The 112,893-nt window shown below is 67.7% G+C and carries 99 protein-coding genes (2 of these 99 only partly in view); 35 read left to right on the top strand and 64 right to left on the bottom strand.

What is annotated here, in order from left to right:
* The 4 genes in view from G8A07_RS07015 to G8A07_RS07000 are tightly spaced (at most 39 nt apart) and all read right to left on the bottom strand, a layout consistent with a single transcriptional unit that may run on beyond the window.
* Positions 1-1,574, bottom strand: the 5' portion of a protein-coding gene (locus tag G8A07_RS07015) for a M61 family metallopeptidase (protein WP_195796342.1). 172 nt of this gene lie to the left of the window's left edge; only the first 1,574 of its 1,746 coding nucleotides appear in the window; the start codon lies at positions 1,572-1,574; its stop codon lies beyond the left edge, outside the window.
* A 2-nt stretch (positions 1,575-1,576) separates the two neighbouring features.
* Positions 1,577-2,044, bottom strand: coding sequence for a DUF3429 domain-containing protein (locus G8A07_RS07010; RefSeq protein ID WP_195796341.1), 468 nt, complete (start codon positions 2,042-2,044; stop codon positions 1,577-1,579).
* 33 nt (positions 2,045-2,077) lie between these two features.
* Positions 2,078-2,803, bottom strand: coding sequence for a DsbC family protein (locus G8A07_RS07005; protein WP_195796340.1), 726 nt, complete (start codon positions 2,801-2,803; stop codon positions 2,078-2,080).
* Positions 2,804-2,842: 39 nt separating this feature from the next.
* Positions 2,843-3,955: an FAD-dependent monooxygenase gene (locus G8A07_RS07000; protein WP_195796339.1), complete on the bottom strand. Its 1,113-nt coding sequence runs from the start codon at positions 3,953-3,955 to the stop codon at positions 2,843-2,845.
* An 86-nt stretch (positions 3,956-4,041) separates the two neighbouring features.
* Between G8A07_RS07000 and ychF the strand changes: the two genes are divergently transcribed.
* Positions 4,042-5,139, top strand: a complete 1,098-nt coding sequence (gene ychF / locus G8A07_RS06995; RefSeq protein WP_195796338.1) for a redox-regulated ATPase YchF — start codon at positions 4,042-4,044, stop codon at positions 5,137-5,139.
* A 253-nt stretch (positions 5,140-5,392) separates the two neighbouring features.
* Here the strand turns inward: ychF and G8A07_RS06990 are convergent, their stop codons facing one another.
* From G8A07_RS06990 to G8A07_RS06960, 7 genes are all read right to left on the bottom strand, one after another.
* Positions 5,393-5,836, bottom strand: a complete 444-nt coding sequence (locus G8A07_RS06990) for a hypothetical protein (protein WP_195796337.1) — start codon at positions 5,834-5,836, stop codon at positions 5,393-5,395.
* Between the two features lie 49 nt (positions 5,837-5,885).
* Positions 5,886-7,778, bottom strand: a complete 1,893-nt coding sequence (locus tag G8A07_RS06985; RefSeq protein ID WP_195796336.1) for a hypothetical protein — start codon at positions 7,776-7,778, stop codon at positions 5,886-5,888.
* 167 nt (positions 7,779-7,945) lie between these two features.
* A complete protein-coding gene (locus G8A07_RS06980) occupies positions 7,946-9,577 on the bottom strand; it encodes a site-specific integrase (protein ID WP_195796335.1) in 1,632 nt (543 codons plus the stop codon).
* A gap of 64 nt (positions 9,578-9,641) precedes the next feature.
* The gene (locus tag G8A07_RS06975) at positions 9,642-10,910 is read right to left on the bottom strand and encodes a site-specific integrase (RefSeq protein WP_249937253.1); all 1,269 of its coding nucleotides are present in this window, start codon (positions 10,908-10,910) and stop codon (positions 9,642-9,644) included.
* Between the two features lie 235 nt (positions 10,911-11,145).
* On the bottom strand, positions 11,146-11,517 hold the full coding sequence (locus G8A07_RS06970) for a hypothetical protein (protein ID WP_195796334.1): 372 nt from the start codon (positions 11,515-11,517) through the stop codon (positions 11,146-11,148).
* A gap of 69 nt (positions 11,518-11,586) precedes the next feature.
* The gene (locus G8A07_RS06965; RefSeq protein ID WP_195796333.1) at positions 11,587-12,405 is read right to left on the bottom strand and encodes a hypothetical protein; all 819 of its coding nucleotides are present in this window, start codon (positions 12,403-12,405) and stop codon (positions 11,587-11,589) included.
* Complete coding sequence (locus tag G8A07_RS06960; RefSeq protein ID WP_195796332.1) at positions 12,395-12,937, bottom strand: glyoxalase superfamily protein; 543 nt, start codon at positions 12,935-12,937, stop codon at positions 12,395-12,397. Before G8A07_RS06960 ends, G8A07_RS06965 begins: the two co-directional genes overlap by 11 nt.
* A 782-nt stretch (positions 12,938-13,719) precedes the next feature.
* Between G8A07_RS06960 and G8A07_RS06955 the strand changes: the two genes are divergently transcribed.
* The 3 genes from G8A07_RS06955 (at position 13,720) to G8A07_RS06945 (ending at position 20,808) form a co-directional block, all read left to right on the top strand.
* Entirely contained in the window at positions 13,720-18,273 is a 4,554-nt protein-coding gene (locus G8A07_RS06955) for a hypothetical protein (RefSeq protein WP_195796331.1), read from the top strand.
* 478 nt (positions 18,274-18,751) lie between these two features.
* Entirely contained in the window at positions 18,752-19,864 is a 1,113-nt protein-coding gene (locus tag G8A07_RS06950; RefSeq protein WP_195796330.1) for a DUF262 domain-containing protein, read from the top strand.
* The gene (locus tag G8A07_RS06945; protein ID WP_195796329.1) at positions 19,861-20,808 is read left to right on the top strand and encodes a hypothetical protein; all 948 of its coding nucleotides are present in this window, start codon (positions 19,861-19,863) and stop codon (positions 20,806-20,808) included. The genes G8A07_RS06950 and G8A07_RS06945 overlap by 4 nt, the downstream gene beginning before the upstream one ends.
* A gap of 317 nt (positions 20,809-21,125) precedes the next feature.
* Here the strand turns inward: G8A07_RS06945 and G8A07_RS06940 are convergent, their stop codons facing one another.
* Together G8A07_RS06940 and G8A07_RS06935 are read right to left on the bottom strand one after the other, a co-directional pair.
* On the bottom strand, positions 21,126-23,033 hold the full coding sequence (locus tag G8A07_RS06940) for a UvrD-helicase domain-containing protein (RefSeq protein WP_195796328.1): 1,908 nt from the start codon (positions 23,031-23,033) through the stop codon (positions 21,126-21,128).
* Positions 23,030-24,955: an ATP-dependent endonuclease gene (locus G8A07_RS06935; protein ID WP_195796327.1), complete on the bottom strand. Its 1,926-nt coding sequence runs from the start codon at positions 24,953-24,955 to the stop codon at positions 23,030-23,032. The genes G8A07_RS06940 and G8A07_RS06935 overlap by 4 nt, the downstream gene beginning before the upstream one ends.
* A gap of 424 nt (positions 24,956-25,379) precedes the next feature.
* Between G8A07_RS06935 and G8A07_RS06930 the strand changes: the two genes are divergently transcribed.
* The gene (locus G8A07_RS06930; protein ID WP_249937341.1) at positions 25,380-26,972 is read left to right on the top strand and encodes a DUF6035 family protein; all 1,593 of its coding nucleotides are present in this window, start codon (positions 25,380-25,382) and stop codon (positions 26,970-26,972) included.
* A 209-nt stretch (positions 26,973-27,181) separates the two neighbouring features.
* Positions 27,182-28,102, top strand: a complete 921-nt coding sequence (locus G8A07_RS06925; RefSeq protein WP_195796325.1) for a hypothetical protein — start codon at positions 27,182-27,184, stop codon at positions 28,100-28,102.
* A 385-nt stretch (positions 28,103-28,487) separates the two neighbouring features.
* Here the strand turns inward: G8A07_RS06925 and G8A07_RS06920 are convergent, their stop codons facing one another.
* From G8A07_RS06920 to G8A07_RS06900, 5 genes are all read right to left on the bottom strand, one after another.
* Entirely contained in the window at positions 28,488-28,853 is a 366-nt protein-coding gene (locus tag G8A07_RS06920; protein WP_195796324.1) for a hypothetical protein, read from the bottom strand.
* A 418-nt stretch (positions 28,854-29,271) separates the two neighbouring features.
* Positions 29,272-30,141: a hypothetical protein gene (locus G8A07_RS06915; protein WP_195796323.1), complete on the bottom strand. Its 870-nt coding sequence runs from the start codon at positions 30,139-30,141 to the stop codon at positions 29,272-29,274.
* Between the two features lie 27 nt (positions 30,142-30,168).
* Positions 30,169-30,723 carry an HAD domain-containing protein gene (locus tag G8A07_RS06910; RefSeq protein WP_195796322.1) on the bottom strand — a complete coding sequence of 185 codons (555 nt, stop codon included), beginning with the start codon at positions 30,721-30,723 and terminating at the stop codon, positions 30,169-30,171.
* Complete coding sequence (locus tag G8A07_RS06905; protein WP_256441100.1) at positions 30,720-31,211, bottom strand: HAD domain-containing protein; 492 nt, start codon at positions 31,209-31,211, stop codon at positions 30,720-30,722. The genes G8A07_RS06910 and G8A07_RS06905 overlap by 4 nt, the downstream gene beginning before the upstream one ends.
* A 33-nt stretch (positions 31,212-31,244) precedes the next feature.
* Positions 31,245-31,622, bottom strand: coding sequence for a hypothetical protein (locus tag G8A07_RS06900; RefSeq protein WP_195796320.1), 378 nt, complete (start codon positions 31,620-31,622; stop codon positions 31,245-31,247).
* Positions 31,623-31,779: 157 nt separating this feature from the next.
* Here G8A07_RS06900 and G8A07_RS06895 point away from each other — a divergent pair, with 157 nt between their 5' ends.
* From G8A07_RS06895 to G8A07_RS06870, 6 genes are all read left to right on the top strand, one after another.
* Positions 31,780-32,094: a helix-turn-helix domain-containing protein gene (locus G8A07_RS06895; RefSeq protein WP_195796319.1), complete on the top strand. Its 315-nt coding sequence runs from the start codon at positions 31,780-31,782 to the stop codon at positions 32,092-32,094.
* Positions 32,095-32,591: 497 nt separating this feature from the next.
* Positions 32,592-35,750, top strand: a complete 3,159-nt coding sequence (locus tag G8A07_RS06890) for a CHASE domain-containing protein (RefSeq protein ID WP_195796318.1) — start codon at positions 32,592-32,594, stop codon at positions 35,748-35,750.
* 53 nt (positions 35,751-35,803) lie between these two features.
* Positions 35,804-36,307, top strand: coding sequence for a chemotaxis protein CheW (locus tag G8A07_RS06885; protein ID WP_195796317.1), 504 nt, complete (start codon positions 35,804-35,806; stop codon positions 36,305-36,307).
* Positions 36,308-36,450: 143 nt separating this feature from the next.
* Complete coding sequence (rpoH, locus tag G8A07_RS06880) at positions 36,451-37,368, top strand: RNA polymerase sigma factor RpoH (protein WP_195796316.1); 918 nt, start codon at positions 36,451-36,453, stop codon at positions 37,366-37,368.
* 82 nt (positions 37,369-37,450) lie between these two features.
* Positions 37,451-38,014 (top strand): DUF4166 domain-containing protein, encoded by a 564-nt coding sequence (locus G8A07_RS06875; RefSeq protein WP_195796315.1) that lies wholly within the window; start codon positions 37,451-37,453, stop codon positions 38,012-38,014.
* Complete coding sequence (locus G8A07_RS06870; RefSeq protein WP_195797641.1) at positions 38,014-38,406, top strand: thiol-disulfide oxidoreductase DCC family protein; 393 nt, start codon at positions 38,014-38,016, stop codon at positions 38,404-38,406. Before G8A07_RS06875 ends, G8A07_RS06870 begins: the two co-directional genes overlap by 1 nt.
* 1 nt (position 38,407) lies before the next feature.
* On the opposite strand, the gene G8A07_RS06865 is transcribed toward G8A07_RS06870, so the two are convergent.
* The 6 genes from G8A07_RS06865 to G8A07_RS06840 are packed head-to-tail and all read right to left on the bottom strand — an operon-like array spanning position 38,408 to position 42,958.
* The gene (locus G8A07_RS06865) at positions 38,408-38,950 is read right to left on the bottom strand and encodes a hypothetical protein (RefSeq protein WP_195796314.1); all 543 of its coding nucleotides are present in this window, start codon (positions 38,948-38,950) and stop codon (positions 38,408-38,410) included.
* Positions 38,947-39,570 (bottom strand): SCO family protein, encoded by a 624-nt coding sequence (locus tag G8A07_RS06860; RefSeq protein WP_195797640.1) that lies wholly within the window; start codon positions 39,568-39,570, stop codon positions 38,947-38,949. The genes G8A07_RS06865 and G8A07_RS06860 overlap by 4 nt, the downstream gene beginning before the upstream one ends.
* On the bottom strand, positions 39,570-40,481 hold the full coding sequence (cyoE, locus tag G8A07_RS06855) for a heme o synthase (RefSeq protein WP_195796313.1): 912 nt from the start codon (positions 40,479-40,481) through the stop codon (positions 39,570-39,572). The genes G8A07_RS06860 and cyoE overlap by 1 nt, the downstream gene beginning before the upstream one ends.
* Entirely contained in the window at positions 40,478-41,584 is a 1,107-nt protein-coding gene (locus G8A07_RS06850) for a heme A synthase (RefSeq protein WP_195796312.1), read from the bottom strand. Before G8A07_RS06850 ends, cyoE begins: the two co-directional genes overlap by 4 nt.
* Before the next feature lie 11 nt (positions 41,585-41,595).
* Entirely contained in the window at positions 41,596-42,294 is a 699-nt protein-coding gene (locus tag G8A07_RS06845) for a hypothetical protein (RefSeq protein WP_195796311.1), read from the bottom strand.
* Positions 42,254-42,958, bottom strand: a complete 705-nt coding sequence (locus tag G8A07_RS06840) for an SURF1 family protein (protein WP_195796310.1) — start codon at positions 42,956-42,958, stop codon at positions 42,254-42,256. The genes G8A07_RS06845 and G8A07_RS06840 overlap by 41 nt, the downstream gene beginning before the upstream one ends.
* Before the next feature lie 30 nt (positions 42,959-42,988).
* Between G8A07_RS06840 and G8A07_RS06835 the strand changes: the two genes are divergently transcribed.
* On the top strand, positions 42,989-43,198 hold the full coding sequence (locus G8A07_RS06835) for a DUF2909 domain-containing protein (protein ID WP_195796309.1): 210 nt from the start codon (positions 42,989-42,991) through the stop codon (positions 43,196-43,198).
* Positions 43,199-43,326: 128 nt separating this feature from the next.
* Here the strand turns inward: G8A07_RS06835 and G8A07_RS06830 are convergent, their stop codons facing one another.
* From G8A07_RS06830 to G8A07_RS06805, 7 genes are all read right to left on the bottom strand, one after another.
* Positions 43,327-44,211 carry a cytochrome c oxidase subunit 3 gene (locus G8A07_RS06830; protein WP_195796308.1) on the bottom strand — a complete coding sequence of 295 codons (885 nt, stop codon included), beginning with the start codon at positions 44,209-44,211 and terminating at the stop codon, positions 43,327-43,329.
* A 48-nt stretch (positions 44,212-44,259) separates the two neighbouring features.
* Entirely contained in the window at positions 44,260-44,517 is a 258-nt protein-coding gene (locus G8A07_RS06825) for a DUF2970 domain-containing protein (RefSeq protein ID WP_195796307.1), read from the bottom strand.
* Entirely contained in the window at positions 44,514-45,125 is a 612-nt protein-coding gene (locus G8A07_RS06820; RefSeq protein WP_195796306.1) for a cytochrome c oxidase assembly protein, read from the bottom strand. Before G8A07_RS06820 ends, G8A07_RS06825 begins: the two co-directional genes overlap by 4 nt.
* Before the next feature lie 5 nt (positions 45,126-45,130).
* Complete coding sequence (locus G8A07_RS27710; RefSeq protein WP_213086244.1) at positions 45,131-45,247, bottom strand: cytochrome oxidase small assembly protein; 117 nt, start codon at positions 45,245-45,247, stop codon at positions 45,131-45,133.
* A gap of 10 nt (positions 45,248-45,257) precedes the next feature.
* The gene (gene ctaD, locus G8A07_RS06815) at positions 45,258-46,889 is read right to left on the bottom strand and encodes a cytochrome c oxidase subunit I (protein ID WP_195797639.1); all 1,632 of its coding nucleotides are present in this window, start codon (positions 46,887-46,889) and stop codon (positions 45,258-45,260) included.
* 25 nt (positions 46,890-46,914) lie between these two features.
* Positions 46,915-48,096, bottom strand: a complete 1,182-nt coding sequence (gene coxB, locus G8A07_RS06810) for a cytochrome c oxidase subunit II (protein WP_249937340.1) — start codon at positions 48,094-48,096, stop codon at positions 46,915-46,917.
* Positions 48,097-48,376: 280 nt separating this feature from the next.
* On the bottom strand, positions 48,377-49,297 hold the full coding sequence (locus tag G8A07_RS06805; protein ID WP_195796305.1) for a biotin synthase: 921 nt from the start codon (positions 49,295-49,297) through the stop codon (positions 48,377-48,379).
* A 21-nt stretch (positions 49,298-49,318) separates the two neighbouring features.
* Between G8A07_RS06805 and G8A07_RS06800 the strand changes: the two genes are divergently transcribed.
* The gene (locus G8A07_RS06800) at positions 49,319-50,062 is read left to right on the top strand and encodes a ComF family protein (protein WP_195796304.1); all 744 of its coding nucleotides are present in this window, start codon (positions 49,319-49,321) and stop codon (positions 50,060-50,062) included.
* A gap of 21 nt (positions 50,063-50,083) precedes the next feature.
* Positions 50,084-50,557, top strand: a complete 474-nt coding sequence (gene trmL, locus G8A07_RS06795; protein WP_195796303.1) for a tRNA (uridine(34)/cytosine(34)/5-carboxymethylaminomethyluridine(34)-2'-O)-methyltransferase TrmL — start codon at positions 50,084-50,086, stop codon at positions 50,555-50,557.
* A gap of 5 nt (positions 50,558-50,562) precedes the next feature.
* On the opposite strand, the gene G8A07_RS06790 is transcribed toward trmL, so the two are convergent.
* The 5 genes from G8A07_RS06790 to G8A07_RS06770 form a co-directional block, all read right to left on the bottom strand.
* Positions 50,563-51,525, bottom strand: coding sequence for a tripartite tricarboxylate transporter substrate binding protein (locus G8A07_RS06790; protein ID WP_195796302.1), 963 nt, complete (start codon positions 51,523-51,525; stop codon positions 50,563-50,565).
* A 20-nt stretch (positions 51,526-51,545) separates the two neighbouring features.
* The gene (locus G8A07_RS06785) at positions 51,546-52,562 is read right to left on the bottom strand and encodes an NAD(P)H-dependent glycerol-3-phosphate dehydrogenase (RefSeq protein ID WP_195796301.1); all 1,017 of its coding nucleotides are present in this window, start codon (positions 52,560-52,562) and stop codon (positions 51,546-51,548) included.
* 108 nt (positions 52,563-52,670) lie between these two features.
* A complete protein-coding gene (gene secB / locus G8A07_RS06780) occupies positions 52,671-53,132 on the bottom strand; it encodes a protein-export chaperone SecB (RefSeq protein ID WP_195796300.1) in 462 nt (153 codons plus the stop codon).
* 131 nt (positions 53,133-53,263) lie between these two features.
* Complete coding sequence (grxC, locus tag G8A07_RS06775) at positions 53,264-53,524, bottom strand: glutaredoxin 3 (RefSeq protein ID WP_195796299.1); 261 nt, start codon at positions 53,522-53,524, stop codon at positions 53,264-53,266.
* A gap of 71 nt (positions 53,525-53,595) precedes the next feature.
* On the bottom strand, positions 53,596-54,009 hold the full coding sequence (locus tag G8A07_RS06770) for a rhodanese-like domain-containing protein (RefSeq protein WP_195796298.1): 414 nt from the start codon (positions 54,007-54,009) through the stop codon (positions 53,596-53,598).
* 181 nt (positions 54,010-54,190) lie between these two features.
* Here G8A07_RS06770 and gpmA point away from each other — a divergent pair, with 181 nt between their 5' ends.
* Both gpmA and G8A07_RS06760 read left to right on the top strand, forming a co-directional pair.
* Positions 54,191-54,934, top strand: a complete 744-nt coding sequence (gpmA, locus tag G8A07_RS06765) for a 2,3-diphosphoglycerate-dependent phosphoglycerate mutase (RefSeq protein ID WP_195796297.1) — start codon at positions 54,191-54,193, stop codon at positions 54,932-54,934.
* A gap of 53 nt (positions 54,935-54,987) precedes the next feature.
* Positions 54,988-55,653, top strand: a complete 666-nt coding sequence (locus G8A07_RS06760; RefSeq protein WP_195796296.1) for a bifunctional 2-polyprenyl-6-hydroxyphenol methylase/3-demethylubiquinol 3-O-methyltransferase UbiG — start codon at positions 54,988-54,990, stop codon at positions 55,651-55,653.
* On the opposite strand, the gene G8A07_RS06755 is transcribed toward G8A07_RS06760, so the two are convergent.
* From G8A07_RS06755 to G8A07_RS06705, 11 genes are all read right to left on the bottom strand, one after another.
* Positions 55,640-56,074, bottom strand: a complete 435-nt coding sequence (locus G8A07_RS06755) for a GNAT family N-acetyltransferase (RefSeq protein WP_195796295.1) — start codon at positions 56,072-56,074, stop codon at positions 55,640-55,642. The two genes, G8A07_RS06760 and G8A07_RS06755, sit on opposite strands and share 14 nt — an antisense overlap.
* A 57-nt stretch (positions 56,075-56,131) precedes the next feature.
* The gene (locus tag G8A07_RS06750; RefSeq protein ID WP_195796294.1) at positions 56,132-56,623 is read right to left on the bottom strand and encodes a DUF2147 domain-containing protein; all 492 of its coding nucleotides are present in this window, start codon (positions 56,621-56,623) and stop codon (positions 56,132-56,134) included.
* A gap of 144 nt (positions 56,624-56,767) precedes the next feature.
* Positions 56,768-57,241 carry an SgcJ/EcaC family oxidoreductase gene (locus G8A07_RS06745; protein WP_195796293.1) on the bottom strand — a complete coding sequence of 158 codons (474 nt, stop codon included), beginning with the start codon at positions 57,239-57,241 and terminating at the stop codon, positions 56,768-56,770.
* A gap of 127 nt (positions 57,242-57,368) precedes the next feature.
* Positions 57,369-58,052, bottom strand: coding sequence for a response regulator transcription factor (locus G8A07_RS06740; RefSeq protein WP_195796292.1), 684 nt, complete (start codon positions 58,050-58,052; stop codon positions 57,369-57,371).
* Positions 58,049-59,677: a HAMP domain-containing sensor histidine kinase gene (locus G8A07_RS06735; protein ID WP_195796291.1), complete on the bottom strand. Its 1,629-nt coding sequence runs from the start codon at positions 59,675-59,677 to the stop codon at positions 58,049-58,051. Before G8A07_RS06735 ends, G8A07_RS06740 begins: the two co-directional genes overlap by 4 nt.
* Before the next feature lie 89 nt (positions 59,678-59,766).
* Complete coding sequence (locus G8A07_RS06730) at positions 59,767-60,495, bottom strand: 1-acyl-sn-glycerol-3-phosphate acyltransferase (RefSeq protein ID WP_195796290.1); 729 nt, start codon at positions 60,493-60,495, stop codon at positions 59,767-59,769.
* Positions 60,492-61,802: a dihydroorotase gene (locus tag G8A07_RS06725; RefSeq protein ID WP_195796289.1), complete on the bottom strand. Its 1,311-nt coding sequence runs from the start codon at positions 61,800-61,802 to the stop codon at positions 60,492-60,494. The genes G8A07_RS06730 and G8A07_RS06725 overlap by 4 nt, the downstream gene beginning before the upstream one ends.
* A complete protein-coding gene (locus tag G8A07_RS06720; RefSeq protein ID WP_195796288.1) occupies positions 61,799-62,761 on the bottom strand; it encodes an aspartate carbamoyltransferase catalytic subunit in 963 nt (320 codons plus the stop codon). The genes G8A07_RS06725 and G8A07_RS06720 overlap by 4 nt, the downstream gene beginning before the upstream one ends.
* A 16-nt stretch (positions 62,762-62,777) precedes the next feature.
* Positions 62,778-63,275 (bottom strand): bifunctional pyr operon transcriptional regulator/uracil phosphoribosyltransferase PyrR, encoded by a 498-nt coding sequence (gene pyrR / locus G8A07_RS06715; protein ID WP_195796287.1) that lies wholly within the window; start codon positions 63,273-63,275, stop codon positions 62,778-62,780.
* Positions 63,272-63,649: a Holliday junction resolvase RuvX gene (gene ruvX, locus G8A07_RS06710; RefSeq protein ID WP_195796286.1), complete on the bottom strand. Its 378-nt coding sequence runs from the start codon at positions 63,647-63,649 to the stop codon at positions 63,272-63,274. Before ruvX ends, pyrR begins: the two co-directional genes overlap by 4 nt.
* On the bottom strand, positions 63,646-64,224 hold the full coding sequence (locus G8A07_RS06705) for a YqgE/AlgH family protein (RefSeq protein WP_249937252.1): 579 nt from the start codon (positions 64,222-64,224) through the stop codon (positions 63,646-63,648). The genes ruvX and G8A07_RS06705 overlap by 4 nt, the downstream gene beginning before the upstream one ends.
* A 22-nt stretch (positions 64,225-64,246) precedes the next feature.
* On the opposite strand from G8A07_RS06705, the gene G8A07_RS06700 reads away from it, so the two are divergent.
* The 8 genes from G8A07_RS06700 (at position 64,247) to G8A07_RS06665 (ending at position 73,128) form a co-directional block, all read left to right on the top strand.
* On the top strand, positions 64,247-65,677 hold the full coding sequence (locus G8A07_RS06700; RefSeq protein ID WP_195796285.1) for a deoxyribodipyrimidine photo-lyase: 1,431 nt from the start codon (positions 64,247-64,249) through the stop codon (positions 65,675-65,677).
* Positions 65,678-65,871: 194 nt separating this feature from the next.
* Positions 65,872-67,248, top strand: a complete 1,377-nt coding sequence (locus tag G8A07_RS06695; protein ID WP_195796284.1) for a CHASE3 domain-containing protein — start codon at positions 65,872-65,874, stop codon at positions 67,246-67,248.
* A complete protein-coding gene (locus G8A07_RS06690; protein WP_213086243.1) occupies positions 67,245-67,895 on the top strand; it encodes a response regulator transcription factor in 651 nt (216 codons plus the stop codon). The genes G8A07_RS06695 and G8A07_RS06690 overlap by 4 nt, the downstream gene beginning before the upstream one ends.
* Positions 67,896-68,008: 113 nt before the next feature.
* Entirely contained in the window at positions 68,009-68,893 is an 885-nt protein-coding gene (locus G8A07_RS06685; protein ID WP_195796283.1) for a diguanylate cyclase domain-containing protein, read from the top strand.
* 27 nt (positions 68,894-68,920) lie between these two features.
* Complete coding sequence (locus tag G8A07_RS06680; protein WP_195796282.1) at positions 68,921-69,424, top strand: spore coat U domain-containing protein; 504 nt, start codon at positions 68,921-68,923, stop codon at positions 69,422-69,424.
* A gap of 38 nt (positions 69,425-69,462) precedes the next feature.
* Positions 69,463-70,188: a molecular chaperone gene (locus tag G8A07_RS06675; RefSeq protein WP_195796281.1), complete on the top strand. Its 726-nt coding sequence runs from the start codon at positions 69,463-69,465 to the stop codon at positions 70,186-70,188.
* Positions 70,172-72,607 (top strand): fimbria/pilus outer membrane usher protein, encoded by a 2,436-nt coding sequence (locus tag G8A07_RS06670; protein WP_195796280.1) that lies wholly within the window; start codon positions 70,172-70,174, stop codon positions 72,605-72,607. Before G8A07_RS06675 ends, G8A07_RS06670 begins: the two co-directional genes overlap by 17 nt.
* Positions 72,604-73,128: a spore coat U domain-containing protein gene (locus G8A07_RS06665; RefSeq protein ID WP_195796279.1), complete on the top strand. Its 525-nt coding sequence runs from the start codon at positions 72,604-72,606 to the stop codon at positions 73,126-73,128. The genes G8A07_RS06670 and G8A07_RS06665 overlap by 4 nt, the downstream gene beginning before the upstream one ends.
* Positions 73,129-73,147: 19 nt before the next feature.
* On the opposite strand, the gene G8A07_RS06660 is transcribed toward G8A07_RS06665, so the two are convergent.
* The 12 genes from G8A07_RS06660 to G8A07_RS06605 all read right to left on the bottom strand — a co-directional run bounded on the left by G8A07_RS06660 (position 73,148) and on the right by G8A07_RS06605 (position 92,609).
* Positions 73,148-75,067, bottom strand: coding sequence for a metallophosphoesterase (locus tag G8A07_RS06660; protein ID WP_195796278.1), 1,920 nt, complete (start codon positions 75,065-75,067; stop codon positions 73,148-73,150).
* A gap of 125 nt (positions 75,068-75,192) precedes the next feature.
* Entirely contained in the window at positions 75,193-78,282 is a 3,090-nt protein-coding gene (locus tag G8A07_RS06655; protein WP_195797635.1) for an efflux RND transporter permease subunit, read from the bottom strand.
* Positions 78,282-79,400: an efflux RND transporter periplasmic adaptor subunit gene (locus tag G8A07_RS06650; RefSeq protein WP_195796277.1), complete on the bottom strand. Its 1,119-nt coding sequence runs from the start codon at positions 79,398-79,400 to the stop codon at positions 78,282-78,284. The genes G8A07_RS06655 and G8A07_RS06650 overlap by 1 nt, the downstream gene beginning before the upstream one ends.
* Positions 79,401-79,405: 5 nt before the next feature.
* Entirely contained in the window at positions 79,406-80,824 is a 1,419-nt protein-coding gene (locus tag G8A07_RS06645; RefSeq protein WP_249937251.1) for an efflux transporter outer membrane subunit, read from the bottom strand.
* Complete coding sequence (locus G8A07_RS06640) at positions 80,824-81,510, bottom strand: CerR family C-terminal domain-containing protein (RefSeq protein ID WP_195796276.1); 687 nt, start codon at positions 81,508-81,510, stop codon at positions 80,824-80,826. The genes G8A07_RS06645 and G8A07_RS06640 overlap by 1 nt, the downstream gene beginning before the upstream one ends.
* Positions 81,511-81,610: 100 nt before the next feature.
* Complete coding sequence (locus G8A07_RS06635; RefSeq protein WP_249937250.1) at positions 81,611-82,597, bottom strand: GGDEF domain-containing protein; 987 nt, start codon at positions 82,595-82,597, stop codon at positions 81,611-81,613.
* 162 nt (positions 82,598-82,759) lie between these two features.
* Positions 82,760-88,657 (bottom strand): Hpt domain-containing protein, encoded by a 5,898-nt coding sequence (locus G8A07_RS06630; RefSeq protein WP_249937249.1) that lies wholly within the window; start codon positions 88,655-88,657, stop codon positions 82,760-82,762.
* A 38-nt stretch (positions 88,658-88,695) separates the two neighbouring features.
* On the bottom strand, positions 88,696-90,966 hold the full coding sequence (locus G8A07_RS06625; protein WP_195796274.1) for a methyl-accepting chemotaxis protein: 2,271 nt from the start codon (positions 90,964-90,966) through the stop codon (positions 88,696-88,698).
* Positions 90,967-91,044: 78 nt separating this feature from the next.
* Complete coding sequence (locus G8A07_RS06620; RefSeq protein ID WP_195796273.1) at positions 91,045-91,578, bottom strand: chemotaxis protein CheW; 534 nt, start codon at positions 91,576-91,578, stop codon at positions 91,045-91,047.
* Between the two features lie 7 nt (positions 91,579-91,585).
* A complete protein-coding gene (locus G8A07_RS06615; protein WP_195796272.1) occupies positions 91,586-91,951 on the bottom strand; it encodes a PleD family two-component system response regulator in 366 nt (121 codons plus the stop codon).
* A 50-nt stretch (positions 91,952-92,001) separates the two neighbouring features.
* Positions 92,002-92,415, bottom strand: a complete 414-nt coding sequence (locus G8A07_RS06610) for a PleD family two-component system response regulator (RefSeq protein ID WP_305798640.1) — start codon at positions 92,413-92,415, stop codon at positions 92,002-92,004.
* A gap of 41 nt (positions 92,416-92,456) precedes the next feature.
* Positions 92,457-92,609 (bottom strand): rubredoxin, encoded by a 153-nt coding sequence (locus tag G8A07_RS06605; RefSeq protein ID WP_195796271.1) that lies wholly within the window; start codon positions 92,607-92,609, stop codon positions 92,457-92,459.
* Positions 92,610-92,796: 187 nt separating this feature from the next.
* Between G8A07_RS06605 and G8A07_RS06600 the strand changes: the two genes are divergently transcribed.
* The 6 genes from G8A07_RS06600 (at position 92,797) to G8A07_RS06575 (ending at position 101,716) form a co-directional block, all read left to right on the top strand.
* Complete coding sequence (locus G8A07_RS06600) at positions 92,797-93,756, top strand: bifunctional hydroxymethylpyrimidine kinase/phosphomethylpyrimidine kinase (RefSeq protein WP_249937248.1); 960 nt, start codon at positions 92,797-92,799, stop codon at positions 93,754-93,756.
* A 58-nt stretch (positions 93,757-93,814) separates the two neighbouring features.
* Entirely contained in the window at positions 93,815-95,101 is a 1,287-nt protein-coding gene (gene hemL, locus G8A07_RS06595) for a glutamate-1-semialdehyde 2,1-aminomutase (RefSeq protein ID WP_195796270.1), read from the top strand.
* A gap of 135 nt (positions 95,102-95,236) precedes the next feature.
* On the top strand, positions 95,237-95,893 hold the full coding sequence (locus tag G8A07_RS06590) for an HAD family phosphatase (RefSeq protein WP_195796269.1): 657 nt from the start codon (positions 95,237-95,239) through the stop codon (positions 95,891-95,893).
* A gap of 2 nt (positions 95,894-95,895) precedes the next feature.
* Entirely contained in the window at positions 95,896-97,266 is a 1,371-nt protein-coding gene (gene mpl / locus G8A07_RS06585) for a UDP-N-acetylmuramate:L-alanyl-gamma-D-glutamyl-meso-diaminopimelate ligase (RefSeq protein WP_195796268.1), read from the top strand.
* A gap of 67 nt (positions 97,267-97,333) precedes the next feature.
* Positions 97,334-101,101 carry an AAA family ATPase gene (locus G8A07_RS06580; protein ID WP_195796267.1) on the top strand — a complete coding sequence of 1,256 codons (3,768 nt, stop codon included), beginning with the start codon at positions 97,334-97,336 and terminating at the stop codon, positions 101,099-101,101.
* A gap of 84 nt (positions 101,102-101,185) precedes the next feature.
* The gene (locus G8A07_RS06575) at positions 101,186-101,716 is read left to right on the top strand and encodes a hypothetical protein (RefSeq protein WP_195796266.1); all 531 of its coding nucleotides are present in this window, start codon (positions 101,186-101,188) and stop codon (positions 101,714-101,716) included.
* Between the two features lie 7 nt (positions 101,717-101,723).
* On the opposite strand, the gene G8A07_RS06570 is transcribed toward G8A07_RS06575, so the two are convergent.
* Positions 101,724-101,948, bottom strand: coding sequence for a hypothetical protein (locus G8A07_RS06570; protein WP_249937247.1), 225 nt, complete (start codon positions 101,946-101,948; stop codon positions 101,724-101,726).
* Between the two features lie 156 nt (positions 101,949-102,104).
* On the opposite strand from G8A07_RS06570, the gene G8A07_RS06565 reads away from it, so the two are divergent.
* The gene (locus G8A07_RS06565) at positions 102,105-103,262 is read left to right on the top strand and encodes an AI-2E family transporter (protein ID WP_195796264.1); all 1,158 of its coding nucleotides are present in this window, start codon (positions 102,105-102,107) and stop codon (positions 103,260-103,262) included.
* Between the two features lie 467 nt (positions 103,263-103,729).
* Here G8A07_RS06565 and G8A07_RS06560 read toward each other — a convergent pair whose 3' ends face one another.
* On the bottom strand, positions 103,730-106,402 hold the full coding sequence (locus G8A07_RS06560; protein WP_195796263.1) for a zinc-dependent metalloprotease: 2,673 nt from the start codon (positions 106,400-106,402) through the stop codon (positions 103,730-103,732).
* Positions 106,402-109,134, bottom strand: coding sequence for a zinc-dependent metalloprotease (locus tag G8A07_RS06555; protein WP_195796262.1), 2,733 nt, complete (start codon positions 109,132-109,134; stop codon positions 106,402-106,404). The genes G8A07_RS06560 and G8A07_RS06555 overlap by 1 nt, the downstream gene beginning before the upstream one ends.
* A gap of 257 nt (positions 109,135-109,391) precedes the next feature.
* On the opposite strand from G8A07_RS06555, the gene G8A07_RS06550 reads away from it, so the two are divergent.
* Positions 109,392-110,000 carry a YqiA/YcfP family alpha/beta fold hydrolase gene (locus G8A07_RS06550; RefSeq protein ID WP_195796261.1) on the top strand — a complete coding sequence of 203 codons (609 nt, stop codon included), beginning with the start codon at positions 109,392-109,394 and terminating at the stop codon, positions 109,998-110,000.
* Positions 109,997-110,749 carry a 3-oxoacyl-ACP reductase FabG gene (gene fabG, locus G8A07_RS06545; RefSeq protein ID WP_195796260.1) on the top strand — a complete coding sequence of 251 codons (753 nt, stop codon included), beginning with the start codon at positions 109,997-109,999 and terminating at the stop codon, positions 110,747-110,749. Before G8A07_RS06550 ends, fabG begins: the two co-directional genes overlap by 4 nt.
* Positions 110,750-110,801: 52 nt before the next feature.
* Here fabG and G8A07_RS06540 read toward each other — a convergent pair whose 3' ends face one another.
* Positions 110,802-111,365, bottom strand: a complete 564-nt coding sequence (locus G8A07_RS06540) for an HAD family hydrolase (protein ID WP_195796259.1) — start codon at positions 111,363-111,365, stop codon at positions 110,802-110,804.
* A 91-nt stretch (positions 111,366-111,456) separates the two neighbouring features.
* Between G8A07_RS06540 and G8A07_RS06535 the strand changes: the two genes are divergently transcribed.
* Positions 111,457-112,610, top strand: a protein-coding gene (locus tag G8A07_RS06535; protein WP_195794171.1) for an IS3 family transposase whose coding sequence is annotated in 2 segments (ribosomal slippage) — positions 111,457-111,697 and positions 111,697-112,610 — 1,155 coding nt in all. Because the reading frame shifts where the segments join, the coding sequence is not laid out codon by codon here.
* On the opposite strand, the gene G8A07_RS06530 is transcribed toward G8A07_RS06535, so the two are convergent.
* On the bottom strand, positions 112,607-112,893 hold the 3' portion of the coding sequence (locus G8A07_RS06530) for an SGNH/GDSL hydrolase family protein (RefSeq protein ID WP_195796258.1). It continues 526 nt past the right edge of the window; only the last 287 of its 813 coding nucleotides appear in the window; its start codon lies beyond the right edge, outside the window; its stop codon occupies positions 112,607-112,609. The two genes, G8A07_RS06535 and G8A07_RS06530, sit on opposite strands and share 4 nt — an antisense overlap.

Genomic DNA, 112,893 nt, shown 5'->3' with positions numbered 1-112,893 from the left:
GAGAGCGTCTGCAGCGCGTCCTCGATCTTGCGCAGCCGCCAGCCGTTGCAGGCCAGGATCTCGTCACCGGCGGCCAGGCCGGCGGCCAGCGCGGCCGAGCCCTGCAGCACCTGCTTGACCACCAGGCCCTCGCCGCCGCCGTCCATGCGCAGGCCGACGCGGCGCGTCAGGCTGGTCTTGTCGCTGCCCCAGCGCAGGCCGATGCGCTCCAGCAGCGCCGGCAGCGGCAGATCCTCGGTGCCATGCACCCATTGGCGCAGTTCCTCGGCACGCGCCGCGCCGCCCAGCTCGGCGACGACATCCAGGATGTCGGCCTCGCCGATCGGGCCGCCGCCGCTGCGCTGCCACAGGCCGCGCATCACCTCGTCCAGGCTGCTGACCAGGGTCTCGCTGCCGCTGCGCAGGCTCAGGTCCAGAGCCCAGCCCAGCAGCGCGCCCTTGGCGTAGTAGCTGACCGTGCTGTTGGGCGTGTTCTCGTCCTGGCGGTAGTAGCGGATCCAGGCGTCGAAGCTGGCCTGGGCCAGGCTCTGGCGCCGGCGCCCGGGCGCGGCCAGCACCGCATTGATCGTGGCGCCGATCAGCTTCAGATAGCGCGCCTCGTCGATCAGGCCGCAGCGCAGCAGGAACAGATCGTCGTAGTAGGAGGTCAGGCCCTCGAAGAACCACAGCAGCTCGGTGTAGTTCTCCTGCTCGTAGTCGAAGCCGGCGAAGGCATCGGGGCGCAGGCGCTTGACGTTCCAGGCGTGGAAATACTCGTGGCTGATCAGGCCCAGCAGGCGCACATAGGCGTCGTTCGCCTCGCGCTGGCCCAGCACCGGCAGCTCGCGCCGCGCCGCGATCAGCGCGGTGCTGGCGCGATGCTCGAGGCCGCCATAGCCCTCGTCCACCGCGTTCAGCAGGAAGACATAGCGCTCGAAGGGCGCGCGGCCGCGCTTGCCATGCCAGAAGGCGATCTGCGCCTCGCACAGGCGCTGGGTATCGGCCAGTAGCCGATCGGCGTCGAACACCGGCAGCGCGCCGCTGACGACCAGCTCGTGGCGCACGCCACCGGCCTCGAACTCGCCGCGCCAGAACAGGCCCAGCTCGAAGGGATGGTCGACCAGCTCGTCATAGTCGGCCGCCTGGTAGCGCAGCGGGCCCTCGCCCACCGGCATCGAGCTGGCCACCTGCCAGCCCGCGGGCAGGCCGGCCAGCTCCAGCCCATGGGCCTCGGCCTCGCGGCCATGCACGCGCAGGCACAGGCTGGTGGCGTTGAAGAAGCCGCGCTGCGCGTCCAGGAAGGCGGCGCGCACCGAGGTGTCGAAGGCATAGACCTCGTAGCTCAGCACCAGGGCCGCGCGGCCGCTGCAGCTGGCCTCCCAGGCGTTCTTGCGGGTCTGGCGCAGCGCCACCAGGCGGCTGCCCTGGCGCGCCTCCAGGCCCTGCAGATGGCGCGAGAACTCGCGCACCATATAGCTGCCGGGAATCCAGACCGGCAGGCTCAGGACCTGCTGTTCGGCGGGGGCGGGAATGGTCAGCGTGACCTTGAACAGATGCGCATGGGCATCGGCGATCTCGACGCGGTAAACAATCATCGTCAGCTGCCCGCCGCTCCCAGGAAGCAGCTCAGCGCCGCGACGGCGCTGAGGCGAAAGCGCAGGGTCAGCCAGGCGCCGGCGCCGAGCGCCGGATACAGGCGCCGGTCCACCAGGTAGCAGCCGACCAGCATCAGGCCATGCAGCACCAGGCCCGCATAGGGCGGCATCACGACCGCCATCCAGGCCACGAGCGGCGGCGCCACGCCCCAGACGAAGGGCATCGGCGAGGGGATCTGCTGGCGCATCGCCAGGCCCCAGTGGATGCCGCCCAGCAGGCTGATCACGACGCCGGCATAGGCCGACAGCGCCAGCGCGACGAAGGCATGGGCGTCGACGTTGTAGCCGGCCAGCAGCCAGATCAGGAAGGCGCCCAGCGCGAAGGGGATCAGCCCGGCATAGGCCAGGCGCTGGGCCACCGGGTTCAGCGGCAGGGGTCGGCTCAGCTCGGCGGCTGCGGCGGAGGGCATGGTGTGGACGTCGTCAGGAAAAAGGAGAGCGGATCAGGAGGAGGACTTCTGGCCGGCCAGGCGGCGCTCCAGCTGCTCGGCGCTGATCGCGCCGGGCGCGCGGCTGCCGTCCTCGAAGATCACGGCCGGCGTGCCGTTGACCATGTGCTTGCGCGACAGCGCCAGGTTGCGCTCGATCGCGCCGTCGTCGCAGGCGCCCATCGGCTTGGGCGGCTGCTTGCCGTCCAGCATCCAGGACAGCCAGGTCGCCTGCTGGTCCTTGGCGCACCAGATCGCGCGCGACTTGTCCGGCGAATCGCCGCCCAGGATCGGGATCAGGAAGGTGTAGACGGTGATGTCCTTGACGTCCTGCAGGCTGCGCTCGAAGCGCTTGCAGTAGCCGCAGTTCGGGTCGGCGAACACCGCGATCTTGCGCGTGCCCTTGCCGTTCTTCCAGACCAGCGCGTCCTTCAGCGGCAGGCTGGCGAAGTCGATCTGGTTCAGCTTGGCCAGGCGCTCCTCGGTCAGGTTGCGGCGCGTCTTCACATCGATCAGCTCGCCCTCCAGCAGGTAGGTGCCGGTGGCGTCGGTGTAGCGGATCTCGTTGCCGATGCGGATCTCCCACAGCCCCGGCAGCACGGCCGGGCGCACCTCGTCGAGCTTGGGCCAGTTGGGCAGTCGCTCGGCGATCGCCTTGCGGATCACCGCCTCGTTGGCCAGCGCCAGCGGCGCGGCGGCCAGCAGGGCCGTTGCCAGACCCATCGATGTCAGGAGCTTCATGTCGCGGACTCGGTCAGATGATGAAAAGGGAGCGGCGCCTCAGGCGCCCAGGGCTCGCCCGGTCAGCCAGCGCTTGACGGGCGGGAGGTGGTTCAGCAGGCCCATGCCGCGGTTGCGCAGCTCACGCAGGCCCGGCGCCTCGCTGGCGAACACGCGCAGCAGGCCGTCGGTCAGCTCGCCCATGGCCCAATTGGGCACCGCGCGTTCGCGCGCGAAGCGGCGCAGCAGGCGTTCGTCGCCCAGCGGCCGCCAGGCCTCGCGTTCGCGCAGCACGCGCACCAGGGTCGCGACATCGGCGAATCCCAGATTCAGGCCCTGGCCGGCCAGCGGATGCACCTGATGGGCCGCATCGCCCAGCAACACCCAGCCCGGGCCGCTGACCCGGTCGGCGCGCGCATGGGCCAGCGGCCAGGCCGCCCGGCCGCCGGCCAGCGCGAGCGGGCCGACGGCGCCGCCGGTGGCCTGCAGCAGGGCCGACTCAAACTCGGCCGGGCCGGCCGCCAGCAGCTCCTCGGCGCGCTCGCGCGGCAGCGACCAGACCAGGCCGTAGCTGCGCTGCGGCTCGGGGCGCTCGAAGGGCAGCAGGGCCAGCACATCGGGCGCGCGGAACCATTGGCGGGCCACGCCCTGATGCGCCTCGCTCGCCACCAGGCGCGCCGCGATCGCGGTCTGCGCATAGCCATGGCGCTCGAAGCGCACGCCCAGCGCCGCGCGGGCGGCCGAATCGCGGCCCTCGCACAGCGCCTCCAGCCCGGCCGGCACCGGTGCCGTCACGCGTTTGACATGCGGCGCGAAACGCAGCGCCGCCGCGAGCTGCTGCTCCAGCGCCGCCGCATCGACGATATGGGCCAGCTCGCCGACGCCCTGTTGCCAGGCCGAGAAGCCCAGCTGGCCGGCCGCCTGGTCGCCCTGCACCTGCATCTCATAGACCGGGCTGACGGCGTCGGGCGGCAGCGCGTCCCAGACCCGCAGCTCACGCAGCAGCGCGACCGAGGCGGCATTCAGCGCATAGGTGCGCAGGTCCTCGTCGCGCGCGGTCTCGTCCCGGCCGAGCAGCGCGACGCGCAGCCCCTGGGCCGACAGGGCCAGGGCCAGCGCGCGGCCGACGCAGCCTTCGCCGCGCACCAGGACATCGAACTCTTGTTCATGCATGAGGCCGCATTGTAGGCAGGGCGGGCCCGTCGGACGGGCCGGCTAAAATCCCCTTTTTGCCATCCGGCCCCCAGCGAAAGTCCTCCATGAGCCTCAAATGCGGCATCGTGGGCCTGCCCAATGTCGGCAAGTCCACCCTCTTCAACGCCCTGACCAAGGCCGGCATCGCCGCCGAGAACTACCCCTTCTGCACGATCGAGCCCAATGTCGGCGTGGTCGAGCTGCCCGATCCGCGCCTCGCACAGCTGGCCGAGATCGTGAAGCCGGAGCGCATCGTGCCGGCCATCGTCGAGTTCGTGGACATCGCCGGCCTGGTGGCGGGCGCCTCCAAGGGTGAGGGCCTGGGCAACCAGTTCCTCTCGCATATCCGCGAGACCGACGCGATCGTCAACGTGGTGCGCTGCTTCGAGGATCCGAACGTGATCCACGTCAACGGCCGGGTCGACCCGATCTCCGACATCGAGGTGATCCAGACCGAGCTGTGCCTGGCCGACCTGGGCACGGTCGAGAAGAGCCTGCACCGCTACAACAAGGCGGCCCGCTCCGGCAATGACAAGGAGGCCGCGGCCCTGGTCAAGGTGCTGGAGAAATGCCAGGCCGCACTGAACGAGGCCAGGCCGGTGCGCTCGATCGACTTCAGCAAGGAAGAGCTGGTGGTCCTGAAGCCGCTGTGCCTGATCACCGCCAAGCCGGCGATGTTCGTCGGCAACGTGGCCGAGGACGGCTTCGAGAACAACCCTTTCCTGGACCGTCTGAAGGACTACGCCGCCGGCCAGAACGCCCCGGTGGTCGCGATCTGCGCCAAGACCGAGGCCGAGCTCTCCGAGATGGAGGACGAGGACCGGGCGCTGTTCCTGGCCGAGATGGGCCAGGACGAGCCGGGCCTGAACCGCCTGATCCGCGCCGGCTTCAAGCTCTTGGGCCTGCAGACCTACTTCACCGCCGGCGTCAAGGAAGTGCGCGCCTGGACCATCCATATCGGCGACACCGCCCCGCAGGCGGCCGGCGTGATCCACACCGACTTCGAGCGCGGCTTCATCCGCGCCCAGACCATCGCCTTCGAGGACTTCATCCAATTCAAGGGCGAGTCCGGTGCCAAGGACGCGGGCAAGATGCGCGCCGAAGGCAAGGAATATGTGGTCAAGGACGGCGACGTCCTGAACTTCCTGTTCTCCCCTTCCTAAGCGGGTGTGGACATTCACCCCGGAACTGCGGGGTATGGACATTCGAGCCGAAGTTCAGATGAACGTCTGCGAAGGCGGCATGACGATTCAAGGCTCGGATTAGCCGTTTAGACAGCCCCGTGGTTGGGCATCAAACCGTACTGCAGGCATCCTGGGAAGGATGCCTGCGTCGTTCTAGTTCGTTGGTGCGGCCGACGTTTCACTGCCTCAGCTCAAGCCCACGGCTCACCTGTACTGAGGTACCTTGGACGACCTACGGCAGGTGGGTCGGGGGCGGAGTATTTCCATCCAAACGGCGTTGAAGTTGCAGTTTTTCCTGAATCAACTTCAATATCTGCCGATGAGCACCTGCCAGCCTTGATTGCGCCTCATCGCGTTGAACCTTTAGCAACGCATTGCTCTCCTTCAAGCTGAGACGCTCGGTCCGCCGGGTAGACTTTTGCTCCTGCTTCTCGCGCACGTCAGCGCCCTCGTGAATTTCGATATACGCCTGAATTTCCCGAATTAGCTTTGGGAATCGGTCCTTTCGAAAATCCCGCGGTCGCTTTCCCGCTTCGCGCGCCACGTTATTCTGCGTAACGGGCGCACCCTTTGGCATCACGACGGGCTCATCGGATTTAAGGCGTTCAAACGCCTGGCGGAAACTATCCTCAGCCGATTTCTTTGGCGCCGCTTCCATTGATACATCGCACGTCATGGCTTGATTCAATACCTTCCTAAATTTTTCAGTTGGCGCTTCGAATCCGTTAGGCAGTGAGTTTCAGGAACCGATTCATCGCAAAGGCCTCCGCCTTCAGATAGGCTTCGCGAGGACTACCAGCTTTGGCTTCACGCTTCTGGGCTTCGGTATCCTTGAGTTGCACGGCGATGGAGACTCGCTTCTCTTTGTCGAAAATTGCTTCGCGGCACGGCTTCTGCTTCTCGCCGCCCACACAGGCAGCAACGCCTTCCACGCCGCCATAGCTACAGTGACTGTTGTTGGTGCAGCCGCCCAAGCGGGTTTCGCGGAACGTAATTTCACCACGCATGCCCGCTGCAACAAGCTGCTTGAACTCTTTCTCTGGGAGCAAAGAGCGAAGCATTTCGTCTTTTCGCTCTTCGCCAAGCGGTGAGATGTACTGCTCCTTCACCAATGCCTGAAGCTGACGTCCCATGACCTCATACTTCGCAGCGGTGCAAACGCCCAGGACCTCCTCGTTGAATTTCAGCCGACTAAAATTCTTCCCGTAATACATCGTCTGCGTAACGTGCGAGTGCTTCATGAGCACTTGCACTGAGGTATCTGATACGAGTCCGCTGCCAAGCATGTTAATGGCGCCCGTCCGACGAAACTGATGATATTGCAGGGGCCATGGTTGGCCGACGGCAAAACCATTGTTCTTGTTGAGGTTCGGCGTGAAGCGAAGTGCGCTCTTAAGGTCTTCCGCGGTAATCATCATCACCTCAGCATCGAAAAGCCTAGGGAACCGACTGAGGGTCCCCTTCAAGTCATTAACGGGTGGGACAACCCAGTATGGTTGGTCCGGCCGCTGGGTGGACCAGGGTTCGAAGCCACTTTGGAAGAGCAACGGATTGATTAGGTCAGCATCGCTACACCGAGCAATAGGATGGCGCTTGGCACAGCTCAATTGCAGCCCTGCAATGTGCCCTGCAGCGCGCACCGCCAGTTCCACACTCGGAGATGCAGGCCAGCGGGCATCGCTGTCCGGGTCCGTTTTGGTTGTTTCTCCACGAATAATCGGGATACGACCAATGAGTTCGACGTGTTCCCAAATGAGGCAGTCAGCTCGGAGCGGGCCGACCTCTTCTTTCCGCTGAAAAGTGAACGCGGGTATGTACATTGACGCGGCACTCTGCACCAGACTGAGGTACGCCGAAAATTGGCGGATATCGAAGCCTCGCACTGGCCGATTAACCCACCGGCTGACCAATTCAAAAATACCAAATTTCTTTAGGTTTTCCTCAACGGAACCAAAGTACTTTGGCTCCTTGCCAAAGAGGCGTTTTGCATGAGCTTTTCGATTGTATTTTGTAAACGGCAGAGCTGCGCCCGCGTTGCGAACCTGCACCGCAGCCTCGAATGTCACAAAATTATGAACATATGCCTTGACGCAGAAATCAAAAAACTTCTTCACATTGGCGGCATTCGTCAAATACTCCGAAAGGCATTCATGGAGCCGGTCGGTAGCATAGACCCAAATTCGCGGCGGGATGTACGCGGTTTGCTCTGTCTCATCAAAAACTGGCTTATCAGCAAACACTGAGACCAACTTCGTGAGTGCCGACTCGTCAAAGACCGTGAAGCCTGGAGACCCGTGCGGAGGAAGAAGCTTATTGAATGCAACGAGGAGTACTTCTCGGGATGGCTCATCATTAAATAAACTCACCAACTTTTCGATGACCTTCGGGTGCCGCGATAGTCGACTTGCGACAATTCCCTCCGACTCGCAAAGAACAAACACTCTCCGAACTACGGCGAAGTAGATTTTAAGGCGCGACATGGATGAAAGGTCATAGCCACCCCAAATCATCCACCCAATGGTTATACGAAATAACTCGAGGTTCTCGCCGCCGAGCAAAGGTGCCGAATTTCCGTTTCCGCCACCTTCAAGATGGAGAATGAACTTCCTCCCCAGCATATGGCCGAAGTCCCAGCTTGGGCTCCCCCAGAGCGAAAGAGGGTTACCCTCCCCATCTGTGCTGACGACCCAATCTTTCGGGGGGGGCCAACGCGGGGGGCGATAGGAGACATGGCTAGGCTCCACTTGGAGCATACTAGGCCCGAGGCTCATTAATTGAATTTCAGTCACGTCCGGCCACCTTGCATTTCAGTAATCACAGTGGAGAAACTCTTGTGATAGCTGCCTTCAAGGATTCGGACACGGGCCTCTTCAACCCATTCCTTGCGCGCATTGTTCGACTGCTCAAACCAGGTGAGGCGACGTTCAAGTCGCTCTATGGCGAGCTTTGCAGGTGCCTCCTTCTCGCTTTCGGTTCGAGGTCGCGGCGCGTTGCTGAGTTCAATGCGCTTCAAGTGAAGGAAGGAAGTCATCGCCCACACGTAGTCAAAAGAGTCCACGTCACGGTGGTTATCGCACCAGAGACACCCCGCCTTCTTCAGGCAGTCCGGCTCCGGCGCGCTAGGCGGGATATCCGGTACAGCGACCGGCATACCGTTACAGCCGCCCGGGGCTACGGCCTCCGTTCTTGCAATCACCGGGTCAGCCTTCTTCCAAAACTTGGCGCTTTCCACAACTAAGCGATGAAAGCTAGGGCGCTCATAAGTTCCCCGCATCGTTGCCACGCTGTGTTGCACAACCGCCGCCGTCTTTTCAACATTGGCCGACATCCGCAACAACCAGTTGACCCGCACACCGCGGAGGGCCTGTGGCGACAGGTAAGGGAGACCAAGACGGCGAGTGACGGCTCTAATGCGAGCACCCGTAAAGCCCTTTCGCGTGCGAACGCCTTCCATGCACACAAACGGGAAGATTCGTGTGGACGTAGGGAACAATGCCCTGCGCCATTCTAGATACCGTTCGAAATGCGACTTGTACTCGCTGAAAATTTCGAAAAGCACTTCTCCCCCCCTACGAGCCTTGTAATCACGAACTTGATATCCGTCGTTGTGAGCCGAATATGAGAACTGCTGAATCTCCAAGCCAATTGCCTGCGAAAAATTCATGCCGGTTTGCGCAATAAACATCAGCAGTTCTGCTTCAATTCGAAGATTGGCAAGGGAATATCGTCCTTCAAGCGCAGTACCGACTGCAGCTGGCGCCTCTGCAAGGTAGCACGGCTTCTTGATAAAAAGCGGCCCATCGGTCCGCAGCGCAATCGTGACGGGAAACTCAGCGTATTGCGCTACTCTCAAGGTCAAACCATCACACAAGTCCTGGAGCATGTGCCCGAAGCGGTTTGTATCGCTACTTACTTGCTTCTCTGCGACATGTCCGATGGGAGACTTGCGTCGCTTGGGTGGTTTGAGTTTCGTTTGCTTCAGCAATGAAATTCGACGATTCAACACCTTATCCAACACTATGGCGGCATCCGATGCATAGTAATACGCCGAGCGTTCCGAAAGTGGGCCCAACTTCTTCTCGCCGCCCCTCGGCACACCTCTGGCAACCTTGCCCCCCAAGAGAATTCGCCGTTTTAGGTGGTCAGCATAGGAAAAGTAGACCGACTCGATGGACTCAAGTGTTAACCTAGCATTCTCTTTGTCTGCAAACTCAAAGAGCTGACGAATAATTCTCACTTGCCCCCGTGCCGTTTCTTGACTCCCTCCACCCACAAGCGCTGCGTTAATTTCTTGGTGAATGCGACGCACCAGCGGCAGGCGCTCCCCCTGAATCGGGCCAAATTTTCCAGATGCGATATCTGAATGCACCTTGTCTGAACGCGCGGCCGCGCCACCCTGATAGAGCAGGATTACCAAGTCCTCTGGCGTCTCTTTAGGGCCGTGCTGAAGGGCCGGGAATTTCAGGTCCGGGATAAACGGTTTAGACCTCGACGGCATTCCAATCTCGCTTCATGCCCGTAAAGGTGGAATTGAACTCCTCGGCGAATATCTCGCCGAACTTATTCATTTCAAGAAACTTCACGTAGCGCATCGTTGTCGTCTCGCTCTGGTGGAGCATCGCGTCTCGGACAATCCGAATCGCGTCAGACCCCGCACCGTTATCTAGAAGAAATCGCATAAGCCAAGTGCCATATGTGGCCCGCGTTTGATGAAATCTCAACCGCTGGCAGAACTTCAAGCCATGCTTCACCGCTCGCTGTCGCATATCCCAGACCAGCCGATTAACTGCATCAACCGTGTACGGCTTGCCATTCTTGTTGAGAAAGAGGAGTCTCTTGTGTTTCTTCTCCGCCTTCGCCTCTCGAAGGAGGCGTTCCGTGCTACTGGCGTAATACCGTAGGTCATCGAGAACCGCTTCGGGAAACGGAATTCGCCCCGTAACGTCGAACTTGGTTGCAATACCAGTTCCCGGACCGACCGGAATCATGTAGAGCCCTGAGACTTCGCCATGCTCAGCATCGGTATCCAAGCAGTCGACCGTCATGGTCGTAACCGTGCCGATGCGAGCGCCTGAGAACGCACCCGCTGTGAGCATATGAAGCAAGACCTGAGATTCGTGCTTTTTGACGTAACTCAGCAAGGTGGCAAGATTGCCCTTCGTGAGTGGCAACAAGCCGTCTTCAAGGGTTTGACCAATGACGCTACGGCAAGGAATCGACAGTTCCGAACGATTGCGGGAAATCGACCGTTTGAAGCCTGCTATATCACAACGTTGAATCTGCACAACGGTGTCGTCCCACATGGGGCCAGTCGTATTCACAAGACCTTGCTTGTCGGCATAACGATAAAACTGTATTGCGGAGGCCATACTGTTCCTCGCTGTTTTTGGTGCGATTGACTTTCCATCGCGCCGGCGAACCAACTCTCCACGGTATTTCCGAATCGCCTGTTCCTCTTTAAACAGCGGAAAATCACGCCAGTCCAAACCCGCCCCTTCCAGGTAATTGGCGTAAGTGAGGAGATACTTCATATTCCGCTTGACAGTGTCCAGTTTGATTCCCTCTGCTGCGCGGGTTAAAGCCCAGACATTGGCTTCGGCCCAACCCAAACCATCACTCCAAAATATTTGTGGCAGCTTATCAATTGGTGCTCGGTGCTGACGCTCTTCAGTAAGAACGCCATCCTCCGACAGATACACATTGAAGAAGGTGTGCGTCACATATTCCAAGCGTGCCAAGGCTATCCCCATGGTCTAGAAGTACGTAGCTGCCGGCCAGTTCGAAAGGGCGACAAAACTACCGCTCGCGGAGCCGCGCGGACGTCGGCCACTGAAGAACAGGTCGACATCGAAGTCCAAACACCAGTCGTCCATCACCGCGTTCCTTGTTGCGGGGTAGGCGCGAGCGGCCTTGTTCTTCATAGGCCGCTCGCGACCGCGCTAGTCCTGCGCGACACCGGTTTAGCAAACGCCGCCCGTTTCCCATTCATGTGGCTTCATCTGGCCTGGTGTCGCGCAACCACTTCGCAGCTCGAGCAAGCAACCTCAGCTTCTGCTCCTGTGTGAGCGGCGGTGGCTTCGGTCCCAAGAGGCCGATGCTCCAAGCTGCGATGGCGCCTTCTAGCGTCCTAGTACGCGCATCTGAGAACTCCTTCAGGACGGCCCTGGCTCGCTCTTGCTCAGCGGAGATGGCGGGCTTGGGCAGGTCCTCTACTAGCTTCCAGAACTCGTCAAAATCGGGGAAGCCATGTTCCGCCACGAACCGGACGAGCTTCGAATATTCCGGCGTCACGCTGCCGCTGGCGGGCCTAATCCGTTCGTTCGCAGCGGGGGTGGGTTCAGTCGATTTCGCGGTCATGATGTTTCTGGATGAATAGGACTGACCAAGCGCGTGCCAGGGCGCCGAACAGATGTGAACTTGCCAACGTCAGCCAACTGTCCACCCGGCCATGTGCAGGAGGCCGCGGTGGTGCAGCACCCAGCGCTGCAACCAGTCGTCAAGAATCAAGAAGTCGCCAATTGGGTCGTGCAGCAGCCGGTGGTGGCCACGGGCGAGCGCAAGGGCCCGGTACTCGCCTCCTGAAAGTACTCCGACGCCGTGCGGCGCATCCTCGGCCTGTGGCCATGCGCGAAGGAGCTCGTCAAGGCGTTCGTAGGTGGAGGCATGCGAGCCTTCAGTTGCCAAGAGCCCAGTGTTCACGGCCTCTTCCTTTGAGTCGGAGTGTTGGCTGCTGGCTTCGCTTCGCGGGGGCGAGAAGATGGGCATGCCGGTAGAGGGGTCGAAAAGCCAGAACTCTTTCGCGGGCACCACCGCCTCGGCTCTTACGAAGGCCTCATCAACATAGCCGCGCTTCGCGCAAAGCAGAAGCGAGCGGTTGTGACCGTCGCTGACATAAAGGAAGATGCCGCCGTGCGCGAGGCCCGCACCTTCAAGGCAAGCAATGACGTCAGCGCGCAGCGAGTCGTCGAGCCAGCACAGGGACTCTGCTTCGAACGGCGCCCCAACTCGTATGTGAGCGATGAAGTCGGCAACAAGATTGTTGTCCGTGTCATCCGAGGCTTCAGCTACGACCAACAGGCGCTCGAGTGCGTTGGCAGCGCGCCGGACAGCTTTGAGGCTACGACTCTCGCGCTCTTTCTCGAGCACGATGATGGGGTCAAGCCCAAGGAAGTAGGCCTCCTCCTCCTCGCTCGCAAAGGACGACGAGTTTGGCGTGGGCAACTCAGGATGGGTGTCATCGCTCACCGAAGCGCTCCTTCAGCCGGCGGTGGCGTGTCGTCCGAGTGCCGCCTGCGGCGGGGCAGAGATACAGCTCGGACATCTTGGTCGGGATGTGGTTGAGCATGCACGCGAGAGTCGCTGACGAAAGCGCGAGGTGTCCAAGCGTGTCATTCCGCGATGCCATAACCCTGTTCGCATTCGTCTCGCGCGGCGTACGTTGGCGACGACCGCGCATCTCGGCAGTCAATGCCTCAACTTGCGAAAAGTCGTCAGACCCAGAACGGGATGCTGCTTTGTGGAGGTCGGCCGGCCATTTAGGCGCCTCCTCAGCCGAGGATGGCATGTGCCCAGTGGTGTCCTCGGGCTGGCCAGTAGGCCGCCGGGTTTTCGCTCTGGGCTCCGCGGAGGCTTCCAGCTCGCGCCAACTCTCGAAGCCCTCAGCAAGCGCGACCAGTTCCAATGCATCGCCGTGGCTGAAACTCCACTTGGTGGCTCGCTTCTTGAGCCGGCCGGCATTGCGCCGCAACTGTTCGACCCGTCCCCGTGTCAGTGCCATCTCGCCCCTCGTCCGGTTCAGCGGCTCGCCGCGCCCACAAAGCAATCCGCCACCAGCTGTAGGCCGGTAGCAATGAAAGTGAACCGTTGCCGAGAATCCGGCTTGGCCAAGGTGAGCGCATATAGCCGACGGGACGGCTAAGTCCGAAAACTAACGGCGCAGCCAAATGGCGTCAACTGTCGTCTAGATGTGTTGTTTTTTGCTGCTTTGTCGCCATCTGCAACAAAGCCCCCCCCCCAGATGCCCAGTCCGGAGAGCTTCGCCGATTCGGCGTTTCGAGGAGCCCGCGAGCCCCTGTGCGAACCAAAGTGGTCGACGCGCGCCGGGCGGTCAAGGGCGGTCCGGTCACGCTGGCCTCCGTGCTTTGGCAGGACATCGCGAAGTGGGCGCCCATCGTCAAGGTGTGAGAGGCGCATGCGGACTGAGCCACCCCGGTGTCGGGTCGCGCGCTCATCTACTCAGCCATTACGCGCAGGTCATTCTGGTGAGGGACGAATCGACGGCATACACGGCGGTTGATAGCCCGCCCAGATTCCATCATTTCAGTCGGCCGCTTCTCGCAGGTTAGCTTTATGGGCAGACCGGCAGAAGGGAGCCTTAAAGTTTCTGTAGTGAACCAGGGGTTTCTGAAAGCCATTGGAGCGCCGGCGGCGCGCCTGCAAGATGGCTACATCAGGAAGTGCTCGAAGAACATGGATTGGCGCGAGGGCCCTACACGCAGTGAATCCGCAGCGGGCTAAAGGTCGTCGCGGACCGATGAATAGCAATTGGGGGATAGGCCTATGAGCCTGGCAGGAAAGCGGTCAAACCGAGGGGACAGCTACCAAGTAGCAGTGGCAGCATGGGAGGTGCTATCTCTCATTGATGAAGGTGCCGACGCTTCGCTAGAGCTGGACGCGACGTTTCTTATGGGCGATGGCAAGGCAATCGCCGTCGATGACATCGTTTTGACGCGTGCGGACGGCTCAAAGGTTTGCTTCCAGTCCAAGAAAAACCAACCGGACTTCGCCGTGTGGAGCGTGGAAGTCCTTGCGAAGGAGCTCCGTAAAGTCGGTGAAGTGTTGGCGGCCGAGCCGAACGTGGCAGTCCGCTTCGTTAGTCGGGGTGACTTTGGAGAGCTGGCGAAGCTCATTGAACTGGCTCGCTCGCAGTCGGACGAGTCGTCATTGCGCACCGCCATCGGCGCGAATCTCAAGCGTGCTTCCGCTCAACTCGATGACATCTGGCGAACCCATTTCGCTGGCGGCTTGCACTCTCTACACGCCTTTCTGACCAGAATCCGTTGCACGCCCATGGGCGAAATTGAGGACATTCAAGCGCTGACGAAGGAGCGACTGCGTCGGCTGGTCTCGCGGCCTGACGATGCGTTCAACGCGATATGGACAACCCTCGACAACCTTGGTTCTAACGTCTCAGCTGGCCAGGCAACCGCATTTCGGTCTCGGATTACAAGAGATGAGCTCATCGCATTGCTGAGCGAGGCCGGCTGTGAGCTCGTGCCGTCGCGCGCAATCGCCGAGATTTCCCATTCGCTGCACCTGTTGTCCGCAGTTGGCAGGGACTGGCACCGAGACATTGATGGCGAGATTTTCGACCGGAGCGCAGTCGAGGAGCTACGGCAGGCCATTGATGGCGGAGAGAAGAAGGTTGTCCTCACGGACGGTCCAGGGGCGGGGAAGACGTGCGCCCTACTCACGCTAATGGACGTTCTTGAGAAGGATGGGAAAGCGTTCCCAGTTTTCATTCAGGCGCGAGAGTTCTCCAAGGAAAGAGACCCAGCGGGGCGCAGCGCCATGGGCATGCCAGAGAACCTGCCCTACTTGGTCTCCGCAATGTCGGAACAGAAGCCCGTGGTCGTCGTCGTCGATTCGCTTGACGTCCTGTCTCTCGAGCGGGACACCACGTCGCTAACGTTCTTCCTCGGCTTGATTGAGCGGCTGGCAAGAATTCCCAACACGACGGTGGTAGCTGCCTGCCGAAGCTTCGACCTCAAGTACAACTCCAAGCTCTCCCGGCAGACTTGGAGTCGGCAGGTGACATTAGGGCTACTCGACTGGGACACCATGGTCGTGCCACTGCTGAACCGATGGGGGGTATCGCTAGAGGGCATCGCTCCGTCCATCCGCGACCTCCTGAGAAACCCAAGAAACCTAGCAATCTTCTGCGACGTTGCCAAAGCTGGAGGTCCGACCAACATCTCAAGCGCATACAGCCTAACCCAGGCCTATCTGAACGCCGTTGTCGTGAAAGACGAAGAACTCGGTCGACCCGCCTTTGAAGCACTCTCGAGCATGGCGAAAGAGATGCTGTCGCGGCGCAGCCTTACCCTTCCACGAGGAGCAATCACTCTCCCTGATAGCACGGTGTCCCGCCTGCTCAGCTGCAATGTCCTGGCCAAGAGCAGTAGCGGCCAATTCCAGTTCGGGCATCAAACGCTGCTTGACGCTTTGGCTGTGAAGGGGGCTGTCGACCAAGGGACGAGCTTAAAGGACTTCATCGTCGCGCTTCCAGCTGTACCTTTTGTACGTCCCACTGTTCGCGCCTTCTTCGACCACCTTTTCGCCACAGACCCCTCCGGATTGCGGAAGCAGCTCAGAGCGGTTTTTGCCAGCGACGCCGCAGCTCACATCAAGTCGTTGCTCGTTGAGCTTCTGGCCGAGACCGTGCCAACGACCAATGACCACAACCTCGTTCAGCACCTGTACCGAGAGCACGCGCCCCTATTCCGAAAGTTGTACTTCTCGTCGACATCAGCCGATTGGTATGAGCTTTGGAAAGCCAAATTTCTACCCCGCTGGATTCAGGAGTCGAACCGCGAGTGGCTTCAGACTCATACGAGGACTGCGAGACGGTGGGTAAGCCACGACCCGCAAGGGGTTCTTGCGCTATGGACACTAGCTGCAAGCTCTGATTGGTTCGACGGCCAGTCGGCTAGGGACACGCTGGCCTACGAGCTAGTGCGAATGGAAGGTGTCGACTGGACTACCTTCCGACCGCTCATCGAACTGCTGGCCTCGCTCCCTCACACCGGGGTGCATGACTTCCTCGCGGACGTCATCAAGAAGTTCGTCCAAGCCACCAACTCAGGCGACGACCTCCTTTGGGAATACATCAGCGGTGGGGTCACTCGCGAGAACGTCGAACAGTATCGCTTTGGTGGAGCGCTGCGCCTGCCGCACGCATTCTCCAATCGGGATTTCCTCAGAAGCCGACTGGCCCAGTCAGACGAGCTTCTAACGGCAGCCATTCAGAGCATGGAAGCTTGGGATGAGATGCGGCGGCGTCCCGAAGACCCGGCGGGACGGTGGTCGAGCCACTTCATCGAGCACACCTCATTCGAAGTGCGGCGCACCAATAGGCCTGTTCGCAGTCCGTCCGAGGCTGATGGCATATTCATGGATGTCGAGCAGGCTGTAATTTCTCGCGCCAACGGAGCGAGCACGTGGTGGGTTAAGAACGCTTCTAGCGTGTGCCTCAATCCATGCGGAGCAATCCGATACATGGGGATGGCTGCCTTGACGCATCGGCCACAGGGCAACGAGACTGTCATTCGCCAACTGCTCATAGAGTCCCGACTCTACGAGAGCGACGACCTCTACGAGGTCGGTGAGCTCATCAGCGCGGCACTTCCTGCCGTCCCCGATTTGGCTCCTGATGTTGAAAACCAAATCAGCAGGTGGCATCAAGCCGTGGGGCACCATCGCCCGGGCTGGGTGGCATCGAAGCTGTTCCTGCTTTTAGAGTCAATTCCTGCCCCCCTAAGGTCAGAAGCTACGCAGGCGGCAATGAATGCGTACCTAGTGGCGCATGAGCGGCCCATTCGCACGCCCTCCATTCGCGCCTTCGGTGGATGGGTTGCCCCCCCGTTCAGTGTTGCCGAACTCTCCGCCTTGGGTGAGGACAAGCTCATTGAGCTACTGCAAGGAACGGATGGCTTGGGTCGGCATCACAGCGAGATTTCGAGCCTAGTTGGCGGACGGTCGTCGGTTGTTGCACAGATGGTGTCCGTTGCTGAGCTACGTCCGCAGCATTACTTGAGGCTTCTTAGGAAGCGCTGGTCCGAAGTCGCCAGCGACTACCGCGAAGCCATCTTTGACGGCGTATCGACGTACATCCGGCGCGCTAGAGGTGAGCTTCAAGCGTCAAACGACTGGGCACCCGAGCATGCCGATGCCAATGAGCTTGCGGCAAGTCTCATAGACGAGATGGAGCATCACTCGTCCGTTTGGGTCAACTCGGGAGCCGTTGGCAGCGCAATGGTTGCATGCGCTCATGTCGTTGCTAGCGACGATGCACTAACGCATCGACTCACGTTCATCGCAACCACGCTCATCAGTCGGCTCGCAACCGCCGAATTGACGCCCGTCAGCGATGACCTTCTTTCTGAGGTGCTGAACAGCACACCCGGCCAGGTCGCAGATGCCCTGATGATTCTCGCGACCGAGCATGTCGAGCTGAAGAAGCCTATACCAACCTTTCTACGTGCCCAGTTGATGCGGTTGCTGCAGGTTGGGCTTCCTCATGTCTCGGCCGGCGTGCTTCGGCGGCTGCCTTACCTGAACACCCAGGTTGATTTCGGGTGGGAGCTGTACGAGTGTGCCGTGGCTGTAGACGATGACCGGGTCTACGCTCACGCCGATGACTTCATCTACTACAACTACGCCCACCACTTCGACAGGCTGTCTCCATTGCTTGACCGAATGCGGTCCTCAGCCAGGGAACCGGCGCTCGAAAGTTGGGGGCGCCTCACCGCTCTAGCCTCATTGGATGGCCGGGTCGAGCTCGGCGCCCTGCTTGATATGCTGAAGGAGCGCGAGAGTGACGAAGCTTGGCACGGTGCAGTCACAGTGTGGACCTCCAATGCAGGGGCACCTCTACACCAGGCGGCTTGCTTTGCCGGACTGGAAGCGGCACTTGAGTTCGGCCCAGAGGATGTTGGGAGGGACCTCTCCCGACTTTGGCGGGATGACGAGAAGCCTATCCGAGTCCCGGCGTCGCTGGTTCGCTCCGTCCTTCAGCGCCAAGGCGCCTCCGGCCCATCGGTAGACGTGTTTGGAATGGACGAGTGGTGTCGTGCGTTGGGTGACACTGATTTGGACATGGCCTTGGAGGTTCTTGAGGCCATGGCTCCATCGATGGCGCCAAACCAGTACTCGTATGGCGCAATGGATGCGCTCCCCACGCTGCTCACAGCTCTGCTGAACGAGGCGCAGGAGCGCGAAGAAAGTGACGGACAGGCAATGCTCCAGCGGGTCGTTCGCGTTCAAGACCAACTCTACGCAATCGCAGGCGACACAATGACTGAGTGGCTCGAGGAGGCCGAGCGTCCGTCGTGAGCTGTTCGTGCTTGGCGGTAGCTAATGGCGAAGATTCGCAGGGATACAGCTATCGACGTAATACCGCTTCAGTCCCCGCCGGACGTGTGTTGACAATGCAGTTCCACTGTCTTCTTCGCCCGCAGGACAACGGGCGCATCAATCATCCGGCCGTCGAGCTGAACCGCAGCGCCCGCTGCCCCTCATCAGCGCGAACGACCTTCGTCGCCAACTCAACATCTTCTTGTGTCGGAGCAGGCGGTGCACGGCCGCAACCTGAGCTGGGACCTCCACTGAGTCGCAATGCTAAGCATCACCCCGGACATAAAAAAACGACACCCTTCCGGTCGCAGAGCAATGACACACGCAACAATTAGCGCGCCAGAAGAGACACACCACGTATGCCAACGAATCCGGCAGACAGCAGGGCTCATCCAACAAGCGCCAAATGATGCCGACCTAAAAATGCCGAACCACAAAATACCAGTATGAGGACAGGATGACGAAACCCGGAAAAACACTTGCTGGTCAAGCAAGCATGGCAAATATCTTGGAGCGATTCCTCAAAGCCCAAGACCGCCTCGTTTATCAAGCCGCCGACCTTTCTCTTTCATCCCTATCTGGAATGCTCTCCAGCGCTGCGGGCGGCAAATCCGCAATCGACTTAGAGCCTGACTTTCAACGGCGAAAGCGGTGGACCAAGGAAAAGCAATCCGCCCTGATTGAATCTTTCCTCATGAACGTGCCGGTGCCACCGATATATCTAGCGGAAGATGCCTATGGTCAATACTCTGTGGTCGATGGAAAACAGCGCCTCACGGCAATTCATGCATTTATGTCAGGCACCCTAAAACTCAAGGGACTGGAAACATTCAAAGAAATCGAAGACTTTGGCTTCGAAGAGCTCCCGAGCGACCTTCAGAATGCCCTGAATATTCGGCCATACGTTCGAGTTGTCACCCTGTTGAAGCAATCGGACCCTTCGCTGAAGTTCGAAGTATTTACCCGACTAAATCGAGGCGGAGAACAAATGCTCCCTCAGGAGCTACGCAAGGTTGCCTACAGGGGAGGCTTTAGCGACCTAATATTCGAACTTGCCGCATCGCCATTTCTCCGGCAGCAACTAAAGATACAAAATGACCAGTCTTCCGCATATGTTCAGATGGAAGATGCCGAGTATATTCTGCGATTCTTTGCACTTAGCGAATCCTGGAAGCACTTTTCCGGCGCACTAAGGGATGAGCTCGACAACTGCATGGTGCGCCACGCCAAAGACGAGCAGCCCGCTTTGGATTCTGCAAAGGCCCGCTTCAATCGCGCACTGAACGCGTGTCAATATATTTGGGGTGACAACGCATTTCAGAGATACACAGGAACGGGGTGGCGAGACCAGTTCCTCGGCGGTGTATTCGACGCTGAAATGATTGCAGTGAACGAACTGACCGATACGGAATTGCAAACGGCAATGACCAACCGACAACAAGTGGTTGCAGGCACATCACAGCTATTCGCGAACGCGGATTTCTCAAAGGTCGTTCGTCAAGGGACCAACACTCCGTCTTTCGTACGGGCTCGAGTCACGGCAGTCTATAACCTCCTCCAAAATCCGTGAGCGCGGCATACGCGGATTTTGCGGCCACCCTCCAGGGGCTGCGCGAAGAAGCGGCGGAGCTACCCCCGACTGTCAGTGTTGCGGTCACCGCTCGCAGCGCGGCGCATCTCCGCCTAAACGGATTGACTGTGGCTGCCTTTTCGGCGCTCGAGGACTTTATTAAGCGGCGCGCACACGAAGTAGCCTGCTGGTTAGGCAAGAAAGGTGTCACTTTTGACTGGCTACCACCTTCACTCCAATCTGAGATTCTGATTGGAACTTTGAAAGGACTTCATCATTCCTTAGAGCGAGCAGACAAGTCGGACCGGGATGTGATGATTCAGCTAGAGGCGCTTGTGCTTGCACAAGCGGGGGAAAACACCCCATTTAGTCCTTCCAAGTATTTTTTTGGGCATTCAACCTCAAACCTATCTGAAAGCATTATCAAGACTCTAATAAAAGCTTTCGGATACAGTGATGCAGACGCAGCCATGGACGAGGTCGCACGACAGCTATCGTATCCACACCTGGGTCGCGTCATGGAGCAGTTTACGATTTTGGCAAAGAATCGACACACGGCAGCGCACGCATTCCCAGCTGACTATCGAAGAGCGGACTTCGAGGCCGACGTAAAAATTAAGCTTCCGGTTTTGGCAGCATGTTTTGACACATGCATTAGTCAGGTTGCGCTGTTGATTTTAAAAAACTTTAATGCCGGGGTTGGGCACACATTTAGCCAAACCGGTTTTCTAGAAAAAACAGCGCAAATACGTGTAGCCGAATGGGATTCAGCAAAAAAGGGCTGGAATGAGCTTTTGCATGGAAAGACCGTGAAACAATCTTCAAAGAGCGAATTCCAACGAAGGCTGGTTCAATTTCGACTACAAACGTTGGCTATAGGGCATACGGTCGTTGTGAAAGATGAGCGCGGCCTAATACGCGATTGGATTCAGCCGCTAATCTAGTTCACAAAAGCCTCTAGCGTCAGGCGCAGGGCATGCTTTAACCAGCCCAGTCTGGACCGACTATCGACTGTACGTGCGCCACAAAGAGTCTTACGACACCTTCTTCCGCCGAACGGCAGGTGCGGCTATTCGCATCCCGCGCGATGGAGACGGCGTTTTCCAATCCCCAGTCCCGTGAGAAGCAACAGGTCAAGGACCTCTTCGACCAGTTCCGCGTGGAGGCTAGTCGAGCGGTTTATTCCCGCGCGGTATTCCGAACTGCGCGCATGGAAATGCTCGACGGGCAGGTAGGTGAGGCACCCGGTTGCGGTTCCTAACTAGGAAAGCTCCTCAACGGCCCAACCATTTTTCTGCAATGCCGCTACGCAGTCTGCGGTCACCCGTGCTTTGTTGACAGCCAGGCATAGCAAGCTTGTTGGTCGTGACATTGCGACGTAGAGGTTTCGGAACTGCGAGAGCCCGGTGTCTGTCATCCTCGGGTCTCGCGGGTTGAGGTTGGCCAGGACCGGTAGGGCCTGTGCCAGGTCAAACTGGTTGCCTCGATGTGCGACCGACTCCAGCACAAGCGTCGCCAAGTGGGTTTCGCCCTTCATCGACGCAACGGTGCCTATCTCGACTTCTATGAAGCGCCCCTTGTGCTCGACACGGCACAGGCGGTGGCTGACCTCTTGCTCAGGCGCTATGACCGGCGCGGCGAACACTGGCAGTGAGGCGAACTTGGCGGCCGACAGGCCCTTGGGCAGGAGCGGCGCGAGGTAGTCGTGGAACAGTTGGACTGCTTGTAGCCGTCCTGCTACGGTGGCGCCAAGGCCTTGCTTCAGCGCGAGCTCTCGCACCAGATGCCGTACGGGCATCACGTCCAGGTTGGCATCAGTGAGACGCCGCAAGAGCTGAGATGCGTCGCGTAGCCCGTCGATGTGCGGTACCTTCGCTGCACGCAAGACAAGCAGTACGGCACGCTTAGCATCCATCGCGCGGTCGTGCATCGGGATGCCATTGACCCACGGCTTTTCCACTTGGTTGAGCAGCGCCCAAAGACTGGCCGCACGACCACCGCGCGGGGTGTCTGAGTACGACGGCCAGTAGTCGAGCAGCGTCCTGCCGGGCGACTGCTTGGCTTCACTCTGCTTGCGAGCGCACAGCGCCTTGACGGGTCGCTGGTGCACCGCCTCCTCGCTGAAGAGGTCAATGACGCGCGTGCCGAAGTAATTGAGGACGTGTCCGACTCGTTCGGTTGTGTACATCACGAGCATGGGCGGATGAACGTCAGCTGCGGTACCGATGACGGCCGGGCCACCGATACGGACTCCTGAGACCGATTCCGCAATCTTGGGTCCGAATCGTTTACTGGTGCTGATGGGCAGCGCCTTGGCGGACGGGAAGCTGAGCTTCGCAAAATCGCCATTGCCTACCAGGATGCGCTGATTGACGTCGCCAAACCGTTGCACCACGACGCTGTCGTTGAAGAGCTTCGCCAGCAAGGCTTCCTGGTCCCAGGACGTATCCTGCATCTCGTCGATATAAACGAGCGGGAATCTGCGAGAAAGCTGGTCCTTGATGCCCGGCAATTTTGCGAGCAGCTTTTCGGCGAACGTGAACATGTCGGCGTACCGAAAGACTCCTTCAGCGGTCAGTTGCGCCTTGACGGCTTCGAGGATGGGGCGGCAGGCTCCGGTCTTAGGAACGTCGCCATTCTCGGAGGTGAGGTCGAGGTTCGGACCTCGGTAAATGAGGCCGCCGATGATGTCCTTGGCGTTCGCCTTGTGCTGCGTCCATCCCCAGACTGGCTTGTGCCTCAGGGCAAGGCTGAGCGCTCTTCGTTCGAAGACATCGTCGTCGATGACGTCGACGGCCCGCCCCTCGCTTCGCAGAGCAGGCAACGCCAGGAAGCGGTCCACGAAAGCATGGATGGTGCCGATGAAATGCGGATGGGCAAGCAGCCTCGAGCCATCGGGCGTGGCGCCGAGGCGGCGCTGAATCTCCTCGCGCGCGACGTTGGTGTGACTGAGCACGCAAATGCCGCGTTTATCGTGGCGCCATTTCCGCGATAGCAGCAGGAGCTTGGCAACCAGGACGCTGGTCTTGCCGCTGCCCGGCGCTGCATTGATGTCGCTGGAGTCGGCTGCAAGCAGGACTGCTCGCCGCTCAGCATCGGAGAAGTCCAGGTCCTTGGTGAGGGACTTGAGCTCAGCCAAGTCTTCCTCGGTGATGGCAGGGATGGTCATGCGCCCCCCGGCGTCTTCGTCAGCCAATTAAGGGCGCGCTGCAGGTAGGGCGGCAGCTTGGCAAACAGCTCTTCACCAGTCCCGTACTTCTCTGTCGCCAAGAGGTAGCCGGCGTACTGCGCAGCTACCGCCTTCGAGCCCTTCTTTGTGGCCAGCGGCTCGTAGACACGAGCGGCCAGCTCGTCCTCGGACAGTCCCTCGCACTTGAGTTGCACCCAGGCGTCATGCGCGGCCGCCGTGGCAAGGACTTCCTGTTCTTCGGTGAGGCGCTCGTCGGCGGCCTGCGCCTTCACCGCAAGCTGGATGGCTGTGAACATGAGCTCGCCGCAGCCATAGCGTGCCAAGTCGAACTCGAAGGTCCAGCGGTCCGAGACACAGACGATGGTCCTGTCTCCGGCGGCTCGGTCCACCTTGGACTTCACGTGCGCTGCGAGCGCCTCCGGCTTGAAGTCCTTCTCGAAGCGAGGCTTGCCGTTCTTCGGCGGGGACACGTAGGTCGCGACATCCGGGACGACGTCCCGGTCGGTCAAGCAGACCACTGGGATTGGGACAACCTTGCCGTCGGTGCGCTGGAAGATGCGGGCGTAGTGGTACAGCCCAATCCCGCCAACGTTGACCACCGCCAGTCCGTGCTTCGAAAAGGACTTGCCGCAGGCCTTGGCCAGCGCGGGAAGCAGGAGAGCCTCTGCGGGACCTTCGACGACGGCGACGCCTCGCGCGAAGAACAGGTTGGCCTTGGTGGCATCCAGGAACCGACGCAAGAACTCGTAGTCGTTCTTCTGAAGCTTGGTCTTCTCATGGGCAAGCGGGAAAAGCTGGCCCTGGTACACCAAGGTCATCGAAGCGACATCAGCGCCTGCTGCGAGCGAGGGGCTGTGGGTGGTCATGATGACCTGGACGGGCCGCTTGCCTTCGCCGGTGCTGGTGGCGCTTTGCTCGAGCAGTTCCTGCACTCGTTCCTGCAACTGCGGATGGAGATGGGCCTCCGGCTCTTCAATGAGGAGGAGGGCTAGTTCGTCGCCGTCGCGCAGCAGCACCAATTCAGTGGCCATAAACAGCGCGTTGTTGTATCCCAGGCCGCGGGGGCAGCGTTCGTCCTCATGGATGCCGGCTGACGGCAGTAGGCTCAGCTCAAAACGCTCGAGGATGGGTTGCAACGATAGGTCGGGCGCAATTTGAATGCGGGACTTCAGTTCGTCGCCGTCGAACGCGAATTTGCTGAGGTAGTGCTTGTTGATGTCGTCCTGCACTCCCTTGATGACGGGATGCTTTCCTAGGTGGTACTGGGCGTAGGCCATGAGGCCGACGAGCTTTTCGGGCCGCTTTTCAGCATCCTTGACGTTGAAGTCGTTCTGGTCTTGGCCTTCGATGCTCTTGTGGGCGGCCAGAATCTGCGAGAGCCGCGACTGCCGCGCAGGCTTTAGTTCAGCTTCGGCATCACGCAGCGGCCGCAGGTAGGTGGCGCGAACAAGCTCTCGAACCGCATGGCCTATCTCCGGCCCGTTGCCATCGCGACCGGTGCGCGTGATGACGTCAACGCGGGCGCGCTTGCCGTCCTTTGGTGGTAGCCAACGAGCCTGCATGTGCACGATGAGATTGCGGCTGCCATCGGGTTCGTAGGTGAGCCACTCGAGCACTGAGGCTTCTTGGTCCGGACTGAGGTCAGCCAGCGTGGCTTCAATGAACATCGTCTGGGTACGAACGTCACCCTTGATGTGAAAGTCCTGCTCGAAGAGCCTCACGAACTCGTAGCTCGTGGTCCACAGGACGTGCCGGATGGCGTCGACGACCGCGGTTTTGCCAGCATCGTTCTCACCGATGAGGATGTTCAGACCCTTTGACAAGGTCCAGTCCAACTGCGGCGCGGTCTTGCCGTCGCCAAAGGCGCGGAAGTTCTGCGCGCGAATTCTCTGAAGGTGCATGTTTTCCTATCCCTGTGTGATGGTCTGGGCCGTAAACCGGCTTCTGCAACTGACTGTAACGGCACCGGCGGGGCCAGGTCTTGACGAAAAGAGGCGGCCGCAGGCCGCCTGCCGGGTACGAACCGAAATGGCGCGCCATTGCGCCTTGACGCAGGCGATTCGGCGTTCGTAACATGGCCTCACGGTTCAAGCCGAACCGTGGGCTCTGGGCGCCCAGCAGTGCACGCACCAGCTATGGCTGGCACGGTGAAGTCCCTGGGATTCAGATACCGGCTTGGTGAACTCTCGGAAGCCGGACAACGCGTGCCGTCCTTGTGTGCTTTCGCTTTGGAGCTCATCAATGGCCATCCCAGACCGTCCGGCGCCTGGCGCTGACGCATACCCTTCCCCAGCCGCCCAAGCTGCCGCGCTACATGCGTTCTTGGTGGTGAAGAACCCTCGCCTGTCTCCAAAGCTGTCCGAAGACGCCATCGCAGCGTTGGCGCCCAAGCAGTTTGAGCCGGTGAAGACGCTGGCGCGCCGCCTGCGCCCCGTGATGGCGCGGCTCGGCGTACGCATGAAGCACACGCCAGCCCTCGAGGCGGCCGCCCGGATTCAGGGCCAGTCCAGCTGGCACGAGGCGCCGGCAGTGTTTCGTGCGCCACCGCGCACGTTCGGCGCTGTACCCGGCTCCCCGTTTCCCCGTGCGCGTGGAGACTGCGCCGTCGAGAAGCCGGAGGTGGCCGAGGTCTTGGACCGCTCGACCAGCCTGTTCGAGCGGCACTGCGATGTCATCGGTGACGACTGGGCGGCGGCGCTGCAGTTGCGCTTGGAGGTGCAGACCAGCCTTGACGTGAACCCGCGGTTTCTCTGCGCCCAGTGCTTCACGCCGGTCTACTTGGTGTCACGGCACGACGCTAAGAAGCTGTTTTTCCGGCACACGCTGGAGGACGGCCGCTGTGCTGCGGTCACGCGCGGCCATCTGTCGCAGGACGAAATCAACGCGCGTAAGTACAACGGCGTCAAGGAAAGCTGGCTTCACATCGAGATGAAGCGCTGGATTGTCGAGTGTCTGCGTGCGGATGGTCGTTTCACGGACATCGCCGTCGAGGAGCGATGGACTGGAGAGGTCACAGGCGCCTGGCGCAAGCCCGATGTGCGTGCGGTCTTCAATGGCATTCCCATCGCCTTCGAGGTCCAGCTGTCGACGACCTACCTGAATGTCATCGCGCAGCGTCGCGAGTTCTATCGACAGGAAGGCGGTTTGTTGTTCTGGGTGTTTTCGCAGTTCAGCATGGATGCCCGCCGGCTTACTCAGGACGACGTCTTCTACAACAACAACCGCAACGCGTTCGTGCTCACCTCGGAGACCCGCGACCGGTCGGTGCGGCAGAAGCGGTTCATGCTCGAGTGCGTCTGGGCGGAGCCAACGGCGGATGACGGCGTCGAAGCGCTCCAGCGAGAGGCAGTGCCCTTCGACTCGCTCACCCTCGACCCCGCGACACAGCGCGCCTATCACTTCGACTTCGATGGACAACGTAGCCGCTTGATTCAGCAAGCTTGGCGGGATATCCAGCGCCGACGTGCAGCGTTGCGCGAGCGCTTCGACGCGTTCTACCTGGCGTACATGCCTAAACGGTCGTTCGACGACCGCGCCTGGCAGGCGCTATACCGCGACATCACGGTCGAGGGCCTTCAGTTCCCACACCACCCGGGCTACCTGCCGACAACGCTGCTGAAGGCGCTGTACTCCGCCAAGTACGGCAGGGTCTTTGGCTGGAGCTTCCCGAACTTCATCCAAGTTGCGCACCACATGGTGCCGGGCAACCGGGGGCACCTGCACTATTTCCGGCGAGCGCTACAGGCATACAACCGAGCGGACCTCATGCGACGTGAGGACCACTCGGGCAAGTGGGCGGCCAAGGTGCTCGAGTACAAGGCGGCCATCAAAGCTGGTGACCCCACCTACGCGCCGGACACGGAGTACGACGACTTGGTGGAATTGCTGTTCCCCGAAGTGATGGCTGCGACGCTGTAACGCGGATTGAGGGGGCGCGGCCTCTTGCACCCGGGCGGTCTCTTTGTTACATTTGAGGCTTAAGGCCTAGCCGCCTGAGCATCGAGCAGCTCATACCAGCTTTCTCCCGTTTTCCTGTTCCGTTCTACCAACCCCTCCCACGCAAATCTGCCTGGGCGTGGGCCTGTGTAATTTGCTCGACTGGTCCGCGCTGAATCAGGAGCTTTGCCATGGCTGTTGGTATTACCGACCTCGCTCATTCCCTTCGCAAGAACTCTGCTGCGTCTACGGCGTCCATCTCGCTGAGTCACGGTCAGCATCTGGTCTGCGCCACGTTGGGCCACAAGTCGCTCACGTCCTTCCAGGCTGCGCAGAACGCTGAACAAGAGCCCCAGTCGCTCGACGCCGTCCCGCACGTGGTGGCCGACTACGACCTGCTCGTTGAGCGAGCAGCTGAACTGAAGCTTGAGCACCCGCATACCGAGCTGCGCAAGCTGATGACAGCCGCCTTCGCAGAACGCCTGCCGGGCACGAAGCTGCACAGCAGCTACGACGGCTTAGCGGCAGAGTTCCATGACCTCGTTCAGTACGCCGTGTTCTCGGACGACCGCGTCAACGAAGAGATGGCCAACGCCAACTACGACGGCGTCGACGAGGTTTACCTGGAGAACGACCTTGAGCCGGACAAGGCGACCATCGAGCAGCCGTACACCGAGACCATGCCGGTCCAGGTCACGCTGGGTCTGGACCTTGAGCGCCCGTACAGCGGCCACCAAATCAAGTGCCAAGCTGCGGTAACGACGGTGCGCCTTGGCCGCCGCTGCTTTGAGGCGCCGGAAGTGGAGGTGTTGTCAGCAGCTCTCGACCGTGACTGGGGCGACGAAGATGACTCCGCGCCGGTGAAGACCATCGCGGAAGCCCTGGCAGAAGAGCTGGGTATCTCGGTGGCCGAAGCTGAGGAGCTTGCTGACGCCGAATCTATGGAGCTGACCGGGCACTCTGGCGAAAGCTTCTCTGGCTATGAGTTTGATTTCACCCGGTACGCGTCGCCGAAGCTGGCTGCCAAGCTCATGAAGAAGCGCGGCTCGCTGCAACTGCGCGTCGGCCCTTGGTTCTACGACGGAGTCCGCAACCCCGACTTCCCGAACTAAGCGGTAGCTGTACCTGGGCCGCCATGGGTAGCCTGGGTGCTTTGCTTCAGCAATACATGACCGACCTCGGTCACGACCTATCGGCAACCGCGGCCGAAAGCGCCTGTCGCGTCCTTGGCCTGCACAAGGCCGGCGGGTCCAAGCCGTTCGGCCGCAATCTCGGGGCTGCCTTGGCAACCAAGGTCCGACCACGTAGAAGGCTGCGCGATTGTGGTTGAGCACCACGACAGGTGCGGCGATATTCCGCCCTGAGCACGGCGGCGAGGTTCGTCTTGAGCTCCAACATGCTCACGGCATCAGCAAGAAGAGCCTCCATGTTCAGCTCCAGTTCGTGGATGGCACGGTGGTCGACAGCTTCCGGTTCACTGCGGTCAGGGGGAACAGCCTAGTGGACGCAGAGCCAGCCAGCGCGAGTTAATCCCATGCGAGCTAGGTCGAACACCGTGTCTGACACGTTGACCATGACATCCGCGCACCACCCCATCGTCAGGCGCTCGGCCATTGCCAAGCAGACACCCGCCGGTCCGGGCTTGCCAACCAGGTCGTACACGCGCCCTGACACCGAAATGACGCGCGCCTCGAACGGGTGGACGCCTGCGAGTGGCGAAGACACACGACCACGACCAGTCAGCTGATTCACGCCAACGGCATGCAGTGAAGGACATCCAAGCTCTGGCAGGAAAAGCATGAACACTGCCCAGGTCCGCAGTTCCACGTATGGCTCCTCGAGTCCAGTGGGCAGGTAGGTCATGTGTAGTTCCGGGTCAAGCTGCAGGAGTAGCCCACTCGACCCGAGAGTCCGAGCGTTCGGTTCGTGAGAAGCGCTCAAGCTGCACGGTCTGGAAGCCACGGCACGACCGCGACTGGGTAGCCCAGTTCATCGTCAGGCAGGTCAGCCTCATCGGGCAGAGGGGAGAACGTTGAGCTTGGGGACCCGCAAAGCCGACAGTGCGTAATCCGATAGCGGGTTTCCTCATCTAGGTTGAGCAAGATGGTGCGCGAGGCAGCTTCATGAACCACCCCACATCGCACGCACTTGCAGACCTTCATCTCTGTGCCCCTCTTGACCCTCGACGTTGACCGCCGCATTTCCCAGTTGCCAGAATCTTGGCGGCAAGTTCGGACCTGCCCCGTTTCCAGCTCACACACGCCAGCTGGCTCTTGCGCCGTCACTCAATCGAACTTGCGCGCACGACGAGATTGAAGCGCCCGGTCACCCAGCAGCGATACCGCTGTCCTTCTTTCAGGTCCGCGAGGTTTGCGATGCCAGGCGTCTTCGACGTCACGCAAAACATTCGACCGTCGTCGCTCATCAGGTGGGCAAGCCCAAACCCGGGCAAGACCTCAAAGACCTCGGCTTCGACGAGGCGGCCACGCACTGCCGATGCGGCCGGTGTGGAACTGCCGCAGCTCCCAGGGGCCTCATCACCGCGGAGTCCGCACAGCCCCTGCTCGCTGAACTCACGAAGAGCGACTGCCTCTAGCAGCCCGTCCACCGCGGCAGCTGCAAGGGCGACGGCATCATCGGAGGGGACCGTACTGCGCAGCATCAGCTCGACGTCTCGCGAGGTTGGGGCGCTCCCATCTGCCGCATCGACCAACTGGTCTAGGAGTGCGTTGGGGTCGTTCAAGTCGATGACTTCTGAACAAGGGAAGACGCGCATCACATCTGTGATGGCCTCCGTCGTCGCCTGCTCGCGGTCCGAAGCCTGTGTCGCGATGTCGAGCAGCAAAAGGCACCGCGGCACTTTGAAGACGGTTGCGTCGGTGCAGGCAGATAGCCGCGCCATCGCCTCTTCCCTCGTCACCTCCCCAGTGACCGCTACCGCGAAGGTGAGGCAGGACCCTTGAGATTCCGTCACTGCTGCGTGCGCCTCACCCACGGGAGCCGTGGACTCCACGACCATGCTTTCTAGCGTCATCCGGCGAACGAGTTCTTCGGGAGCGTGATGACCCTGCCCGCTCGGCTGGGCGACCCGCGCCTTCGCTGCAGCGATGAGGCGCCGCTGTCGTCCGTTCGGTTCGAACTTGGTGACCATCTCGGCTCCCGCGTCTCTCGGCGTGCTTCAGCGCCAAGGCTCAGAGTGCAAATACGGGCGAAGTAGGGCGCTACGAGCTTCTGCGAGATGAGCTCGCTGAAGGCATCCAGTCGCGCCACAAAGAACCGCGCGTCCTGACGCCTGGAGGAAAGAGCCGACCAGGCTCTCACCAGACTGGATGTCATCCAGAACGAGAATCGGCTCGCCCAGGTGATGCCGCTCGAGCCAGTTCTCGATGGCTTGGAGGCGAGACGCACCGCGGTCCGTTGGCACATCCCAACGCTTATGAAAATTGGCGGCCACGCCCTCCAGTCGGCAGCGGCTGAACATCTCGATGAAATGAGGCCTATCGAGGAAAGCGAGCCAGCTCGTCGTTAAGACAACCCGGGGAGAAAACTCGTCGATAAGCTCGTTGAGCACGTCGACCGATTCGGGCGAAAAGAGCCGCTCGAAGATGTCCGGTGGAGCATCATCTGGCCGCGCGAGTGCGAGCTGGGCATGCAGTCCTCCATATGGAGCGTTGGGGCACAGAACATCATCGCAATCGAGGAAAAGCGTCGGGCGGGGCGGCATGACGCTCATGGCTTGCACTCCGCAAGTGCCAAGCTCAAACGCTTGGCCGCAATGGGGTCAGAAAGCCCGGTGCTGCCGTCAACCTGAACAAGGTGCTTTCGGATGTCTGGAGAGTCTGGCCAGCCCTCGTCATCGTCGCTCAACGCGACCCAATGCTTGAGCTGATGCTGCTGCACGTAAGTGCGGATGGTGCCGAAGGCAGTGTTGACCTTTCTCAATTCGAATAGGGCTATGTACCTCACTACCTCACCGGTGGCGCCCTCGATTCGGCTTCGCAGCCATTCCGGCGCAAGACTCTTTATCGCGTCGACGCCGTACATCGATGCGGCTGTCGAGCGCAGAACCACTGTCGCATCCCACTCTTCGAGAATAGGGCGCAAAGATTCGGACCAGCAGAAATGCAGCGCGCCGGCGTGTGGGTAGCCGCGCAAGAGCAGGTACTGCATGTCCCGCGGGTGGCACGTGCCGTCGAGATTCAGAAAAAGAGTTGCGCGCACTCGAAGTTGCTCCTTCTGGTGTGACTGCTCTTGTCAGGCTGGAGCGCCCTGCGGGGGGTAAATGCGGTAGTACGGTTCGAATTCGGAATCGGCGCTGGCGCCCGAGCACTTGATGACGAAGCTAGGCGCATTCGAGAAGCGCAACATGTAGGTCTTCGAGTGCTTGGAGGCGAATGCCTCTTCCACTGAGCCAAAGAGCACTGCGTCCGTCGACGGTCCAATTGGCGAAGCGAAGACGCTCAGTCGAGACGCACGGTTCCCGATGAAGGCCACTGCTCGCTCCAAGTCGACGAAAGCTCGTCGCGTCGGAATCTCGACATCGTCGACCTTGTGGTCGACGTCCACCAGGAACAGATGGCGCGCATCAATGGGGAGGCCGTCCGGCGGCACTTCGAACGCAGGTTGATTCATTGCTGACTCGCGTAGGCCTCCGCCGACTGGGCCAGCTCGAGCGCAGCGGCTTCAGCGGGTTGCAAAAAATAAGTATGCAAACAATATCATATTATTGAAGAGTGTATTTACCCAAGAGTTTTGGGAACACTCGCGCGCTTTGACCCTGCCCACCGGGATGAACGCGCTGGAAAAACTACATCTCGCGCTGGGGCTCGTTGTCACCGCCAGACGACTTGACCTTGGACTTAGCCAAGATGCCGCTGCGCTCAAGGCTGGCGTCGAGCGCCTGTACTTCGGCAAGCTCGAGCGCGGTCAGAACGGGATGGTGACGCTCGCCATGCTGTCCAAGGTCGCGGGAGCGCTTGGGACCCTCCCTGAGGTGCTCATCGCGGAGGCCCGCGAACGGGTCGATGAAGTTCCAGACGACGGAGTCTTGGAACGTCCAACGCTCAAGGCCGGCCGCCGTCCGCGGAAAAAGCCAGAAGGCTAGGCAAGCAAAACTAAAAGCTTAGCGCTTCCCGCTTTGTGGATGATTCGGCTGCAGCCTCCTCGCGACGATATGAACCAAGGTCGAACCATGCGTCAAACGAAGGGTTCGCAAGGTCGGACTGAACCAAAGTCTGGTTGACCGTCGCAGCTGTTTGACGGTTAGACAGGGTGAAGCTTGGGGTGTCTGGACGCCCCAAAACCGGTGCTGAAGCCATGGACGACCAGCGTCTCGAATCGGCCTTCATCCGGAGGGCGACGGGAGGAACTGCGCCACCTATGGACAATGCATCGAATGCATTTTCTTCCATGAAAATCAAAGACTTACCTTAATGTCCATACCGGTAGTTGGAAGGGGTGCTTCTCCAACGTCTGATCCCCGTGCCGCGCGCTGTGGCGCGCGCGCCCTCCCCCGCCGCGGCATGCGCCGCGGGGGCCGGGCTGGGCTAGGATGGCAGCGCCGTACCGCTCCCCATTCCGAGGCCAGCCCGACACGACCACATGCCCCTGCCCGCCGCGCTTCCCAAGTGGGCCCTGCAGGCCCTGGGCCTGGCCCTGGCCTATGCCCTGCTGGGCTGGCTGGCGGTGCAGCTGAGGCTGCCGCCCAATTACGCGTCCCCGCTGTACCCCAGCGCCGGCCTGGCCCTGGCCGGGCTGCTGTGCTTCGGCACGCGGGTCGCGCCGGGCGTCTGGCTCGGCTCCTTCGCCGTCAACCTGCTGCTGGCGCGCGGCCAGGGCGAGACCGCGCTGCTGCTGCCGGCGCTGATCGGCGTCGGCGCGATGCTGCAAGCGATGCTGGGCGCGGCCCTGGTGCGGCGCTTCGTCAGCCGGCCGCTGCTGCTCAGCGAGCCACGTGACCTGGCGCGCTTTTACGGCCTGGGCGCCGGCCTGGCCTGCCTGCTGAGCCCCAGCCTGGGCACCACCGCCCTGCTCGCCAACGGCGTGATCGCGCCCGAGCAATGGCTGGCCAACTGGGCGGCCTGGTGGGTCGGCGACACGGTGGGTGTGCTGATCGGCGCGCCGATCGTGCTGACCCTGATCGCCGGCCCGCGCGAGGCCTGGGTGCCGCGCCGCCTCAGCGTCGCGCTGCCGCTGCTGCTGAGCACCGCGCTGATGACCCTGGCCACCTTGAAGCTGACCGAATGGGAGGCGCAGCGCGAGCGCAGCACCTTCGAGCGCGAGGCCGGTGCCGCCGCCAGCCGGGTCGAGAACGTGCTGCGCGAGCCGCTCGGCGCGCTGGAGGCCACCCATGGCCTGCTGCTGGTGGCGCCCGAGCCGCGCCGCGCCGCCTTCCAGCAGGGCACCGCGGCCTATCTGCTGCCCGGCAGCCATCTGCTGGCGCTGGGCTGGGCGCGCCAGGTCGAGCGCGGCCCGGCGCTGGCGGCGCTGGACCGCGCGGCGCGCGCCGAGGGCTTCGAGAGCTACCGGGCGCGCGACCGCCAGCGCGCCGGCGACCACCAGCCGGCCGCGGACGAACCGATGCTGGCGATCCGCCTGATCGAGCCGCAGCCGCGCAATGCCGGCGCCCTGGGCATCAATATCCGCTCGATCCCGCCGGCACGTGCGGCGCTGGAGCGCGCGCAGCGCAGCGCCCTGCCCGCGGCCACCGAGGGCTTCCAGCTCTCGCAGGACAGCGAGACCGCGACCGGCGTCGTGATCTACCAGGCCCTGTACGAGGGCCTGCCCAGCACGGTGGCCGAGCGCGAGGTGGCGCTGCGCGGCGTGGTGTTTGCGACCCTGCGGCCGGACCAACTGATCGAGGCGGTCTCGGCCATGGTGCCGGAGCATCTGGAGATCTGCCTGGTCGACACCGACCCGCTGACGCCGCACCGCCGCCTAGCCGGCCCGACCGGCTGCGAGCAGCTGGGCGCCGGCGTGCCGCTGACCCTGCGCTCGCTCAGCTTCGCCGGCCGCGCCTGGGACATCCGCGTCTATGCGCCGCGCGGCATGCCCAGCGCCACCGGGCGCGGCAGTTGGGCCTTCGCGCTGGTGGGCCTCTTGAGCACCGCGCTGCTGGGCGCGCTGCTGCTGACCGTGAGCGGCCGCGCGCGCCGCATCGAGGCCCTGGTGGCCGAGCGCACCGCGGCGCTGGAGCATGAGGTCGGCGAGCGGCTGCGCGCCTCGGCCGCGCTGCTGCAGAGCGAGCAGCGCTTTCGCAACATCTTCGACAACGTCCCGATCGGCATCTGCTTCGCCGACCTGGACGGCATGCCGCAGGAGGTGAATCCGCAGTTCTGCCGCATGCTGGGCTACGCGGCCGAGGAGCTGCAGCACATCCGCAGCCTGTCCTTCACCCACCCGGAGGACCGCGCCGAGGACGTGCGGCTGGGCCGGCTGCTGATCGCCGGCAAGATCGGCATGTACCGGCGCCAGAAGCGCTACCTGACGCGCGACGGCCGGGAGATCCATGTGCGCGCGCTGGTCAGCCTGCTGCGCGATGCGCACGGCCAGCCCTACCGGCTGGTCGGCGTGGTCGAGGACATCACCGACCAGCTGAAGATGCAGGAGCTGGAGCAGGCGCGCGAGACCGCCGAGGCGGCGAACCGGGCCAAGAACGAGTTCCTCTCGCGCATGAGCCATGAGCTGCGCACGCCGCTGAACGCGATGCTGGGCTTCACCCAGCTGCTGGAGATGGACCGCGAGCACCCGCTGTCCGAGCGCCAGCGCGGCTGGGCCGGCCAGGTCCAGCATGCCGGCTGGCATCTGCTGGAGATGATCAACGACACGCTGGACCTGTCGCGCATCGAATCCGGCTCGCTGAAGCTGGAGCTAGCGCGCCAGGACCTGGGCGCGCTGCTGGACGATGCGCTGGCCCTGATCGAGAAGCCGGCGCAGCAGCGCGGCCTGACGATCGAGAAGCGGCTCGACCCCGAGGCCCGCTTCGCGCTGGGCGACGCCACCCGCATCCGCCAGGTGCTGACCAATCTGCTCAGCAATGCGGTCAAGTACAACGTCGACGGTGGCCGCATCCAGCTGGCCTCGCGCCTGCTGCCCGGCGGCCTGCTGGAGCTGAGCGTCGCCGACACCGGCCTGGGCCTGAGCCCGGAGCAACTGGCCGCGCTGTTCCAGCCCTTCAACCGCCTAGGCCGCGAGCGCAGCGGCACCGAGGGCACCGGCATCGGCCTGGTGATCTGCCAGCGCCTGGTCGAGCTGATGGGCGGAGGGCTGACGGTCAGCAGCAGCGAGGGCCGCGGCTCGACCTTCGCACTGCAGCTGCCCCAGGCACCGCTGGCCGATGCCGCGGCCGCCGCCGCGCCGGAGGCCGATGCGGCGCCGGCGCCGGCACAGCGCCGGCGCGTGGTCTATATCGAGGACAACCTCACCAATGTCGAGGTGATGCGCGGCGTGCTGGCGCAGCGGCCGCAGCTGCATCTGCAGGTCTATGGCGACGGCGCCAGCGGCCTGGCCGCGGTGCTGGCCGAGCCGCCGGACCTGCTGCTGCTGGACATGCAGTTGCCCGACACCGACGGCTTAAGCGTGCTGCGCCGGCTGCGCGAGGCGCCGCGATGCGCGGAGCTGCCGGTGGTGGCGGTCTCGGCCAATGCGCTGCCCGAGCAGATCGAGCGCAGCCATGCCGCGGGCGTGCAACAGTACCTGACCAAACCGGTCGATGTGCGTGAATTGCTCGCGCTGCTGGACCGCCTGCTGCAGCCGGCCTGAGGGCCGGGCCGCGCGCGCCGTGCAAAATACGACTCCCTCCCGCCGGACCGCCCATGAGCTCAACCGCCATCGCCCCTGCCCCCTCCTCCGCCCTGGTCACCGTCAATGAGCCGGTCGGCGTCGCCCGGCAATGCCTGACCTTCCGCATCGGTGCCGAGGAGTACGGCATCGACATCCTGAAGGTGCAGGAGATCCGCTCCTACGAGGCGCCGACCCGGATCGCCAACGCCCCGGCCTTCGTCAAGGGCGTGGTGAACCTGCGCGGCGTGATCGTGCCGATCGTCGACCTGCGGCTGCGCCTGGGCCAGAACGCCGAGTACGGCGCCTTCACCGTCACGATCGTGCTCAATGTGATGGGCCGGGTGGTCGGCATCGTGGTCGATTCGGTCTCCGACGTGCTGGAACTGGCCGCCGACGCGGTCAAGCCGCCGCCCGAGATCGGCGCGGCAATCGACGCCCGCTACATCACCGGCCTGGGCAAGATCGGCGAGCGCATGCTGATCCTGCTGGACATCGAAGGCATGGTCGCCGGCCCGGACTTCGGCCTAGTCGACTGAACTTGTTAGCGATCACTATCGCGGTGATTGTTCACAAATCTTCACTGCAGCATTGCATTTTGCGGCCTTAGCACTCATTTGTAGGGAGTGCTAATATTGCAGTCGTCGGGAGCCCCTGGGCTCCCTTGGCTGGAGGACATTGAATGACCGCACCGACCGCATTGGCTGTTCGCGACCCTTGGGCCCTGGTGCCCTCGCTGGGCAACCTGGATGCCTATATCTCGGCCGTCAACCGCCTGCCGCTGCTGACACCCGAAGAGGAGCTGTCGTTTGCCCGCCGTCTGCGTGAAAACGGCGACCTGGAGGCCGCCGGCCGCCTGGTGCTGTCGCACCTGCGCCTGGTGGTGTCGATCTCGCGCCAGTACCTGGGCTATGGCCTGCCGCAGGGCGACCTGATCCAGGAAGGCAATGTGGGCCTGATGAAGGCGGTCAAGCGCTTCGACCCGGACCAGGGCGTGCGCCTGGTCAGCTACGCCATGCACTGGATCAAGGCCGAGATCCACGAATACATCCTGAAGAACTGGCGCATGGTCAAGGTCGCGACGACCAAGGCCCAGCGCAAGCTGTTCTTCAACCTGCGCTCGATGAAGCACAGCCTCAAGGAAGAGGCCGGCGAGGGCCAGACGCACCGCAACACCCTGACCGAGAGCGAGCTGGAGCATGTGGCGCGCGAGCTCAACGTCAAGCGCGAGGAAGTGCTGGAGATGGAGACGCGCCTGTCCGGCGGCGACGTGGCCCTGGAGCCGCAGACCGACGACGACGGCGAGAACAGCTTCGCCCCGATCGCCTACCTGGCCGACGAGAGCCAGGAGCCGACCCGCGTGCTGGAGAACCGCACGCGCGACGATCTGGCCGGCAATGGCATCGCCCGCGCGCTGGACGCGCTGGACGAGCGCAGCCGCCGCATCGTCGAGGAGCGCTGGCTGAAGGTCAACGACGACAGCTCGGGCGGCATGACCCTGCATGAGCTGGCCGCCGAATACGGCGTCTCGGCCGAGCGCATCCGCCAGATCGAGGTGGCGGCGATGAAGAAGATGAAGAAGGCGCTGGTGGCGGCCTGAGGTCCCTGAGGCCCAATCGCTTGCCCGCCTCCCGCGCCCCACGAAGCCCCGGCATGCCGGGGCTTTTTTTCATGCCGAACTCATGAGTCGGCCCGCGTCGCTCTACGAAGGCCTGCTCGGCCCCTCGTCCTATGCGGCGCTGCCGGCGGCCGTGCAGCGCTTTCATCGCCTGCGGGGAAGCCGGGAACTGCACGGCCGGGTCGAGACCGCGGCGCCGGCCTCGCTGGCGGGCCGGCTGCTGGCCGCCTGCCTGGGCTCGCCGCAGCGCGCCAGCCGGGGTGCCATCCGCTTCCTGCTCGAGGCCGGCGTGACTCAGGAGACCTGGACCCGCTGCTTTCCGGAACAGCGGCCGATGCGCTCGTACTTTCGGGCGGTCGCCGGCGGGCATCTGGAGGAGCGGCTCGGTGCCGCGCGCCTGCGTTTCGAACTGCAGGCCGACCGGGAAGAAGGCCTGCTGCGCATGCGCCTGATCGGCCTGCGCTTCCTCGGCCTGCCCTGCCCGCGCTGGCTGCTGCCGCGCCTCGTCGCGCAGGAGCGCGGCAACGGCAGCCGGCTGCATTTCGAGGTCAGCGCGGCGCTGCCCTGGGTCGGCGTGGTCGCCGCCTACCAGGGCCATCTGGAGCTGGAGGAGGAAGGCATCCCATGATCATCGTCGTGTTCGATGGCCATTGCCTGCTGTGCAACGGCTGGGTGCAGTTCCTGCTGCGGCATGACCGGCGCGGCCGCCTGCGCTTCGCCTCGATGCAGGGCCAGACCGGGCGGCGCCTGCTGGCCGCGGCCGGGCTGCCGACCGAGGAGGGGCTGCAGACCCTGCTGGTGGTCGACGGCGCGCGCAGCTGGCAGCACACCGCGGCCATCCTGCGGGTGCTGCATGCGCTGGGCTGGCCCTGGCGCCTGGTCTGGGCGGCCTGGCTGATCCCGGCGCCGCTGCGCGATCCGGCCTACCGCTGGATCGCGCGGCACCGCTACCGCCTGTTCGGCCGCGCGGCGCAATGCCTGCGGCCGAGCGAGGCGACACGGGCGCGCTTCCTGGACTGAGCTAGTCCGCCCAGAGCCGCTCGACCAGCTCGCCCACCTCGAGCGGGGCGCCGCCGCCGGCCGGCGCGGCCTGCTTCCAGGCCTGCGGCGAGGGTGCCATGCGTTTGGAGGCGCGGGCGCCCCAGGTGGCGAGCTTCAGCGCGAACACGACCGGGCCCTGCCGCGCCTCGAAGGGCGGCACGGCCTGGATCCGCTCGGTGAGCCGGCGCTGCAGCCCGAGATCGGTCAGGCCGTCGAAATCGAGCCAGACCCGGGACTGCGGGCCGGGCCGCACCGCGACGACGATGAAGCCGGCCACCGCCTGGCGCGTCTCGCTGGCCAGCACGGCCTCGCGCGCGGCGGCCTCGATCGCCTTGATATAGGCCGCCATCGCATCGACGCTGGGCACCCGCTGCTCCAGCACCGCGCTCGGCTGCAGCAGCATCACATTGAACTGGCTCAGCGGCTCCGCCGCCCGCGCCGGGCCGGCGATAGCGATGAGCAACAGGCCGAGCAGCAGCGCGCGCAGGCCGCCGATCATGGGCGAGGCGATGGCGCGGCTCAAGCCTTCTCGGCCAGCAGCAGCTTGATGTCGTCGGCCAGCGCCTGCGCGCCGGAGCCGTAGCGCGAGAACACGCGCACCCGGCCCTGGGTGTCGAAGATGAAGCTGGCCGCGGTGTGGTCCATCGTGTAGCTGCCGTCGGTCTTGCCGGGCACCTTGGCGTAGAAGACCTTGAACTCCTTGGCCGCGGCCTTGGTCTGCTCCTCGCTGCCGCGCAGCGCGACGAAGCTGGGGTCGAAGCTCTGCAGGTAGGCCTTCAGCAGCTCGGCGGTGTCGCGCTCCGGGTCGACCGTGACGAAGATGCCCTGCACCTTGTCGCCGTCCGCGCCGAGCGACTTCTTGACCTGGGCCAGCTCGGCCATCGTCGTCGGGCAGACGTCGGGGCATTGGGTGAAGCCGAAGAACACCACCAGCACCTTGCCCTTGAAGTCGCCCAGGGTGCGCTCGCGGCCGTCCTGGTCGGTCAGCTTCAGCTCGCGCGCATATTCGGCGCCGCTCAGGTCGATGCCCTTGAAGGCCGGCTTGCCGGCGCCGCCGAGCTTGTCGCAGCCGGCGAGCAGCAGGGCGGAAGCAGTGGCCGTCAGGCCGAGCAGGAAATGGCGTTTGGTCGTCTTCGTCGTCATCATGTCAGCAGGGGCGTCAGGTAATGGTCCAGCAGCAGAGCCGCGAACAGCAGCGACAGATGCCAGATCGAGAAACGGAAGGTGGCGCGCGCCAGGGTATCCGAATACTCGCGCCACAGCTTCCATCCATACCAACAAAAACCCAGGCCCAGGCCCAGCGCCGCCACCAGATAGATCCAGCCGCTCATGCCGGTCAGGAAGGGCAAGAGGGTCGCGGCCAGCAGGATCCAGGTGTAGAGCATCACCTGCAGCCGGGTGAACTCCGAACCATGGGTGACCGGCAGCATCGGCAGGCCGGCCTTGGCGTAGTCCTCGGTGCGGTACAGCGCCAGGGCCCAGAAATGCGGCGGGGTCCACAGGAAGATGATCAGGCACAGCAGCCAGGCCTCGGGGCCCAGGTCGCCGCGCATCGAGGCCCAGCCCAGCACCGGCGGCATCGCGCCGGAGGCGCCGCCGATCACGATGTTCTGCGGCGTCAGCGGCTTCAGGATCACGGTGTAGACCACCGCATAGCCGACGAAGGTCGCGAAGGTCAGCCACATCGTCAGCGGATTGACGAACACCCACAGGATCGCCGAGCCGAGGCCGCACAGCAGGGCCGAGAAGCTCAGGGTCTGGACCCGGCTCAGCTCGCCCTTGGCGGTCGGGCGCCAGGCGGTGCGCTTCATCTTCGCGTCGATGCGCTCTTCGATCAGGCAGTTGAAGGCCGCGGCCGCGCCGGCCACCAGCCAGATGCCGACGGTGGCGGCCAGGATCACGCCCCACTCCGCCGCCGAGGGCGCGCCGGGGATGGCCAGGGCCATGCCGATCACGGCGCAGAACACGATCAGCTGCACCACCTTGGGCTTGGTCAGCTGGTAATACTGGCGCCAGCGCGAGGCCGGCAGCGGAAGCGAGGAGGCTTGCGTCATAGGGATGAGGGGGTGGCCGCCTGCCGCAGGCGCGCCAGCATGAAACTCAGCAGGGTCAGCAGCGCCGCGGCGCCGCCGGTATGAGCCAGGGCAGCGACGATCGGCCAGTCCAGCACCACATTGGACAGGCCGCTGGCCAGTTGCCAGGCCGCCAGCAGCAGCAGGCGCTTGGCCCAGCGCCTCGCCTCCTCGCCGCAGCCCCACAGGGCCCAGGCGAAGGCGAGGATGGCGGCGAACACCAGCAGCGCGCCGATGCGGTGCGCCATGTGGATCGCGGTCAGCGCGGCGAAGGACAGCCAGCCGCCGTCGGCACCGACGCCCAGCTCGCGCCACAGGGTGAAGCCATGGCGGAAATCCATCTCCGGCCACCATTGGCCGGCATGGCATTGCGGGAAGGCATCGCAGGCCAGCACCGCGTAATTGGTGCTGACCCAGCCGCCCAGCGCGATCTGCGCCACCGTCAGCGCGAACAGCCCCCAGGCCGCGCGGTACAGGCCGCGGCCCAGCGCCAGCGGCTTGGGTGCATAGCCCTGCGCCTGCCAGGCCAGCAGCACCAAAAGGCCCAGGCCGCCCAGCAGATGCAGGGTGACGATGGCCGGGAACAGCTTCATCGTCACCGTCAGCGCACCGAAGGCACCTTGCATGCAGACCCAGACCAGGGTGATCGTGGACCACCAAGGGGAGACATGGGTCTCCTGGCGCCGGCGCCAGCTCATCACACACAGGCACAGGATCAGGAAGCCGACGCCGCTGGCCAGGTAGCGGTGGATCATCTCGACCCAGGCCTTGCCATGGGTCACCGGGCCGGTGGGCATCGCGCTCTGGGCCGCATGGATCTCGTCGCGCGCGCCCAGCGGGCTGGCGCTGCCGTAGCAGCCGGGCCAGTCCGGGCAGCCCAGGCCGGAATCGGTCAGGCGGGTGAAGGCGCCGAACAGCACCAGGTCGAAGGTCAGGAACAGGGTCAGCAGGGTCAGCGCGCGCAGCTTCTCGCCGCGCGTCGCGGCGCGCGAGCGCAGGCGCAGCCACAGCAACGGCCCGCCGCCCAGCAGGGCGCCGAAGGCCAGCAGCTGGGCCAGGGGCGACAGATCGATCAGGCTGGTCATGGCAGAGAGCGTCAGCGGCCGGGCTGGTCCCAGCTGGCGGCGGCGCGCAGCACGCGGTCCAGGTCGCGCTTGAGCTTGGCTGGCTCGGGCGCGGCCGGCGCGCGCAGCATCCAGCGGCCCATCGGATCGATCAGGAAGAAATGGTCCTGCAGCCGGCCGCCGGCGGCGGGCTGCAGCCAGGCCTCCAGCGCGGCGCGCGGCGCGCGCAGCACGGTCACCGGCGTGCCCTGGCTCAGGGCCTGGCGCAACTCGGGACGCAGCGCCGGCGCGTCCTCGGGCAGCAGCAGCAGCTTGTCGAGCTTGTCGCGTTCCTTGCCCAGCATCTCGCGCAGCTGGCGCTGGGTGTAGAGATGCCGCTCGCAGGCGGCGGCGCAGCCCTCCTCCTGCACCAGGGTCAGCAGCCATTGGCCCTTCAGGCTTTCTGCCGGCACCGGCCGGCCATCCAGGTCGGACAGGGTCAGGGCCGGCAGCTCGACGGTGGGCTGGATCAGCTCGCCATAGGCGCGGCCCTGCGGCTTGACCACATAGAAGGTGAAGTAGGAGGCGATCACCGGCGCCGCGCAGGCCAGCACCACCAACAGCATCGACAGGCGGCCGCGGCGGGTACGCTGCTGCGTGGCCATGGCCTGCGGATCGGGCAGGCTGTGCACCGTCAGGGCCAGGCCTTCGTCAGCGGGAGCGGCGGGAACGGATGAGTTGGAACCAGACATAAAGACCCAGGATCAGCGCGGCGAGCGCAAACCATTGGAAGGCGTAGCCATAGTGTTTCTGCAGGCCGGCATCGGGCACCGGCCAGTCGCGCAGCAGGCCCTCGGCGGGCGGGTCCTGCTGCAGCACGGTCAGCGGCAGCAGGGGCTCGTGGATCTCCTGCGCATAGGCGGCGGAGGCCAGATTTTGCCGGATCCGCCCCTGCCCCGTCGCGCCGAGCTGATAAAGCCGTGACGGCGCCTCGATCAGGCGGCCCTGGATCTCGACCGGCCCGGCCGCGCCGGGCAGCGGCGGCAGGCGTTCGGGCGCGCGGGCATCGCGCGCCAGCCAGCCGCGCTGCACCAGGATCGCCTCGGCGCGCCCCTCCAGCCGCAGCGGGGTGACGACATAAAAGCCCACCTGCCCCGCCATCGGCCGGTTCTCCAGCAGCACGCTGCGCTCGGCCAGCCAGGTGCCGCGCAGGCGCACGCTGCGATGCAGCTGGTCGGCATCGGCCCGCAGTTCGGCCGCGGCCAGCGGCGGCAGCCCGCCCTGGGCCTCGATGGCCTGCTGCAGCGCGCGCTTGTGCGCCGCGCGGTCCAGCTGCCAAAAGCCCAGGCGCGCGGTCAGCGCCACGCCCAGCAGCGCCGCCAACAGCACGATCCAGCGCCGTCCGCCACCGCTCATGGCCGGGTTCCGGTGGAATAATCGCCGGCCATGAAATTCGTCTTCCTGATCGCCTTCATCGGCATCCTCGGCGCTTTAGGCGCGGCGGGCCTGTTCATGCTGCGCCGGAACAAGGGCAAGACCAGCATGGCGCGCGCGCTGGCGCTGCGGGTGGCGGTCTCGGTGGCGCTGTTCCTGTTCATCCTGCTGAGCTACTACATGGGCTGGATCAAGCCGACCGGCGTGCCGCTGGGGCGCTGAAACAAGAAACGCCGCACAACGCGGCGTTTGCTGCATTTCCCCCAGCGACACCCGAGGATCCGGCTTTGCCGGGCCTGCGGGTGTGCCCCCTTGAGGGGCCGGCGCAGCCGGTAGGGGGTGGGCCGTCCTCACATCCAGTAGACGACGACGTACAGGCCGAGCCAGACCACGTCGACGAAGTGCCAGTACCAGGCCGCGCCCTCGAAGCCGAAATGGCGGTCGGCGCTGAAGTGGCCCTTGTGCAGGCGCAGGGTGATGAACAGCAGCATCAGCATGCCGACGAACACGTGGAAGCCGTGGAAGCCGGTCAGCATGAAGAAGGTCGAGCCGAACACGCCGGAGCTGAGCTTGAGGTTCAGGTCGCGGTAGGCGTGCATGTACTCGTAGCCCTGCACGAACAGGAAGACGATGCCCAGCAGCACGGTCATCCACATAAAGGCGATGGTCTTGCCGCGGTTGCCGGCGATCAGCGCATGGTGGGCGATCGTCAGGGTCACGCCCGAGGTCAGCAGCAGGGCCGTGTTGATGGTCGGCAGCGGCCAGGGGCCCATGGTCTGGAAGGGCTCGACGGTGCCGGCCGGGGCGGCGGTGGCGCCGGCCGCGACGCTGGGCCACAGGGCCTTGAAGTCGGGCCACAGCAGCGCGTTCTCCAGGCTGCCCAGGCTCGGCACCGAGTGCACGCGGGCCCAGTACAACGCACCGAAGAAGGCGGCGAAGAACATCACCTCCGAGAAGATGAACCAGCCCATGCTCCAGCGGAAGGAGACATCGATGCGGTCGCTGTACAGGCCGCTCTCGCTCTCGTGGATCGCGTCGCCGAACCATTGCTTCAGCACGAAGGCCCACCACAGCAGGCCGAAGGCCAGCGAGTAGGCGCCCCACTGGTGGCCGTTGATCCACTGGCCGGCGCCGAGGATGACGAAGAACAGGCCGATGGCGGCCATCACCGGATGCCGCGAGGGTCCGGGTACGAAGTAGTAAGGGGTAGCTCCGTGGGGAGTTGCTGCCGACATCTCTTTCTCCTCGAACTAAATCTATCAGTCCTGCTCGATTGAACCCGTTCAGCCGCCGGCGACGCCGCTGCCGATCACCCAGTTGACCAGCAGCACCAGCACCAGCACGAACAGCGCGGCCCCGATGACCCCGGCGATGATCACATGCACCGGGTTCAGCTTGGCCACATCCTTGTCATAGTCGGCGCCGCGACGCACGCCGAAGAAGGCCCAGGCGATCGCCTTGACCGTCTGCAAGAAGGACACCGGCCGGGCCGATGCGTCCTTCAGATCCTGTCCCGCCTTGTCGCGGCCCTCGTCGCTCATAGCTTGGGCTCCGCCTTCATCAACACCGCCTGCTTCTGGCCCTTGCCCGCCACCTCGAAGAAGGTATAGGACAGGGTGATGGTCTTGACGTCCTTGGGCAGCTTGGGGTCGATCACGAAGACCACCGGCCATTCCTTGGTCTCGCCCGGCTGCAGGGTGTACTCGTTGAAGCAGAAACATTCCAGCTTGTTGAAGTGGGCCGTGGCCTGCTTCGGGGCATAGCTGGGGATGGCCTGGGCCGACATCACCTTGAGCTGCACATTGCGGAACTCGTACATCACGGTCGCGAGCTCGCCCGGATGCACCTCCAGGTGGTTCAGCGCGGGCTTGAACTCCCAGGGGCCGCGCGCATTGGCATCGAACTCGATCGTGATCTTGCGGCTGTAGTCGATCTGGGTGTTCTTCAGATCGCTGGCCTTGACCGCATGCTGGCGCTCGGAAAGCGACAGCACGTTGATGCCCAGCGCCGAGCAGATGGCGTTGTACAGCGGCACCATCGCATAGCCGAAGCCGAACATCAGCAGCACGACCACGGCGAGCTTGCCCACCATCAGCCGGTTCTCGCGGCGCAGCGCGCGCGACAGGGTCCAGCGGCTCTTGTCGCTCATCGTCTTCAGCCGCCCAGCAGGGCGATCTTGGCCATGAAGCCGATCGCGAACATCGCCGCCACCGAGGCCAGGATCAGGCCCAGGCGCCGGTTGCTCTTGCGTTGCTGCGGATTGGGGTGCATCGCCGCGTCCTCAGCCGATGACCTTGGTGGCCGTCACATCCAGCTTGGGCGGGTTCTCGAAGGTGTGGAACGGGGCCGGCGACGGCACTTCCCATTCCAGGCCCTCGGCGGCCTCCCAGGGCTTCTGCGGGGCCTTCTCGCCCTTGCCGCGCATCATCGGCACGACGACGCACAGGAAGAAGTAGACCTGCATCAGGCCGAAGCCGAAGGCGCCGATCGAGGCGATCGCGTTGAAGTCCGCGTACTGCATCGAGTAGTCGGCGTAGCGGCGCGGCATGCCGGCCAGGCCGAGGAAGTGCATCGGGAAGAAGGTGATGTTGAAGGTGATCAGCGAGCCCCAGAAATGGATCTTGCCGCGCGTCTCCGAGAACATCACGCCGGTCCACTTCGGTGCCCAGTAGTAGACGCCCGCGAACATCGAGAACAGCGAGCCGGCCACCAGCACATAGTGGAAATGGGCGACGACGTAGTAGGTGTCCTGCACCTGGATGTCGATCGGCGCCATCGCCAGGATCAGACCGGTGAAGCCACCCATCGTGAACACGAAGATGAAGCCCACGGCCCACAGCATCGGGACCTCGAAGCTCATCGAGCCGCGCCACATCGTGGCCAGCCAGTTGAAGATCTTCACGCCGGTGGGCACCGCGATCAGCATGGTCGCGTACATGAAGAACAGCTGGCCCGTCACCGGCATGCCGGTGGCGAACATGTGATGCGCCCACACAATAAACGACAGGATCGCGATCGAGGCGGTCGCATACACCATCGAGGCGTAGCCGAACAGGCGCTTGCGGGCGAAGGCCGGCACGATCTGGCTGACGATGCCGAAGGCCGGCAGGATCATGATGTAGACCTCGGGGTGACCGAAGAACCAGAAGATGTGCTGGTACATGATCGGGTCACCGCCGCCGGCCGGGCTGAAGAAGCTGGTGCCGAAGTGACGGTCGGTCAGGGTCATCGTGATGGCGCCCGCCAGCACGGGCATCACCGCGATCAGCAGATAGGCGGTGATCAGCCAGGTCCAGGCGAACATCGGCATCTTCATCAGGGTCATGCCCGGGGCGCGCATGTTCAGGATGGTGACGATGATGTTGATCGAGCCCATGATCGACGAGGCGCCGAGGATGTGCATCGCAAAGATGCCGGCATCCATCGAGGGGCCCATCTGCAGGGTCAGCGGCGCGTACAGCGTCCAGCCCGCAGCGGGTGCGCCGCCGGGCATGAAGAACGAAGCCACCAGCATGATCGCGGCCGGGATCATCAGCCAGAAGCTGAAGTTGTTCATCCGCGCGAAGGCCATGTCGGACGCGCCGATCTGCAGCGGGATCATCCAGTTCGCGAAGCCAACGAAGGCCGGCATGATGGCGCCGAACACCATGATCAGGCCATGCATCGTGGTCAGCTGGTTGAACAGCTCGGGGTTCACGAACTGCAGGCCGGGCTGGAACAGCTCGGCGCGGATGCCCAGCGCCAGCACGCCACCGATCATCAGCATCGTGAACGAGAACAGCAGGTACAGGGTCCCGATGTCCTTGTGGTTGGTGGCGAACACCCAGCGGCGCCAGCCGGTGGGGGCATGGTGGTGATCGTCGTGACCATGGCCATGGGCGTCATGACCGTGGTGATCCAGCACTGCACTCATCATTGATCCTTTGTGACGTCCTGACTTACTTGCGGGCGGCGACGATCTCGGCCGGCTGCACGATCTGGCCGGTCTTGTTCGTCCAGCTGTTCTTCGTGTAGGTGATCACGGCGGCGATCTCGGTGTCGGAGAGCTGCTTCCAGGCCGGCATCGCGCCGTTGGCGGCGCCGTGCAGCACCACCTGGATCTGCTTGCTCTTGTCGTCGGACAGCACGATCGGCGAGGCGTCCAGGCGCTTGATCGGGCCGGCGCCGGTGCCGTCGGCCTTGTGGCAGGCGGCGCAGTTGGCGGCATAGACCTTCTCGCCGCGCGCCACCAGGGCCGCCAGCTCCCAGACCTTGCTCGGATCATCGGCCTTGGCGGCCATTTCCTTCTTCTTGCCGTCGACCCACTTGCTGTAGTCCTCGGCCGAGACCACCTTCACATGGATCGGCATGTAGGCGTGTTCCTTGCCGCACAGCTCGGCGCATTGGCCGTAGTAGTCGCCGATCTTCTCGGCCTTGAACCAGGTGTCGCGCACGAAGCCGGGGATCGCATCCTGCTTGACGCCGAAGGCCGGCACCATCCAGGCGTGGATCACGTCGTTGGCGGTGGTGATGATGCGCACCTTCTTGTTGACCGGCACGACCAGCGGGTTGTCCACCTTCAGCAGGTAGTTGTCGACCGCCTCGGGCTTGCCCGAATCGGACATCTCGCGCTGCGCGGTGTCCAGCGTGGCCAGGAAGCCGATGCCCTCGCCCTCGCCCTTCAGGTAGTCGTAGCCCCATTTCCACTGGTAGCCGGTCGCCTTGATCGTGACGTCGGCATTGGTGGTGTCCTTCATCGCGACCACCACCTTGGTGGCCGGCAGGGCCATCAGGATCACGATGATGAAGGGCACGACGGTCCAGGCGATCTCGACCGAGACGCTTTCATGGAAGGTGGCCGGCACCGCGCCCTTGCTCTTGCGGTGCTTGAAGATCGAATAGAACATGACGCCGAACACGGCGACGAAGATGGCCAGACAGATGACCAGCATCATGTTGTGCAGCCACATCTGTTCCGCGGCGATGCGCGTGACAGGCTCGTGAAGATTCAGCTGGTTGACCTTCGGGCCGCCCGGCAGGTCGTTCACCGCCATGGCCACCTGGCTGGCCAGCGCGGCCCCAAGGCCCCACGCCAGCTGGCTCAGTCGGCGCCCCAGCGGATGCACTCGTGCGTTCATCATCGTCATGGTCGTCACTTCTGTTTCAAATTCAGCCCATGGACCTTGCGACAGCGCTCCGAAGCAGCACCGCCGCAACATCCTTCGCGTTCCCTTCCGAGACCAGATCCAGCGGCGCGCCGCGCACGGCGTGCCATTCGCCCTTCGCCTCAGACTGCAAGGCGCGTGACCTGGGTCAACGACGGGTTCCCGCCAAACAGGCAGGGATCTGATCGGCCGCGGATTTTAGCCCACACCCCCTGCTAGCCCTGTGGTCTTTGCACGTCGTAGGTGCATGCCCTGATCAGGCTTTGGACGCCCCACGCACCATGTCGCGCATCTGGTCCAGCGAGACGCGGGTTTCCCCGGCTACTTTCAGGCGGGGCGCGGGTTTAAAGGCATGGCCGTAGACCAGCTCGAGGCTCAGGCGCAGCCGCCCGTCCGGCCCGCGCAGGCGTTCCAGCTCGCGCAGCAGCCGGCGCCGCCAGGCCGGCGTGCGCAGCCCCGGCTGGCGCAGCGGCGACAGATTGCCGCCCAGCGCGCGCAGGTCGGCCAGCAGCTTGTCCGGGTCGCTCCAGGTCAGGGTGATGCGCTCCTGGTCCATCACCGGGTCGGCGAAGCCGGCATGCACCAGCATGTCGCCGACATCGTGCATGTCGATCCATTCCGGCCCGGCGCTGGGCCAGCCCAGCGCCGCGTACAGCTCGCGCAGCTCGCGCCAGCTGTCCGGCCCCAGGCAGGAGAACATCACGAAGCCGTCCACCGCCAGCGCGCGGTGCCACAGCGCCAGCAGCGCCTCCGGGTCCGGGCTCAGGTGCAGGTACATATTGGCCCATAGCAGCTCGGCCGCGCCCGCCTCCACCTCGGTCGGCAGCCAGACCGCCGGCGCCTCGCGCTGGCGCAGCGCGGCCCAGAAGCCCGGCTTCAGCTCGACGCGGCTGCGCTCGCGCAGCGCCGGCACCGGCTCGACGCGGCGCTGCTCGGCCTTCGGATAGGTCTCGCGCAACAAGGCGTCGCTGGCGCCCAGGAAGGCCGACCATTGCAGCACGCGCGGCGGCTGCATCTTGATCAGCGGCAGGCGCTCGGCCATGCGGCGCGCGATATCGGCATGCAGCCAGGGGGCTTCGGCGAGGCTGGCCAGGCGGCGCAGCTGCCGGGTCAGGGCCGGCGGGGCGATCTGCTGATGCGGCGGGCGAACGGCTGGCGCGGGGGCGGAGGAAGACATGGGCGGGCAGTATATTGAGGCATGGAGCGCCGCGCCCTGTGCCCCTCCAAACCCTCGCTCGTCGAGCGGGTGCTGCTGCGCTGCCCGGGCCAATGCGCGGTCTGCCGCGGCTGGTCGGAGCTGCGGGTCTGCCACGACTGCCTGATGCGCTACGCGCGGCCCGCGCCGCGCTGCTGGACCTGCGGCGTGCGCCTGCCGCCCGAGCTGACCGGCCGGCGCGAGCCCAAGTGCGGCGCCTGCCTGCGCGAGGCGCCGCCGCTGGACCGCACGATCGCGGCGCTGGACTACGCCTTCCCCTGGGACCGGCTGCTGCAGCGCTACAAGTTCCACCAGGCGCTGGACCTGCGCGAGACCCTGCTGGAGCGGCTCGACCAGACCCTGGCCAGCGCGCTGGCCGAGGCGCCCGACTGGCTGCTGCCGGTGCCGCTGGCACCCGAGCGCCTGCGCGAGCGCGGCTACAACCAGAGCTTCGAGCTGGCGCGCACCCTCGCGCGACGGCGCCGGCTCGACTGCGACCCGGGCCTGCTGCTGCGCGTGCGCGATACTGCGCACCAGCTGAAGCTGCCACCCGGCCAGCGCGCGGCGAACGTGAGGAGCGCCTTCGCGATCGAGCCGCGCCGCGCCGCGGCCCTGCGCGGCGCCCATGTGGCCCTGCTCGACGATGTGATGACCACCGGCGCCACCCTGTTCGAGCTGGCCCGCGTGCTGCGCCAGGCCGGCGTGCTGCGCGTCGAGGCCTGGGTGGTGGCGCGCACCTCCGACTGACCCCCTGCTGCCCTGCGTCCCATGTTCAACATCGTCCTGGTCCACCCGGAAATCCCGCCCAACACCGGCAACGTGATCCGCCTCGCGGCCAACACCGGCTGCAGCCTGCACCTGATCGAGCCGCTGGGCTTCTCGATGGAAGACAAGCTGCTGCAGCGCGCCGGTCTGGACTATCACGAGTACACGCCGGTGCTGCGCCATGCCGACTGGGCCGCCTTCCTGGCCGAGGCAAGACCCGACCCCGCACGCCTGTTCGCCTTCACGACTCGCGGCAGCCGCCCCTTCGGCGAGATCGCCTGGCGGCCCGGCGACTGGTTCGTGTTCGGCTCCGAGACCGCCGGCCTGCCGCCGGCGCTGCGCGACGGCTTCTTCCCCGAGGCGCAGCGCGTGCGCCTGCCGATGCGCCCCGAGCAGCGCAGCCTGAACCTCAGCAACAGCGTCGCCGTCGCGGTGTTCGAGGCCTGGCGCCAGAACGGCTACGCCGGCGCCGTCTGAGGTTTTTACTCCGGCTGGACGCCAGCGGCCTTGATCATCTGTCCCCAGCGCTCGCGCTCGCTCTTCATCAGCGCGGCCAGCGCGTCGGGCGTCGAGGCGCTGGCGCTGAAGAACTGGTTCAGCATCTTGGTACGCACCTCGTCGCTCTTGATCACCTTCACCAGCTCGGTCGAGAGGCGCTGCACGATGGCCGCAGGCGTCTTCGCCGGTGCCAGCATGGCCTGCCAGGAGATTGCCTCGAAGCCCGCATAGCCCTGCTCGGCAAAGGTCGGCAGCTCCGGCAGCGAGCCGACCCGGCCCAGGCTGGTGACACCCAGCGCCTTCAGCTTGCCGGCGCGGACCTGGCCCATCGCGATGCCCGGCACCATAAAGCCGGCCTGCACCTGGCCGGCCAGGATCGCGTTCACCACCTGCGGGAAGCCCTGGTAGGGCACATGGGCCAGATCGATGCCGGCGCGGGTCTTGAAGGACTCCATCGCCAGATGTGCGGCGCTGCCGTTGCCGACGCTGCCGTAATTCAATCGCCCCTGGCCCGCCTTGGCGATGCGCACGAAGTCGGCCAGGCTGTTGGCGCCCAGCTTGGGGTCGACCACCAGCACGTTCGGGCTGCTCGCAACCAGGCCGACCGGCTGCAACTCCTTGACCGGGTCATAGGGCAGATGCTTGGCCAGCAGCGGCGCGGTCACCAGAGGGCCCTGGATCGTGAACAGCAGGGTGTAGCCATCCGGCTCGGCCTTGGCCACCGCGCCGGTGCCGATATTGCCGCCGGCGCCGGGCTGGTTCAGGATCACGATGCTCTGGCCCAGGGCCTGGCCCAGCGGCTCGGCCACCGCGCGCGCGATGATGTCCGGCGAGCTGCCACCCGGGAAGGGCACGACCAGCTTGATCGGCCGCGCGGGCCAGGCCTGGGCCAGGGCGGGCAGCGGCAGCGCAAGCAGCGAGGCCTGCAGCAGGGAACGGCGTTGCATGTTCGAGGTCTCCGTTGGAATCAATGTTCGGCGCGGGATTCGCGGCTCATCAGCAAATCAACGGCCGCCACCGGGCTCAGGCGCCCTTCCAGCACCTCCACCACCGCGGCCGCGATCGGCATGTCCACGCCCAGCGCCCGGGCGCGCGCCAGCACCGTGGGCGCGCTGTAGACACCCTCGGCCACATGGCCCAGCTCGGTCAGGATCTGCGCCAGCGGCTTGTCCGCGGCCAGGCCCAGGCCGACCTGGCGGTTGCGCGAGAGGTCGCCGGTGGCGGTCAGCACCAGGTCGCCCATGCCGGAGAGGCCCATGAAGGTCTCGCTGCGCGCGCCCAGCGCCTGGCCCAGCCGCATCATCTCGGCCAGGCCGCGCGTGATCAGCGCGGCGCGCGCGTTCAGGCCCGGCGCATCGCCGGCACAGCCCGCCTGCTCGGCGCGCTGGCGCAGGCCGTCGGCGATGCCGACCGCGATCGCCATCACGTTCTTGACCGCGCCGCCGACCTCGACGCCGACCGGGTCGGCCGAGGTGTAGACGCGCAGCCGCTCGCTGTGGAAGGCCTCGACGGCCTGCTGCGCCAGGGTCGCATCCTCGCTGGCCGCGACCAGCGCGGTCGGCTGGCCGGCCGCGACCTCCTGCGCGAAGCTGGGCCCGGACAGGATGCCCGCGGCCAGCCGCGGCTGCACCGCGCTGGCGATCTGATGGCCCAGCAGGCCGGTACCGGCCTCGAAGCCCTTGCACAGCCACAGCACGCGGGCGCCGTCCGGCAACCGGGCCAGGGTCTCGCGCAGCGCCGCCATCGGCGTGGCGACGATGAACAGGCCCGCGCGGCCATGCTCGAGCGCGGCGTCGAAGTCATGCCCAAGCAACAGCCCGGGGGGCAGCTCGGTCTCGGGCAGGTAGCGGGTATTGCGGCGCGTGGCCTGCATCTGCGCGCAAGCCTCGGCGTCGCGCGCCCACAGAAGCACCTCGTGGCGCGCGGCGGCCTGGATCGCCAGTGCCGTGCCCCAGGCGCCGGCACCAAGTACGGAAATCTTCATTGCGGCTGCATTGGAACAAAACAAAACGCCCCCGCCGCATTGCGCAGCCAGGGGCGTTGTATCAAGAAGAAGCCGGGCCTCTTGCTTGTCCTGCGACGACCTCGACGCTCAGTTCGCGATCGCGGCGTCCTGGCCGTTGCGCTGGGCCTGCTGGGCCTCGAACATGGCCTGGAAGTTCACCTCGGTCAGGATCACCGGCGGGAAGCCGGCGCGGGTGCAGACGTCGGAGACGATGGCGCGCAGGTAAGGATAGATCATCTGCGGGCAGACGATGCCGATGATGCCCTCGACCTGCTCCTGCGGCAGATTGCGGATCTCGAAGATGCCGGCCTGCTTGGCCTCGATCAGGAACAGGGTCTTGTCGCCGACCTTGGTGGTGACGGTGGCGGTGACGCTGACCTCGTAGAAGCCCTCGCTGACCGGCTCGGCGGCCAGGGCCAGGTTGATGTCGACCTGGGGCTGGGTCTGCTCCAGCAGGATCTGGGGCGAGTTCGGCTGCTCCAGCGACAGGTCCTTCAGGTACATGCGCTGGATCTGGAACACGGGGGTGTTGTTGCTCTCGTCGGCCATGATGGTGATGTCTGTTCGGTTGGGACCCGCCGGCCTAGCGCCACGGGCAGCAGGGCGGGATTATGGCCCAGCGGCGATGACGTCCGCCCCCGGGTTAGCGGGGGCCGGCCCCGCGCCCGTCGAGCCCTGCCTCAGGCGGCCTGCAGCAGCGGCATCAGGCCGCCGCGCTGGTCCAGCGCGACCAGGTCGTCGCAGCCGCCGACATGGGTGTCGCCGATGAAGATCTGCGGCACGGTGCGGCGGCCGGTGCGCGCGATCATCGCGTCGCGCTCGGTCGGGTTCAGGTCCACCCGCACCTCGTCGATCGCCTCGACGCCGCGCTGCTTCAGCAGGGCCTTGGCCCGCACGCAGTAGGGGCAGACCAGGGTGGTGTACATCTTCACGGCTTGCATGCGCCCAACTCCATTAACCAGTGATGCGGCTTCTGCCTGCGGGCGGCCTTGCCGCCCGAGGCGAAAGGCTGTTACGCAGCCTTCTCGACCGGCAGGTTCGCCTCGCGCCAGGCGGCCAGGCCGCCGGCCAGCGGCTGGGCCTTCTCGTAACCCAGCTTGCGCAGCATGCCAGCGGCGCGGCCGGCGCGTGCGCCGTTGGCGCACAGCACCACGATGGGCAGGGCCTTGTTGGCGGGCAGTTGCTTGGCGCCCGCTTCGATGCTTCCGAGCGGCAGGCTCTTCGCGCCGGCGACATGGCCGGCCGCGTATTCGGCCGGTTCGCTGACGTCGATCAGCACCGCCTTTTCGCGATTCACCAGGCGCACGGCCTCGGCGGTGGAGACGGCGGCGCCCGCGGCGCTGCGCATCAGGATGGGCCACAGCAGCAGGCCGCCGGACACCACGGCGGCCAGCACCAGATACCAGTTGTCGATCAGGAACTTCAAGGTAAGCGTGCCCGGTTGTCGTTGATGAAAAAGGGGGATTATAAAAAGGCCCGCGCGTCCGGGGCCAACGCCGCATCAATTGACGACGCGCCGGACCGCCTCCCGCCGCCGCTGGCCGGCAGGGCTCGGCCCTTAGAATCCCGCCAGCCCGACTGGGGCGGCCGTCATCCACACGCAATCCATGTACAAGCTCGTGCTCATTCGCCATGGCGAATCCACCTGGAACCTCGAAAACCGCTTCACCGGCTGGACCGACGTCGATCTGACCTCGACCGGGGTCGAGCAGGCCAAGCAGGCCGGCCGCCTGCTCAAGGAAGCCGGGCTGGACTTCGACGTGGCCTACACCTCGGTGCTCAAGCGCGCCGTCTGGACCCTGTGGCATTGCCTGGATCAGATGGACCGCACCTGGCTGCCGGTGGTGCATGAGTGGCGCCTGAACGAGCGCCACTACGGCGCCCTGCAGGGTCTGAACAAGGCCGACATGGCCAAGCAGTACGGCGACGAGCAGGTGCTGATCTGGCGGCGCAGCTACGACACCCCGCCGCCGGCGCTGGAGGCCAGCGATCCGCGCAGCGAGCGCGGCGATATCCGCTACGCCAAACTCAAGCCCGAGGACATCCCACTGACCGAGTGCCTGAAAGACACCGTGGCGCGCGTGCTGCCCTTCTGGAACGAAAGCGTGGCGCCGGCGATCCTGTCGGGCAAGCGCCTGGTCATCGCGGCCCATGGCAACAGCATCCGGGCCCTCGTGAAGTATCTGGACAATATCGGCGACGACGACATCGTGGGCGTGAACATTCCCAACGGCATCCCGCTGGTCTACGAGCTGGACGCGGAGCTGAAGCCGATCAAGCGCTACTACCTGGGCGACGCCGAGGCCGCCGCCAAGGCCGCCGCCGCGGTGGCCAATCAGGGCAAAGCCTGAGCTAGGCCCGCAAGCCGCCCGCCGTGCCGGGCGGCCGTCACCGGGGAGCCCCGATGAGCCTGAGCAGCGACGCCAGATTCTGGGACCGGAACTCCCGGCGCTACACCCGCGGCGCCATCGCCGACCCGGCCGGCTACCAGCGCACCCTGGACCGCACGCGCGCCCTGCTGGCGCCGGCGGCCCGCGTGCTGGAGCTGGGCTGCGGCAGCGGCGTCACCGCGCGGGCGCTGGCCGGCGGCGTGCGCGCCTATCTGGCGACCGACCTCTCCGCCGGCATGATCGCGATCGCCGAGGAGAAGAACCAAGCGCAAGCCGAGCCGGCGCTGCCGGCCCCGCGCTTTCGCGTCGCGACCGCCGAAACCCTGCTCGACGGCGAAGAAGCCGCCGGCTCGTTCGACGCGGTGCTGGGCTTCAACTACCTGCACCAGGTGCGCGACCTGGCCGGCACCCTGCGCAGCATCCATGGCCTGCTCGCGCCGCGGGGCCTGTTCATCTCCAAGACGCCCTGCCTGGCGGACATGCATCCGCTGCTGCGGCGAGCCCTGCTGCCGGCGATGCAGGCGCTGCGCCTGGCGCCCTATGCGGGCGCCTTCCGGGCCGCGGAGCTGGGCGCCGCGCTGGAACATGCTGGTTTCGAGCTGCTGGCGATCGAGTACCACGCGAGCCGGGGCCGCGATCGCCGGCCCTACATCGTGGCCCGCAGACTCAACTCTCGCTGAGATAGCCGCGTTCCAGCTGCAGCTGCTGGTTCTCGAAGATCGCCATCGCGGTCTTCATGCGCAGGAAGCCGAAGCGCCGGTAGAAGGGCTCCTTGCCCGGCACCGCGTAGAGGATGATCTTCTTGTGCCCGCGCGACATCTCCACGAGCCGGCCGACCAGCTGCCGGCCCAGCCCGCTGCCCTGGTGCTCGGGCAGCACCGCGATGTCGCAGAGGTAGGCGCAGTCCGCGCCATCGGCCAGCACCCGCCCCGCCGCCACGAGCCGCCCCTGGGCGTCGTGGACGAAGCACTTGAACAGGCTGTTGCCGAACACCAGCCGCAGGTGTTCGGGCTTCTTGTCGCCCAGCGGCGCGGCGCGGTACAGCGCCGAGAGTTCCTCCCAGTCGACGCCCTCGGCGCTGGTCTTCCATTCGAATGCCATGCTTGCTCCCGGCTGCGGCGCAGATGCCTGCCGGCGAGCAGCATAGCCGCCCGCCGCTCAGCGGGACGCCGCGCTGGCCGCGGCCTCCGCCGCCGGAGCCGGCGCCTCGGCCAGACGCCGCCAAAGCTGGCTCTTGCCGAACAGCGGCAGCAGCACATAGGCGCGCAGGCGCAGATGGCCGGCCTCGTCCAGCGCGACCCGGCAGTCGTAGTGCCGGCCGTTCTCGCGGTTGTAGAGGCGCCCCTGCCAGCCGCCCTCGCCATCGGGCCGCAGCCCGCTGAGCAGCTGCAGGCCCAGCAGCTCGCGCGCGCCGGCCGGCGGGGCCATGGCCTGCTCGGGCCGGGCCATCGAACGGTTCGCGACCACGCGCGCCACCGTGCCGCACAGCAGCGCCGGGTCGGCGCAGGGTGCGATCTCGACCTCGAGATTGCCGCTCTCGGTCAGGAAGCGGCCGCGCGGGTCAGCGGCCGCCGCCGCGCCCTCGGCGAGGAGCAGCAGCAGGACCGCGGCGCCGGCGCGCCAGATGGAGAAGGTGGAAACGAGGTCCATGCAAGGGCTCCCTGAGGTGGTGGATGACCCCGCCATTGCAGGCGCCCAGCTTGTCCCGCGTATGTCCGCGCCGGGTCCTTTTTGTCACCCTTCGTCGCCCGGCGCCGCGGCGATACAGAGAGCGACAAAAAACGCTGCGCTCGCTCAGAGCTTCTCGGGCATCGCCGAGGAATGGTGATGGCTGATCAGCCATTGCCCCTGGCTGAACTGGTAGACATAGGTGTAGCGCGCGCTGACCTTGCTGCCGTCCTTGAAGCTGAAGGTGTAGGTGCCGACATCCTGCGCGCTGTTGCAGCCCAGCTTGACGATGCGGCGGTCGATCTTGCCGACCGGCTTCTTGGCCAGGAAGCTGACGAAGTAGTCGCGGATCTCGGCGGTGTTGGTGCGCGGCTTGTTCGACACGGTGGCCAGCAGCACGCCGTCGGCGGCGTAGTTGGCCGCGACCTTGTCCGGGTCCAGCGTCGCCAGCGAGGCGTTCCAGCGCTCGAACAGCGCCGCGATCTGCGCCTCGGTGACCGGGGCGCAGCTGGCGGCGCCGGCCGCCGCGGTATTGGCCTGGGCCGGCAACGCGGCGGCCAGCAGGGTGGTGACGGCGAGGATGGGGGTGAATCGCTTCATGGTCGTGCGAAGGAGCATGCCAAGACGGCACCGGCCCAGTCTGGGCCGCGACGATGAACGCCGGCGCTCGCGGCGCATGAAGGCGCGCTGACGCGCAGATGAACGAATTCTGACGGCCGCGCCAGGCTTATCCCGGCTCGGCGTCGATCTTGTAGCCGATGCCGCGCACCGTCTTGATCAGGGCCAGCGGGCGGCCCTCGTCGATCTTCTGGCGCAGGCGGCGCACATAGACGTCCACCACATTGGTCAGCGGGTCCTCATGCGCGCCCCAGACATTGGAGAGGATGCGCTCGCGGCTGAAGACCCGGCCCGGCGCGCTCATCAAGAGCTCCAGGAAGGCCAGTTCCTTGGCGGTCAGCATGATCGGCTGCTCGCCGCGGCACACGCGCATGCGCTGGCGGTCCAGGCTCAGGTCGGCCACGCGCAGGCTGCTGATCGGCGCCTGCGTCTCGCGCGAGCGCCGGCGCAGCGCCTCCAGCCGCACCACCAGCTCGTCGAAGGCGAAGGGCTTGGTCAGGTAGTCGTCGGCGCCCAGGCGCAGGCCGGTCACCTTGTCCTCCAGCGCGCCCAGCGCGGTCAGCATCAGCACCGGGATCTGCGAGCCCTCGCTGCGCAGGGTCTGCAGCAGGTCCAGGCCGTTCAGGCCCGGCAGCATCACGTCCAGCACCAGCAGGGTCCAGTCCTGGGCGCGCGCCAACGCCAGGCCCTCGGGCCCGCTGCGCGCCACCAGCACCTTGTAGCCCTCGGCGCCCAGCCCGCGCTCCAGGAAGTCCGCCACCCGGCGGTCGTCCTCCACGATCAGCAGCCTCATCCCTGCCCCTCCCCGTTCGTCATTTCCACGCCCTTCCCGGCGATTCCCAGTGGCAGCTCGATCAGCACCTCGGCGCCCTGCCCCGCGGCGCTGCGCAGTTCGATGCGCCCGCCATGCGCCTGCACGATGGCCTGCGCGATCGGCAGGCCCAGCCCCAGGCCGTCGGGCCGGTGCGCGCGCGCCGCCTCGCCGCGGAAATGGCGCTCGAACACCTGCGCCAGCTCCTGCGCGGCGATGCCGATGCCCTGGTCCAGCACGCGCAGCCGCAGGGCCTCGCCGGCCAGTTCGGCCGCCAGCTCGATGCGGCCCCGGGCATGCGAATAGCGCCGCGCGTTGTCCAGCACGATGCCCAGCAGCTGGCGCAGCCGCTTGCCGTCGCCCAGCAGCAGGGCGCGCTCCGGCCCCGGCTCGGGCAGGCGCCAGTCGAAGCGCAGGCGCTCGGCCTCGGCCTGCTTCTGCGCCTGCTCGCAGCATTGCTGCAGCAGCGCGCGCCAGTCCAGCGGCTCGCGCCGCACCACCAGCTGGTCGAACTCGCTGCGCGCCAGCAGGGTCAGGTCTTCCACCACATGCGAGAACTGGCCGACGGTGGCGACGATGCGCGCCAGCGCCTGGCGGTACTCCTCGCCCGTCTTCTCGCGCCCGCGCAGCGCCACCTCGGCCTCGCCGCGAATCGCGGTGGCCGGCGTGCGCAGCTCATGGCTGACCTCGGCGAAGAAGCGCCGGCGCCGCAGGTCCAGCGCCTGCAGGGTCTCGTGCGCGGCACGCAGCTCGGCGGTGCGCGACTGCACCATCTCCTCCAGCCGCGCGCGGTCCGCCTGTTCCTGGGCGCGACGCAGCTGCAGCTCGGCGGCCATCGCGTTGAAGCTGCGCGCCACCTCGCCGAATTCGTCGAGCTGGCGCTCCGGGATGCGGTGGCTCAGCTCGCCCTGGCGCAACGCCAGCGCGCCGCCGGTCAGGTCGTCGATCGGCGTCTTCAGGCGGTGCATGAAGTACATCGCCAGCCCGATCGTCGCCAGCAGCGCGGTGACGCTCAGCACGATCACCACCTGGCGCATCGTCGCCAGCGCCTGGTCGGCGTCGCGGCGCGAGGCCTCGGTGGCCTGGCGCTCGGCCTCGATCTCGGCGTTCAGCAGGCGGCGCAGGTCCTGGCCCTGGGATTCGTCGAACAGCGCGGCGATCTGGCGCCAGGCCGCCGCGGCATTGGCATCGGACTGCAGCGGCCTGACCCCGCCCAGCGCCCGGCCCAGCTCGCCCAGATGGCGGTCCAGCACGCTCAGCGACTGCTGGCGCACCGCGCGCCGGCCCGGTTCGCCCAGCTCGGCCTCCAGCTCGTCCAGCGCCAGCGAGAGCTGGTAGGTGCGCGCCAGCCCGGCGCGCATCTCGGCCAGCAGGCCGTCGCGCACCGCCGGCGCCGCATCGGCCGCCAGCAGATGCTGCACGGTCCAGCTGCGCAGGCGCTGCTTGTTGGCGGCCAGCTCCACATAGCCCTTCAGCACATCGCTGGCCAGGCGGCCGCGCTGCACCTGCTGGGCCGCGCTGTGCTGCGCCCACAGCGCCGCCGCGCCCTCCATCAGGGCCAGCAGACCCAGCATCGCGATGGCAAGCAGCAGACGGGCGCGGAACATGCCGCGCACTCTACGCCGCGCCGATGAAGCGGCCCCGCCCGGCCAGATGAACATCCGATGAACAGCCGCGCCCGGCGGTCCCTGCTTTTTCAGTCGGCGGCCAGCGCCTCGGCCAGCTGCTCGCGCAAATGTTCGGCCAGCAGGCGGCGGTCGGCATGGGCGGTCTCGACCGCCGGCAGCACCTGCACCCGCACCGCCAGGCCGCGTGCGCTGGCGATGCGCCACAGGCTCTGGGTCAGGGTGGTGTCGCCGATGAAGCGCGCGGCGCTGCTGAAGCGCTCGCCCGGCTCATGCCAGCGCAGCATCACCGGCTGGATCGGCAGCGCGGTGGCCACCGCCGCCTGCAGCAGATTGGCATGGAAGGGCAGCAGCTCGGGGCCGGCCCCGGTCGTGCCCTCGGGGAACACCGCCACCGTGTCGCCGGACTCCAGCGCCTCGGCGGTCCGGTGCACGACGCGCAGCGCATCGCGCTTGCTGGCGCGCTCGATGAAGAGCGTGCCGACGCCGGTGACCAGCCAGCCGACCACCGGCCAGCGTTTCACATCGCCCTTGGAGACGAAGCGCGCCTCCGGCAGCACCGCATGCATCGCCGCGATGTCCAGCCAGGACACATGGTTAGCGATCAGCAGCTTGGCCCCGGGCCGGCCCTGGCCGACGGCCTCCAGCCGCACGCCCAGCAGTTCCAGCAGGCGGCGCGACCAGGCGCCGACATGGGCATGGCGCTCGGCCGGCCGCAGCTGCGGAAAGCGCAGCCCCACGATCAGCAGGGCCCGCAGCACATGCAGGAAGACCCGCGCCAGGCGCCAGACCGGGATCACTCAGCGCACTCGTAGGCGATATGGCCCGCAACCAGGGTATGGCGCACCCGGCCCGGCAGCTCGAAGCCGGTGATGTCGGCCGCGAAGGGCGTGTACTTGCCCTGGCTCTGCAGGCGCTGCGGCGTCACGGCCCAGCGCGCGGCCGGGTCGAACACGCAGATGTCGGCCACGCCGCCCTCGACCAGGCGGCCGGCGCTGGCCGCCAGCGAACCCAGGGCCGGGCCCAGCACCTTGACCGGCTCGGCCGTCACCGCCGCCAGCGCACGCGCCAGCGGCTGCTGGTCGTCCTCGGCCCATTTCAGCGCCAGGCTCAAGAGCAGCTCCAGGCCGGTGGCGCCGGGCGTGGCCTCGGCGAAGGGCAGCATCTTCTCGTCCTCGTCAACCGGCATGTGGTCCGAGACCAGCGCGTCCAGGGTGCCATCGGCCAGCGCGGCGCGCAGCGCGTCGCGGTCGCGGCCCTGGCGCAGCGGCGGGTTCACGCGCATCGCCGAGTTGAAGAAGCCGATGTCCACATCGGTCAGGTGCAGCGAATTGATCGACACGTCGGCCGTGACCGGCAGGCCCTCCTTCTTGGCCGCGCGCAACAGCGCCACGCCGGCCGCGCTGGACAGGCGGCACAGATGCACCCGCGCGCCGGTGACGCGCTGCAGCTCGAAGATGGTGTGCAGCGCGACGGTCTCGGCCGTCACCGGCTCGCCGGACAGGCCCAGCCGCGTCGCGACCGCGCCGCTGGCGGCCACGCCGCCGGACAGCCAAGGGTCGAGCGGGCGCAGCCAGACCGTGTAGCCGAAGGTGGCGGCGTACTGGAAGGCGCGCTGCAGGAACTGGGTGTTCTTGATCGGCTGGTCGGCCTGCGAGAAGCCGACGCAGCCGGCCTCGGTCAGCTCGGCCATCTCGGTCAGCACCTCGCCGGCCAGGCCGCGGGTCAGCGCGCCCAGCGGGAACAGGCGGCAGCGCGACAGCTTGCGGGCGCGGAACTTCAGCATCTCGACCAGGCCGGGCTCATCCAGCGTCGGGTCGGTGTCGGGCGGGCAGACCAGGCTGGTGACGCCGCCGGCCGCGGCCGCGGCCAGCTCGCTCTCCAGCATGCCCTCATGCTCATGGCCGGGCTCGCGCAGGCGCGCGGCCAGGTCCACCAGGCCCGGCGCGACGACCAGGCCCGCGGCGTCGATCACGCGCTCGGCCTCGAAATCGGCCGGCACGCCACCCAGCGCGACGATGCGGCCGGAGGCGATCGCCAGATCGCCCTGCTTGTCCAGGCCCGAGGCCGGGTCGATCAGGCGACCACCTTTGATCAGAATCTTCATGCTTCGTTTCCAGCCAGGATGGACATCACCGCCATGCGCACCGCGATGCCAAAGGTGACCTGCGGCAGGATCACGCTCTGGCTGCCGTCGGCCACCGCCGAGTCGATCTCGACGCCGCGGTTGATCGGGCCCGGGTGCATCACGATCGCGTCGGGCTTAGCCAGGGCCAGCTTCTCCGGCGTCAGGCCGAAGTTCTTGAAGAACTCGCCGGCGCTGGGCAGCATCGCGCCATTCATGCGCTCGTTCTGCAGGCGCAGCATGATGATCACGTCGGCATCCCGGATGCCCTCGGCCATGTCGTGGCAGACGCGCACGCCCATCTCCTTCAGGTCGCCCGGCACCAGGGTCTTGGGGCCAACCGCGCGGATCTCGGGCACGCCCAGGATGTTCAGCGCATGGATGTCGGAGCGCGCCACGCGCGAATGCACGATGTCGCCGACGATCGCCACCGTCAGGTTGCGGAAGTCCTTCTTGTAGTGGCGGATCGTGTACATGTCCAGCAGGCCCTGCGTCGGATGCGCATGGCGGCCGTCGCCGGCGTTGACCACATGGACATGGGGCGCGCAATGCTGCGCGATCAGGTAGGGCGCGCCGCTCTCGCTGTGGCGCACGACGAACATGTCGGCATGCATCGCGGAGAGGTTCGCCACCGTGTCGAGCAGGGTCTCGCCCTTGGCGGTGCTGGACCTGGCGATGTCCAGGTTCAGCACGTCGGCCGACAGGCGCTTGGCCGCGATCTCGAAGGTGGTGCGGGTGCGGGTGCTGTTCTCGAAGAACAGGTTGAACACCGACTTGCCGCGCAAGAGCGGCACCTTCTTGACCTCGCGGTCGTTGACCGAGAGGAAGGTGCCCGCGGTGTCCAGGATCTGATGGATCACGGCCTGCGGCAGGCCCTCGATGGAGAGCAGATGGATCAGCTCGCCGTTCTTGTTCAGTTGGGGGTTTCGTTTGCTCAGCATCTTGTCGTCCCCTGCGTCACTTCACGTCGAAGCTGAAGCGGCCGTCGGCGGCGCGCGCCAGGCGCAGCTTCTGGTCGGGGCCGCCCAGGGTCACGCGCGCGGCCGAGAAGACCGGCTCGATCGGCAGCTCGCGCCCGCCGCGGTCCACCAGCACCGCCAGGGTCACGCTGGCCGGGCGGCCGAAGTCGAACAGCTCGTTGATCACCGCGCGGGTGGTGCGGCCGGTGTAGAGCACGTCGTCGATCAGCAGGATGTCGCGGCCCTCGACCTCGAAGGGCAGCTTGGTATGGTCGGCCGCGGCGCTCATGCCCTTGGAGCCGAAGTCGTCGCGGTGCAGGGCGCTGGAGATCACGCCGGGCGCGCCGGCCAGGCCCAGGTCCTTCTGCAGGCGCTCGGCCAGCCAGGCGCCGCCCGACCAGATGCCGACCAGGGCGGAATTCGGGCGCAGCAGGCGCTGCACGCCGCGCAGCAGGTCCGCATAGAGCGCTTCCGCATCGAGATGTAAGGTGCTCATGGGTTCTCTCTCAGGAATTGTTCGAGGATCAGCGCGGCCGAGGCGGAATCGACATCGCGCGCGCCGCGGCTCTCGGCCTCGACGCTGGTGTAGCGCTCGTCCACCTCGTGGACCGGCAGGCGGAAACGGCTCTTCAGCTGGCGCCCGAACTTGCGGGCGCGCAGGGTGATCTCATGCTCGGCGCCGTCCGGATGGAAGGGCACGCCGATCACCAGGGCCTCCGGCTGCCATTCCTGGATCAGCCGGGCGATCGCCTGGAAACGGGCCTCGCCCTCCAGCGCGATGCTCTTCAGCGCCTCCGCGCTGCCGCTGAAACGGCTGCCGGTGGCCACGCCGACCCGCTTGGTGCCGAAATCGAAGGCGAGAAAGGTCATGCGTGACCGGCGTCAGCGCTCAGCATGCGCGGGTCGATGCCCAGCAGCGACAGGGCCTTGTCGTAGCGCTCCTCGATCGGGGTTTCGAAGATGATGCCGGGCTCGGCGTCGACGGTGAGCCAGCCGTTGCGGCCGATCTCCTCCTCCAGTTGGCCGGCGGCCCAGCCGCTGTAGCCCAGGGTCACCAAGAGCTTCTTCGGGCCGGCGCCATTGGACAGGGCCTCCAGCACGTCGCGGCTGGTGGTCATCTCCAGCCCGCCGGGCACGGCGAGCGTCGCGTTGTAATGGCCGCCCTCGTCGTCCAGCGGCTCGTGCAGCACGAAACCGCGCTCGGTCTGCACCGGGCCGCCGAAGAACACCGGGCGGGCGGCCAGTTCCTCGTCGGGCAGGCTCAGCTCGACCTTCTCGAACAGATTGCCCAGGGTCAGGGAGATCGGCTTGTTGATCACCAGGCCCAGCGCGCCCTTGTCGTTGTGCTCGCAGAGGTAGACCACGGCGCCGGCAAAGGTGTCGTCCGCCATGCCGGGCATGGCGATCAAAAACTGGTTGGTCAGGGCCATCTGGTGCTTGGACATGCCGGCATTTTATTCTGCGCGCATGCAAGCCAAGAATTTAGACCGGGCCCTGGTCTGGTTCCGGCGCGATCTGCGCGTCGACGACCAGGCCGCCCTCTACCATGCCCTGCGCGCCACGCGCCAGGTGTTCTGTGCCTTCGTGCTCGATACCGAGATCCTGGACGCCCTGCCACGGGCCGACCGGCGGGTGGAATTCATCCTGCAGGCCCTGGCGCGGCTGGATGAGCGGCTGCGCGCACTGGGCGGCGCCCTGATCGTGCGCCATGGCCGCGCCGACGAGGAGATCCCGCGCCTGGCCGCCGAGCTGGGCGCGCAGGCGGTGTTCGCCAACCATGACGACGAGCCCCAGGCCCTGGCCCGCGATGCCCGGGTGGGCGAGCGCCTGGCCGCCTTCGGCGCCCGGCTGCACAGTTTCAAGGACCATGTGATCTTCGAGCGCAGCGAGCTGCTGACCGCCGCCGGCAAGCCCTATTCGGTGTTCACGCCCTACAAGAACGCCTGGCTGAGGAAGGTCGACGAGTTCTTCCTGCGCCCCTACCCGGTCGAGCGCCATGCCACGGCCCTGGCGGCCGGCCCGCTGGCGCGCGGCGTGCCGGCCCTGGCCGAGATCGGCTTTACGCCCGCCGGGCTGGCGTCGGCGCTGGGCGCGGACCGGGCCGACGCGCTGTTCGAGGACTTCCTGGAGCGGATCGACCGCTACCACGAGGCGCGCGACTTCCCGGCCGTCAAGGGCCCCAGCTACCTGAGCGTGCACCTGCGCTTCGGCACCGTCTCGATCCGGCGCCTGGCGCGCGCGGCCTGGCAGCGCGCCGCGGCCGGCGAGCGCGGCGCCGAGGTCTGGCTGTCCGAACTGGTCTGGCGCGACTTCTACCACCAGGTGATGCACCACTGGCCGCATGCGATGAGCAGCGCCTTCCGGCCGGAGTACGACAAGATCGTCTGGGAGCAGGGCCCGGAGGCCGAGCGGCGCTTCGGCGCCTGGTGCCGCGGCGAGACCGGCTACCCGCTGGTGGACGCGGCGATGCGCCAGCTCAATACCAGTGGCTATATGCACAACCGGCTGCGCATGGTCACGGCCAGCTTCCTGATCAAGGATCTGGGCATCGACTGGCGCCGCGGCGAGGCTTACTTCGCCGAGCAACTGTTGGATTTCGACCTCGCGGCCAACAATGGCGGCTGGCAATGGGCCGCCTCCAGCGGCTGCGACGCCCAGCCCTATTTCCGCATCTTCAACCCGGTCAGCCAGAGCGAGAAGTTCGACCCCGAGGGCCGCTTCATCAAGCGCTACCTGCCGGAGCTGGCGGCGCTGCCGCCCAAGCTGGTGCATGCGCCCTGGCTGGCCGGAACGTTGCTGGATCCCAACTATCCGCCGCCGCTGGTCGCGCATGAGGAGGCGCGCCGCCGCACCCTGGAGCGCTATGAGGTGGTCAAGAGCCGTGCGGTAAAGACCTGACCCCGCTGCGGGGGGCGTGATCTTGCATTTTCCGCCCACTCGGCCTAGCCTGCGGCCATTGCGGTGAGCGACAAGAGCCGGCAGGGCCCTCCCGCAGCGAAATGGGTAGGGTGGGCGCTGCAGCCCCACTGTCATCGTCGAAGGCTGCGGGCCCGCATGTATCCAGAGTGCCGAATCCCACTCGCAGGGCATGCATGCGCATCTCGTCGTTTCCTCTGGCCTTCGGTTTGCTGTTGAGCGGTTGCATCGCCTTCGTCGCGATGGCCTGGGGCGAGCATCTCAGCCTGCAGGAGCTGGCCCGGCGCAGCGACGCGCAGGCCCATGCCCTGCAGACCCAGCTGCAGGTGCGCAAGGTCGGCGCGCTGCTGGTCGACATCGAAACCGGCCAGCGCGGCTTCATCATCACCGGCCAGAGCGCCTTCCTGGAGCCCTACGAGCAGGCCCGGCTCGACCTGGCGCGCAGCTATGGCGAGCTGAAGATCCGCCTGATGCAGGGCGAGGCGCCGCCGCCCTCGACCGCGGCGCTGGAGGCACTGATCACGCGCCGCATCGCCCAGGTCGAGCGCAATGTGGCGCTGCGCTGGCAGCAGGGCGAGGCGGTGCTGAAGGACCTGTCCGGCTATGTCTCGGGCAAGCAGCTGATGGACGAGATCCGCCATGAGCTGGCCCGGCTGGAGGCGCAGCAGGCCGCGCTGGTCAAGCAGACCCAGGCCGAGACCGCGATCGTGCGCAAGCGCACCACCGAGCTGGCCAGCCTGCTCAGCGGGGTCGGCGTGCTGCTGATCGCCGGCGCGCTGCTGGCCCTGCTGCTGGAGCGGCGCCGGCGCGATCGCGCCGAGCAGGCCCTGCTGGCGGCCAACAGCCATCTGGAATCCACCGTGGCCGAGCGCACCGCGGCGCTGAGCGCCGCGCTGGCACGCATCCAGAGCTTCACGGCCGAGCTGGACCGCGGCATCGAGGCCGAGCGCCGCGAGCTGGCGCGCGAGGTGCACGACCAGATGGGCCAGATCGGCACGGCCACCAAGATGCTGGTGCTGGCGCTGCGCAAGAAGCTGGCGCCGGCCAAGGAGGAGATGCTGGACGAGTTGCTGACCCTGGCCGACGAGATGATCATGGTGGCGCGCCAGATCTCCGCCACCCTGCGCCCGCCGCTGCTGGACGACCTGGGCCTGGCCGCCGCGGTGGCCCATTACGCGAAGACGCTGGAGCGCCAGGGCGAGCTGGCGGTGCAGCTGGACCTGCGCGACGAGGACCGGCTCAGCGCCGAGCAGCGCAACCAGCTGTTCCGCATCCTGCAGGAGGCCACCACCAATGTGCTGCGCCATGCGCGCGCCAGCCGGCTGCGCATCGCCGGCCAGGCCGGCGACAGCAGCTATGGCCTGGTGATCGAGGACGACGGCGTCGGCCCCGGCCCGGTGCGCCCCGACGCCTCGGGCCTGCGCAATATGCGCGAGCGCGCCAGCCTGGCCGGCGGCAGCCTGCAGTTCGGCCCCGGGCATGAGGGCGGTTCCCGCATCGATGTCTGTCTGCCGCTGGCGGTGCGCCGCCTCGGCGAGGAAGTGGAGGGATGATGCCGAAGAGAACGATTCTCGTGGTCGACGACCATCCGATCATGCGCGTCGGCGTGCGCCAGCTGATCCTGGCGGAATGGCCCGATGCCGAGATCCTCGAGGCCACCACGATCGCCCAGGCGCTGACCCTGGGCCAGCCGGCCGCGCTGGACGTGGTGGTGCTGGACCTGTCCCTGCCCGATGCCACCGGCACCGAGGGCGCCAGCCGCATCCTGCGCGCGCTCAAGGGCGTGCCGGTGCTGGTGCTGAGCCTGAACGCCGAATCGGCCTATGCCGCGCGGCTGCTGCAGATGGGCGTTTCCGGCTATCTGCCCAAGGACCGCGCCGGCGACGAGCTGGTCAGCGCGCTGCACCGGCTGCTGTCCGGCGGGCGCTATGTCACCGCCGCGATGGCCGACCACCTGCTGGGCCTCTTGTCCGGGCAGACGCCGAACCAGTTGCCGCATGAGCAGCTCTCGGCCCAGGAGCACCGGGTGATGTTGCTGATCGCCGCCGGCCGCACACCGGCCGAGATCGCCGACATCATGCACCTCTCGGTCAAGACCGTGGGCACCTACCGCGCCCGCATCCTCGAGAAGGCCGGCTGGAAGAACAACACCGACCTGACCAAATACTGTGTCCAGCATGGCCTCACCGATCCCGTGTAAGCGATTTGCCTACATGGGCTCGAGGCCTTTCATGCACGCCCTGTTGCGGCAACGCCCGCTGCCTCGCGGACCGGCCCGCATCGAAGATCGAGGCCATAAACAGGGAGTCCACAATGAATGTCTTTCTCGTCGAGGATTCGCCCTCCATCCGGCGCCTGCTGGTGCGCCGCCTTGAGACCCTGCCCGGCGTCAACGTGGTCGGCGAGGCGAACGGCCAGGAACAGGCCCTGGCCCTGATCGATTGGCTCAAGCCGGACACCGTGCTGCTGGACCTGTCGCTGGCCTCCGGCTCCGGCCTGCAGGTGCTGGCCCGGCTGCGCCGCTCCGGCTTCATGGGCCGGGTGATGGTGCTGACCGCCCAGGCCCTGGACGCCTACCGCCAGGCCTGCGAGGACGCCGGCGCCGACGGCTTCTACGACAAGGCCAGCGGCCTGGACAACCTGTTCGACGACCTGGCCAATCTGGTCGGCATCGAGCGCGAGGCCGGTCCCAAGACCGCGCCGGCGATGCTGCTGCGCGACGGCCTGACCGGCATCTACAGCCAGAGCGCCCTGATCGAGCGCCTGGACCAGGCCACCAAGATGGCGGCGCGCGACGATCAGGAGCTGGCCGTCTATGTGCTGATGCTGAGGGGCCTGAACGCGCTGCGCGAGGCCCAGGGCGAAACCGGGGTCGACAGCGTGATGCGCGAGACCGCTGCCCGGCTGGCCCAATGCAGCACGCCGGCCGATGTGCTGGCGCGCCATGCCGAGGACCAGTTCTCGCTGGTGCTGACCCGGGTCGAGTCGGCCGCCGAGGCCGCCCTGTTCGCCCAGCGCCTGAACACCCTGATGGGCCAGCCCTTCGAGATCAAGGGCCTGCAGCTGAGCATGCCCTCCGAGCTGGGCGTGGCCCTGTTCCCCCGCGACGCGATCTCGGCGCGCGCCCTGCTGACCCTGGCCGAGGCGGACGCCTATGGCACCCAGCAGCCGCGCCCCGGCTCGGCCTTCACCCAGTAACGCCATCGTCCGCACAAGGAGCCCGGGATGAACATCCGCATCGCCCCCCTGCTCGCGGCCCTGGCCGCCGCCTCCCTGGCCCTGTCGGCCCAGGCCACCACCACCACCAACACCTTCCAGGTCACGGCCACCGTGATCAGCGCCTGCACCGTCTCCGGCGCCGCGCTGAACTTCGGCAGCAGCATCGACCCGCTGGCCACCGCCACCCCGCTGGATTCCAGCTCGACCCTGAGCGTCGTCTGCACCAACACCACGCCCTACACCGTGGCGCTGGACGCGGGCCAGAACGCCGGCGGCGCGGCCAACTTCACCAGCCGCGCGATGAAGAGCGGCTCCAACCTGCTGGGCTACCAGCTCTACCTGGACAACGGCCGCTCCACCGTCTGGGGCAACGGCACCGGTTCCAGCACCCACAGCGGCACCGGCACCGGCAGCACCCAGAGCCTGACGATCTACGGCCGCCTGCCCTCGCTGGCGAACGTGATACCCGGCGCCTATACCGATACCGTGACCGTCACCGTCAGCTACTGATCCCGCCCTGCTCCGGAACGCGCCAAGGGAGGCCCGTCATGAAGCGTCTGATCCACCGCCTGCTGCTGCCCTGGCTGCTGCTGATCCCCTGGCTGGCGCAGGCCGCCGATGTCAGCCTGATGCCGGTCAACGTCCGGCTCGACCGCCTCAACGACCGCGCCACCGTGCAGGTCACCAACAACGGCGCCGAGCCGGTGGTGATGCAGGCCGACGCGATCGCCTGGACCCGGGTCGAGGGCAAGGATGTCGACGGCCCGACCAGCGACATCATCGTCAACCCGCCGATCTTCACCGTGCAGCCGGGCCAGACCCAGGTGCTGCGCGTCGGCCTGCGCCGCGCCCAGGAGCTGCAGCAGGAGGCCACCTACCGCATGGTGCTGCGCGAGATCCCGATGCCGCGCCTGTCCGACGTCGGCCAGATGGCCGGCACGGTGCGGGTGCTGGTGGCGCTGCGGGTGCCGGTCTATGTGGCGCCGGCCAGGGTGCTGCGCGACGAACGCTGGAGCCTGCGCCGCGAGTCCAACGGCGACATGGTGGCCAGCGTCACCAACAGCGGCAATGTGCATCTGCGGGTCTCCGAGCTGCGCCTGCACGGCGAGGGCGCGCAGGGCAGGCCGCTGGCGCTGCAGGGCTCGAACGCCGTCATCTTCCCCGGCGAGGAGCGCAGCTTCCGCCTGCAGGCCGGCGGCGGCACGCCCAGCCGGCTCGAGGTCATGACCGATCGCGGCCTGCAGCAGGTAGCGCTGAATGAGGCGCGGCCCTGAGGCCATACTGATCCTGCTGTTCCTGAACCTGCTCCTCCCGATCCGGATGGGCAGGGCGGCCGAGTCCGCCCTGCCCCCGCTGGCCAGCAGCCCCGAGCTGGCGCGCGCGCTGGCCGAGATCCAGCAACGCGCCCAGCTCGGCGAGACCCTGCTGCTGGGCCTGCGCATCAACGGCGTGCCGCAGCCGCAGACCCTGCGCGCGGTGCGCCTGCCCGACGGCCTGGCGATCCCGCAGACCATGTGGGAGAGCCTGAATCTGAAGCTGCCGATCCGCTCGCCGCGCATGATCGACGGCGAGCTGCACGTGCTGCTGGGCGACGGCTTCTCCTGGCAGATCGAGGAGGCCACCCAGACCCTGCTGATCGAGTTGCCGGCCTCGGCCTTCCGCGCCCAGAGCCTGGCGCTGGAGGCCGCGGCCCAGCGCCCGACCCTGCCGGCACGCCTGGGCCTGCTGGCCAACTACGACCTGCAATGGCAGCGCCGCCTGTCCGGCCCGGCCGGCAGCGGCGCCGGCACCCTGGACGGGCTGCTCGAGCTGGGTGCGCTGACCCGGCGCGGCGACCTGAACCAGCTGATGCTGTACCGCGATGGCGGCCGGCTGCTGCGCCTGGAGACGCGCTGGACCCTGGACCGGCCGCAGAACATGACCCGGCTGCGCATCGGCGACACGGTCGGCCAGCCCGGCGCCTGGGGCCGCGCGCTGCGCCTGGGCGGCGTTCAATGGGGCACCGATTTCGCGCTGCGGCCGGGCTTCCTGAGCTTCCCGCTGCCGACCCTGCGCGGCGAGACCGCCCTGCCCTCGACCCTGGATGTCTATGTCAACAACAGTCAGCGCCTGCAGGGCCGGCTGCAGGCCGGCGCCTTCGACATCTCGGACCTGCCGCTGATCACCGGCCAGGGCGAGATCCGGACGGTGGTGCGCGACCTGCTGGGCCGCGAACAGGTGATCGTCCAGCCCTACTACGTCAGCCCTGCGCTGCTGAAGCCGGGCCTGCGCGCCTGGAGCCTGGAGCTGGGCCGGCTGCGCGAGGACTACGGCACGCACAGCAACCGCTATGGCGCGGCCCTGCTCAGCGCCACCGAGCGCCGCGGCATCAGCGAGAGCTTCACCCGCGAGTTGCGCGCCGAACTGCAGCGCTCGCAGCAGACCCTGGGCGCCACCGGCATCTGGCTCTGGCCGCGCCTGGGCACCGCCAACGGCTCGCTGGCGCTGAGCCGCAGCCAGCAGCGCGGGCGCGGCTGGCTGCTGGCCGCCGGGCTGGACCGGCAGGCGCGCGACTGGAGCGGCAGCCTGCAGTTCCAGCGCGTCAGCGCCGGCTTCGCCCAGGCCGGCGATATGCGCAGCCCCGACGCGATCACCGGCGCGCCGCCGAGCCGCCGCGAGGACGCGCGCTGGAACCTGTCGGCCGCGGTCGGCACCAGCTGGGCCGGCCATGCGCTGGGCCTGTCCTATGTGCGCCAGGACGACCGCCTGCTGGCCCAGCCGACCAAGCTGCTGAGCCTCAACTGGGGCCGCGACCTGGGCGGCTGGGGCTATCTGAGCCTGGTGGCGCTGCGCGACCTGGCCGGCAACGGCGCCACCACGATCGCGCTGGCCTGGAACCATGCGCTGGGCGAGCGCAGCAGCGCCGGCATCGCCCTGACCCGCAACCGCGCGCCGCCCGAGTCCGGCGGCGACAGCCAGCAGCTGCAGGTCCAGGTGCAGCAGAACCCGCCGCTGGGCCGCGGCCTGGGCTACCAGTTGCTGGCGGAGAGCGGCCAGCAGCGCCGCCAGATGGTGCAGAGCTACTGGCAGGGCGAGCGCTTCGTCTTCAACGGCGGCGTCGCCCGCCTGGGGCGCCAGACCGAGGCGCGCGCCGGCCTGTCGGGCGGCCTGGCCTGGATGGACGGCTCCGTCTATACCAGCCGGCGCATCGACGGCGGCTTCGTCGTCGTGCAGGTGGCCGACTATCCGGGCATCGGGGTGCTGCACGACAACCATGAGGTGGCGCGCACCGATGCGCGCGGCCGCGCCTTCATCGGCGGGCTGCGCGGCTACCAGAGCAACCGGGTCGCGATCAATGCGACCGACCTGCCCTACGACGCCGAGCTGGAGATCCTGGAGCTGCGCCTGATCCCGGCCGCGCGCAGCGCCGCGCTGATCGAGTTCCCGGTCACGCGCAGCCGCAGCGCGAGCTTTCGCCTGGTCGACGCCACCGGCGCGCCGCTGCCGCCCGGCAGCGAGCTGCAGGTGCAGGGCCAGAGCCGGCTGTTCGTCGTCGGCCTGGACGGGCGCGCCTTCGTCGGTGGCCTGGCCCCCGGCGCCAACCGGGTGCGCGCGCGCTGGCCGGAGGGCCAGTGCAGCGTGATACTGCAACTGCCGAGCGACACCGCGGAGCTGCCCGAGCTGGGCCAGCTGCGCTGCCTGGAGACGCGATGAGCCCAAGGACGACGACGATCCACACCCCCTTCCTGCGGCCACTGCTGCTGCTGGGCCTGCTGCTGGGCCTGGCCGGGCCGGCGCGGGCCGTGTGCACGTTGGTCTGCAGCTGCAGCGTCACCACCACCACCCTGGCCTTCGGCAGCTACAACCCGCTGGCCTTCGGCAACACCGACAGCAGCGGCACCGTGCGCGTCCAGTGCGGCGGCGTGATCGGGCTCCTGATCCCCTATGAGGTGACGATGAGCACCGGCAGCAGCGGCAGCTACGCCATCCGCAAGCTGAAGTTCGGCGCCCACACGCTGGACTACAACCTCTACACCGACGCTACCTACACCGCGGTGCTGGGCGACGGCACGACCGGCGGCACGCAGAAGATCAGCAGCAGCGTCACCTTGGACCTGGCGGGGCTGTCGCCGCCGCAGATCCACTGGGTCTACGGCCGCCTGGCCGGGCGTCAGCTGGGCGCCGCGCCGGGCGCCTACAGCGACTCGCTCACCGCGACACTGACCTACTACTGAGGGCGGGCTCGGCGCCAGCTCAGGGCCGCGCCACCAGCGCGAAGCGGCCCTCCTGGGATACGCGCGCCCAGAAGGTCTTCCTGGCCGCATCGAAACCGACGATGGCCGGCGCCGCGGCGCAGGTCCCGCTCACGTCGGCCGGCGCCGTCAGCAGATAGGCCGCGGCATAGGGCCTGGTACTGAGGCAGCCGGCCTGTGCCAACGCCTGCCAGCGGCCGGCACCGTCCTGGCGCGCCAGCAGGACCTGTTCGGGCTTGACGTCCTTGGGCAGGCCGAACTCCAGCACATAGCGATCGCCCTGGCCCTCGCCGTCCAGCGTCCACCCCTTGCTCGCCGCGGCCGGCAATTGCACCGGCCGCTTGCCGGCCTCGCTGCCATCGCCCAGCGAGCCGGGCAAGCCGGCCGCGGTGGCGATGTCCTTGGCACGGCCGTAGGGATCGATGTAGGTGCCGCCCTGACCTGCCGTGCCGCTGACGCTCAACACCTCGGACTGCAGGCTCTCGGTCCTGGGCTCCCAGGCCAGAATCAGTTGCTTCTTCAGGTCGATGGTGGTGGCGCGCACCTCGACCTCCTCGTCGGCCTGGCCGATGTTCACCAGGCGCGCACGCTGGCTGTTGTTCAGATTCGGCCGCCAGCTCTCATGGGCGATGAACATATGGCGCTGCATCAGCGACAGCAGCTCGCGGTTGTTGGCCGCCTCGGTCTTGCCGGGCTCGGCGCTCATGCTGCGGCTGCGCGTGTCGTGGCGGTTGAAGCTGAGGTTCTCGCCGTCCAGCACCCGTGCCACCAGGCCCTGCGGCGAGGGGCAGGCGCTGCTGCGGTAGCTGGTGTCATAGGCGTTGTTGCGCTGGATCTCGCTGGGAAAGCTGGCCGGGTAGACCAGCTTTTCGCAGCGCGCCGCGCTGCGGCGGAAGCGGTCGAACAGCTGCCACCTGGGCTGGGCCAGTTCCTTGGGGCCGTCCTCGTTCTTCATCACGCTGTGCTCGGCATACCAGGCCTTGAAGTCCAGCACGTCGTCCCTGAAGTCGAGGATGGAGGCATTCACGTCCAGCGTTCCCGTGGCCTCGGTGCGGGCCTTCAGCATCAGCGTGTTCTGCACCAGCTCATGCTCGCCGAAGCGGTTCTCATAGCCCTTGTAGGAGGCGCTGCCGGAGACGATCTGCATGAAGTTGCGCTGGGCCGGATCGCGGATCAGGCTGCGCGCATACAGATGCTCATGGCCCGACACATAGACCACGTCGTGGTCGGCGAGCAGCTTGCGGTACTTCTCGTACACGCCCTTGAAGGCGACATCGCCCTCTTCCGACTTGTAGCCCTCGACAATGCGCTCACGCAGCAGGCCGTACTTGTTGCCGACAAAGGAGTTGTGGGTCTGCAGCACGATATGGCGCGCCTGTGCCTTGTGCTTGAGGATGGTCTGCTCGACGAAGTCGTAGGCGAAGGGCATCCAGCCGTAGGAGATGTTGATCAGCAGCACGCCCTTGCGCAGCAGCGCATAGTTCTTGTTGCGCGCGCCGGCCATATGTTCGGCGTCCGCGGGAATGAAGTCGGCCACCAGGTCATGCCAGTCCTGGTCCATGCCCTTGTTGTCATGGTTGCCCATGATGGGCAAAAAGGTCATGAAGGGCTTGTAGGCCTCGGCCACCTCGCGCCATTGGCGGTACTCGGCCGCCGAGCCGTTCTCGGCCAGGTCGCCGACCACCAGCACCACATCGACCTTCTGCTGCTTGTACAGCTCCAGCAGCGCGCGCATCGGATGGACCGATACATTGGAGCCGCCGCCCTGGGTATCGGGCAACACACCCACGCTCAAGGCCTTGACCGCAGGTGGTGCGGGCTCGGGCGCGGGTGCCGGCACCCCGTCGCCGCCACCCCCGCAGGCCGCCAGCAGCATGGTCATGCCCAGGAGCGCGCTGCTCGTCGTTTTGCTGATCTTCATGAAACCCTTGTCCTCGAAACAAAGGTCGCCATGCTGATCAGCGGGGATGGCAGCGACGTGACGACCGCGGCCGCAGCACGCGCCAGGCGCCCGCCCGTGCGACTGCTGCAACGCGCGGGCTCGGATCAGTCGGCCATCGCCCCACCGGTCTCGGCTCGATGGCTCTGGCGGCGGCGCGGGCGCAGTTTCTGCACCAGATCGTCCACATAGGTGAAGACGATGGGGATCACCAGCAGGCTCAGGAAGGTCGAGGTGATCAGGCCGCCGATCACGACGATGGCCATCGGCGCGCGGAAGCTCGGGTCGACGCCGATGCCCATCGCGATCGGCAGCATGCCGGCACCCATCGCGATGGTCGTCATCACGATCGGCCGCGCGCGCTTGTGGCAGGCGTCGAGGATGGCCTCGAAGCGCGCCAGGCCATGGTCGCGGCGCGCGATGATCACGTAGTCGACCAGCAGGATCGAGTTCTTGGTCGCGATGCCCATCAGCATGATCAGGCCGATCATCGAGGGCATCGACAGCGCGGTATGGGTGATGAACAGCGCGAAGAAGGCGCCCGGGATCGACAGCACCAGGGCCGCCAGGATGGTGATCGGCTGCACGAAGTCCTTGAACAGCAGCACCAGCACGATGTAGATGCACAGCACGCCGGTCAGCATCGCCAGGCCGAAACTGGAGAACAGCTCGGCCATCGCCTCGGCATCGCCGATCGAGGTCTGGATCACGCCGGGCGGCAGGTTCTGCAGGCTGGGCAGGGCCAGGGCCAGCTTCTCCACCTCGCCCAGCGGCTGCTGGTTCAGCTCGATCTCGAAGTTGACGTTGCGCAGCCGGTCGTAGCGGTCGATCTGGGCCGGGCCGCTGTCGATCGACAGGGTCGCGACATTGGACAGCGGCACCGGGCCATGGGCGCCCGGCACCGGCAGGCGCGACAGGTAGTCCAGGTCGGCGCGCGCGCTGGCGGGCAGCTTGACGACCACCGGCACCTGGCGCTGCGCCAGGTTCAGCTTGGGCAGGTCCTGGTCGTAGTCGCCAGCGGTGGCGATGCGCAGCGTGTCGGCGATCGCCGCGGCGCTGACGCCCAGGTCGGCGGCGCGCGCGAAGTCGGGCCGCACGATCAGCTCGGGCCGGGTCAGGCTGGCGGTCGAGGTGACCGCGCCGATGCCCGGGATCGAGCGCAGCTCGCGCTCCACCTGCTGCGCATGCTCGGCCAGCACGCGGCCGTCCTCGCCGGCCAGCACCAGCACGTACTTCTCGCTGGAGCCGCCGAACCCGACCTTGATGCGCGCGCCGGGGATCGCGGTCAGCGCCTCGCGCAGCTCGGTCTCGATCGCCTGCTTGCTCAAGCCGGGCCGGTCGCTGCGATGCGTCAGGTTCAGGGTCAGCGTGGCCTTGCGCACCTCCGGTGCGCTGCCCAGCGCGAAGGGGTCGGAGCCCGCCGCGCCGCCGCCGATCGCGGTGTAGATCAGCTTCACATGCTTATTGGCCTGCACGATCGCGCCGGCCGCCTCGGCCGCCGCCGCGGTCTGCTTGAAGGTGCTGCCCGGTGGCAGGGTGATGTTGACCTGGGTCTGGCTCAGATCGTCCGGCGGAATGAAGCCGGTTGGCAGGAAGCCCGCCAGCACGATCGAGCCGACCGTGAAGGCGCCCGTGGCCAGCAGGGTCTTGATGCGGTGCTGCAGGCACCAGCGCGCCCAGCCGGTATAGCGCACCAGCCAGCGCGGCTCATGCTCGGGGCCTTTGGGCGGCTTCAGGATGTAGGCCGCCATCATCGGCGTCAGCATGCGCGCGACGACCAGCGAGAAGAACACCGCGATCGCCGCAGTCCAGCCGAACTGCACGAAGAACTTGCCCGGCACGCCGCTCATGAAGGCGGTCGGCAGGAACACCGCAATCAGGGTGAAGGTGGTGGCGATCACCGCCAGGCCGATCTCGTCGGCCGCCTCCATCGCCGCCTGGTAAGGGCTCTTGCCCATGCGCAGGTGGCGCATGATGTTCTCGATCTCGACGATCGCGTCGTCCACCAGGATGCCCACCACCAGCGACAGCGACAGCAGGGTCACGATATTGACCGTGAAGCCCAGCAGGTACATCGCGATGAAGGTCGGGATCGCCGACAGCGGCAGCGCGGTCGCCGCCACCAGGGTGGCGCGCCAGTCGCGCAGGAAGAACCACACCACGATGACGGCCAGGAAGGCGCCCTCGTAGAGCAGGTACATCGAGCCGTCGTAGTTCTCCTGCACCGGGTCGACGAAGTTGAAGGCCTCGGTGATCTCGATCTCCGGATGCTCGGTGCGCAGCTGCTCCAGCGCGGCCTTCACGCCCTGGGCCACCTCCACCTCGCCGGCGCCGCGCGTGCGCGTGATCTCGAAGCCGACCACCGGCTTGCCGTTCAGCAGCGCCGCCGAGCGCTGCTCGGCCACCGTGTCGCTGACCGTGGCCACCTGGTCCAGGCGCAGGCGCCGACCGTCGGTCAGCGCGATGTCCATCGCCGCCAGCTCCTGCGCGGTCTGCACGGTCGCGATCGTGCGCACCGACTGCTCGCTCCCGCCGATGTCGGCGCGGCCGCCCGAGGCCTCCTGCTGGATCTGGCGCAGCTGGCGCGAGATGTCGGCCGCGGTGGTGTTCAGCGCCAGCAGCTTGGCCGGGTCCAGCTCGACCCGCACCTCGCGCGTCACGCCGCCGACGCGGCCCACCGCGCCGACGCCACGCACCGCCAGCATGCGCTTGGCGACCTGGTTGTCGACGAACCAGGACAGGGCCTCGTCATCCATACGGCCCGAGGCCACCGTGTAGGTCAGGATCGGCGAACCGCTGAGCTCCAGCTTGGTGACGATCGGGTCACGCAGGTCGCCGGGCATGTCGGAGCGCACCCGCGAGACCGCGGCGCGCACATCGTCCACCGCCTCCTGGGTCGGCTTCTCCAGGCGGAACTCCACCGTCACGGTGACGACGCCGTCCTGGATCGTCGTGTAGATATGCTTGAGCCCCTGCAGGGTCGCGATCTGGTTCTCCAGCTTGCGCGCCACCTGGGATTCCAGCTGGGCCGGCGAGGCGCCGGGCAGCGCCGCGGTGACCGTGATCGTCGGCAGGTCGATGTCCGGAAAGTTCTGGATCTTCATCCAGCGAAAGCCCATCAGCCCCGCCAGGGTCAGCATGATGAACAGCAGGATGGACGGGGTCGGGTTGCGGATCGACCAGGACGAGACGTTCATCATGGCTTGCTTCCCCCGACCACCTGAACCAGGTCGCCATCGGTCAGGAAACCGACGCCGCTGGCCACCACCTGGGCACCGGCGTCCAGGCCCGCGAGCAGCTCGATGCGCTCGCCGATCCGGCGGCCGGTCGTCACCTTCGCCTGCTGCACCTTGCCGCCCTGCCCGATCTTGAACACATAGCTGAAGCCGTCGCGCGGCTGGACCGCGGTCTGCGGCAGGCTCAGCACCTTGCCGCTGCCCAGCAGGATCTCGCCGCGCACGAAACTGCCGGCGCGCAGGCCGGCATCCGCCGGCAGGTCCACATAGACCAGGCCGTTGCGCGTCGCCGCGTCCACCGTGGGCGCCACCATGCGCAGGGTGCCGCGCGCCTTGGTCGGCTGCGGGCCCGGCACCTCGACCTGCACCGCCTGGCCGGGCTTCAGCCGCGCCAGCTCGGAGGCCGGCACCTCGGCGCGCCATTCGAGCCGGTTGCCGCGGATCAGGCGGAACAGCTCCTGGCCCTGCACCACCGCGCCCACCGTCGCGGCGCGGGCCGAGATCACGCCATCGTCCGGCGCCATGATGCGGGTCTGGGCCAGGCGCAGCTCGTCGCTGCGGACCTTGGCCTGGGCCGCATCGAAGCGGGCCTTGGCGGTCTGCTCGCCGGTCAGGTATTGCTGCAGCTGCTGCGCGCTGAGGGCGCCGCTGCCGCCGGACTGCAGCGCGCGGGCGCGCTCGGCGTCCAGCTTGGCGGCCTCCAGATTGGCCTGCGCCTCGGCGGCAGCGGCGCGGCTCTGCGCCAATTCGGAAAGCACCGTGTCGCGGGACAGCTGGGCCAGCAGCTGGCCGCGCTTGACCCGGTCGCCGACATTGACCAGCACCTGCGACAGGCGCAGGCCCGAGATCTCGGCGCCCACCACCGCCTCCTGCCAGGCCGCGACCGAGCCGCTGGCGCTCAGCGCCTGCGGCCAGTCCTGCGCCTCGGCCGCGACCAGCTTGACGCTCAGCGCCGGCCGCGCCTTCGCGGCGGGAGCGGCCTTCTTCTTGGCGTCATCGTCGGCGGCCAGCGCCAGCGTGCTCACGACGCCCGCCACGGCCATCACCACCATCAGCTTGCTCTTGATCTGCATCGTCATCGCTCTCATTCGTCCCGATTCGCCACACCGACCTGCCAACCGCCGCCGCTGGCCTTGTAAAGCGCCACCCAGGCGCTCTGGCGCTCGCGCTGCACCTGCACCAGGCTGGCCTGCGCGTTCAGCGCCAGCCGGCGCGATTCCTCCAGCTCGGCGGCGCCGGCCAGGCCGCGCTGCCAGCGCGCCTGGGTGGCATTGAAGGACTCGTCGTAGCCCCGCGCGCTGGCGAGCGCATGGCCCTCGCGCGCCTCGGCCGCATCGAGCCGCACCAGCGCCTGCTCGACCTCGCGCACCGCCGCCAGCAGCTGCGCCTTGTGGCCGGCCAGCGCCTCCTCGTAGCGCGCCTGGGCCGCATCCACATTGGCGCGGCGCAGGCCGCCGTCGAGCAGCGGCAGGCTCAGGGTCGGGCCGAAGGACCAGCCCTCGCCGTCGTCGCGCAGGCCGCCGGCGCGCAGCGCGCCGCGCGAGATCGAACCGGCGAGGCGCAGCTGCGGATAGCGCTCGGCCTCGGCGGCGCCGCGCTCTGCCCAGGCGGCCAGCACCTGGCGCTCGCTGGCGGCCAGGTCGGGTCGCTGCGCCAGCAGCGCGGCCGGCAGCACAGGTACCGCGAAGCGCGCGCTCTGCGGCAGGCGCGCACGCCCCTCGGCCAGGCGCTGGCGCAGCGCCGGCTCGTCCAGCACGGTCAGCGCCACCAGGCTCTTGATCTCGATATCGCAGTCGGCGCGCTGGGCCAGCGCACGGCTCGCCGCATCGGCGGCCGCGGCCTGCAGCAGCGCGGCCGCCGCCGGCGCCTCCAGGCCGACCTTGGTCTTGTCCTGCGCATAGCCGGCGATGCGGGTCAGCGCCTGGCCGTCGCGCTCGATGATGTCGACCAGGCGCTCGCAGCTGCGCAGGCTCAGATAGCTCTGCGCCACCTCGGCCGCCAGGCTGATCTTGGCCTGGTGCCAGTCCAGGCCCGAGGCCACCGCGCGCTCGCTGGCGGCCTGCGACTGCAGGCGCACGCGCGAGAACAGGTCCAGCTCCCAGCTGGCGTCCAGGCCCAGGCTGGCGATGCTGCGCGGCCCCTCGCTGCTGGGCACCGCGGCGCGCGAGCGCGTGGCCGCGCCGTTGGCCGTCAGCTGCGGCAGACCGGCGCTGCCGGCACCGGCGGCCGAAGCGCGGGCCTGGGCGATGCGTGCCACCGCCTGCTGCAGGCCCGGGTTGGCGCTCTCGGCCGCGCGGATCAGCGCGTCCAGCAGCGGGTCGTCGAACTGGGCCCACCATTCGCGCAGCCGCGCCTCGCTGCCCCCATGCGGCAGCGGTGCCTGCCAGGCGGCGGGTTGCGGCAGTTCGGGCCGGGGTGTCGGCGTTAGCGCGCAGCCGGCCAGCAGCAGCGCGGGCAGCAGGGCCAGGCCGGCCCGGCGCGATCGGAGCATCTTCTTGATCATCAGGGCAGGACGGCGGTCGATGGTGTGGAGGTGACGGGGGCGGCGTCGCGCCGGCGCAGCGCGGTCTCGCGCTCGACCAGGGCCTCGCCATAGGCAACCAGGCGCTCCAGCACCCGCTCGTAGGCGCCGGGCCCGCGCGCGACACCGGGCGCCAGCGACTCCATGAAGTCGGCCGACATCCAGTAGTCATGCGCCATCGCGGTCAGCGCATGGGCCAGCTGCTGCAGGCCCATGTCGGCCTCGGCGGCACCGCAGCGCTGGCGCAGCATCTCGATCAGGGCCTGATGCTGGGGCGCGATATGGGTGCTGCACAGCTCGTCGTAGGCGGCGCTGGGTTCCATCATCTCGCGGCCCATCAGGCGCATCAGATGGGCCAGGTCGGAATCGGCCATGCGCAGCGGCAGCAGCAGCGCGCCGTAGAAATCGCACAGCCAGTCGCGCAGCGGCCGGACGGCATCCGGCGCCGGCAGATGGGCCAGCACCTCCAGCATCGGCTGGATCAGGGCCTCGCGGTACAGGCCCTGCTTGTCACCGAAGTAGTAATGGATCGAGGCGATGTTGACGCCGGCGGCCTGGCAGATCTCGCGCGTGCTGGCCTTGTCGTAGCCCTTGGTGGCAAAGATGCGGGTGGCCTCGCGCAACATGCGTTCGCGCGCGCCGGGCAAAGGAATCTCGGGAGCAAGCATCGGCGCATGCTACCCAATTCAATCAAGCGCTTGATTAATATTCCCTGAAGACCTACGGGCATTCCCCCAGCCCGACCGGCCCCGCGCCTCGCGCCGCCGGCTAGAACAGCTCGACCGCGCTCAGCTGCGCCGTTTCCTTCATCTGCCCCAGCGCCACCAGCTCGGCATGGCTCTGCACCTGGTTCCGGCCATGAGCCTTGGCGTGGTAGACGGCGCGGTCGGCGCGCTCGAAGGCGCCGGCCGGCGCGTCGTCGGCGCGCACCTCGCTGAAGCCGACGCTGACCGTGATGCGTCCGACCTGCGGGAACTGGTAATGCTCGCAGTTGCGGCGCAGGCGCTCAAAGGCATGGGCCGCATCCTCCTCGTCCTCGCAGCGCATCAGCACGACAAACTCCTCGCCGCCGAAGCGGTACAGCAGGTCGTGGAAGCGGAAGCTGTTGCGCATCAGGCGCGACAGCAGCAGCAGCACCTCGTCGCCGATCAGGTGGCCGAAGCGGTCGTTGACCGACTTGAAATGATCGATGTCGATCACGCCCAGCCAGTAGCGCGGGCGCTCCGCTTCATGGCGGCGATCCTCGGCGCTCGGGCAGTCGTGATGGTGCGGCGCACCCAGGTCGCCGACCGCCTTCAGGAAGCTCTCGTCGAAGGTCTTGCGGTTCAGGAGCCCGGTCAGCGTGTCGCGCTCGCTGTAGTCCAAGAGGCCCTGGAAGTTGTGATAGATGCGCAGGATGCTGCCGACCATGCGCTGCGCCGAGGGCTTGAGCTTGTCGGTCGAGCTGACCTCCAGCACGCCCACCACCTCGCGTTCGGTGGCCAGAGGGAACAGGGTCAGCCAGGCGCCATCGGCGCATTGGCGCTGCAGCACATGGCGCTCGCGCATGCATTCGAGCCGCTCCGGATGGGCCTGCAGCGCGGGCAGGCGGCCCGGCTCGGTCCAGAAGGAATCGGCGGTGGCGACGACCTCGTCGCCGGAGAGGCGCGCGCGCGTCAGCCAGCGTTCCTGGCCGGCATCGCCGACGATGCGGAAGATCGCCACCGACAGCGGCTCCAGCAGGTCCCGCAGGGCCGAAACCAGGGTGACGTCCATGACGTCGCGGTCCCTGAACCCGGTCAGTTCCGCGAGATGCTCAACGACTTCAGACATAAAGCCCGGCTACAACACGCCCGCGGCGCCCGCGAAGGGGCGCCGTGGACGAGGTTCGTGAGGGCCCGGGGCGGTGCTGCGTGCGTGCCGGGCGCGGCCAGATCGCTATGCCTGGCCGGCCGCGACTTGTGGTGCCGAAGTGTATCTGCCAATCAGGTCCAGCAGTAGCTCTTCGTCATAGGGCTTGCCCAGGTAATGCTCGACGCCCAGCTCCAGCGCATAGTCGCGGTGCTTCTGGGCGATCCGCGAGGTGATCATGATCACCGGCAATTCGGCCAGGCGACTGTCGGCCCGCATATTGCGCACCAGATCGAAGCCGTCCATGCGCGGCATCTCGATGTCGGACAGCACCACCGCCGGCAGCTCGTCGCCGGAGAGCTTCTCCATCGCGTCCATGCCGTCCTTGGCCAGCAGCACGCGATAGCCCTCGCGGTCCAGCATGCGCTGGGTGACGCGGCGCACGGTCAGCGAATCGTCGACCACCATCACCAGCGGCGCCAGCACCTCCGGCGCGTCGACCGGCGAGGTCGCCTCGGCCAGCGCGGCCTGCTGCGCATGGGTCTGCGCGGCCGCACCGTACCAGTGCATCAGCGCGACCGGGTTGTAGATCAGCGCCACGTCGCCGGAGGCCAGCAGGCTGATGCCGGCCAGGCCCGGCACGCCGCTGAGCTGCGGGCCGAGGTTCTTGATCACCACTTCCTGGTTGCCCAGCACCTCGTCCACATGCAGGGCCAGGCGCTGGTGCGCGCTCTTGACCAGCAGTATCGGCAGGCTGCGCCCGGCCAGCACGCCGCGGCCGCTGTGGTTCATCAGGCCGCCCAGCCAGTAGAAGGGCAGCTGCGCATCGCCGACGGTCAGCGCACCCTCGGCATAGGCGCGCTCCACCCGCTCCAGCGGCATGCGCAGCACCGATTCCATCAGGCTGGCCGGCACGGCCACCTGGTGGTCGCCATAGCGCAGCACCACGATCTGGGTCAGCGCGGTGGTCAGCGGCACGTGCAGCGCAAAACCGGCGCCCTGCCCGGGCGTCGACTGGATGTCGATATAGCCGCCCAGGGTGTTGACCTCGGAGCGCACCACGTCCATGCCGACGCCGCGGCCGGCCAGCTCGGTCACCTGGCTGGCGGTCGAGAAGCCCGGCGCGAAGATCAGCTCCATCAGCTCGTCGTCGCTGGCCGGCGCGCCCTGGGCGATCAGGCCCAGCATCTCGCCGCGCTCGCGGATGCGCGGCAGGTTCAGGCCGGCGCCATCGTCGCTGAAGGACAGCAGCACCTCGTTGCCCTCCTGCGCCAGACGCAGGGTGATCGTGCCGACCTCCGGCTTGCCGGCGGCGACGCGCGCCTCCGGCGCCTCGATGCCATGGCTGACGCTGTTGCGCAGCAGATGCTCGAAGGCGCCGGTCAGGCGCTCCAGCATGCTGCGGTCCAGTTCCACATGGCCGCCGACGATGTTCAGCTGGGCCTGCTTGCCGGCCTCGCGCGCCGCCTGCCGCACCACGCGGTGCAGGCGCTCGGCCAGGCTGGTGTCGAACTCGACCATGCGGGTGCGCAGCAGGTCGTCCTGCAGCTCGCGCGTCAGACGCGATTGCGCGGCCAGCTCGTCTTCACCGAGCTGCACATTGCGCTGCAGCGAGCGCTGCACCGTCGCCACGTCGCCGACCGATTCGGCCAGCATGCGGGTCAGCTCCTGGAAGCGGGTGTAGCGGTCGAACTCCAGCGGATCGAAGTCGCGGCCGGACTTCTTCGCGGCCTCCTGCTGCGAGCCCAGCTGGGCCTCGGCCTGCAGTTCCAGCTCGCGCAGCTGGTTGCGCAGGCGGTCCAGGTTGTCGTCCAGGTCGAGCAGCGCCGTCTTCATCTGCGACAGCTCGGAATCCAGACGCGCGCGCCGGATGCTGACCTCGCCGGCCTGGGTGGCCATGCGCTCCAGCACATTGCCGCGCACCCGCACCAGGGTCGCGCCGGCCGGGCCGGCCATCGGCTCCTCGCTGGGCAGCAGCGCCGCCGCGCCCGGCTGGGCGAAGCGCTCCCAGTCGATCTGCGGGCCGACAGCCGCCGCGACGGGCGCGGCCGGCTCGGCCTCGGGGGCCAGGTCTTGCTCGACGGGCAGCTCGGCCACCGCCACCGGCTCGGGCAGCGGCGTCTCGGCCACCGGCTCGGCGGGGGCGGCCTTCAGGCGCTGGCGCAGCGCCTCGAAACCGGCCTCCAGCGCATCGCTCTGGTCCTGCAGGCCGCGCAGATCGGCGCCCTGCAGTTCGTCCTGCGCCAGCAGGCGCTCGACCGCCGACTCCAGCTCATGGGCCTGCTCGCCCAGGCGCATCGCGCCGGACAGGCGGGCTCCGCCCTTGAAGGTGTGCAGCGCGCGCATCGTCGCGCCGGCGCGGCCGCGGTCCTGCGGCGTGCTCAGCCAGTCGCGCAGGCTGGCATGCAGCTGCTCGAGCAGGTCGCGCGCCTCTTCCTCGAAGATCGGGAACAGCTCGGCATCGATCTGGTCCGGCGTGCCGGGAGCGACGTTGTCGTCCTGCGCCGCCAGTTCGGCGCGCGCATCGAACTCGGACTGCGGCCGCGCAGGCGGCTCGACCGGCAGTGGCGCCGCGGGCGGCGGCGCGTCGTCCCCATCCTCGTCTTCACCCACCTCGGCCGCCAGATCGCGCGGATCCAGCGGCTGGTAGGCCTGCAGCCCGGCCAGCAGCCCGGCGTCGACCTGCTTCAGGAAACCGGCCGCGAACTGGTGCAGCAGGCGCCGCAGGTCCTCGGCGGCGTTGACGAAGAGCTGCGCGTCCTGCTCGCTGTAGCGGCCGGCCTGGGCGGCACGGCCGAGCGCATGCTCGAGCTCGCGCGCCAGCGCGGACAGATCCTCGAAACCGACGGTCGCGGCATTGCCGGCCAGCGCATGGGCATGGGCCTCGGCATTCGGTGGCACCGGCACGGCCAGCTCCACCGCCCATTCGGCCAGCGCGGTCGAGAGGCGGCGCGACAGCTCGTCGGCCTCGTTCAGGAAGATGTTGAACAGCGTGATGCTGATGCGCAGCGGGCCGATGACCTTGATGCCCTCCTCGCTGTCGGCCGGCTCGTCGTCCGGCAGCGGCTCGGGTTCGGGCGCGCTGACCAGCGCCAGCACCGGCGCGGCGGGGGCCGCGGGCGGCTCCGGCGGCAGCGGTGCGGCGGGCGGCGCCTCGGGCTCGCCAAGGTCCAGCCGGAACTCGAACTCCGGCAGCTCGACGAACTCGGCCTGCGCGCCGGGCGCGGCCGGCGGCGGCTGCAGGTCCAGCACCAGGGGCAGCTCGCCCAGCAGCGGCAGCTCGTCCGGCAGCGGCTGCGCCAGCACCGGCTCGCCCTCCAATGGCAGCGGCTCGGTCGGCAGGATCGAGACCGGCTCGTCCAGCGCAACCTCGGGCAGCGCCAAGAGCTCGGCCGGCTCGACCACCTCGACCAGTTCCGGCTGCGCGAATTCAGTAACCTCGACCACCTCGATCGCTGGCGGCTCCGGCAGCTCGACCAGCGCCGCCTGCGGCGTCTCGACCGGCCAGTCCAGCGGCAGCACACGGCCTTCCAGTCGCAGCGCATCGGCGCTGCGGCGCAGGCCCTCGGGCTGGTGCGGGCCGGCGCGCTGTTCGGCGATCGCGCTGCACCAGTCGGCCAGATAGTCCAGCGCCTCATGGCTGAAGGCCAGCAGCGCCGGGTCGGCGCCGGTCTGGGCGCCGAGGCGCTCGTTGTAGAGCTGCTCGCAGGCCCAGGCGCCCTCGCCGAAGGCGCTCAGGCCCACCATGCGCGAGCTGCCCTTCAGGGTGTGGAAGGCGCGCCGCACCGTGGTCAGCTGCTCGACGTCCTGCGAATGCTGCTCCAGCTCGGCCAGCGCGTCGCGCGCGGTGCCGATCACCTCGGTCGCTTCCTCCAGGAAGATCGGCAGCATGTCCTCGTCGAGCACCGGCTCGACGGCGGGCACCAGCACCGGTGCCTGGACCGGCGCACGCGCTTCCAGGAATTCGTTCAGCGACTGCGCGGCCTGCTCGGCCGGCTGGGCCTCGTCGAGCAGGGCCTTGGCCTGCTGCGCGGCCTGGGCCAGGCCGGGCTCGTCGGCGGCGCGGGCCTGCAGCGACAGGCGCTCCAGATCGCGCGCCAGCTCCTCGGTGGGGCGCTCGCCCTCGGCCGCGGCCTGGGCGGCGGCCTGCACCTGGCTCAGCAGGCTCGGCTCTTCCGCCTCGGCGGCGTGCAGCTCGCTGTCCAGCGGCGGCAGGCTGACCGCATCGCTGCGCCGGCCCATCACCGGGGCCAGCAGGCCGCTGTTCTCGTCGAAGCGGAACATGCGCTTGGCCAGGGCCGGCTGCACGCTCAGCATGTCGATCATGAAACCGAGTGCGCCCAGATTGGTGGCCAGGCGCTCGAACAGCTCGCGCGGGCCGGGCAGGCTCGGGTCGACCTCGGTATTGCCCAGCTCGTCGATCTCGTCGCGCATGCGCAGCGCGGCCTGGGCCGCCTGCGGCAGGCCCAGCACGGTCAGCACGCCGCGCATCGCCTGCAGCTGACCCGGCACCGGGATCAGCACCTGGCGCTGGCTGGGGTCGCGGAAATACTGGTCGGTCAGGCGCTCGACCTCGGACAGGCTGGCGCGCAGCTCGTGCACGACGCTGCCCAGGGTCTGGCGGTCCGAAACGCGGCGGTACAGGTCCTCCATCCAGGCCTCGAGCGGCGCCGGCGCCTCGCCATGCGCCACCGCCTCGACGCGGCCGGCCAGATCGCGCACCCGCTCGGCCTGTTCGGGCTGGTCGAAGGCGGCATCGTCGAGCGCGGCCTCCACATACAGCAGGCAGGTCGCGACCTCCATCGCCAGGTCCGCCTTGGGCGGCTGGCCCGAGCGCAGGGTCGCGACGACCGCGCGCTGCAGGGTCTCGCCCAGCACCTCGCCGCTGGGGAACAGGCGCGCCAGCGATTCGGCCAGGCCGGCGAACTGCTCGTCCAGGCCGGCCAGGCGATGCGTCTCGCCCTCGGCCGCCGAGGACCAGCTGTCCTTGGCCAGGCCGACGCGGCGCTTCGCCTGCGCGACCCAGGCCGGGTCGATACGGCCCAGCGAATCGTCCTCGTAATCGCCGGCGCCCTCGTCGGCGAAGGCATAGGCGCGGCGCACCGCGCTCAGGCGCGGCGCCTCGCCGGCCACCGGCGGACGGGCCTGGGCGCAGAAGAACAGCAGATCCTGGGCCAGGCGCTGCGACACCGAGCCGCCGGCGCGCAGCTGCGACAGCAGGCGCGAGCCCAGGCGCTTGGCATAGGTGTCGCTGCGCAGCAGGCCCTGGGCCTGAGCCTGGAACTGCGCCGCGGCCAGTTGCCACAGGCAGCGCGCCTGCGGCTCGTCCAGGCCCGCGGCCAGGCCGGCGCACAGCTCGCTGAGCAGGCCGGCATGCTCGGCGCCGGGCTGGCGCATCTGCTTGAGCAGCGCAGCCTCGAAGGCCCCGCGCGTCGCCTCGGCGGACAGCGGGCGCACCGCGGCCTCGCGCGGCAGCTCGCGCCAGGCGAATTCGACCGGCCACAGGTCGGCCGGGTGGATGCGCTCGGCGCCGTTCAGCGCCTGCAGCTCGCGATAGGCCGGGAACAGCGCCAGGCCGGAGGTCTTGTTGCCGGCCAGCAGCTTGGCGACGAAGGACAGCAGCGCGAAATCGGCGCGCTCGATGATCTCGATCGTCGCCAGGTCGATGTTCTGCGGCGCTTGCGCCAGGCGCAGCACCGCGGCCTCGGCCGCGCGCAGCACCGCGGTGCCGCTGGGCAGGCCGACCAGGGTCAGCACGCCGGCCACCTGGTGCAGCTGGGCCGCGGCGGCGGTCAGCGGCGCATTGACCGCGCCGGGCTGCAGCTCGCCGGCCAGGGTGGCCAGCGAGGAGGCGCGGTTGTCGCCGTCGCGCAGGAAGCGCCGCAGCGTCTTGTGGACCGACTCCAGCGAGCGGCGCAGCTCCTCCTGGACCCAGGCCAGGGGGCTCAGGTCGTCGGGGAACTCCGAATCGCGTGGCAGGTCCATCCTCGAATCCATGCTTGCTGCCATGAGGGCCATCCGGCTCAGGAAACCTTGAAGCGCGTCACCGACGCGCGCAGCGCCTCGGCCGAGCGCGACAGCTCATGCACCATCTGGGCGGTCGAGCGCGTGCCCTCCGAGGTCTGTTCGGTCACCGCAAAGATGTGCTGGATATTGGAGGCCACCTCGTTGGCGGCGCGCGCTTCCGACAGGGCCTGGGCCGAGATCTGCGCGATCAGCTGGTCCAGACGGCGCGACACCTTGTCGATCTCCTCCAGCGCGGAACCGGCCGCATCGGACAGCTTGGTACCCTGCACCACGCCGACCGTCGAGCGCTCCATCGCGGCCACCGCATCCTGGGTGTCGGTCTGAATCGTCTTGACCAGGGCCGCAATGCGGCGCGTCGCGTCGCCGGAGCGTTCCGCCAGGCGCTGCACCTCTTCCGCCACCACCGAGAAGCCGCGGCCCGCCTCGCCGGCCGAGGCGGCCTGGATCGCGGCGTTCAGCGCCAGCACATTGGTCTGTTCGGTAATGTCCGAGATCAGCTCGGTGATCTCGCCGATTTCCTGCGAGCTTTCGCCCAGGCGCTTGATGCGCTTGGAGGTCTCCTGGATCGACTCGCGGATCGAGTTCATGCCGCCGATATTGTTCAGCACCGCCTGACGGCCGGTCTCGGCCGCTTCGCGCGAGATGCGCGCGACCTCGGCGGTCTGCTGCGCCTGGGCCGACACCTCGTTGATGCGGCCGGCCATCTGCAGCACCGCCTCGCCGGTGGCGCGGATCTCGTGCAGCTGCTCGGTCGAGGCGGCCAGCAGCTCGGTCGAGGTCTGGTCCACCAGGCCGGTGGTCTCGGTCACGCGACCGGCGGTGTTCTGCACCTGGCCGACCAGGCTGCGCAGCTCCTCCACCGTGTAGTTCACCGAGTCGGCGATCGCGCCGGTGATGTCCTCGGTCACGGTGGCCTGCTGGGTCAGATCGCCCTCGGCGACCGACTGCAGCTCGTTCATCAGGCGCAGAATCGCGGCCTGGTTGGCGTCGTTGACGCGCTTGGCTTCCTTCTGCTCGGCCTCAGCCTCAAGCTTCTTAGCCTCGGCCTGCAGCGCACGCTGTTTCTGCGCCGACACATACAGGAGGAGCAAGCCGAGCGCGCCGACCACCAGCGCGGCCAGCGAGGCCAGCATCAGGCCGATCAGCCACCAGCTCGCGCCGCCGGAGGCTTCCAGCTCGGCCGCGATCTGTTCCAGCTGGCGCCGCATCGGCTCGGAATCGGCCAGGATCGAGGTCTGCGCCTCGCGCGCCGAGACCAGACCCTGCAGGTTCGACAGGATGGCCGCGGCCTGGGTGCGCGTCTCCTCGTACTGCTTCAGCAGCACGGTGATGCGCTCGCGCAGCTGGGGGTCGCGCGCGCCGGGCAGGCGCAGCTCCGGGTTGCCCTTCAACAGGCCCTCGGCGATCTCCTTGAAGGTGTTCAGGTCCTTGCCGAGCAGGAACACGGCCTCGGGGCTGACGCCCTCCTGGGTCAGGAATTCGTTGGCGCTCTTGCCGATGCGCTGGGTCAGCATCACCAGCTGGCCCACCGCGGAGATCTCGCCCAGCGAGGAGCCCTGCTGCAGCGCCAGCGAGGACACGGCCTCGGCGCTTTCCAGCAGGTCCGAGCTCTGGCGGTTGATGCTGCGCAGCGCCTGGCCCACCTGGGTCAGCACCTTCTCCTGCGCCAGCACGGTCTTGCCGTTCTTGTCGGCCTTGGCGATCAGCGGCTCGACCTGGTCCAGCCCGCTCTGCACCGCGGCGATGCCGGCGGCACCCTCGCGCAGCTCGGGCGGCAGCGCGTTCAGCACCGCCACCGACTCGCGCAGCTCGGCGAAGGCGCCGGCATTGCCCACCAGCGCGGCGGACACCGATTTCGCGAGACGCTGCGATTGCATCAGCGCCTGGCCGGTGGAGCGCACCTGGGCCGCGCTCTTGTTCGCGCCGACCAGCACCAGGCCGACCGTAGCCATGGAGCCCAGCAGACCCAACCCCACCAGCACGAAGAGCACCAGCTGACGTCGGCTCTTGTCAGCCGGCTCGACCGGCGGCGTCAACTGGCTCTCGGCCGCGACGGTGCTGGCCGGGAAGGCGCTGCCGGTCTCGGAGAATTCGGCCGCGGCCAACTCGGTCGGCACGGCCTCGGAGATGATGGAAGACTCGTGCCGCGGCGTGTCGCTCAGCGGCCCCGGCACGCTCAGCGGCATCGCCGCCGATGGGGTGGCCGCGCCGGTCCCGGTTGCGCCGTCGTTCTTGCCCAGGTTCTTGATCTTGTCCAGGAAGCTCATCTCACCCTCTTGTCGTTTGGCTGCCGCGGGCCGCTGTCATGCGTCACCGGCTTGTGGCCGGGGCGGTCTTGTTGATCGTCAAGCCACTATGCGCAGGAACTGCTCATGCCTGGCCAGGGCCTCCAGATCCAGCGCCTGCCAGCGCCGGCCCTCCCCATCGCGCCACAGCCCGCCGGCAAACTTCGGCCGGGATCCGGTGTCGCTCGCGCCGCCCTCCAGCGGCTGCAGCTGCTCGTCGCCGCGCAAGCCCAACAGCTTGTCGACCAGCAGCGCGCAGTTGATGTTCAGATCGGGGTTGACCGTCACCAGCCGCGCGCCCTCGCCGCGCGGTGCGGCACCCGCCTCGCGCAGGCCGAGGAAGGCCGCCAGGTCCACCACCGTGTGCAGGCCGCCGCGCAGGTTCGCCACGCCCAGCAGCCAGGGTTTGGCATAGGGCACGGGCTTCAGCGGCACCGGCGTGAAGATCTCGCTGGACTGGCGCAGCGGAAATAGCAGCGGCGCGCCGCCGGCCTCGACGGCCAGCCAGCTCGCGGTCTGCGGCTGCTCGCGCGCCGCCTGCATGCGCTGCGCGAGACGTTGCTGAAGTTCGCGCAGGGCTTGCTTATTGCTCATGGAGCGGTCAGCCCAAGGCCTTGATCTTGGCCAGCAACTCCTCGGCCTTGACCGGTTTCACCACATAGTCGCGCGCGCCCTGGCGCAGGCCCCAGACCCGATCGGTCTCCTGGCCCTTGCTGGTGCACATGATCACCGGCACGTCGGTGAAGCGTTCGTCGCGGGTGATCGAGCGGGTCAGCTGGAAGCCGTTCTGGCCCGGCATCACCACGTCCATCAGGATCAGGTCGGGCTTTTCCTCTTCCAGGCGCTTCAGCGCCTCCTCGCCGTTCTCGGCGGTGCGCACCTGATAGCCGCGCTTGACCAGGATCTCGCTCAGATGGTGCAGCTCGGTCTTGGAATCGTCGACCAGCAAAATATTTCGGATGGGCATCTCGTGCTCCTCGCTGTGCCTCTTGAAGGGCATCCCTGGGATGTGTCGGCTCAGGCGCCGCGGCGATGCTGCTGCACGGCCTGCAACAGCTGGTCCTTGGTGAAGGGCTTGGTCAGGTAGTCCTGCGAGCCCACCATGCGGCCGCGCGCCTTGTCGAACAGGCCGTCCTTGGAGGACAGCATGATCACCGGCAGCGCGGCGAACTGAGGGTTGCGCTTGATGATGGCGCAGGTCTGGTAGCCGTCCAGGCGCGGCATCAGGATGTCGCAGAACACCAGATCGGGCTGGTAGTCGCTGAGCTTGGCCAACGCATCGAAGCCGTCCTCGGCCAGCACCACCTCGTGGCCCGCCTGCTTGAGGAAGATCTCGGCACTGCGGCGTATCGTGTTGCTGTCATCAATGACCAGTACCTTGGCGGCCACCGCCGGGCTGGTGCTGGAACCTTCCGAAGCCTGCAGATCCAAAGGGATTCTCCTCAGGGGGATTGGGCGCTAAAGCCTTGACCTCAGATGCGCACCATCTCGAAATCTTCCTTGCGCGCGCCGCATTCGGGGCAGGTCCAGTTCATGTCCACGTCCTCCCAGCGCGTGCCGGGGGCAATGCCATGTTCGGGATCGCCGGTGGCCTCGTCATAAATCCAGCCACAGATCAGGCACATCCAAGTACTTGCTTCGGTCACGGTGGAGTCGCTTGCTCACTACAATGAGCGAAGATTGTAGCCAGCCCCGCTTGCGCCCCCTGGGCGAAAGTAGGCACAGATGCAACAGCCAATTCCAGGCATTAGCGGTGCTTAGTCACGCATTGTTTGGGTCCTGGGTAACAGGATCTTTCATTCTCTCCTGACCATGAGCACAGCCGATTTTCCCCAAGACCCGCTCCAGGGCGAACAGGAAGAAGCGCCGGCCCCGGCCTGCGTGATGAGCTTCAACGCCAGCGAGCCCAGCGGCGCCGCGGGCCTGGCCGGCGACGTCGCGACCATCGCCGCGATGGGCGCGCATGCCCTGCCGGTCGTCACCGGCGTGCTGCTGCGCGACACCGCCGAGGTGTTCGACCAGCATGTGCTGGACAGCGACACGGTGGTCGAGCAGGCGCGCTCGATCCTGGAGGACGTGACGATCACCGCCTGGAAGGTCGGTTTCCTGGGCAGCGCCGAGGGCGTCAGCGCGGTGGCCGAGATCCTCAGCGACTATCCCGAAATCCCGCTGGTCGCCTACCTGCCGGCGATCTCCTGGCTGGACGAGGAGCAGCAGCAGAGCTATCTGGACGCCTTCCGAGAGCTGATCCTGCCGCAGACCCTGATCCTGGTCGGCAACCACAAGACCCTGACCGATTTCCTGCTGCCCGACTGGGACGCCGACCGCCCGGCCTCGCCGCGCGAGCTGGCGGTCGCCGCCGGCCAGCATGGCGCCGAGCATGTGCTGGTGACCGGCATCAACCTGCCCAACCAGTTCATCGACAACGTGCTGGCCAATGCCCAGGGCCCGATCACCGGCGAGAAGTTCGAGCGCTTCGAGGTCAGCTTCGTCGGCGCCGGCGACACCCTGTCGGCCGCGCTGGCCGCGCTGCTGGCGGTCGGCGCCGAGGTGCACAGCGCCGTCGGCGAGGCCCTGTCCTTCCTGGACCAGTCGCTCGACGCGGGCTTCCGCCCCGGCATGGGCAATGTGGTGCCGGACCGCTTCTTCTGGGCCCTGCCGCCCGCCGACGAGGAAGGCGAGGACGGCGAGCCGCTGCTGCCCGGCGAGCTCGACGAGGCCCCGGCCGAGGAGCCGGCCGCGCCCAGCCGCCCGCCGCGCCGCATGCACTGACCACCCCGCTTCCCCTCGGCCCCGCCCCTGGGCCGCCCGTCCCTTGCGCAGTTTCCCGATGAGTACCAACCAAGACCTGTTCGAGCGCTCGCAGCGCGTCATCCCCGGCGGCGTCAACTCTCCCGTGCGCGCCTTCCGCGCCGTCGGCGGCACGCCGCGCTTCATCAAGCGCGGCGAGGGCGCCTACATCATCGACGCCGAGGGCAAGCGCTACATCGACTACATCGGCTCCTGGGGCCCGATGATCCTGGGCCATGGCCACCCGGCCGTGCTGGAGGCGGTGACCGCCGCGGCGCGCGAGGGCTTCTCCTTCGGCGCGCCGACCGAGCGCGAGCTGGAGCTGGCCGAGGAGATCCTGAAGCTGGTGCCGGCGATCGAGCAGGTGCGCCTGGTCAGCTCCGGCACCGAGGCGACGATGAGCGCGATCCGGCTGGCGCGCGGCGCCACCGGCCGCCCCAAGTTCATCAAGTTCGAGGGCTGCTACCACGGCCATACCGACGCCCTGCTGGTCAAGGCGGGGTCGGGTCTTGCCACCTTCGGCCACCCGACCAGCGCCGGCGTCACGCCCGGCGCCGCACAGGACACCGTGGTGCTGGAGTACAACAACGTCGCCCAGCTGGAGGAGGCCTTCGCCCAGCATGGGCCCGAGCTGGCCTGCGTGATCGTCGAGCCGATCGCCGGCAACATGAACTTCGTGCGCGCCAGCCTGCCCTTCATGACGGCGCTGCGCGAGCTGTGCACCAAGCATGGCGCGCTGCTGATCTTCGACGAGGTGATGACCGGCTTCCGTGTCGGCCTGGCCAGCGCCCAGGGCCATTACGCGACGCTGATCCCCGGCTTCAAGCCCGACATCAGCGTGTTCGGCAAGGTGATCGGCGGCGGCATGCCGCTGGCCGCCTTCGGCGCCAGCCGCGACATCATGAAGCACCTGGCCCCGCTGGGCGGCGTCTACCAGGCCGGCACCCTGTCCGGCAACCCGGTCGCCACCGCCTGCGGCCTGGCCACCCTGCGCGAGATCCAGAAGCCCGGCTTCTTCGAGGAGCTGTCGGCCAAGACCAAGCGCCTGGTCGACGGGCTGGCGGGCATCGCGCGCGACAACGGCGTGCCCTTCAGTGTCGACAGCGAGGGCGGCATGTTCGGCTTCTTCCTGCTGCCGGAGCTGCCGCAGAACTACACCCAGGTGATGACGACCGACAAGGAGCGCTTCAACCGCTTCTTCCACGGCATGCTGGACGCCGGCGTCTACCTCGCACCCGCGCTCTACGAGGCCGGCTTCGTCAGCGCCGCGCACAGCGAGGCCGACATCGCCGCCACCCTGGCCGCCGCCCGCACCGCGCTGAAATGAACCCACCCCCTACCGGCTGCGCCGGCCCCCTCAAGGGGGCGCGCCCGCAGGCCCGGCAAAGCCGGATCCTCGGACGCCGCTCGACTCGATCCGTTGCAGGCGCTGCCGGCGCCGCGAAGCGATAAGGCGACGGCAATGAGTGCAGTGACACGCCGCTACGAGGCGGTGATCTTCGACATGGACGGCCTGCTGATCGACTCCGAGCGGCCGATCCGCGATGCCTGGCTGCGCCTGGAGGCCCGCCTGACCGAGGCGGACTACCTGCAGACAGTGGGCCGCAGCCGGCCCGACAGCCTGGCCGTGCTGGCCGCCAAGCTGGGCTCCGAGGCCCGCGCGCTGGCGCTCTACGAGCAGGTCGACGCCGAGCTGACCGAGCGCTTCGGCACCGCCGGCTTCCCGCTCAAGCCCGGCGCGCTGGCCCTGCTGCAGGCGCTGCGCGCGCGCGGCGTGCCGCTGGCCGTGGCCTCCTCGACCCGCCACGCCAAGGTGCTGGAGCGGCTCGGCGCGGCCGGCCTGATCGACTTCTTCGGCCCCATCCATGGCGGCGACCAGGTCGCGCGCGGCAAGCCGCACCCCGACCTGTTCGAGCTGGCCGCCCAAAGCCTTGGCATCGATCCTGCGAGGGCCCTGGTGTTCGAGGACTCCAGCTATGGCGCGCGCGGCGCGCTGGCGGCCGGCGCCGGCGTCGTGCTGGTGCCCGACCTGAAGGCGCCCGATCCCGAGATCGCGCCGCAGTGCCTGGTGCTGGCGTCTCTGGACGAAGCACCGGCCCATCTACCGAACTGGTTCTGACCATGCATATCCACATCCTCGGCATCTGCGGCACCTTCATGGGCGGCCTGGCCGCGCTGGCGCGCGAGGCCGGCCACCGGGTCACCGGCTGCGACGCCAATGTCTACCCGCCGATGTCCACCCAGTTGGAACAGCTGGGCATCGAGCTGATCCAGGGCTTCGGCGCCGAGCAGCTCGCGCTCAAGCCCGATCTGTTCGTGATCGGCAATGTCGTGACCCGCTCCAGCGACGGCCGCTTCCCGCTGATGGAGGCCATCCTCGACGCCGGCCTGCCCTACACCAGCGGCCCGCAGTTCCTGGCCGAGCAGGTGCTGCAGGGCCGCCATGTGCTGGCCGTCGCCGGCACCCATGGCAAGACCACGACCACCTCGATGCTGGCCTGGATCCTGGAGCATGCCGGCCTGCAGCCGGGCTTCCTGGTCGGCGGCGTGCCGCAGAACTTCGGCGTCTCGGCACGGCTCGGCGCGGGGAAAGCCTTCGTCATTGAGGCCGACGAGTACGACACCGCCTTCTTCGACAAGCGCAGCAAGTTCGTCCATTACCGGCCGCGCACCGCGATCCTGAACAACCTCGAGCACGACCACGCCGACATCTTCCCGGACCTGGCCGCGATCGAGACCCAGTTCCACCACCTGGTGCGCACCGTGCCGCCCTCGGGCCGTCTGGTCGTCAACGCCCGCGAGGAGGCGCTGCAGCGCGTGCTGGCGCGCGGCTGCTGGAGCGAGGTGCAGCGCTTCGGCGTGCGCAAGGAGGAGCCCGGCGCCCTGCGCGCGCGCGGCGAGCCGCAGGCCTTCGACGTGCTGCGCGGCGCGATGAAGGTGGCGCGGGTCGAATGGGCCCTGCTGGGCGAGCATAACCAGCTCAACGCGCTGGCCGCGATGGCGGCGGCCGAGCATCTGGGCGTGACGCCCGAACAGTCCGCCGCGGCGCTGGCCGAATTCAAGAACGTGCGCCGCCGCCTGGAGCTGCGCGGCGAGGCCGGCGGCATCAAGGTCTACGACGACTTCGCGCACCATCCGACGGCGATCCGCACCACGGTCAACGGCCTGCGCCGCAAGATCGCGCCGGCCGAGCGCATCCTGGCCGTGTTCGAGCCACGCTCCAACACGATGAAGCTGGGCACGATGAAGGCCCAGCTGCCCTGGGCGCTGGAGGAGGCCGACCTGTCCTTCTGCAACCAGGCCGGCCTGGGCTGGGAAGCCAGCGAGGCCCTGGCGCCGATGGGCACGCAGGCCCAGGTCCACGAGGGCGTGGACGCGCTGGTCGCCGCCGTCGTCAAGGCCGCCCGCCCCGGCGACCATGTGCTGTGCATGAGCAACGGCGGCTTCGGCGGCATCCACGAGAAGCTGCTGGCCGCCCTGGCCGCGCGCTGAGCCGCACGATGCCCCGCGGATGAGGGGCTCGCGGGGCCCGGGCCGCAGGGATACTGCGCGCTCCGTGATGAACCCCGCGCGCGCCCTCCCCGTCGAGCCCCCGCGGCTGCTCCTGCTGGGCGGCTGCGAACTGCGCATCGCGGCGCGGGCCGCGCCGCTCGACTTCCCCTATGACAAGGTGCGGCTGCTGCTGGCCCTGCTGGCGCTGGACGCGCGAGCCTGGCCGCGCGAGCGCCTGGCCGAGCTGCTGTGGCCGCAGTCGGAGGCGGCCCAGGCGCGCGCCAATCTGCGCCGCGCGATCTTCGACCTGCGCCACGCCCTCGCCCCGCTGGAGCCGCTCGCGCCGCCGCTGCTGGGCGACAACAAGAAGCAGCTGGCCCTGAACCCGGCGCTGGGCTGGCGCGTCGACGCGCTCGACTTCGCCGCCGCCCCGGCGCCGGACGATCTCGCCGCGCTGGCACAACACCTGACCCTCTACCGCGGCCCGCTGCTGGATGGCCTGGCGCTGGACGGTCTGGCCGCGCTGCAGGACTGGCTGGCGCCGCGGCGCGAGGCCCTGCTGAGCCTGGCCCAGCGCCAGCAGCAAGACCTGGCCCTCGGCCTGGAGCGCGCCGGCCAGACGGCCGAGGCGCTGGCGGCCGCGCGCCGCGGCCTGGACCTCGCGCCCTGGAACGAGGCGCTGCTGCGCTGCTGCATGCGATTGCTGGGGCCGGACCGGAACGCGGCGCTCAACCTGTTCGAGCAGTTCCGCCAGCGCCTGCAGGCCGAGCTGGGCCTGCAGCCCGAGGCCGACAGCCTGGCCCTGGCGCAGCGCCTGCGCGCGGCCCCGCCCGCGGCCAACAATGCCGCGGCGGCCCCGATCGAGCGCCGCCGCGTCGTCGCGCTGGCCTGCGAGCTTGAGGCCGAGGACCCGGCCGCCGACCCCGAGCTGCTCGCGCACCGGCTGCCCGCCCTGCAGGCCGAGCTGAGCGCCGCGCTGCAGGCCCGGGGCGGCTTCGTGCAGCGCGCCGAGGGCGGCGAGCTGCTGGCCTTCTTCGGCCATCCGCGCGCGCAGGAGCAGGCGCCGCGCCAGGCCCTGCTGGCCGCGCTGCAGCTGCGCGAGCTGCTGCGGCAGCGGCAGGAGCCGGCTGCGCCGCGGCTCGGCCTGCATGCCGGCTGGGTCCATGCCGATCCGCGCCAGAGCTCGCCCGACGGTGCCGGCGCGCTGTCGCGCCGCGCGCGCCGCCTGGCCCTGCTGGCCGGGCCGGACGAGATCCGGCTCAGCGCCGAGCTGGCGGCCCAGCTGCCGCCGGACTTCCGCTGCGCGCCGCTGGCCGAGGGCGAGGCCCGGCTGCTGGGGCAGGATGCGGCGACCACACCCGCAGCCGCGCCGATGATCGGGCGCCAGCGCGAGCTGGCGCGGCTGCGGCAGGCCTGGCGCCAGGCCGACGGCCAGGCCCTGCTGGTGCAGGGCGAGCCCGGCCTGGGCAAGACCCGGCTGCTGCAGGCCCTGCTGGAACAGCCCGACCCCCGGGCCGGGTCATGGCTGCAGCTGGCCTGCCAGCCCGAGTTCCAGCACAGCAGCCCCTACCACCCCTGCATCGCCGCGCTGCGCCAGCGCCTGCTCGCGCTGCAGGCATTGCATCGCGAGGACGAGGCCGCGGCGCGCCGGCGCCTGCTGGACGAGGCCGGCCTGGATGCTGCCACCCAGGCCGCGGTGCTGGAACGCCTGCTGCTGCCGCAGCCGCCGACGCAGGGCGCCCCGGGGCGCAGCGGCAGCCGCCAGGAGGACGAGGCACTGTTGTGCGCGCTGCTCGGCCGCCGGGCGGACGGCGGCGCGCTGCGCCTGCTGCTGGTCGAGGACCTGCATTGGGCCGATGCCTCCACCTTGGGCCTGCTGGCCCGGCTGCTGCAGCGCCCCGACCGACCGCGCCTGCTGCTGCTGAGCTCGCGCGAGGCCGCGCCGCCGGCCCTGGCCGACGTCGAGACGCTGCCGCTGGAACCGCTGCCGCCGGCGCCGATGCGCGAGCTGATCACCGGCCTGGGTCTGGAGGATGCCGGCCAGATCGAGGCCCTGCTGCGCCGCGCCGAGGGTGTGCCGCTGTATGCCGAGGAGCTGGCCCGCTCGCTGCGCCAGCATCCCGGCGAGCCGATGCCCGGCCGGCTCTGGGACCTGCTGGCCGCGCGGCTGGACCGGGTCGACCCCGAAGCCCGGCAGCTGGCGCAGGCGGCCGCGGTGATCGGCGCCAGCTTCACGCCGGCCCTGCTGCAGCAGCTGCACACGGCCCCGGCGGCGCGCCTGCAGCGGCGCCTGGGCGAGCTGGAGGCGGCCGGCCTGCTGCAGCGCCAGCCGGGCAGCGGCGATGCCGCGACCGCGCCCTGGCAGTTCCGCCATGCGCTGATGCGCGAGGCCGCCTACCAGTCGCTCTCACCAACGCCGCGCCGCGCGCTGCACCGCCGCCTGGCCGATGCGCTGCTGGGGCCGATGGCCAGCCTCGGCGCCGCGCTGCCGGCCCTGCTGGCGGACCAGCTCAGCGCCGCCGGCGACCGCCTGGCCGCCCATTACTGGCTGCTGGCCGGCCGGCGCGCGGCCACCCTGTCGGCCCCGGCCGAGGCCGCCCATGCGCTGCGCCAGGGCCTGCTCGCGCTGCAGCTGCCGCCGCAGCCGCAGGGGCCGGCGCTGGACGCGCTGGAGCTGCCACTGCAGCTGGCGCTGGGCAATGCGCTGCTGGCCGCCGAGGGCTATGGCAGCGCTGCCGCGCGCCGGGGCTTCGAGCGCGCGCTGGCGCTGGCCGGCGGCGCGGCGGCGCAGGAGGAGGCGCGCTTCCAGGCGCTGTGGGGCCTGTGGCTGGGCAGCCGCAGCGGCGCCGACCGCGACGCGCTGGACCATGCGCGCCATCTGCTGGAGGAGGCGCAGCGCCAGCAGGACCCGGCCGCGGCGGCGCAGGCCGCCTATGCGCTGGGCAACAACAGCTTCTTCCTGGGCCGGCTCGCCGAGGCCGATGCCTGGCTGGAGCGCGCCGCCGCGCAGGCCCGGCCGCTCAACCCCGGCCTGCTGATCGGCCGCTTCGGCGAGCATGGCGGCATCACGGCCGCCGGCCTGCGCGCCTGGGTGCTGGCGCTGCAGGGCCGCGCCGGCGAAGCCGAGCAGCAGGCCGAACGCGCGGTGGCCGCCGCGCGCGATCTGCGCCATGCCCATACCGAGGCCTACACGCTGGCGATGGCCGCGGTGCTGCAGCAGCGCCTGCGCCGGCCGGCCCTGGCGGAGCGCCATGCCGCGGAGCTGCTGAGCTTGGCGGAGACCCATGATCTGGCCTTCTGGCGCGCGGCCGCCCTGCTGGTGCTGGGTTGGGCCCAGGCCGCGCGCGGCGAGGCGCAGGGCCTGGCCTCGATCCAGGGCGCGGTGGCCGTCGCCGCGTTGGCCATGCCCAGCACCGAGGCCACCTTCCTGTCGCTGCTGGCCGACGCGCTGGTGGCGCTGCGGCGGCCGCGGGAGGCGCTGGAGCGCATCGAAGAGGCGCTCGCCAAGGCGCGGCTGCGCCTGGAGCATTACCTGGAGCCGGAACTCTGGCGCCTGCGCGCCCTGGCCTTGATCCAGCTGGGCGCGGGCCGGGCCGAGGTGCGCACCGCCTTCGCGCAGGGCCTGCGCCGCGCCCGCGCGATGGGCGCCGGCCTGCTGCTGCTGCGCGGCCTGAGCAGCCGCCTGCGCTGGCAGCAGGGCGGCGCGGCCGAGCGCGCGCTGCGCGGCCTGCTGCGGCGGCTGCCCGCCGCGGCCGGCCTGGCCGATCACCGGGACGCCTGGCAAGCCCTGACCCCAGGGGTGGGGTTCAACGCTGCGTCAACGCCCGACACCTAGGCTGGCGACCAGCCGCGATCGCGGTCGGACCGGGCGCCCCTCGACAAGCCCCGGCCAGAACCATGTCACGAGGGTTTTTCCATCATGCGTCTTCCTCCCTTTCTGCGTCTGCTGGCCGCCGGCGCGGCCCTGACCGCCAGCCTGCAGGCCCAGGCCTCGGTCTTCACGATCACCGGCCTGATCGACAGCGCCAGCTCGCCCTTCTCCTGGGTCCAGCCGGAACGGGCGATCGGGCAGCGGCTCAGCGGCCGCTTCGAGCTCGACACCTCGCGCATCGAGTTGAGCGAGGCGCGCCAGCTGATCGCGATCAGCGACTACCGCTTCTCGCTGCTGGGCTACACGATCGACACCGACCCCGATCGCGAGCTGATGGCGGTCTACCACTTCGGCGAACTGGTCGGCCTGGACGGCAGCGTCGGCGGCTATCCCGGCTTTAGGGTGGAGGACGGCGCCACCGACATCGCCGGCGCGCGCTTTCATTTCGCCGACGAGGTGTTGCGCGCCAGCGGCAGCTACCGCGTCGAGGCCGCCAACCCGGTGTCCGAGCCGGCCTCGCTGGCGCTGGGCCTGGGCGCCCTGGGCGCGCTGGCCTTGAGCCGGCGCCGCTGGGCCTGATCCCGGTTCAGCCGAACACCGTGTCGCTCTGCGCGTGGCTGCTGCCGATGAAGAGGTGCAGCAGCGGCCCCTCCGCATCGGCCTCCCAGACGCGCGCCTGGATGAGGAACTGGCGCCCGCCGATGCGCAGCGCGTCGCCGGCCAGCGGCGCCGTGCCATGGCTGGCCCAGAACTTGGGCACGGCGATCTGCGAGCGGCGCAGCCAGGCCTGATCGTCGGGGGAGAAACTCATCACGATGCGGGGTAGAGGCTCCATGGCAACAGGCTCCGGCAGGCTGGACGAGGAGCCTCGAATCTAGCGCGATTGCCGCCCGGCGACGAGTGCCGTCGCCGTTGCCGCTACGATGCGCGCAACACAACCGCTGGCCGCAAGCGACCGACCGCCCCCATGCCGACTTTGCCCGAGGACGACGCCCCCGCCCTGCACGACAGGAGCTTTGCCGTGATGCTGGTGCTGGTGACCCTGGCCTTCGGCTGGATCCTGCTGCCCTTCTACGGCGCGGTGCTGTGGGGCACCGCGATGGCCCTGGTGTTCGCGCCGCTGAACCGCGCGCTGCTGGCCCGCTTCGGCCCGACGCGGCGCACCGCGGCGGCGCTGAGCACCATCGTCGTGATCCTGCTGCTGGTGATCCTGCCGCTGACCCTGGTGGCGGCCTCGCTGGTGCAGGAGGGCACGGCGCTGTATGGCAAGGTCAAGTCCGGCGAGTTCAGCTTCAGCACCTATGTGCAGCAGATCTATGCCGCCCTGCCCGGCTGGCTGACCCAGCTGCTGGACCGCGCCGGCCTGTCCAATCTGGCCCTGCTGCAGGAGAAGCTGGTGGCGGCGCTGAACCAGGGCAGCCAGGTGCTGGCGGCCAAGGCGCTGAGCTTCGGCCAGGACACCTTCGACTTCCTGGTCGGCTTCTTCATCAGCCTGTACCTGATGTTCTTCCTGCTGCGCGACGGCGAGGCGCTGGCGCGCCGCATCCGCGACGCGCTGCCGCTGCATGGCCGCTACAAGCGCGAGCTGGGCGAGAAGTTCGCCACCGTGATCCGCGCGACGGTGAAGGGCAATATCGTCGTCGCGGCGATCCAGGGCGCGCTGGGCGGCCTGGCCTTCTGGTTGCTGGACGTGCATGCGCCGGTGCTGTGGGCGGTGCTGATGGCCTTCCTGTCGCTGCTGCCGGCGGTCGGCGCGGGCCTGGTGTGGCTGCCGGTGGCGCTGTACTTCCTGGCCACCGGCGCCGTCTGGCCCGGCCTGGGCCTGATCGCCTACGGTGTGCTGGTGATCGGCCTGGTCGACAACCTGCTGCGCCCACTGCTGGTCGGCAAGGACACCAAGATGCCCGACTATGTGGTGCTGATCTCCACCCTGGGCGGCATGGCCATCTTTGGCCTGAACGGCTTCGTGATCGGCCCGCTGATCGCGGCGATGTTCATGGCGGTGTGGGGCATCGTCGCGGTGGAGCGGCGCGAGGGCCGGCCGCTGGAGGCGCAGGCGGCGCCCGCCGAGGGCAGCGCCCAGCAACGCCGGCGCCGCCCGCCGCGCCGCCGGCCGCAGGAATAAGCGGCGCCACAAGGAAAAAGGCTTCTTGCGAAGGCGAAGGCTGCCTGGGCGCAGGAGGATGGGCGGGCCTGCTGCTGCCTGCCAGAGCCTCGCGGCCCTGGCTTTCGCCAGGCACCGGAAGTCCACCGGACTTCCGGTGTCCGGGCTCAATCCCCCGGCCGCTTCGCGGCCTCCTCCTTAACCTCCGCATCAGGCCTACCCACCCTCCTGCTCGGCACTGCGTTTGGCTTTCTCCGCGAAAACCTTGCGGTGGAAAAGCCGGGATGCGGGTGTGCGCAATTGCGCAGGTCAAGGAGGAGGCTGCGAAGCGGCCGGGGGACACGGAGCAATTGCGCACGCCCGCGTCCCGGCGCCAGCCGGCACTGCGCAGGGGTTATCAAGGCCGCGCCGGGAGATCGCGAATCAGCGAACCAGAGTCAAAAAAAACCGGCGCATGCGCCGGCTTTTTCGATGGGCTCAACAAAGACTCAGCCGCGCTGCATCGTCGCGCGCAGCGCCGCCTCCAGCGCGGACAGGCTGTAGTCCAGATGCGCGCGGGTCTCGACCGAGTGGCCGCCGCTGCGGCCCAGCGCCTGGCGCAGCTCGGCCTGCAGCCGGATGGCCTGGTGGCGCAGCAGGGCCGCGGCCTCGGGCGGCAGGGCGCCGGGGCCGCGCGTCAGCAGGCCCTGCAGGCGCCGCAGATGCTCGCGCTGCAGGTTGCGGCGCAGCGGGTCGATCTCGCCACCCTCGCCCTGGCGCCTGAGCTCGCTCCAGACCGCGTCCTGCAGGCTGGCGTAGACCTCGCTGAGCGAGATCAGGCCGCGGCGCTGCGCCGACTCCAGATAGGCCGGCTGGTCCAGCAGGCGGCCCGCGGTGCCCGGGCTCAGCAGCCGGTCCAGCGCGGCGCGCTGCACCCGAGACACCGCGGCCGGCACGCTCAGCGGCGCACCGCGGTCGCGCTCGTTGTAGTCCGGCGTCAGGCCGGCCAGGAAGCGCGGCTGGAAGCGGAACGCCGCACTGCCCAGCAGGTCCTCGGCGATGAAGCGCAGGGCCTCGCGCTGCAGGGCCGGCTCGACCGGCCGGAAGTTCGGCCGGCCGGTGCTGCCGGGCAGATCGCGCAGGGTGTGCATGCCGCCGACGAACTTGGCGCTCAGCTCGGCGATGGTGGCCAGCTGGTTGAAGCCGGCCAGCAGCGCGCGGCGCTGGCGCAGCGGATCGTCGCCGGCCAGCGGCTTGCGCTCCTGCACACGGGTCCACAGCTCCTGCGACAGCTTCAGGCGCTTGCGGTAATAGGCCAGCGGCTCGTTGCCCAGGTCGAAGCGGTTGATGAAGGGGTCCATGCCGTCGTAGACGCCGCCGGTGCCGGCGTCGGCATCGTCGCCATAGACCAGGGCCGGCTCGCTGCTGCGCGCGGCGATCGCGGCCAGCTCGGCCTTCTCTCGCCCGGCCTCGATCGGCTTGTAGGCGTACTCGATCGCCCAGTAGTCGTAGGGCCCGAGCGCGGAGCGGTGGTAGCCGCCCTGCGGCTCGCCGCGCAGCGCCAGGTTCACCGGCACATATTCCATCACCGAGTTGGCGATGCTGTGCGCGTCGGTGAAGCCCTTGTCCGACAGCTGGGCCAGAGACATCGTGGTGGAGGCCTTGAAGTTGTGCTTCAGGCCCAGGGTATGGCCCACCTCGTGCATCATCGTGCCCTTGATGGTGGAGCGCACGAAGGCCTCGACCTCGGGGCTGTCCGGCGCCAGGTCCTCGCGCGCTTCCAGCAGCTCCAGCGCGAACTCGGCCTGCTCGGCGCTCAGGCGCCCCTCCTCGCAGACCTCGTGCGCCTCGCCGCGCCAGGCGGCCGTCAGGGCGGCCAGGCGCTCCTCGCTGCTTTCGCCGATGTCCTCGACCCGCATGCGGCGGGCGCCGCGGCCAAAGGCATCGCTGAGGCCGATGTCGGCGTCGATGATCTCGCCGCTGCGCGGGTCGGCGCGGCTCGGGCCGATATTGAAGCCGACATCGGCGCCGAGGAACCAGCGCACCGAGGCATGGCCGGCGTCCATATTGTCCCAGTCGGCATCGTCGGGCTGCTGCCTGACCACCAGCGCGTTTTTGAAGCCGATCTTCTCGAAGGCCTTGTTCCATTCGAGGATGGCTTCCTCGACCACCGGCCGGTACTTGAGCGGGATGTTCTTGTCCAGCCAGAAGGTGATCGGCTTGACCGGCTCCGACAGCGCGGCCGCCGGGTCCTGCTTCTCCAGGCGCCAGCGCTTGATGTGGTGCACGCGCGGATTCGCCTTCAGGTCGCCGCCGAGGTCGGTGAAGGACTCGGTGAAATGGCCCAGGCGCGGGTCCGCCTCGCGCGGCGCCATCGGCGTCTCGGGCAGGGCCGCGAAGCTGTAGACATAGTCCAGGAAGAAGCTGCGCACATCCGGGATCGCCGCGGGCGGCGGCGGCAGGGCCGGGCCCGGAACCAGCGGCGGCGCGGGGATGCGCGGCAGCGCGAAATGCAGGCGCGCGCTCAGGGTCGCCAGCGTGGCCTCAGCGCGGGTCGCGACGAAGCTCGAGTTGGCGCGGTCCACCGCATAGGGCAGGCGGAAGGCCGCCTCCAGCCGGGTCGACATGCCGGGGATGTCGGCCAGCAGCAGGCCTGAAGCGTCGACCAGCAGGGACTGGCGCTGCGGATGGACCTCGGCGGCCTGCGCGCCGGCGGCCAGCAGGCTGGGCGAGAAGGCCTGCGCCACCGCGAGCGGGCTGCCCTCGCTGCCGCGGGCGCGGAACTTCTCGTTCAGCGCCAGCAGCTGCACCTGGCGGCCGACGCGGCGGAACACCGCCGGCCAGCTGGGACCCATCTGGCTGGCGTAGAGGCCGCGCTCGCCGATCGAGTTGGCGAAGTTGACCGAGAACAGGAAGGGCTTGTCGAGCTGCGACAGCGGGATCTCGAGCCAGACCTTGTTCTCGCGGCGCCAGATCGTGAACAGGCCGCTGCCGGCCTGCGCGCCCTTGACGATCTCGTCGAAGGGCTTCAGCGGGGCGGCGGCCGCGGCCGGCGCGCCGCCGGGCGGCGGGACCGGCTGGGCCTGAGTGGCACCCAGCGCCAGCAGCAGCGCCGCCGCCAGCGCCGGACGGCGCCAGGCCCCGCGCCTTGCGGCGCGGGTCTGCGTGAACGCGCGGGCCATCAGCTGGCGCGCTGCATCGTGGCGCGCAGCGCCTCGGTCAGCGTCGTCAGGCTTTCGGCCAGATGGGCGCGGGTCTCGACCGATTGGCCGCCCTTGCCCGCCGCGGCGCGCAGCTCGGACTGCAGCTGGGTGGCGTTGTAGCGCAGCAGCGAGAGCGCGTCCGGCGGCAGCGCGGCCGAGCCCTTGGTCAGCAGGGCCTGCAGGCGCTTCAGATGCTCGCGCTGCAGGTTGCGGCGCAGGCGGTCGATCTCGGCGCCGCTCTTCAGTTCGCTCCACACCGAGCCCTGCAGGGTGGCGTAGACCTCGTTCAGCGAGATCATGCCGCGGCGCTGCGCCGGCTCGACATAGGCGGGCAGGTCCAGCATGCGGGTGGCGGTGCCGGGGCTCAGCAGGCGGTCCAGCGCGACCAGTTGCACGCGCGCGACGCTGGCCGACAGGTTCAGCGGCACGCCGCGTTCCCACTCGTTGTAGTCCAGGGTCAGGGTGGACAGCAGCTCGGGCTTGAAGCGGAAGCTCGATTCGCTGAACAGGCCGGTGGCCAGGAACTGCAGGGCCTCGCGCTGCTTGGCGGGCTCGACCGGCTTGAAGCTTGGGCGGCCGGTGGTGCCGGGCAGGTCGCGCAGCGCATGCATGCCGCCGACATACTTGCCCACCAGTTCGGCGGCGCGGTGCAGCTGGTTGAAGCCGGCCAGCAGCGCGCGGCGCTGGCGCAGCGGGTCGTCGCCGACCTGGGGCTTGCGGTCCTGCACGCGGGTCCACAGCTCCTGCGACAGCTTCAGGCGCTTCTTGTAATAGGCCAGCGGGTCGTCGCCCAGGTCGAAGCGATTCGCCAGCGGGTCCAGGCCATCGTAGGGGCCGAAGCCGCCGGCATCGGCGTCGTCGGCATAGGCCAGCGCCGGCTCGGTGCTGCGCGCGGCGATGCGGGCCAGCTCGGCCTTCTCCTGCTCGGCCGGGATCTGCTTGTAGGCGTACTCGATCGCCCAGTAGTCGTAGGGGCCCAGCGCGGTGTTGTTGAAGGCGGCCTGCGGTTCGCCCTTCAGCGCCAGGTTGTAGGCGTTGTAGTCCATCACCGAGCCGGAGATGCCCTTGCTCTCGGTGAAGGCCTTGTCCTTGAGCTGCTCGCGGCTGATCGTGGTCGAGGCCTTGAAGTTGTGCTTCAGGCCCAGGGTGTGACCCACCTCGTGCATCATGGTGTCCTTGATCACCGCCTGCACGAAGGCCTCGGCCTCGGGGCTGTCCGGCGCGATGTCGCCGCGCGCTTCCAGCAGGTCGAGCGCGAAGTTCATCTCGGCGGCGGCCTCATGCGCGTAGTTGCAATAGGCCTCGGCGGACGGGCGGCCGTTCTTCCAGGACGCGGTCAGCTGGGCCAGGCGCTGCTCGCTGCTCATGCCGACGTCCTCGACGATCATGCGGCGCGAGCCGCGCGCGAACACATCGCTCATGCCGATGTCGGCATCGATGATCTCGCCGCTGCGCGGGTCCTTGTGGCTGGGGCCGATCGCGAAGCCGACGTCGGCGCCGACGAACCAGCGCACCGAGGCGTGGCCGGCGTCCATATTGTCCCAATCGGCATCGTCGGGCTGCTGCTTGGCCAGCACCGCGTTCTTGAAGCCGATCTTCTCGAAGGCCTTGTTCCATTCCAGGATGCCGGCCTCGACCGCGCCGCGATACTTCACCGGGATGTTCTTGTCCATCCAGAAGGTGATCGGCTTGACCGGCTCGGACAGCGCGGCGGTCGGGTCCTTCTTCTCCAGGCGCCAGCGGTTGATGTAGTGCACGCGCGGGTTCGCCTTCAGGTCGCCGCCCAGGTCGGTGAAAGACTCGGCGAAATGGCCCAGGCGCGGGTCGGCCTGGCGCACGGCCATCGGCTCGTCGGGCAGGGCCGCGAAGTTGTAGACGAAGCTGATGAACAGGCTGCGCGGATCCGGCGTGGCCTGCGGCGGGGTCGGCACCGGCACCGGCGGCGGGGTCAGCGGCGGCGCGGGGATGCGCGGCGTGGCGTAATGCAGGCGCGCGGTCAGGGTCGAGAGCCGGGCATCGGCACGGGCGGCCTCGAAATGCGAGTTCGCCTTGTCGACCGAGAAGGGCAGGCGGTAGGCCATTTCCAGGCGGGTGGAATAGCCGGGGATGTCGGCCAGCAGGAAGCCGGCGTCGACCAGGATGGACTTGCGCTCCGGATGCTCGGCGCTGGCCACCACGCTGGAACCCAGCAGGCTGGGCGAGAAGGCCTGCTCGATCGCGCGCTTGCTGCCCTGATCCGCGACGGCGCGGAACTTGGTGTTCAGCGCGATCAGCTGGATCTGGTTGCCGACCTTGCGGAACTCGACCATGTCGCTGTCGTTCATCTGGCTGGCGTACAGGCCGCGCTCGCCGACCGCGTTGGCGACATTGACCGTGAACAGGAAGGGCTTGTTCAGCCAGTCCTTCGGGATCTCGATCCAGGTCTTCTCGTCCTTGCGCCACAGCGGGAACAGGCCGTCGTCGACCTTGGCGCCCTTGATCACATCGGCAAAGGGCTTGGGCGCGCTCGGGTCGGCGGGCGGCTTGGCGGCGGCGGCGCTAGCAGCACCGGGCACCGAGGCCGGCGCCGAGGCGCCGTTGGCGGGCGCAGCGGCGGCGCTGGCGGCCGGCTTGCTGCCCTCGGGCGCGGTGGTGGTCGTGGCGCAGCCACTCAGCAGCAGGACGGCCGCGGCGGCGACCAGGGTCAGACCGGATTTGTCGACAGGACTCATGCAGACACTCACTCTTCTCTATATCGTCAGCGGGGCGGCGCGGGCCGGTAGGCCCGCCTGCCGGCCGGGTTGGGGGTAGAAATTGAAGGTGGGCAACTGTCCCCCGGGTTGGCCCCAACGTCAATGCGGCGCAACGCCAGCCAGCGCCTCGAATCCGCGCCTCATCGCATGACCCCGCGCGCTGTGCGCACAAAACCCGAACGCACAGACGCCCAGCGGACAGACCGCCGCGGGGCGGCCCGATAGACTGCCCCGCCATGGCTCCCGAGAAGACTTCAACTAAAACCACCACCCACCTGCTTTACCTGCACGGCTTCCGCTCCTCGCCGCTGTCGGCCAAGGCGCGGCGCATGGCGGCCTGGGTGGCCGAGCGGCGCCCGGACCTGCGCTTTGCCTGCCCGCAGCTGCCGCCCTCGCCGGCCGAGGCGATCGCGCTGGCCGAAAGCCTGGTGGCCGACTGGCCGCGCGAATCGATGGCCCTGATGGGCAGCTCGCTGGGCGGCTTCTACGCGACCCTGCTGGCCGAGCGCCTGGGGGTGCCGGCGGTGCTGTTGAACCCGGCCGTCGACCCGGCGGGCGACCTGGCCGCCTATCTGGGCGAGCAGAGCTGCTGGCAGGACCCGAGCCAGCATTTCTACTTCCGGCCCGAATTCGTCGGCGAGCTGCGCGCGCTGACGCTGGACGGGCCGCTGACCCGCCCCGAGCGCTATCTGGCCGTGATCGCCAAGGGCGACGAGGTGCTGGACTGGCGCGAGATGCAGGCCCGCTACGCGGCCGCCCGCATCAAGCTGCTGGAAGGCAGCGACCATGGCCTCTCGGACTTCGACGACTACCTCCACGAACTGACCGACTTCCTCCAGCTATGAGCCCATCACTTCGCCTTGCCAACAAGGTCTGCATCATCACCGGCGCCGCCCAGGGCATCGGCCTGGCCACCGCGCTGAAGTTCGCCCGCGAGGGCGCCCATGTCGTGATCTGCGACTTCAAGCCCGAGGGCGTGCAGGCCGCGGTCAGGGCCTGCGAAGCGCTGGGCGCCACCGCGCTGGGCCATATCGTCGACGTGACCGACCGGGTCTCGGTGGACCTGATGGTGGCCGCGGTGCTGGAGGAGTTCGGCCGCATCGACGTGCTGGTCAACAACGCCGGCATCACCAAGGACGCGCGCCTGCAGAAGATGAGCCTGGCGCAGTTCGACGCGGTGATCGACGTCAACCTGCGCGGCGTGTTCCATTGCGCGCAGGCGGTGGCCGACACGATGACGGCCCAGGGCACGGGCGTGATCCTGAACGCCAGCTCGGTGGTCGGCATCTACGGCAACTTCGGCCAGACCAACTACGCCGCGACCAAGTTCGGCGTGATCGGCTTCACCAAGACCTGGGCCCGCGAGCTCGGCCCCAAGGGCGTGCGCGTCAACGCGGTGGCGCCCGGCTTCATCGCAACGCCCATACTCTCCACCATCCCCGACAAGGTGATCGCGCAGATGCAGGAGCATGTGCCGCTGAAGCGCCTGGGCAAGCCCGAGGAGATCGCCAATGTCTATGCCTTCCTGGCCAGCGACGAGGCGAGCTATGTGAATGGGGCGGTGCTGGAGGTGTCGGGGGGGATGACGGTTTGAGGGATGCCGTGGTCAGGCCGAGCGCCTCGCTGGCTTCGATTCGACCAAGCGCTTAGTCCGCGTTCGGCAGCGCACCTGCATCTGCAAGGAAGTCACCAAATCCATCAATGCCTTGACAGCGATGCGCCTTGATTCCGAGGCCAAGGGCCGCTTCGACATTCTGGAGGCTGTCGTCCACGAACAGGGCCTCGCTGGCTGCGCAACCCACTGCGGCAAGAGCGGCGGCGAAGATGGTCGAGTCGGGTTTGGCATGGCCGAGCTCGCTGAAGTTCACCACCGCACCAAAAGCGAGGCCAAGTCCGAGAACCTCCAGGTCTTGACGAAGCCGTGTTGTCGCGTTCGTCACAAGGACCAGCTTGGCCGAGGAGTTTCTCGCGGCGGACCGCAGCAGCTCGAACGCTTCCCAGGCTAGGGTGCCAGGCTGGGCCGACCACTCCATCACGGCCGAAGCACAGTCCACGCCGGGATGCAAGTCCGCCAACGCGGCGACGATCTGCCGCCGCCACTGCTCATCCGAGATGCGGCCGATGATCGCTGGCGTCAGACGCGCCCCCATCGAAAGCCGTCTTTCTGATGCTTCCGATCGGCAGGCCGAATCGCTGCTCGATCGCTGCATCGTTCTCTGGCCAATGTCGGAGCACGCTGTGAATCGACCCGGATTCAGTAGACACCTTCGAGTCTCAATCTGAGGCCCAATAGGAGGTGCCATGAAGACCAACCAACCCTACCCAGAAGAATTCAAGATCGAGGCGGTCAAGCAGATCACGGAGCGAGGCCACCGGGTGGCCGACGTGTCGGCACGGATCGGAGTGAGCCAGCACAGCCTGTACAAGTGGATCAAGGTGTACTCGGCGCCGGGCGCCGAGCGGCAGGCACAGGTCTCGCAGGCCGAGGAACTGCGGCGGCTGAAGGCCGAGCTGCGGCGCGTGACCGAGGAGCGCGACATCCTAAAAAAGGCCGCCGCGTACTTTGCCAAACAGTCCGGGTGAGGTACGCGTTCATCAAGGCGCACGAGGCCCAGTACAGCGTGCGGCGCATGTGCAAGGTGATGCAGGTGCACCCGAGCGGCTATTACGCATGGAGGGCTGAGCCGCAGAGCGCCAGGGCCAAGGATGACCTGCGGCTGACCGGGCTGCTCAAGCAGGCCTGGTTGGAGAGCGGCGGCGTGTACGGCTATCGCAAGCTGACGCTGGACATGCGCGACCTCGGCGAGCGCTGCGGCAAGCACCGCGTGGCGCGGCTGCTCAAGCTCGAAGGTCTGCGCTCGCAGACCGGCTACCGGCGCCGCCCAGGCGTGCGCGGGGGCAGGCCTGCAGTCGTTGCACCCAACCACCTGCAGCGCCAGTTCACGGCGGCCGAGCCCAACCAGTCCTGGGTGACCGACATCACCTACATCCGCACGCACGAGGGATGGCTGTACCTGGCGGTCGTGGTCGACCTGTTCTCGCGCCAGGTGGTGGGCTGGTCGATGGGCAGTCGCATCGACACCAGCCTGGTGCTGGATGCACTGCTGATGGCGTTATGGCGCCGCCAGCCCAGACAGGCCGTTACGGTCCACTCCGACCAGGGCTGCCAGTTCACCGGCCATGAGTGGCAGACGTTCCTGCGCGACCACAACCTGGTCAGCAGCATGAGCCGGCGCGGCAACTGCCATGACAACGCCGTGGCCGAGAGCTTCTTCCAGTTGCTCAAGCGCGAGCGCATCCGCCGCCAGGTCTATGCCACGCGCAACGACGCCCGCGCCGACGTCTTCAACTACATCGAGATGTTTTACAACCCCAAGCGGCGTCACGGAACCGCCGGCGACACTTCGCCCGTTGAGTTCGAACGACGCCATTCCCAACGGCTCATGGGTGTCTAGGAAACCCGGGTCGATTCATAACGATTGAATTCAACGGCCGCGGCAGACGGTCCGATGGATGACGGACTGAGCTGCACCAGGGCAATGACTTGTTCCGCCACCATCTCCGCCCACTGCCGGTACTGACCCTTGCCGGGATGGAACTTGTCGGCCGCCATCTCATGCGCCTTGGCCCAGCCCAGCGAGACGAAGCGCAGATTGGCGTCCGATGCACAGAACCGATGGAGCGCCTGATCCAGGCGTGACGCACATTGGCCAAGATACCAGCGCAGAGGTTGAGGGG

Origin of the sequence: Roseateles sp. DAIF2, from assembly GCF_015624425.1 — a bacterium.
GTDB lineage: Bacteria > Pseudomonadota > Gammaproteobacteria > Burkholderiales > Burkholderiaceae_C > Kinneretia.
The sequence above is the reverse complement of the archived record's forward strand: the minus strand, read 5'-3'. Positions and strand labels throughout refer to the sequence as shown.

What these genes read in the sequence shown, in the direction of transcription:
- G8A07_RS07010 (WP_195796341.1), bottom strand. Translation starts at nt 2,044, where the DNA reads ATGCCCTCCGCCGCAGCCGCCGAGCTGAGCCGACCCCTGCCGCTGAAC.
- G8A07_RS07005 (WP_195796340.1), bottom strand. Translation starts at nt 2,803, where the DNA reads ATGAAGCTCCTGACATCGATGGGTCTGGCAACGGCCCTGCTGGCCGCC.
- G8A07_RS07000 (WP_195796339.1), bottom strand. Translation starts at nt 3,955, where the DNA reads ATGCATGAACAAGAGTTCGATGTCCTGGTGCGCGGCGAAGGCTGCGTC.
- ychF (WP_195796338.1), top strand. Translation starts at nt 4,042, where the DNA reads ATGAGCCTCAAATGCGGCATCGTGGGCCTGCCCAATGTCGGCAAGTCC.
- G8A07_RS06990 (WP_195796337.1), bottom strand. Translation starts at nt 5,836, where the DNA reads ATGACGTGCGATGTATCAATGGAAGCGGCGCCAAAGAAATCGGCTGAG.
- G8A07_RS06985 (WP_195796336.1), bottom strand. Translation starts at nt 7,778, where the DNA reads ATGCTGGGGAGGAAGTTCATTCTCCATCTTGAAGGTGGCGGAAACGGA.
- G8A07_RS06975 (WP_249937253.1), bottom strand. Translation starts at nt 10,910, where the DNA reads ATGGGGATAGCCTTGGCACGCTTGGAATATGTGACGCACACCTTCTTC.
- G8A07_RS06970 (WP_195796334.1), bottom strand. Translation starts at nt 11,517, where the DNA reads ATGACCGCGAAATCGACTGAACCCACCCCCGCTGCGAACGAACGGATT.
- G8A07_RS06960 (WP_195796332.1), bottom strand. Translation starts at nt 12,937, where the DNA reads ATGGCACTGACACGGGGACGGGTCGAACAGTTGCGGCGCAATGCCGGC.
- G8A07_RS06955 (WP_195796331.1), top strand. Translation starts at nt 13,720, where the DNA reads ATGAGCCTGGCAGGAAAGCGGTCAAACCGAGGGGACAGCTACCAAGTA.
- G8A07_RS06950 (WP_195796330.1), top strand. Translation starts at nt 18,752, where the DNA reads ATGACGAAACCCGGAAAAACACTTGCTGGTCAAGCAAGCATGGCAAAT.
- G8A07_RS06940 (WP_195796328.1), bottom strand. Translation starts at nt 23,033, where the DNA reads ATGACCATCCCTGCCATCACCGAGGAAGACTTGGCTGAGCTCAAGTCC.
- G8A07_RS06935 (WP_195796327.1), bottom strand. Translation starts at nt 24,955, where the DNA reads ATGCACCTTCAGAGAATTCGCGCGCAGAACTTCCGCGCCTTTGGCGAC.
- G8A07_RS06925 (WP_195796325.1), top strand. Translation starts at nt 27,182, where the DNA reads ATGGCTGTTGGTATTACCGACCTCGCTCATTCCCTTCGCAAGAACTCT.
- G8A07_RS06920 (WP_195796324.1), bottom strand. Translation starts at nt 28,853, where the DNA reads ATGACCTACCTGCCCACTGGACTCGAGGAGCCATACGTGGAACTGCGG.
- G8A07_RS06915 (WP_195796323.1), bottom strand. Translation starts at nt 30,141, where the DNA reads ATGGTCACCAAGTTCGAACCGAACGGACGACAGCGGCGCCTCATCGCT.
- G8A07_RS06910 (WP_195796322.1), bottom strand. Translation starts at nt 30,723, where the DNA reads ATGAGCGTCATGCCGCCCCGCCCGACGCTTTTCCTCGATTGCGATGAT.
- G8A07_RS06900 (WP_195796320.1), bottom strand. Translation starts at nt 31,622, where the DNA reads ATGAATCAACCTGCGTTCGAAGTGCCGCCGGACGGCCTCCCCATTGAT.
- G8A07_RS06895 (WP_195796319.1), top strand. Translation starts at nt 31,780, where the DNA reads ATGAACGCGCTGGAAAAACTACATCTCGCGCTGGGGCTCGTTGTCACC.
- G8A07_RS06890 (WP_195796318.1), top strand. Translation starts at nt 32,592, where the DNA reads ATGCCCCTGCCCGCCGCGCTTCCCAAGTGGGCCCTGCAGGCCCTGGGC.
- G8A07_RS06885 (WP_195796317.1), top strand. Translation starts at nt 35,804, where the DNA reads ATGAGCTCAACCGCCATCGCCCCTGCCCCCTCCTCCGCCCTGGTCACC.
- rpoH (WP_195796316.1), top strand. Translation starts at nt 36,451, where the DNA reads ATGACCGCACCGACCGCATTGGCTGTTCGCGACCCTTGGGCCCTGGTG.
- G8A07_RS06875 (WP_195796315.1), top strand. Translation starts at nt 37,451, where the DNA reads ATGAGTCGGCCCGCGTCGCTCTACGAAGGCCTGCTCGGCCCCTCGTCC.
- G8A07_RS06860 (WP_195797640.1), bottom strand. Translation starts at nt 39,570, where the DNA reads ATGACGACGAAGACGACCAAACGCCATTTCCTGCTCGGCCTGACGGCC.
- cyoE (WP_195796313.1), bottom strand. Translation starts at nt 40,481, where the DNA reads ATGACGCAAGCCTCCTCGCTTCCGCTGCCGGCCTCGCGCTGGCGCCAG.
- G8A07_RS06850 (WP_195796312.1), bottom strand. Translation starts at nt 41,584, where the DNA reads ATGACCAGCCTGATCGATCTGTCGCCCCTGGCCCAGCTGCTGGCCTTC.
- G8A07_RS06845 (WP_195796311.1), bottom strand. Translation starts at nt 42,294, where the DNA reads ATGTCTGGTTCCAACTCATCCGTTCCCGCCGCTCCCGCTGACGAAGGC.
- G8A07_RS06840 (WP_195796310.1), bottom strand. Translation starts at nt 42,958, where the DNA reads ATGAGCGGTGGCGGACGGCGCTGGATCGTGCTGTTGGCGGCGCTGCTG.
- G8A07_RS06835 (WP_195796309.1), top strand. Translation starts at nt 42,989, where the DNA reads ATGAAATTCGTCTTCCTGATCGCCTTCATCGGCATCCTCGGCGCTTTA.
- G8A07_RS06830 (WP_195796308.1), bottom strand. Translation starts at nt 44,211, where the DNA reads ATGTCGGCAGCAACTCCCCACGGAGCTACCCCTTACTACTTCGTACCC.
- G8A07_RS06825 (WP_195796307.1), bottom strand. Translation starts at nt 44,517, where the DNA reads ATGAGCGACGAGGGCCGCGACAAGGCGGGACAGGATCTGAAGGACGCA.
- G8A07_RS06820 (WP_195796306.1), bottom strand. Translation starts at nt 45,125, where the DNA reads ATGAGCGACAAGAGCCGCTGGACCCTGTCGCGCGCGCTGCGCCGCGAG.
- G8A07_RS27710 (WP_213086244.1), bottom strand. Translation starts at nt 45,247, where the DNA reads ATGCACCCCAATCCGCAGCAACGCAAGAGCAACCGGCGCCTGGGCCTG.
- ctaD (WP_195797639.1), bottom strand. Translation starts at nt 46,889, where the DNA reads ATGAGTGCAGTGCTGGATCACCACGGTCATGACGCCCATGGCCATGGT.
- coxB (WP_249937340.1), bottom strand. Translation starts at nt 48,096, where the DNA reads ATGATGAACGCACGAGTGCATCCGCTGGGGCGCCGACTGAGCCAGCTG.
- G8A07_RS06805 (WP_195796305.1), bottom strand. Translation starts at nt 49,297, where the DNA reads ATGTCTTCCTCCGCCCCCGCGCCAGCCGTTCGCCCGCCGCATCAGCAG.
- G8A07_RS06800 (WP_195796304.1), top strand. Translation starts at nt 49,319, where the DNA reads ATGGAGCGCCGCGCCCTGTGCCCCTCCAAACCCTCGCTCGTCGAGCGG.
- trmL (WP_195796303.1), top strand. Translation starts at nt 50,084, where the DNA reads ATGTTCAACATCGTCCTGGTCCACCCGGAAATCCCGCCCAACACCGGC.
- G8A07_RS06790 (WP_195796302.1), bottom strand. Translation starts at nt 51,525, where the DNA reads ATGCAACGCCGTTCCCTGCTGCAGGCCTCGCTGCTTGCGCTGCCGCTG.
- G8A07_RS06785 (WP_195796301.1), bottom strand. Translation starts at nt 52,562, where the DNA reads ATGAAGATTTCCGTACTTGGTGCCGGCGCCTGGGGCACGGCACTGGCG.
- secB (WP_195796300.1), bottom strand. Translation starts at nt 53,132, where the DNA reads ATGGCCGACGAGAGCAACAACACCCCCGTGTTCCAGATCCAGCGCATG.
- grxC (WP_195796299.1), bottom strand. Translation starts at nt 53,524, where the DNA reads ATGCAAGCCGTGAAGATGTACACCACCCTGGTCTGCCCCTACTGCGTG.
- gpmA (WP_195796297.1), top strand. Translation starts at nt 54,191, where the DNA reads ATGTACAAGCTCGTGCTCATTCGCCATGGCGAATCCACCTGGAACCTC.
- G8A07_RS06760 (WP_195796296.1), top strand. Translation starts at nt 54,988, where the DNA reads ATGAGCCTGAGCAGCGACGCCAGATTCTGGGACCGGAACTCCCGGCGC.
- G8A07_RS06755 (WP_195796295.1), bottom strand. Translation starts at nt 56,074, where the DNA reads ATGGCATTCGAATGGAAGACCAGCGCCGAGGGCGTCGACTGGGAGGAA.
- G8A07_RS06750 (WP_195796294.1), bottom strand. Translation starts at nt 56,623, where the DNA reads ATGGACCTCGTTTCCACCTTCTCCATCTGGCGCGCCGGCGCCGCGGTC.
- G8A07_RS06745 (WP_195796293.1), bottom strand. Translation starts at nt 57,241, where the DNA reads ATGAAGCGATTCACCCCCATCCTCGCCGTCACCACCCTGCTGGCCGCC.
- G8A07_RS06740 (WP_195796292.1), bottom strand. Translation starts at nt 58,052, where the DNA reads ATGAGGCTGCTGATCGTGGAGGACGACCGCCGGGTGGCGGACTTCCTG.
- G8A07_RS06735 (WP_195796291.1), bottom strand. Translation starts at nt 59,677, where the DNA reads ATGTTCCGCGCCCGTCTGCTGCTTGCCATCGCGATGCTGGGTCTGCTG.
- G8A07_RS06725 (WP_195796289.1), bottom strand. Translation starts at nt 61,802, where the DNA reads ATGAAGATTCTGATCAAAGGTGGTCGCCTGATCGACCCGGCCTCGGGC.
- G8A07_RS06720 (WP_195796288.1), bottom strand. Translation starts at nt 62,761, where the DNA reads ATGCTGAGCAAACGAAACCCCCAACTGAACAAGAACGGCGAGCTGATC.
- pyrR (WP_195796287.1), bottom strand. Translation starts at nt 63,275, where the DNA reads ATGAGCACCTTACATCTCGATGCGGAAGCGCTCTATGCGGACCTGCTG.
- ruvX (WP_195796286.1), bottom strand. Translation starts at nt 63,649, where the DNA reads ATGACCTTTCTCGCCTTCGATTTCGGCACCAAGCGGGTCGGCGTGGCC.
- G8A07_RS06705 (WP_249937252.1), bottom strand. Translation starts at nt 64,224, where the DNA reads ATGTCCAAGCACCAGATGGCCCTGACCAACCAGTTTTTGATCGCCATG.
- G8A07_RS06700 (WP_195796285.1), top strand. Translation starts at nt 64,247, where the DNA reads ATGCAAGCCAAGAATTTAGACCGGGCCCTGGTCTGGTTCCGGCGCGAT.
- G8A07_RS06695 (WP_195796284.1), top strand. Translation starts at nt 65,872, where the DNA reads ATGCGCATCTCGTCGTTTCCTCTGGCCTTCGGTTTGCTGTTGAGCGGT.
- G8A07_RS06690 (WP_213086243.1), top strand. Translation starts at nt 67,245, where the DNA reads ATGATGCCGAAGAGAACGATTCTCGTGGTCGACGACCATCCGATCATG.
- G8A07_RS06685 (WP_195796283.1), top strand. Translation starts at nt 68,009, where the DNA reads ATGAATGTCTTTCTCGTCGAGGATTCGCCCTCCATCCGGCGCCTGCTG.
- G8A07_RS06680 (WP_195796282.1), top strand. Translation starts at nt 68,921, where the DNA reads ATGAACATCCGCATCGCCCCCCTGCTCGCGGCCCTGGCCGCCGCCTCC.
- G8A07_RS06675 (WP_195796281.1), top strand. Translation starts at nt 69,463, where the DNA reads ATGAAGCGTCTGATCCACCGCCTGCTGCTGCCCTGGCTGCTGCTGATC.
- G8A07_RS06670 (WP_195796280.1), top strand. Translation starts at nt 70,172, where the DNA reads ATGAGGCGCGGCCCTGAGGCCATACTGATCCTGCTGTTCCTGAACCTG.
- G8A07_RS06665 (WP_195796279.1), top strand. Translation starts at nt 72,604, where the DNA reads ATGAGCCCAAGGACGACGACGATCCACACCCCCTTCCTGCGGCCACTG.
- G8A07_RS06660 (WP_195796278.1), bottom strand. Translation starts at nt 75,067, where the DNA reads ATGAAGATCAGCAAAACGACGAGCAGCGCGCTCCTGGGCATGACCATG.
- G8A07_RS06655 (WP_195797635.1), bottom strand. Translation starts at nt 78,282, where the DNA reads ATGAACGTCTCGTCCTGGTCGATCCGCAACCCGACCCCGTCCATCCTG.
- G8A07_RS06650 (WP_195796277.1), bottom strand. Translation starts at nt 79,400, where the DNA reads ATGACGATGCAGATCAAGAGCAAGCTGATGGTGGTGATGGCCGTGGCG.
- G8A07_RS06645 (WP_249937251.1), bottom strand. Translation starts at nt 80,824, where the DNA reads ATGATCAAGAAGATGCTCCGATCGCGCCGGGCCGGCCTGGCCCTGCTG.
- G8A07_RS06640 (WP_195796276.1), bottom strand. Translation starts at nt 81,510, where the DNA reads ATGCTTGCTCCCGAGATTCCTTTGCCCGGCGCGCGCGAACGCATGTTG.
- G8A07_RS06635 (WP_249937250.1), bottom strand. Translation starts at nt 82,597, where the DNA reads ATGGACGTCACCCTGGTTTCGGCCCTGCGGGACCTGCTGGAGCCGCTG.
- G8A07_RS06630 (WP_249937249.1), bottom strand. Translation starts at nt 88,657, where the DNA reads ATGGACCTGCCACGCGATTCGGAGTTCCCCGACGACCTGAGCCCCCTG.
- G8A07_RS06625 (WP_195796274.1), bottom strand. Translation starts at nt 90,966, where the DNA reads ATGAGCTTCCTGGACAAGATCAAGAACCTGGGCAAGAACGACGGCGCA.
- G8A07_RS06620 (WP_195796273.1), bottom strand. Translation starts at nt 91,578, where the DNA reads ATGAGCAATAAGCAAGCCCTGCGCGAACTTCAGCAACGTCTCGCGCAG.
- G8A07_RS06615 (WP_195796272.1), bottom strand. Translation starts at nt 91,951, where the DNA reads ATGCCCATCCGAAATATTTTGCTGGTCGACGATTCCAAGACCGAGCTG.
- G8A07_RS06605 (WP_195796271.1), bottom strand. Translation starts at nt 92,609, where the DNA reads ATGTGCCTGATCTGTGGCTGGATTTATGACGAGGCCACCGGCGATCCC.
- G8A07_RS06600 (WP_249937248.1), top strand. Translation starts at nt 92,797, where the DNA reads ATGAGCACAGCCGATTTTCCCCAAGACCCGCTCCAGGGCGAACAGGAA.
- hemL (WP_195796270.1), top strand. Translation starts at nt 93,815, where the DNA reads ATGAGTACCAACCAAGACCTGTTCGAGCGCTCGCAGCGCGTCATCCCC.
- G8A07_RS06590 (WP_195796269.1), top strand. Translation starts at nt 95,237, where the DNA reads ATGAGTGCAGTGACACGCCGCTACGAGGCGGTGATCTTCGACATGGAC.
- mpl (WP_195796268.1), top strand. Translation starts at nt 95,896, where the DNA reads ATGCATATCCACATCCTCGGCATCTGCGGCACCTTCATGGGCGGCCTG.
- G8A07_RS06580 (WP_195796267.1), top strand. Translation starts at nt 97,334, where the DNA reads ATGAACCCCGCGCGCGCCCTCCCCGTCGAGCCCCCGCGGCTGCTCCTG.
- G8A07_RS06575 (WP_195796266.1), top strand. Translation starts at nt 101,186, where the DNA reads ATGCGTCTTCCTCCCTTTCTGCGTCTGCTGGCCGCCGGCGCGGCCCTG.
- G8A07_RS06570 (WP_249937247.1), bottom strand. Translation starts at nt 101,948, where the DNA reads ATGAGTTTCTCCCCCGACGATCAGGCCTGGCTGCGCCGCTCGCAGATC.
- G8A07_RS06565 (WP_195796264.1), top strand. Translation starts at nt 102,105, where the DNA reads ATGCCGACTTTGCCCGAGGACGACGCCCCCGCCCTGCACGACAGGAGC.
- G8A07_RS06560 (WP_195796263.1), bottom strand. Translation starts at nt 106,402, where the DNA reads ATGGCCCGCGCGTTCACGCAGACCCGCGCCGCAAGGCGCGGGGCCTGG.
- G8A07_RS06555 (WP_195796262.1), bottom strand. Translation starts at nt 109,134, where the DNA reads ATGAGTCCTGTCGACAAATCCGGTCTGACCCTGGTCGCCGCCGCGGCC.
- G8A07_RS06550 (WP_195796261.1), top strand. Translation starts at nt 109,392, where the DNA reads ATGGCTCCCGAGAAGACTTCAACTAAAACCACCACCCACCTGCTTTAC.
- fabG (WP_195796260.1), top strand. Translation starts at nt 109,997, where the DNA reads ATGAGCCCATCACTTCGCCTTGCCAACAAGGTCTGCATCATCACCGGC.
- G8A07_RS06540 (WP_195796259.1), bottom strand. Translation starts at nt 111,365, where the DNA reads ATGCAGCGATCGAGCAGCGATTCGGCCTGCCGATCGGAAGCATCAGAA.